Here is a 115343-nt window from a genome sequence, read left to right on the forward strand (position 1 = left end):
GCACTTATTTGTATACGCTGTGCTCGCTGTGCTTGTGTACGGCGGGCTGCGGTACAGAAGAACATCCCTTGTGACTAGTATCGTTTCTGCTCTGGCTGTGGTGTTTGTCATAGCCTCCATTGATGAGTATATTCAGCAGTTCAGCCCGGACCGGACAAGCTCGATACGTGATGTTGGAGTAGACTTGCTTGGCGGCTGCTGTGGGATTGCCATATATGCAGGGCTTCAGTCCATGATCCGAAGGATCAGAAAGGGAAAGCGTACTTCCATTCGCAGCGAGTGATTTCCCAGGAAATTAGATGTATCGTTCAACTTCTACTTGTCTGCCATCCATCATAAGTATGGAGTAGGACAAGGAGGATTGGACATGCTGCGAAGAAGGAACCGCAATGCTTTGCTCAAAAAGATCGGGTTCATCACGATCATTGTATTATTGCTGTGGTTGATTGCCAGAACCATTCCGTATTTGTTTCAGGCAGATACAACGGATGAAGCTGCTGCTGTTGCCGAAGAGTTTTACAAATATGAGCAGACGGGTGACTTCGGCAGTTCATGGGAACTCTTTCATCCTCTGATGAAAGAGCGGTTTCCCAAGAGTGCTTACGTACAGAACAGAGCACATATATTTATGCAGCATTTTGGCGTGGAAACCTTTGAGCTGGAGATGGATAAGCCGGAGCGCGAGTTCGATGTAACCGTGATCGATGGCGTTAAGCCATTTTCTGAAGCCTACAGAATCCGGGTCACCCAGAAGTACTCAGGTACCTTTGGCCAATTCGATATTGTGCAGACCTGTTATCTGGTAGAGGATGGCGATGAGTGGACCCTACTCTGGTATTATCCAAATCAGAAAAATGAGGATGCCTCGCAGGTCGACAATAGTGACTGATCAGGAAATGATATTAACCCATACATTGAACCGAATTGTATCATTTACCTAACATGAGACTCCATAAATGCGAGACTTTTGTCGCATTTATGGAGCTTTTTTTGCGTTTTTCTTGTTTTCATGGCGGTAAAGCCTTGACATTAGTCCCGGTGTCAAGTAAATTACGAGGTAGATACAAAATGTATCAATTTTCAGCGTCTAACGACAAATAACAAGGACTTCTAAGCTCCTTGTGAGGGGAAGGAATATCATTGATCGAAACGGGCCGCTTTTACTGTGTCAGTTGTGGGATGATTGTGTCGGTCACTAGAAGCTCTGTCGAAATGAAGGAAGAGGGCAATGGAGGCAATCACGTATTTCGCACCGGATTCTACCGGAGTGAAATGCCGCTTGGATGCTGTGAAGCGTGTGTAGTTGAAGCGAAACGTCAGGGGAAATCCCAGTTTGCGGGACAATATACTAAAGATTATGATACACTATGTGCATATGAGAAACGGGCATGAATGCTATGCTCGTCCATGAAGGAGGGGATTGAATGCAGCAGGAGCCGGTCGTCCGGATTCAGGGCGTCAGCAAGATCATATCCTCCCGATCATTGGTCAGCGACCTGACTCTGGATATTTCTCCGGGGCAGGTTTTTGGTTTTTTAGGACCTAATGGCGCGGGAAAAACAACGACGATTCGAATGATGGTTGGACTGATGTCCATCAGTAAAGGTGACATTTTCATCTCGGGACACAGTGTGAAGAATGAATTTGAGAAGGCGGTAGCCCAGGTAGGCGCTATTGTGGAAAATCCGGAAATGTACAAGTTTCTGACCGGGTACCAGAATCTCGTTCACTTTGCCCGCATGTCGCCGGGAGTTACGAAGGAACGTATTGCGGAAACAATTGAGCGTGTGGGGCTCACAGCCCGTATTCACGATAAGGTCAAAACCTATTCACTGGGCATGCGCCAGCGTCTGGGGGTCGCGCAAGCGATATTACATAAACCGAAGCTGCTTGTACTGGATGAGCCGACCAATGGTTTGGACCCACAGGGTATACGGGAACTGAGAGATTATTTGCGTCAGCTCACCCAAGAGGAAGGCATTACGGTCTTTGTATCCAGTCATTTATTGTCGGAGATGGAGCTGATGTGTGATACCGTAGCCATCATCCAGAACGGCAAGCTGATTGATGTAAGAAACCTTCGGGCTGAAGCAGGTTCGGATGCATTAATCGAAGTTGCTTTTGAGTTGAATGATGCTGATCGCGCTGCGGATCTGATTCAGGGTGCTATCGTACAGGGCAATGTCCTGGTGGTACGGGTGTCTCGTGAGCAGATTCCGGATATCAATGCCAAGCTGGTTAGCGAAGGGGTTCAGGTATACGGTATTCGTAACGTGACTCACACCCTGGAAGAACAATTCTTGCAGGTCACTGGGGGTGGAGGCATTGGGTAGTTTCGGTAATCTGATATTGAATGAGAATATGAAAATTTTTCGTCGTCCCCGTACCTGGATCATGTTATCGATTCTTGCGCTGATCTCGCTATTAATGCCAGTGTTACTGCGAGAAGGCATGGGATCCAATGAAGTTTTGTACTGGGAAGCAGCTGTAACGACCATCCAGATTACGTTTTTCCTGAACACGATCTTCTGTGTCGTGATTGCAGCGGAATCGGTCGCGGGCGAATTTACCTGGGGAACCATTAAGCTATTGCTGATCCGCCCATGGTCACGAAGCAAAGTTCTTGCTTCCAAATATCTGACCGTCGTTGGCTTCAGTATTGTCAGTACATTACTGGTCATTGTGATGGCCATGCTAACGTCGTATATCCTTTTCTCGCATGATGCTCCGGGAGGAAGCAGTAGTCCAGCTACGAATGCTCTGACGTTATGGGGATATTTGTACGTTGATCTGTTTATTACGCTTGCGATTGCCTTTATGGTGTCGTCCGTATTTCGTTCAGGTGCACTTGCGATTGGATTATCCCTGTTCATTATGTTCTCACAAAGTATCTTCTCACTCATATTCAATCCGGTCCGTTATGAGTGGGCCAAGTATGTCCTATTCAACAACATGGATCTTAGCAAATACATGACCTCAGGGGCGGATTTTGCGCTAATGGGTGGTCCAAGTGCAGGAATGACACTGGGTTTCTCCATTGCAGTTCTGGCGGTGTATTACGTTATTTTCATGGTGATTTCCTGGGTTGTATTCAGCAAAAGAGATGTGGCAGGCTAACGCCTGCTTCTTTTTTTTGCGTCCAATATTGTTTTGGAAAGAAAAAAAGTGTATATTCAGCATCGCCTGTGGCATGACTGTCATTTAAGGGTACTTAGTATCATAAGTAAATGACTAGATATACATATGAACGCCGCAGTCACTTTGGCAGAGCAGCGCATGGAGGGATCACGTTTCTTGATAAATAACAAGTTCTACCGCATATGCACAGCGATAATTCTGTTGCTGCTCATCGTGTATCTGGGGGAAAAAGTGAACTTTATTTTCAGTCCCCTGACCTCACTGATTCACATCATCATCATTCCGCTACTGATTGCTGGTTTCTTCTATTATCTGCTGCGCCCGCTCGTCGATTATATGGAAAGGCATAAGATTAAACGTGCATTGTCAGTTCTGATTATTTATGTCGTAATTGCATTAATACTTGCAGGTTTTAGTGTGCTTGTATGGCCTTCCCTGCGTGAACAATTGATGAATTTCGTGGAGAATGCTCCAGCGTTGGTTACTTCACTCAGCGATCAGTTGAATGCAATTGAAAAGAGCAATTTTGTATCCAGATACCTGCCTGATGATTCCAATCTATTCTCACGTTTATCCGATGTTCTGAGTCAAGGGATCACTCAGGTAACCGATTATGTATCCGGGTTATTCTCCGTGGTATCCAATCTGGTTATTATTCTGGCAACGTTCCCGATCATGTTGTATTACATGCTCAAGGAAGGCAGCAAGTTTGGAACGAATCTAACCTTATTGTTGCCAAGACATTATCGGAAGGATGGGGAAGAAACCGTCCATGAGATCGATGAAGCACTAAGTAACTATATTGTTGGCCGGGTTATTGTTAATGTGGCCTTGGGGATTCTGATGTACATCGGTTTTCTCATCTTAGGTTTGCCTTATGCTTTGCTGCTGACCGTTGTATCCATCATTCTGAACTTCATCCCTTATGTGGGGGCTTTGCTGGCAGCTATTCCGGTTGTCATTGTTGCGTTTATTGAATCACCTTCGATGGCGATCTGGTCCCTGGTCATCATTGTAATCGCACAGCAAATTCAGGATAACCTGATCTCACCTTATGTCTATGGCAAGCAGCTTGATATTCATCCACTGACTACCGTTATCCTGTTGCTCGTGGGTGCTGACCTGGGAAATATCTTGGGTATGATCATCGTGATTCCCCTATATATGATTCTGAAAATTATAGTTCGCAAAATCCATTATCGGATTGTCGAAGATAAGACTGAAACTTAAATGGAATTTGAAATACAACGCTGTCATGTGCCACTACTAATGTTTGTTATTGAATCACATCGATAAGCTCAACAGGATAAGCCGCATATCAATGGTGAAGGGTCAGGTAAGTTTACCCTCGCCATTGGTATGCGGCTTTTTTTCATCCATATTGCTCACTCATGTTATATCTGTTATACTTGATATATAACAGATAACAAAAAAGAAGGTGAACCCTTGATTATTCAACTGGATATGCAATCCGAACTTCCCATCTATTCGCAACTTGTTTATCAAATTATTGAAGGCATTGCTAGTGGTGAGTTACAGCTAGGTGAGGCGTTACCTTCGGTTCGGAATTTGGCCGCAGATATCGGTGTTAACCTTCACACCGTCAACAAGGCTTACACACTACTCAAGCAAGATGGATACATTCTGGTTCATAGACAAAAGGGAGTTGTGGTAAACCCTGATGGAATGCCAGATTTAACAGATGATTTTTTGAAAAAGCAGCAAAGAGAATTAAGACCGATTATTGCGGAAGCGATATGTCGCGGAATGACCAAAGAGGAACTATCTGCAGTGTTAGACCAAATGTATGATGATGTGAAGATGGGTCACAACAAAGAATAAAGAATCAAGGGAGTGTGTTATGTATGCAACTATTTAGTATATTGCCTATCATTTTAATCTTTGCTCCATTAGCCTTACTGCTATCCTTTGCACCTTATGTGACAAGGGAAACAATCAGCTTTGGGGTTACGGTAAGTCAATATAATTATTACACACCAGTCTTACGTAAGCTCCGGAGAACGTTTGCTACAGTAAGTCTGATCGGAAACGGGTTGATTATTCTTGCCTGTCTGTATATACTCCGATCTGCCAATGAAGAGTCTACCACAATGATCACCGGTGTTTGCACAATGATATTCATTGTGTACTGGGCCGCACTACACATATTATTTCATTTCAAGATGAAAAAGATAAAAGAAACACTTACAACTGTAGAAGTACCTCAAAGGGTTAAAATCGATACCACCTTCCGCCAAAATAAACTCACCTATTCCAACTATTGGTTTCTCGTTCACATAGCTATTATTGTAGCCATTGCGATAATTACAATCTTGAATTATAACGCACTACCTAACGTCATTCCGATGAAATATGATCTTCAGGGCAATGTCACTTCCAGTGTGCCCAAAACCTACCTTTCAGTATTGGCTATTAACCTTGTACAGCTAGGAATCATTGCACTGATGATGTTGGTGAACTGGAGTATTAAAACAAGCAAACAACAGCTTACTCCATCTAATCCTGCCCAATTTGCTGCTGATCATATCCGATTCCGCCGTAAGTGGTCCCTATTTACGATCATAACAGGCTTGCTTCTTACCATCTTATTTGCCTTCATTCAGATAAATATGTTCGTTCCTAATCAGGTCTTGTTAACAGCGATTAGTCTGATCACCTCAGTGGCGATCTTATTAGGCGCTATATTGCTGTCTCTTACAGGCAGACAAGGCGGTGGAAAAATTAGGAACCACCAGGAAGATCGCGAACGGTCCAAGGAGCAGCCTGTGAATGACGATGAATATTGGAAACTTGGTTTTATTTACTTCAATCCCAAAGACCCTTCTTTTACCGTAGAAAAACGTTATGGAATAGGTTGGACGATTAACTTCGCTCGTCCACTATCTTGGGTCCTAGTGTTATTCATTATTGCTATTGTTGTTTTAAGCAGAGTTCTGAGCCAATAAATGCTCATAATTCTATGCATATAATAGATGAAATTAATTATTAGGAGGAGTTATTACAATGAACAATTGGAAAAAGCTATTACTTTCTCTTACTTTCGTAGGTCTCATTCTTCCGGTGACATCCATCTCAGAAGCTGCTGAAAAATCCGCTGGTAGTGAAAATCTTGTTCCTATTCGTGAGATTGCAGAACAGAATGGGGCAGAGGTATCTTGGCAACAAAAGACAGGAGAAATCACAATACGAAAAAGTGAGCTTACAATTGTAGTTAAGGTAGGAGAGAAACAGGCGATGGTGAATGGGCAAGCCATATCCTTAAACAATCCTGTTCAGTTAACGAAAGGAGTTACTTTTATGGATGGGGCATTTCTTTCCGAGACGCTGAAGGCAGCACCTGAGGATATATTCATTTCCCTTATTAGTGAGGGCGATGGCAAGGAGGCTGCCAAGTATGTTCATACCTCTGTGAGTGGAGTGTTGTCACCCACGTTGTTGAGTCAGCTGTGGGGAGCTTTAGAAGGACAAAATGGCAAAATTACAAGTGAAGCCATAGCTAAGCATGTAGAAGATAATACAGTGCATCGCAATGTTACCTATACGTTCAAAACAGAGCTGACTCGTTTAAATATTACGGTCAGAATGAATCATAACGGACTTGTGGATGATTTGCATATTGCCGCCACTACTCCAGATGTGTATCAAAAACCAAGCTACGACGACCCATCTGCCTATACAGAACAAGAGATTACGGTTGGTCAGGGTGATTTAGCTTTACCAGGGACATTAACTTTGCCAAAGGGAGAGGGACCTTTCCCAGTTGTTATTCTGGTACACGGATCTGGGCCTAGCAATCAAGATGCTGCCATTGGTGGTGCAAAGCCATTTCGCGATCTTGCGGTAGGTTTAGCTTCACAAGGAGTTGCTGTATTAAGATACGATAAGGTCACGTATGAGCATACCTATAAGGTCGCTTCTCAGCCTAAATTCACATTAAAACAAGAGAGCGTAGATCAGGTAAACGATGCAGTGGAATTGCTTAAAAAGAATGCACATATTGATTCTACAGCGATTTTTGTAGCTGGACATAGTCAAGGCGGGTTTGCAATGCCGTTAATCATTGCTGAGGATAAACAACATGATATTGCAGGAAGTATTCTACTTGCTGCACCAAGTAGTAGCTTTGTGGATGTGCTTACCGAGCAGCAGGACGAATTGGTAGAGCGGATGAAGCAGCTTGGTTTAGACACGGATGTCATTCAAGGGCAAGCTGATTTTTATAAAAATGTAGCTGCGATGGTTAAAGATCCACAATATTCTGTAGATCATCTTCCTGAGACGTTTCCGCTTCAACCTGCTTATTGGTGGTTTGAGCAAAGAGATTATGTGCCTGCGGAACTGGCTAAAACACAAAATACACCTATGCTTGTTATACAAGGCGAAAACGATGTGCAAGTGTCTATGAATCATTTCCAAACCTGGAAATCGGCTCTTCAAGGTCATTCCAATGTAACGTACAATAGCTATCCAAAGGTAAATCATCTTTTATCCAACTATAATGGACTTTCAATCGGTCAAGAGTACGCTGAGCCATCTAATGTCTCCAAAGCCATTATCGATGATATTGCGAAGTGGGTATTAAAATCAAACTAAAAACGGGAGTTCCATTCTTGGTTTGAATGATAATTTGGAGAATTGACGGATAGGGCGAGATATAATAAGAAGAGGAGCACTTACCCAAATAGGCAAGAGCTCCTCTTCTTATTTATAAATTTGCTTTATTTAGACCAATTGGACTCTTTCTCGTCTTCATCTGTGTAATCAGACATGGTCAGTGGTTCCTTGGGAACAACGGCCACTTTGTAGAACCGATTTTTGTCTTTTTCCAGCAAAACAAAGATTAGATTTTCGAACTCATATTCTTCCTGTTCGTTCATCTCGGGACGGTGGCTGTAGAGCCATCCACCAATGGTGTCCCACTCATCTGCATCCAGGCTGGACATAAACATGTCGTTCACCTTCGATAAGGAAACCTTGCCATCCATAATGACATAGTTCTCATTGATGACTTGAATATCTTCCACTTCGTCTGCGTCGAACTCGTCGCGAATCTCACCAACAATCTGCTCAAGTACATCCTCGATGGTTACAATTCCGGAAGTTCCTCCATATTCGTCGACAAGTACGGCGATATGTACGCCATCCTTCTGCATTTTCTTGAGCAAGTCCTTCACAGGAGTTGTTTCGTGAACAGCCGATACAGGCTGAATCAGGGAGGATAGATCAACAGGTTCATCGTTTCCGTAAAGTTCCAGGAAGAATTGTTTCGTATTAATGATACCGATGATATCGTCTTTACTCTCATTCACTACTGGAAAACGTGTATATTGTTCTTCACGAATGATCTCCAGGTTTTCCTCGTTTGTTCTATTCACATAAAGGCAGACCATATCGGTCCGGGGTACCATGATTTCTTTGGCTAACATCTCATCAAAAGCAAAGATCCGGCTTACATAACCGAATTCAGCTTGGTTGATTTTACCACTTTCAAAACTTTCATTAATGATGATCTGCAACTCTTCTTCGGAGTGTGCATCTTCATGTTCAGAAGCCGGTTTGATTCCGAACAGTTTCACCAGTTGGTTCGCTGAGCCGTTTAACAGCCAGATAAAAGGATACATAATTCGGTTAAACCAGATGATAGGTGTAGACGTCAGCAGTGCAACAGTTTCGGCTTTCCGGATTGCAATCGTTTTTGGAGCGAGTTCACCAACCACAACATGCAGATACGTGATGGAAGCAAACGCGATAACAAACGATAAGAATGAAGAAACCGCCTCAGGAATTTGCAAGCTTTCAAACACAGGGTGGAGAATCTTCTCTACCGTCGGTTCACCCAGCCAGCCCAGTCCCAGAGATGTGATCGTGATTCCAAGCTGGCAGGCAGACAAATATCCGTCCAGATTGGCAACGGCTTGTTTAACAGCCAGCGCACGCTTATTTCCTTCTGCAATCATTTGGTCGATCCGGCTCGGTCGAACCCGCACCAGAGCGAATTCCACTGCAACAAAAAACGCCGAAAGTCCTATCAAAAAAGCAACCATTACTAAATTTAACGCATACCTCTCACTTTCCATTCACTGCTCTTCTCCTTTAGGTAATAAGTTTTTAACGATTATTATATCTAATTTTACGTAAGAAGACCACCTCCAGACAAAGAAATGAGGAAGAGTCTGGAAGGTGGAATGAGCAGATTGGCGTCACAATGCGAATCTGCTCATTCATTAAACTGATATGTAGAAGGTAACACAGTCAGAATATACAATGAACGAAGTAGAAATTTGAATTTCCAGAATCAAGTATTCCGTCGGCTTATGTAAAGTTTTATCTAAACAAACGTTACGAATAGGGGGTACATTGGGTATCTATGATTAGCCGTATACATAATCGTCAAAGCTGTGTAGGTGAGAGAAGGGCAAGGTCATGAAGCTTGCCACTTGAGGAGGAAGCCGAATGTTCTGGCTGGTCATTATATTACTCGTATTTATTTTCCAGGCAGCCACAATTCTTTTGCTGGAATTTCGTAATCCGGCTAAAGCTGTGGCTTGGCTGTTTATTTTGTTCTGCGTGCCTTTGATCGGTTTTGTAGTGTACTATTTCGTGGCGCAGGATTATAACAAACGAAAAAAACTCAGAAAGGGTGGATCGCGGATCTTCCGTGAAATGAAGGAAACGATTTGGGAACAAGCCCACATCATTGGAGATGTCGAACAGATGCCTGGCGATCGTTTCAGCCACCAGCATCGATTGTTTAACCTGTTATCCCATCTGTCGGAGAGCCCGATTACAGGTTGTAACCACAGTACGGTGCTCACAAATGGTGAAGAGGCATTTGCGGCAATGCTGAGGGAAATGGAAAAAGCAAAGCACCATCTGCATGTGGAATTTTACATTTTCCGTGATGATGTGATCAGTACGAAGTTTCAGGATGTCATGATTCGCAAGGCACAGGAGGGCGTGAAGGTTCGGTTTATTTGTGACGGTCTCGGCAGTCACAAGATGAACTGGAGTTTTATCCGCAAACTGCAGGATGCAGGTGTGGAGTTTCATTATTTTCTACCGCCACTGATTGCAACGATTGACCGAAGAGTAAACTACCGGAATCACCGTAAAATTGTTGTTGTGGATGGACAGGTAGGTTTCGTGGGTGGCATTAATGTAGGCGATGATTATCTTGGACAATATCCAGAGGTGGGTTTCTGGCGGGATACACATGTGCAGATCGAGGGAGATGCCGTGTACTTCCTGCAAAGTACGTTCCTGAACGACTGGAAATTGGCTTCCGGTGAGCGAATTACCGAACCCCAGCTTGCGGAATTGTTTCCACCTCATATCTGTAGCGGGGAAGAACGAATTCAGATTCTGGCCAGTGGGCCGGATCAGGACTGGGATGCCATTCAGGAAATGTGTTTTGGGGCGATTTCGGTAGCCTGTGACCGGATTTACATTACCACACCTTATTTTATTCCTGATCCTGCCCTTTATGAGGCACTCAAAACAGCTGCTGTCAGTGGCGTTGATGTGAAAATTATCATTCCATATCAATCCGATTCAAAGCTTGTTCATTTGGCATCTCTTTCTTATGTAGAGGAACTTCTGCGAGCAGGTGTTGAGTTCTTCCAATATCGCAAAGGTTTTGTACATGCCAAAGTGATGATTGTGGATGAGTTGCTTGCAACGGTAGGCACGGCCAATATGGATATGCGCAGTTTTTTTTGCAATTTTGAGTTGACGGCTGTCCTGTTCGAGTCCTCTCCGATTCAGCGTTTGATCACTGACTTTGAACGTGATCTCGGGGAATGCAGTCAGATCGATGGGGAGGTATTTCAGAAGCGTTCACGACGGCAAAAAGGCGCAGAAATGCTTTCTCGGATGCTTTCACCGCTTCTTTAGCCGATTTAGGGCAGATTTCTGAAGATAAGTTCACTTTTTGTGAATTTATCTTCTTTTTGCTGAGTATTTTGCGCAAATTTGATCTTTTATGATATAATAGATATATAAATCATGTCTTGGCGAAGGAGGGGAGTCTGCGGGAAAACAGGCTCCCTTTTGCTCTCTTTTGAAAGTGAAAACCGGGATGAATAATATTTTGAATCCATTTTATATCGCCTTTAGATGCTTGCGCTGTATAGCCAGGGTACATATAGAACGCAGTTTGCTGTTCTCCATATGTAGATTCACCCTGAGTATTTAAATGATTTATAAAATGGATTCACACACTGATTTAACGGGGGGGATACCATGTCCAATGTAACGGTGAAAGAACTAACAGCCAAGCAAGCTGACCGCGGGGTCAAAAGCTCGGTGTTTACATTAAAGCTGCTGCAACGTATTGTGATGATTCTGATCGGTGCTGCACTAATGGCTGTATCGCTTGAAGTGTTTCTCGTACCGAATGGTGTTATTGATGGTGGGATTACGGGGATTTCAATTATGGTGTCAGAACTTACACATCTGCCACTCGGCGTATTCCTGACCTTGCTCAACTTGCCTTTCCTGATTCTGGGTTACAAGCAGATTGGTAAAACATTTGCGTTATCCACGCTGCTGGGGATCGTGGTCATGTCCATCGGGACTTCGTTATTGCACCATGTTCCTGCATTAACACCAGGGGAGCCTTTGCTCGGAGCTGTATTTGGCGGATTGATCCTGGGTGTGGGTGTTGGACTTGTCATTCGGTCTGGCGGTTCACTGGATGGTACGGAGATTGTGGCCATCTTGCTTAGTGAGAAGTCACCGTTGTCTGTAGGACAGATCGTATTGTTCATTAACGTGTTTATTTTCGCAGGTGCAGGATTTGTATTCGGTTGGCCGAATGCCCTGTATTCCATGATTGCATATTATATTGCGATGAAGATGATTGATATTGTGAATGAAGGACTTGACCAGTCCAAATCGGTATGGATCATTAGTGAGAAATATCGTGATATTGGTTCAGCCCTGACAGACCGTCTTGGTCGTGGTGTAACTTTCCTGGATGGAGAGGGCGGATTCAGCGGGGACGAGAAAAAGATCATTTTTGTCGTGATCACCCGTTTGGAAGAAGCGAAGCTGAAGACCATCGTTGAAGATTGGGACCCGCAAGCCTTTGTGGCGATCGGTAACATTCATGACGTGAAGGGCGGACGTTTCAAGAAAAAAGGTATCCATTAGCGATTGATATATACATGAATGATAATAGCCGACACCCTTGTGATGAGGGAGTCGGCTATTTTTTCTTCAAATGTTTGAGAATGTGTTCAACGGGTTGGGGTTCAACAGCTGCGATTAAATCACCGGTTTGGTTCAAGCGTTCAATAATGTTCATCAGATGATAATCCTGGATGGAGACGTTGCTTCGAACCTCATCCCAGGTAAGGGGTGTAGAGACAGTGGCGCCAGATTTGGCACGTGGTGTATAGGGAGCGGCAAGGGTCTTGCCTCCATAATGCTGGAGATAGTCAAAATAAATGCGGTCTCCACGGTCCTTTTTGAGTCGTTCCAGTGTGAACAGATCCGGGTGCTTTTGAGCGACATATTTGCCTACAAAATAACCAACCTCTCTCAATTCATCAAAGGTTACCCCTTGCACGATGGGAACGATGATCTGAACTCCTGTTGCGCCCGAAGTTTTGGGAATGGACCTCAGACCAAGGGAAGTCAGGGTTTCGCCAACGATGAGTGCAGCTTGCATAATCCGGGGTTCATGTTCCTGAGAGGGGTCCAGATCAATCATCCATTCACAGGGCAGATGGCTTCCCACAGTATGCAGAGAAGGATGAAATTCAAGTGCGGCCAGATTGCCAAGCCATAACAATTCGGGAAGTCCATTCATGACCACATAGCGGATGCCGTCGTGAACTTCAGTGCGCACATAATCTGGTACAGGCTCAGGGGCATTCTTTTGATAGAAAAATGTTCCTCCAGCGCCGTGGGGATACCTTATCGTGGTGAGAAGTCGATTGCTCGTATACGTGAGCAGATAAGGAGCCAGAGCGGCCAGCTTTTGCAGATAGATGGCTTTGGTAACACCCGCATCCGGCCATAACAGCTTGTCCGGGTTTGTGACCGTCAGTTCTGTGCCTTCTATTATGATGGTTCCCTGGATCTTGGGGGCCATATGGAACACCTCCTATACGTAATCTATATACGAACTCATTCATTGAAGAAGCTGATTCGCCAGGCAATCCTCACGGGTTACCTCTGCGAAGGTCTGAATACTGGGATGGCGTAGCGTGTTATGGTGAGTCAGCTCCATATATTGCACTTTGACTCCTATTCGTGGTTCCACCCAGGTGGTCTCTGCACTGCGCTCGGGTACATTATGGAACGGTCTGTCCTGCCTGATCAGAGGCTCGACTTGATGGGTGAGTTCGCGCCACGTATTGGAGTTCAGCTTGCCAGTCCCGACATGACCAATATAGACAAAATCAGGCCCATCATATACACCGACCGCGACGGCATTCACAATTCCGCTCCGGTACGTGACTCCCCCGATCATGGCATATACATCATGCATGATTTTGACCTTCTGCCAGCGCTGGTCCTTGCCCTGTATGCCATAACTGCTGGTGAGATCCTTGCAGACAATGCCTTCCATCTGATGTTGCCTCATGACCGTAAGCAGGGAAGCGGCATCAAGTGTATTGGTGACCTCCTGAACATGGGGAGCGGTGTTAAGGACCTCGTGCAACAGGCGCTGTCGATCTGCCAAAGGCTGATCCGTTACCCATTTCCCCTCATAAAACAGGATATCAAATACCATATATGTGACCGGAATCTGATGTATGGCTTGGGCAATACCTTCGGGTCTGCTCATCCGATCCCGTCGAAGAACGTGATAAAACGAAGGTTTTCCGGTGTCTGGGTCCAGCGCAATAACTTCTCCATCCAAAATATAAGAGGAGCCTGAACATAGATTGCGTGGTGTTACCAGCTCGGGATACTGTGCGGTTCGATCATGTAATCTGCGATTCACCAGGCGCAGCTCCTGCCCGTCCTCATAGGCAAGCATACGGACTCCATCCCACTTGACCTGGGCAATCCATTGCGGCCCTGTGGGCAAAGTATCTTTGGAGATAGGCTCGAATGGAATCAAAGGTTTGAACATGGGGAGCTCCTCTCTCGTATCAACCAATTAGCGCAGGTTAATTCGGAATTTAGTTATATTTTTTGAAAACGGGATTTCATATGATGCACCAAAATGAGCAGTAACGGAAGTGCTATGCCACAGGTCAGATCCCAATCAATCCAATAGGGAATAACGACCTTGAGATAAAAGTGCTCGTTCGGAGAGATTAGAATAGACATGGCGAGAATAAGCATGGCACCCGGCAGGATCAGAGAACGGTGACTGGACAAGCGAAACAGGTGAGCGACGCCCAGGACAAAACCGTAGAAGAACAGGGTGGCTTTGAAGAAAACAGCGATAATCCAGACCGATGCTATGAAGGCTTCGATGCGTTGCACAAAGTTTCCGATATTGATCTTCTGTGAAAGGTTGAATGAAGCGAACCAGTGATGCTGGGTCATCCATGGTCCCATAACGAGCAGACACATACTTAGCGTCAGTGTGAGTAGCAATCCGCCAATCATCCCTGCTAACAGGATGTCCTTCTCCAGATGGGGCTCATTTTTGGTGTATGGAAAGAGCATCATGAAGATGCATAGTTCACAGTAGGGATATGTGAGTACAGCAACAAAACCTTTGAATGGATCAAGAAACCCTTGTGCCAGCACAGGTTGGATGTTGGCCAAACGTACATGGGGGATTAGACACACCGTCAGAATAAGCAGGAACAACACGATCAGAGGAAGAAAGACCTCTGCAGTTTTACCAATGCTCTCCAGACCCGACAGAAGTCCCCAGACAAGCGCACACATAAAAACCAAATGCAGAATCAGTAATGGAGATTCCGGCAAGATCTGGGTAGACATAAAATCGCCAATCTCCCTAATGAACGTTGAGGTACTGATCAGGAAATAAAAGAGATAAAAAGAGCCAAACAAGGTCCCGATCCAGGGTCCCAGTGTTCGAAGGGCATTTTGAATCAGATTTAACCGGGGATGCAGTTTGTAGGCAACAAGCATAATGAAGAGTATGCCAAGGCCCCCTGCGACTCCCAATAAGGCTGATAACCAGGCATCCTGATGAGCGTAGGATGTGATCATGGAAGGGAAGACCAGAATCTGCTCCCCAATTGTACACAGGAACATGAGTGAAGCGAGCTGTCTAACAGTCAAACGTCCCTTTTCGATCATGAGGTATCTCCTTAACATATCTTGTCTATGTATTGGTTAGAATGCACCAATTGTGCCAGTTTTATAAAAGCCAACTCAAAAAGCCCGTGCAGCCGATCTCTCTGTGATGTAGAGAAATCAGTTACCCGGGCTTAATAAAATGAGGTTAAGCAAACATATTGTAACGCCTAAACAAAATCAGTTCGCAGTTGTCAGACGTATACGAATATTTTGTGGGTCTACCGTAAACCAGGTACCCTCTACTTGTGTAACGACTGCGCCGGATTGACGCAATTGTTCAAGTGCTTGTTCCACGTGATCCTTTGTGGCGTAGACAATGGTGAAGTAGTCAATTCCTGTAGCGTTATCTGGATTAACAGGTGCATTCACTCCTGCCCAGATATTCAATCCCAGATGATGATGATAGCCGCCTGCGGATACAAATAGTGCTGACATGTTGGCGAAGTTACCCACGATATCGAAACCGAGTACGCCGGTGTAGAAGTTGCGGGCTTCTTCCAGGCTGCGGACGTGGAAATGTACGTGACCAATAACGGTGCCAGCAGGCAGGCCCTGCCAAGGTTCATTCTCCGATATGGCAAACAGGCTTTCCACATCAACAGGATCACTTGCCATTACGTAGTTATTGTCGCTATCCCGTTTCCAGGTATCACGTGCACGGTCAGCATAGATCTCAATCCCGTTCTGATCGGGATCGGAGATATAGAAGGCTTCGCTGACCAAGTGATCGCCTTGGCCGATATCGATACCGGATGCAGCCAGATTACGAAGAGCAAGACCCAAGGACTTACGGTCAGGCAGCAGGATGGCGAAATGGTACAAGCCAGCGTGTGAGCGTTCCGGCAGGGTAATTCCATCCGTCAGTTCTTCCAATCGCAGCAGGGACTGTTTCCCGTCGGCTGTGAGTGTAGCCACTTTGCCACTCCGCTCCAGCAATTTCAATCCAACCACATCGGTATAGAATTTAATCGAACGGTCCAGGTTCATAATTCGGAGACTCACTTCACCCAGATGGGTTGTGGCAGGGATTTGATACGTTGTATTCATGATTGTTTCCTCCTGATCATAGATAATATGTGTTCTCGTTTGATTGTTTATATGCGTTGAAAACGGATTATTAAATGACATGCTGTTGAAGAAGAATTGCAGGGTGACTGTATATTCATAAATAAGTTACTTTTCATAAGTTAATATAAAATATAAATCTGCTTTCGTCAATCGCATTTTACAATTATAGCTGGAGTTTTATTGACAAGAACTGCTTCAATAGTTCTGAAAACAAAAAAATCCGACTGTGAAGCCGGATCGGAGTAAACCTCATTACATGAGTTATATAACGTAATCGGTCTTGCCTTAGCGACATTCAAACTTTTGGTTTGGGTGTCGCTTTTTTTCTTTTGGCTGGAGCAGCGGGTGTATCGGATTCTCCTCCGGCAACCGCTTGAGCAGGCGTTTTTCGTGGCGCACGTTTCTTAGGCTTGGCCGTTGTTGTCCCAGGGTCAGCCGGAATAGGCTTCACGGCCTCAATACTTGCCTGCAAGGCAGCCATCAAATCCATCACATTGGCTTCAGGTTTGGCTGGAGCAATCTTGATTTCTTCGCCTGCCACTTTGTGCTGGATAAGATCCAGCAGTTTGCTGCGGTAGTCATCGGTGTATTTACCGGGTTCAAAAGGTGTGGACAATTGATCAATCAGCAGCTTTGCCATCGTGAGTTCCTTTTCATTCACGTTCTGCACTTCCGGCAAGTTGGGCACCTGGGAGACAGGACGAATCTCGTCCGGATAGAAAATCGTCTCCATGGAAAGGCAATCTTCCAGCACACGTATGGCAGCCAGACTGCTTTTCGAGCGAATGGAGATTTTGGCGATGCCAATTTTGCCGGTATCCCGCATCGCGTTCATCAAGAGCTGGTAGGCATTTCCACCAGCCTGATCGGGAGAAAGGTAATATGTTTTCTGAAAATATATTGGGTCAATCTCAGTCAAGTCGACAAAATCCAGGATGGTAATGGTTTTGCTGGTGGAATCATTTAACGCTTCCAATTCATCTTTCTCGAAGAGTACGAACTTTCCTTTTTCATATTCATAGCCTTTGGTAATCTCTTCCCACTTCACGTCCACTTCACAGGATGGACATTGACGAACATAAGCGAGCGGGCTGCCGCAGACTTTATGGATATAGCGCATCGAGATGTCTTTGTCTTCGGTAGCCGAGAACATTTTGACAGGGACATGCACAAGGCCAAAACTGATTGCGCCTTTCCAGACGGTATGCATAGGTCGGCTCCTTTCGAAAGGTTGTTCAAAAATTCCATCTTTTCGGTACTAAAACCGGACTTTTTGAACACGGATTTATATTCAATAGTATGGGCATCTGGCGCAAGGGATAATCGTCTTGTAGATGAACAATTCGTATGGTTCGGCAAGAGTCGGGGATGATAACAGAAACATGCTTGGATTTCGACAGGAAGATGAGCATGGGATAGGTAGTTATTCTCGCAGCACATATGCCGGGAGGTGCAATATTGAAAAACAGACGTGATGAGGAAGAAGCACACAAGCATGCATTTTCTCCGTATCCTCTTGCCAAAGCCGAAAGTGCTGAAGAATTCTATACACCTGCTACAGCTGTAAACTGGGAAGCGGTCACTTCGGAAGAATTGCCCCTTGATCGGGAGTCGTTCATGCTCGACATTGACCGGATGGTGAATGAAGGGTTAGGCGGGGGGCAGGTTACGGAAGATAACGGTTATATTGGTGATAGCACAACAGACACCATGATTAGGGAAGACCACGAAGATCCGGAAGGGGAGTATGAATAAGATGATGGATGCGAAGCGCGCCAAAGCGATCTATGATTCCAAAGATACCATTGCCGTTACGCTGGAGGGAGATCCAGTCTGGATCGAGAATGTGGATGAAGCCAATGGTATGGCAACCGTTCAGGTTGGCAGCAGACCGGGAAATACCCAGACGGTTCGTGTGGACCGCTTGGAGGAGTAGATACAAGTAGCATATAGTTATTGAGCATTCGAGAATGAATAAAAGCTGAAATATATGCATATCACGGCCGGTACCGAGAGGTGCCGGTTTTTTTGGTTTTTACTAATAGGTGTCTGAAACTTCGAAGGAAGCGAGTTTTGAGACATGTCTAATCATGCATGTTATATTTCCGCTTGCCTCCTTGGATGTTGCGGGGGAAGAAAGGGACCGATATAATAAGGTTCAAAGTGAACTCAGGCGGCTGGACCGCCAAAGGTGGGGCGAATATTGAATCAGACGCACGAGCAGTGGGTGTATCAATCCCATGGCATTGCAGATACAGAAGCACTTGCTTCCGCACTCGCCAGACAGGCAAACGCCGGCATGGTGATTGCTTTGGATGGTGATTTGGGCGCGGGAAAAACGGCATTTTCACAGAAATTTGCCTGGCATTTGGGTGTACGTGATGTGGTAAGTAGTCCTACATTCACACTAATCAAGGAGTACGAAGGGCGTCTACCTTTGTATCACATGGATGTATATCGCATATCGCTGGAAGAAGCGGATGAGCTTGGACTTGATGAATATTTCTATGGAGCCGGAGTCAGTCTGGTGGAGTGGTCGAGTATCATTCCCGAATTGCTGCCGCAAGAGCATTTGCATGTGCAGATTGAAACAACGGGCCTGGAGGATCGAACGATTACACTGGATGGGTACGGCGAGACTTATGCAGCCATGTGCCGACAGTTCAGACAGAATGGAGTCAAATGATGATGGAAGATTTACAAAAAGAGCCGCGTCAGCGGTTTTTGGCGTTGGATACATCCACCGCAGTGATGGCAGCTGCGATGATGGAAGATCATGCGCTTCTGGAAGAGCGCAATGAACGGGCTGAGCGCAACCATTCGGTACACGTTGTACCGGTGATGGAACAGCTGCTGGCCGCCAGCAACACACAGCCTGGGCAACTTGACGGCATTGCCGTTGGCGTTGGCCCAGGCTCGTACACGGGCATCCGCATTGCGGTGACCGCGGCGAAGACACTGGCCTGGGCGTGGGACATCCCCGTAGCCGGGGTGTCCAGCCTTCAGGCCCTCGCCTGGGGCGGCTGGCACAGCGGCCTTGCCGCCAAGGCGGAAGCTGCGACAGAGGATGCCGCAGCAGGGGCTGGCGGAACGCCATCCGCGGACCAGGGCAGCACAGGTGCTGCCCCTGTCCACTGGATCGTTCCGCTTGTGGATGCACGGCGCGGTCAAGCGTGCACCGCGCTGTTTGCCTCCGCCGGGAGCGATGCGCCCCGGCGTTTGGCGCCTGATGCCATCCGCAAGATGGACGGATGGCTGGAAGATCTCGCCGCCCGCATGGCGGAGGCGGCGCCGGAAGAGCGGCCCGCAGCCGTCTGGATCGTCGGCGAGACGGGCCCTCATGCTGCGGCAGCCGCGGAGCTTCGCTGCCCCGCAGGAACGGCACTCCAGCTCGTACCTTATGAGCTGGAAGGCCGCTGGGTTGGGCGCCTTGGCGCCGCCAAGCTGCTTGCAGGTCAGCGTGATGACGTGCATGCACTGGTGCCGAACTACACCCAGTTGTCTGAAGCGGAAGCCAATCTGCTGCGCAAAGGCTAAAAGAGGTTGTTCAAAAAAAGTCCGCTTTTGATTACGAAGGATACCTGGTGGCATCTCAGCATCGAATATGGAATTCAGCCGAAATAAGCGGGGGGCTTACGAAGTATGTTTCCTTTGGAAACATTGTAGTTGCTCACGTAGTTTTCCTACGCTCCGCTACTCCATTTCTAGCTTCATCCCATCTTCTCGGTACTGAAAACCGGTCTTTTTGAACACGCACTAAAGGGGAGGGGAAGCAGATGGACAATGTGGCGAATAATAAGCAGGAAGCAACGCTTCAGTTCAGGTTCATGACACTCGCGGATATTCCCGATGTGATGGAGATTGAACATGAGGCCTTTACCCTGCCCTGGACGGAAGAAGCATTTCAAAATGAATTGACACACAATCATTTTGCTAAATATATGGTAATGGAATTAGAAGGAAAAGCCATTGGCTATGCAGGTATGTGGACCATCATGGATGAAGCCCATATTACCAATATTGCAGTCAGAGGCGCGTATCGTGGACGCAAGCTTGGCGAAAAGTTACTGGATGAATTAATGAGTACAGCGGCTTATCTCGGGATGGAACGAATGACGCTGGAGGTAAGAGTCTCGAACAGCATTGCTCAGCGTTTATATCAGAAAAAAGGGTTTGAATCGGCGGGTCTTCGTAAAGGGTATTACTCCGATAATGGGGAAGATGCGATGATTATGTGGGCGAACTTGCCGTCTGCAGGCCGGAGCGGCGAAGAGGAAGGAAGCGTACTGGATTCATGAACGAACTTAATGAAAAAATAAATTCTGCACCATCCTACATTTTGGCGGTGGAGACAAGCTGTGATGAAACATCGGTAGCTGTTGTTAAGGATGGGAGAGAAGTGCTGTCCAATCTGATCTCAAGTCAGATCGAGACGCATAAGGCATTTGGTGGAGTGGTACCTGAAGTGGCTTCACGCAAACACGTTGAAGTCATTACGTTGATGCTGGAACAAGCGATCGAACAGTCCGGCATTCGTCCACGTGATCTAAGTGCAATCGCCGTAACACAGGGGCCAGGGCTTGTCGGAGCACTGCTGGTGGGTATCGTTGCGGCCAAAACGATGGCGATGGCACTGGGCAAACCACTCATTGGCACACATCATATTGCGGGGCATATCTATGCCAACCGACTTACTCATGAACTGCAATATCCAGCGATGGCACTGGTCGTATCCGGTGGACATACAGAACTCGTGCATATGGAATCCGAGGGCAAGTTCAAACTGATTGGTCGTACACGTGATGATGCTGTAGGCGAAGCGTATGACAAAGTAGCACGTGCATTGGGTTGTCCTTATCCGGGTGGCCCGCATGTGGACCGGATGGCGTCTGAAGCGGAGGATGTAGTGCCATTACCACGGGTATGGCTGGAAGCGGGTTCGTACGATTTCAGTCTCAGTGGTCTGAAGTCTGCTGTACTGAATGTGCTCAATCAGGCCAAAATGCGAGGAGAAACCTTGGAGCCGTCTGCGGTTGCACGTGGTTTCCAGGAAGCTGTTGTTGAAGTGTTGGTGGAAAAAGCCGTTAGAGCAGTTCGTGAATATGGTTCACGACAACTGTTATTATGCGGTGGTGTTGCAGCTAACCGGGGGTTACGCTCGGCATTACAGGAGCGATGCACGAAGGAAGGGCTTGAACTGTTAATTCCGCCAATGGAATATTGTACGGATAACGCGGCTATGATCGGAGCGGCTGCATATCTGAAATGGCAGCGGGGAGAAATTGCTGAATTTGATGCGAAGGCAGATCCGGGGCTTTCCCTGGAGGCATGGTCCGTTCAGTCCTTATAGAGGTTGTTCAAAAAGCCCGCTTTTGATTACGAATGATGCCTAGCGGCATCATCAGCATCGAAGATGGAATTCAGCCGAAATAAGGGGGAGGCTTACGAAGTATGTTTCCTTCGGAAACATTGTAGTTGCTCACGTAGTTTTGACTACGCTCCGCTACTCCATTTCTAGCTTCATCCCATCTTCTCGGTACTGAAAACCGATCTTTTTGAACACGCACTTATAGTTTATATAAACAGGCTGTTTGAGATTAAGAGTTGACAGCCTGCATGTGAAGAATGTATATTAGTTACAAATTTAAACAGGAAGTTATTTTCCTGAACTGATAAACGCGATGAACAGGAATAGTAAGGTCAATCCCGGTCTTAGAGAGCTGCGGTATGGTGCAACGCAGTCGAAGGAAACCTGAAACTCACCTGGAAGCGGAACGATGGAACACGGTGACTCCCTGGGAGAATCCGAAGGCCAATCATGGCCCAAAGTACATGGTTACGGGTTGCCTCCGTGAATGGGCCGTTGTCGGTAGGACCGTTATTAGAAGGATCAACTGACAATAACTGAGGGGGCTTTCAGGCTGCTTCAAGTGATCCGGATATGCGAAAGCATTCATGGGTTGTCTTGAATGAACAGGAAGGAAGTCAACAAGAGTGGTACCGCGAAGGTGAACAGCCTGTCGTCTCTTGCATTATTGCATGAGGTGGCAGGCTTTTTTTGATTTTCAAAATAAAGATGAATGAAGTTAGGTCATATTATAAATGTGATGAACGGGAGCAGTAGAACGATAAAGCGCTCAGAGAGCTGCGGGGTGGTGCGACGCAGTGGCTGGAATCATTCGAATCTCGCCCGGGAACGGAGTTGTGGAAGCGTGGGGACGATATCAATCGTCCAGTTGTCCTGATGGACAACAACATGTGTTACACAGCAACGGTTAACCCCCGTTATAGGGTGTTTCTCCGAATTCCATTGGTGTCGTGCGTGTACGCACATCCAGCGGATCGGAGACGACGAGGTGGATGGAGTCCGGCGCAAGCCTGGCCCATCAAGCGAGAGTGGTACCGCGGAGGGGATAATAACCCGCCGTCTCTTATATGAGATGGCGGGTTATTTGTGTTTGCTGCCGGCAGCAGGGTGGGCATGGGAAGAACTATATGGGGATTGAAAAGTCAGAGGATCAGGGTGTAAGTCGACGTACACTCTGTCATGAGGGTAAGCGGGATATACAACGAACGAGTAATGAACATTGAACAACAAGTATAGGCACTAAACATTCATCAGGCTTTAATGATCACTCAGGACTAAGCTACAAACAACATACGCATTTACAAACAAAATATATAACAACTCGGCGATTAGCGGGTGTTCTTGTGGCACGTGGATCGTAACGAAACTATTTATAAAAATTTGATGGAGGTTGATGGATATGACAACAACTAATAACAAACGCATGATTGAAATTTTTGATACAACGCTGCGTGATGGAGAACAGGCACCAGGGGCAAGTCTGCAACCCGAGCAAAAGATTGAACTGGCACACCAACTGGCTTCTCTGGGTATCGACGTCATTGAGCCTGGATTCCCGATCTCCAGTCCAGGTGAGTTCGCGGCGGTTCAGGCGATTTCGAGACAGTTGCAGAACGTGGAGATCTGTGGATTCGCACGTGCGGTCAAAGGTGATATCGATGCAGCAGTTCAAGCAACAGCGGATGCAGCACGGCGCCGAATTCACCTGTTTATCTCCTCCTCGGATATTCATATTGAGCATCAACTGCGCCGTCCGCGCAGTGAAGTGGTGGCTACCGCTCGTGAGATGGTATCTTATGCACGCCAGTTCACGGACATCGTAGAGTTCACAGCCATGGACGCTGCCCGTACCAAGATGGACGATTTGATTGAAATGGTTGAAGTCGCCATTGAAGCTGGAGCGAGCATTATCAATCTGCCGGATACGGTCGGTTATGCCCTGCCACATGAGTATGGCGAGATGTTCCGCCGGGTGCGTGAGGGTGCAAGAGGCGGCGATCAGGTTCGTTATAGTGCTCACTGTCACAATGATCTGGGCCTGGCCGTAGCCAATAGTTTGGCTGCGATTGCCAATGGGGCTACCCAGATTGAAGTGACCATCAATGGTATCGGAGAACGGACGGGGAACTGTGCACTGGAAGAGCTGATTATGGCGCTGGAGACTCGGGGAGACGCAATTGGTGCAACGACGAACATTAAGCTGAATCAGCTGTATGAGACTTCACGTCAGATCAGCCGTGCGATGCACTTCCCGATTGCGTACAACAAGCCAGTGGTAGGACGTAATGCATTCCAGCATGAATCCGGCATCCATCAGGATGGTCTGCTGAAGAATCGGAGCACCTATGAGATTATGGACCCGGAAGCGCTGGGTATCCCACGCAGCATGATTATTCTGGGCAAACACTCCGGTCGTCACGCTCTGAAGGACCGGGTTCGCAAATATGGTTTTGAGCCGGATGAGCAACAGATGGAGCAATTGTATGAGGTATTTAAAGAAACCGCAGACCAGCAAAAAGTGGTCAGTGACGACCAGTTATTACAGATGGTTAGCCAGACCATGAATATTCCTGCACAGGACTATGAACTGGTTGAATTACAGGTGACGGCGGGCAGTATGACGGATCGAATGGCCGCCGTTCGCATTCGCACAAGCGCTGGAGAACATTCTTACTCTGCTGTTGGCGGTGGACCCGTGGATGCAACCATCCGTGCGATTGGTCAAAGTATTTCCGATGATATTGCATTTGTAGATATGGAGATGCATGCCTTGAGTGGTGGAGAGGGTGCAAGTGCAGAAGCTGTAGTTACCGTGGAGCGTGCAGGACGTGAGTTCCGGGGAACAGCAACACATAATGATATCGTCATGGCTGCCGGTTTGGCTTATGTAGCGGCTTGTAATGCTGCTGGGCTTAAGGCGGAGTCTTCCGAACAGCATGAACAAGAAGCACATGCGTAAAACATCTTTGCCAGATCGCATCTACAGCGGCAATAGTAGCAATTGCGATTTGATGTAAATATGCATGGCATATAGTAAATAAATGACGGGCAGGCCTTGAATGACAAAGGTCTGCTTTTGTCTTATTATGGAGGAACATTGAGGAGTGGAAGGATGCATTTGTCAAGGTGTGACTATAGTTATCCACATATCCAGTGAAAATTGTGGGTAACTAGGATAAAGCCAAACCAGTATAGTTTTCGAAAGGAAAAGGGTTTAGGGGATAGAATGACTCTTTACTATCCACAAAGTTGTGGATAAAGTGGATAACTTGGTGGATAAATATGGTTTTTGTGTGTAAAAGGCTATTCTACCGCTGTATAATTAAGCTTATTAATGTGCTTGCTATCTTGCTTTCTTGTGGATAAGTGTGAGGGGCAGATGGATAAAAATATTTCTCTTCATTCGAGTAAATTTGACAAAAGTCAAAACAGCTCCCTAACCTCCGTATGTTAGAGTTCAATCTCAAGGAACATAAAGAACATAAGGTGCATAGCTTTAATACTCATCCTCAACAAACAAAAGCTGATCCCAATAAGGAATCAGCCGGTGGTACAACTATACTTGCATAGAGCCGATCAAGCCATGATCTGAGTCTGTACTATTCGTACTATTCCATAGCTAGTTCTTCCCAGTCCTCGTATGCCTTGGTGAGTTCTGCTTTGTGTTCCTCCGATTGTTGCTGGAGTTCTTGCAGCTTCATATAATCCTGATAGATTTCAGGCAGAGCCATCTGTGTCTCAAGTTCGGTAATCTTCGTTTCCAACTCCGCAATCTGTTGTTCCAGAGCTTCCTGCTTGCGTTGCCGGTTACGCTCTTCACGCTTCGCCTGTTTTTCCGCTTCGAATGAAGCCGCTCCGGATTTTTCGGTTGTGGCTGTGTTCAGATCGGATTTGGACGAGTTCTTGGATGAAGCCTGACGTGCTTCAGCAGCTTCACGTGCGATGTCCTCAAGCTCCTGTTTTTTCTCCACATAATCATCATAATTTCCGAGATAGTGTTCCGTTCCACCTGGATGAAGCTCGACAATGCGTTCAGCCATTTTGTTGAGGAAGTACCGGTCATGGGAGATGAATAGCAGGGTGCCTTCATAATCCATTAATGCCGCTTCCAGCACTTCTTTGGCAAACAGGTCGAGATGGTTCGTAGGCTCATCCAGAATGAGCATGTTGGCTTCCTTCAGCATCAGCTTGGAGAGAGAGACACGTGCTTTCTCACCGCCGCTGAGGGAGGAGATTTTCTTGAGCACATCGTCACCGCTGAACAAAAAGTTCCCCAGTACGGTCCGAATGCGTGCTTCTTCCATCCCGGGATAGGCACTCCACAGTTCTTCCAGAACCGTGTTGGACGGATTGAGCCCAGTCTGTTCCTGATCATAATAGCCGATCTGCACTTTTGTTCCCCATTGGATCTCCCCGGTCACCGGACGTAAACTTCCAGTGAGGCACTTCAGCATGGTGGATTTACCTATACCGTTTGGACCAATCAGAGCAACCGTTTCCCCACGCCGCAGATCGAAGGATACGTTGCGGAACAATGGAGAAGCCTCGTCATAAGCGACGGACAGCTGATCCACTCGAAGCACTTCCTTGCCTGACATCACGGCAGTTTCGAAGGAAAAATGGGCTTTTTTCAGATCTCCCATCGGTTTATCAAGCCGCTCCATTTTGTCGAGGGCTTTGCGCCGGCTTTGCGCCCGTTTGGTCGTCGAAGCACGTACAATGTTTTTCTGGACAAAATCTTCCATCTTGGAGATTTCACCCTGTTGTTTCTCATATTGCTTCATCTGAGTTTCATACTCGGCAGCTTTGAGCTCCATATAACGACTGTAATTTCCCGTATATTTTTTGGAGCGGTGACGTTCGATCTCAACGATGGTTGTTACGAGTCGATCAAGGAAGTACCGGTCATGGGATACCACGAGCAGTGCGCCTGAATAACCTCTCAGATAATCTTCCAACCATGTAAGGGTGGCGATGTCGAGATAGTTGGTAGGCTCGTCCAGCATGAGCAGATCAGGTGCCTGAAGCAAAATACGAGCAAGGGCAAGGCGTGTCTTCTGCCCGCCGCTCAGAGTTGCAATGGGGGTGTCTGGCGAAAATTCGCCGAATCCCATCCCGTGCAGTACGCTGCGAATGCGGGTTTCCATCTCATAACCGCCATGGTCCTTGAACCAATCGGAGCGTTTCGCATAACGTTCCAGCAGGTCAGCATACTTTTTCTCATCTTCCATCTGGGCAGGGTCGGCAATATCGCGTTCCATCTGACGCAAATCAGCTTCAGCTTGTGTCAGGTGAGCGAAGACGTTCATCATTTCTTCCCAGATGCTGCGATCGGATTGCAGCCCGCTGTTCTGAGCGAGGTAACCGAGCGTTGTTTCTTTGGACTTGAAAATCTGTCCTCCATCATAGGACATTTCACCGGCTACAATTTTGAGCAAAGTGGATTTCCCTGCACCGTTTACGCCAACGAGGCCGATGCGCTCGCGTTCTAATATTTGTAAGTTCACGCCGTCCAGGATTGGATCGACACCAAAACGTTTGATAATTCCGGATACTTGCAGCAGCATAAAATTAAGTTCCTCCATAGGTCCAGTTCTTGATATGACAACTATATCCCAGTTTACATGAAATACAGAGCAATTGCACCGATTGGGAACGCATGGGGTATGTAGTCTTTTTGATCAATCAATGATAAACTGAAAGAAGGCATGTTAATACATGAGGATTTTGCAGAAAATGAATCATTTTAACCCTTTCAACAAGATGACAACTGGTCATAACATATAAATTTTTTTAATGAGAGCTTTTTTCTACCTTCCCTATCAACAGGAGGTTATTCAAGGATATGCAGGATCATGCGGAACTGAAAAGTCAGCTTCGATCCAGACTGAGACAGAGCCGTGATCTGATGGATGCAAGCATGCATCAGCAGGCGATGACTAAGATTAACGCTGGAGTGAAGCGGGAGCTGGAGCGCCTTAGACAGGCCAAGAGCAAGGTTGTGAACAAACCACTCGTCATATTCAGTTATTTGTCCTATGGAAGCGAAGCATCCACAGCTTTTCTGTTTCAAGAGGGCTGGAATCATGGAGATGTGATGTTTGCACCAAAAGTCTTGGCGAATCCACCTCGAATGGAGTTACGGCGGGTGGCCGGAGAACAAGATCTGGAGCCAGGCATATGGGGGATACCGGAACCCAAGGATTCCTGTGAAGTCCTGACGCCTGATGATTGGCCGGATATCGATCTCATATTGGTACCGGGACTTGGTTATGATCTCCATGGCGGGCGTATTGGTTATGGTGGCGGTTATTATGATCGTTTTGCCGAGACGCTTGCAGCAACATGTGTGATGACGGGCAAGAAACCGTTGATGGCTGCGATGGTATTGCCGGGTCAGTTACAAGAGGATATCCCGATGGACCTGCTCGATCTGCGGATTGATCTGTTGATAACAACCGAAGGTATATTACATATCGAATAAAGGGTTGTGATGTGATTGAGTTCAGAAGTGAACAACGGCCAGGCTTCGGGTGGAAAACTGACCCATTTTAATGAACAGGGGCGGGCCCGGATGGTTGATATTTCAGGTAAGGAAATTACCGTACGTACGGCTGTGGCCGTAACGAAAGTGACGATGAATCCAGATACACTGGAAGCGATTCGGGAGGGCCGAATCGGCAAAGGTGATGTTCTGGCTGTGGCTCAGATTGCCGGGATTCAAGGCGCGAAGAAAACGTCGGATTGGATTCCGATGTGCCATCCGCTGGCACTGACGGGTGTGGATATTCGTTTTCATGATAATGGAGTGGATGAATTACACATTGAAGTTACTGTCAAAACCGAAGGCAAAACGGGTGTTGAGATGGAGGCGCTCACGGCTGCCTCAGCTGCAGCACTGACGGTCTATGACATGTGCAAGGCCATGCAAAAAGATATGATTATCGGTCCAACCATGTTGAATTCCAAGAGTGGTGGCAAAAACGGTGATTACAGCCGATAGGCAATATTTATTTTCATAGAGGAGAAGGGTGATCTTTATGGTGTGGAGAACAGCAATCCTGACAGCCAGTGACAAAGGAGCCCGCGGGGAACGTGAGGATACGAGTGCACAAGTCATTCGGGAGCTGGTGGAAGAAGAGCTGGGTGGTCAAATCGTGGAGTACCGTATCGTTCCGGATGAACCCGATGAGATTATTGCGGCTTTGATTGAGATGACGGATTATTTTCACGCCGATCTGGTACTGACTACCGGTGGAACGGAGCTGGCCATTCGTGATATTACTCCGGAAGCGACCCGGCGCGTAATTGAGCGGGAAGTTCCCGGGATGGCAGAGGCCATGCGGTACAGTGTAATGAGCAAAAACCGTTCTGCAATGCTGTTCCGTGGGGTATGTGGCATTCGTGGACGTACGCTGATTGTTAATCTGCCAGGTACACCAAAGGGTGTGCACGAACATCTGGCTGCCATTATGGATCAGCTTCCGGAAGCGCTGCTGATGGTTACGGGTCAGTTCAAGCAATAATCGAGCATGGACTCTGGGGCAAGATATCCGATTAGCCATGACTGTTGTTAGATTGTTCTAGTGACATCTCTTATTTGTGAATTTTGCGGGTTATGTAAGTGGTTACATCTATGGTATGATGGGCTTAAATTAAGAACGCAGCAGAGACATCTATGAACATCTGGCCGAGTATGCGCATCTTCGAAGCTTGAGACGAGGAGGATTATCAATGTTAAGTTCCATTGGACCAACGGGTTTTATTTTGCTGGCCGTGATTGCATTGTTGTTGTTTGGACCCAACAAACTTCCGGAACTGGGACGTGCAGTTGGGCGTACCTTCCGTGAATTTAAAGAAGGCGCTCGCGAGATTATCTCTGAGGATGACTCGTCCAATCGCAAAGAGCAGGAGAAGGCGAAACCGCTGGCAGCTGAGAGCACACCTGCAGACAAGCCTGCTGATAAACGCCTGCCGGAATAATCTTGACGGCAATGAAAGAGAAATCCCTTCCTGCCGGAAGGGTTTTGTATTTTAAGCTGGCAATAATGGGGGGCATGCATGACGCAGCAAATGGAAGAAATGTCGATTACGGAACATCTGAGTGAGCTGCGGAAGCGGCTGATCTACGTATTAAGTATTTTTGTGCTGGGACTGATTGCAGGATTTTTTGTGGCGGACCCGGTATACCAATATCTGACCAAGGCAGAGTCGGCAAAAGGTTTTGTATTGCATGCCTTCTCGTTTTGGGACGGGATTGGCATCTACATGAAGATTGCAGGGCTGTTTTCACTTATAATTACACTTCCATTTACGGTGTATCAGATCTGGAAGTTTGTTAGTCCAGGGCTAAAGCCGCGCGAACGAAAAGCGACGCTGAAGTATGTGCCCTATGTGTTTCTCTTATTTCTGACAGGAATGGCTTTCTCGTATTATGTTATTTTTCCAATGGCACTTGCCTTCACAACAGCGATAACGGAGAAGATGGGGCTTGTGGAGACCTACGGGATGAAGCAGTATTTCAGCTTCCTGTTTGGCATTGTGCTGCCTGTGTCCCTGTTATTTGAACTTCCTTTACTTATTATGTTTCTGACAGGACTGCGGATTCTGAATCCAATTCGCCTTCGCAAGATGCGCAGAGTTGCTTATTTTGTTCTGATCTTCATTGCAGTGGTTATTACACCTCCAGACTTTATATCTGATCTGCTGGTGATGATTCCTTTGCTCCTGTTATATGAGATCAGTGTGTTATTATCCGCAATCGTATATCGCAAGCAGCTTGCAGCCGATGAAGAGATCGAATCCCGTTACGTTCGTGCCGAGGATAAGAAACATGTGGGCTAGAACATAAGTTGATATGAAAATGGAACAGAGGATATCTCATTCATTGCTGGTGTATGACTGGTATGTGTGTGGATGAGGATGATTTGTAATGTGCCCGGAAAAGACGGTCTGTTCTTATCCGGGCTATTGTTGTAGATTGTTCCCCTGTAAGCAAGGACAAGCAGGCATATTATGTTCAACAATGGATACAATGGGGAAGGGACTGTCTGTTAACGTTGCAGAAGGGTTAAACAATTTCGTAGAATAAGATTAGTGAATTGCAACATAGAACCAGGCACAGCGGGTGTAATTTGGCTATGTTTGTGTAAATTCAACGTAAATTCTCGCAGGAATTCGTCAAAAGGACTTGAAATCATGCTTCAAGTTGAGTATCATAAAGTTGGTTGTTAGCACTGAACACTGTCGAGTGCTAATACATATGGCTACAACCTACAATGTAACGTTATATAATTTCAAAAGGAGGCTATTTTTCATGATCAGACCTTTAGGTGAACGCGTATTGGTAGAACCACTGGAGCAAGAACAAACAACTTCTTTCGGGATCGTACTCCCGGACTCCGCCAAAGAAAAACCGCAAGAGGGTAGAATCATTGCAGTTGGTGCTGGAGTATTGAAAGACGGCGTACGTGTAGCTCTGGAAGTGAAAGAAGGAGATCGCGTTATTTTCTCCAAATATGCCGGTACAGAAATCAAATTCGAAGGTAAAGAATATTTGATTATGAAAGAGAGCGATATTCACGCGATTCTCGACTAATTCAAATTTAATCGGATAACCGAACCATATAGCACGACATAGCACGACCATTTTCCAACAAAAACTAGGGAGGTTTTCTTAACATGGCTAAAGACATTAAATTCAGTGAAGACGCTCGTCGCTCCATGCTTCGTGGTGTGGACGCATTGGCTAATGCAGTAAAAGTAACACTCGGTCCTAAAGGTCGTAACGTGGTTCTGGAGAAAAAATTCGGAAGCCCGCTCATCACTAACGATGGTGTAACCATTGCTAAAGAAATCGAACTGGAAGATGCATTCGAGAACATGGGTGCACAACTGGTTAAAGAAGTAGCAACAAAAACCAACGATGTTGCCGGTGACGGTACTACAACAGCAACTGTATTGGCGCAAGCGCTGATCACAGAAGGTCTGAAAAACGTAACTGCAGGCGCTAGCCCAATCGGTATCCGTAAAGGGATCGACAAAGCGGTTAAAGCTGCGGTTGCTGAATTGCAATCCATCTCCAAACCAATCGATTCCAAACAATCCATCGCACAAGTTGCAGCAATCTCTGCAGCTGACGAAGAAGTAGGCGAACTGATCGCTGAAGCTATGGAAAAAGTAGGTAAAGATGGCGTAATCACAGTAGAAGAATCCAAAGGATTCGCTACAGAGCTTGAAGTGGTTGAAGGTATGCAATTCGACCGTGGATACATCTCTCCTTACATGATCACTGATACGGACAAAATGGAAGCTGTTTTGGACAATCCGTACATCTTGATCACAGACAAAAAAATCTCCAGCACGCAAGATATCTTGCCATTGCTTGAGAAAATCGTTCAACAAGGCAAACCGCTGGTATTGATCGCTGAAGATATCGAAGGCGAAGCACTGGCTATGCTGGTTGTGAACAAATTGCGTGGTACATTCAATGCTGTAGCTGTTAAAGCTCCAGGATTTGGTGACCGTCGTAAAGCAATGCTGCAAGACATCGCTGCCCTCACTGGTGGCCAATTGATCACGGAAGAACTGGGACTGGACCTGAAATCCGCTGTTGTGGAACAACTGGGTACAGCTCGTCAAATCCGTGTAACAAAAGAAAACACAATCATCGTTGACGGTGCTGGTAACAAATCCGATATCGATGCACGTGTTAGCCAAATCCGTACACAACTGGAAGAAACAACTTCCGAGTTCGACAAAGAGAAACTGCAAGAGCGTCTGGCTAAATTGTCCGGCGGTGTAGCAGTAATCAAAGTTGGTGCGGCTACTGAAACAGAATTGAAAGAACGCAAACTTCGCATCGAAGATGCCCTGAACGCAACTCGCGCTGCGGTTGAAGAAGGTATCGTATCCGGTGGTGGTACAGCGCTCATGAACGTATATAGCGCGGTTGCGGCTGTAGCTCTGTCCGGTGACGAGCAAACAGGCGTAAACATCGTCCTGCGTGCTTTGGAAGCACCAATCCGCACAATCGCAGCTAACGCTGGCGAAGAAGGTTCAGTAATCGTGGAACGTCTGAAAAAAGAACAAACAGGCATCGGCTTCAACGCTGCAACTGGCGAGTGGGTTAACATGATCGAAGCTGGTATCGTTGACCCTGCGAAAGTAACTCGTTATGCATTGCAAAACGCGGCTTCCGTAGCAGCAATGTTCTTGACTACTGAAGCAGTTATCGCTGACAAACCAGAACCTGCAGGTGCTGGTGGCGGAATGCCTGACATGGGCGGTATGGGTGGAATGGGCGGCATGATGTAATAAAGGTGTAAAAACCTTTAAAGCATCATGTGCCTGGCGGAGTGGATTCTAGTTACGATGTGACGAGAATTGGTGAAGCAGTCACTGATACAAATTATAAATAATACAAAAACCACTTCTTGGAAATTATTAGGGAGTGGTTTTTGTGTTGTTGAGTATTTGCATAATCAAAATTAGTATCAAGAGATATGGAGGGCATATATCATGAAACATATTAGAAAAATGATATTAGCAGTTTTGGTTTCTATTGCTGTTATTATCTTAATTTATAATTTCACTTCTAATTCTGAAGGGAGATTAGCAACCGAACCTAGAAGTACTCCATCAACTCCATTAACAGTAATCAATAATGAGGATTTCGCAGGTACTACAAATACGCATCGGTTTAATATTCCGGCAGGATTTAGTTATGTGAAAGTGAGTTTTAAAAACAGGGGTTCGAAACGCTTCACATTTACGATCAATGAAAGATCTACTAGTGGAACCGAGATAACGTCTGGCAGTGTCCCGGCAGATGGAAAAGAGCATACATATTATAGTGACAAAGCGTTGTCGACGGGTTGGTATTATGTGAGTACCTCTTCTGCTCAAGGGATGTCTGGCACATTAGATGTTTCTCTGGGAACTGATGCTTATAAATGATTTGGGAATCGCTCTAAATGTAGATTTGGAGCCCTGAGATTGAAACCTTGTTTCTATGATTTCGTATGTACAGGGATACATAGAAGGTTTATTAGGAACTATTTGAGGAGGAAATGATTTTGAAAAAGGGTACGAAGTGGACATTATGGATTCTGGGCTTGATGCTCGCTACAATATTTATCAACTTTTTCATGAATCTATATAGCTTTGCTTATGCACTGATTACGGTGCTGTTACTTGCCTTTATGGGCTGGGGATTCTTAGCGAAGTTAAAGAACGATGTCCGTCAGCATGAAGACTATCATAGAAGAGAGCACGAATCTGCGATCGATGACATCGATAGATATACAAGATAGGTAACACATACATGATTTTTCACACGTAACCTCGCTTAGCTCTGATCTGATAATCTAGCCAATTGGTTTATCAGCCGTTTTTCGAGATTGATTTTTCAATTTATGGTTATTTTATTATATTGGAGGGATTTTATGAAATTATTTAAATTGCCATTGATTCTTTGTACTATATTACTTTTATCTATTGTCTCAGCTTGTAGTGCGGATGATAGGCTACACGGAAAGAGCGATAACTGGGATGTGTCTCTTCAGAGATCAACAGGGAACTATAGTATTACTTATATAGGTGATGAAAAGCGTATAAAGGATTTTGTGTTTGACCTTACCGGCAGTAATATAGACCAACAGGGGAAAGCGCTGGAAGAGCAAGAGGTTCCGTTCAGTATGTCGGGTACGGTTACTGAGGCGGAGAAAACGAAAGACCCGATTACCTTTAAAATAAGTTGGAACAATCAAAGCGAGACTGTAACTTTTGAGTAACTCTCGCATGGTGGAGGCGTTCATCATTGGTTTGGTGGCAAACACTGAATCATTCCTATAGTACATACCACACGTTAGGCCGTTCCTTCATGGAGCGGCCTTTTTACCTTTTTGCACAATCGCATCTTATTTCGCAACAGTTATTTCAAAAGTAGAGTGTTCATGATCTTGTACGCTGAAGCGATATTCCAATCCGTTGCGAACTGTCGCCCCATCAAAATCAGACTGATTCACGTCGCGATCCAATAGACGCATATCCTGAATGACATCTTGTGCATCGTTATACGAGTACTCACTATTGGTTGTGAGAATGAGTGTGGCGATAGCAGTCATATAAATTCCACCTGTTGGTTTACGCGTATCGCCAGTTGCGTATAACCTGAATTCCTGAATGCTCTTATCTGCATTCACTGCACCAACCAAACGCAACTCGTCATTGAATACATACTCGAAAGTACCAGTGCCCTGCTCGGAAGAGTCTTTCATATCCAAGCGGGTAATACTCAAACCATTCAGTCGGTATTTGCCCACGGCGCCATTAAACTTGTTTTTAAATTCATCGGTAGTCATGTGGAGGCCCGAAAGTTTAATCTGGGGTGTAGGGGTCTGATCTATTTCAGACTGAGTAGAGTTCGAAGATAAATTCAGCATCCCATATAAACCTATTGAAGCAATCGCAAAACAGGCCGTCGTTAGAAAAATAAATCTGATCGGTAACCTATTACCTTTGCGAATAGATAAGATCATCAGAATAAGAAATCCCAAAAATGCGATAAATCCAAGAATGAAGAGGGTGATAAACAGATATTGCAAATTCTCACCTCGTAATAGAGTAATAGCTAATAAAGATCTTTTCTTGCACCTCATTCATTATAATGTTCCCATGGAAAACTTCAAACACTCACTACTCACTGCCCCAACAAAAAAAAGCACTGCCGGCATGCTGCCAGCAGTACTTGCTTGATGTTATACAGGTCTTACCGTAAAGGTGAAGTGATACGCTCGGTTGGCTGGCAAGGTGTATTCAGCATGGGTACGTGCGCCCCAGCTATCGTCTCCGCCGACACCCATTTGCTTGTAATTGATGCGAGCGACAGTCTGTGTACTCTGAGGTAATTTGTAAACATGGTCGTTTGCTTCCAGTTCCTCCGGTGTCCACGGCAACGCATTGATTTCAAATGGTATGTTGGCTTCAACATGAAGGCCACTTTGACCATCCGCTGACGTAATTTCGGCAAAGCGTACATCCGTTTTGTTACCACACTCTTGTGGTTTCAGATATGGAACAAATTGATCTCGAACCGCACCTGTGTAATAGCCAAGACGTGCACTGGTTAGACGGTCTGCGTAGTTGTCATGCGGACCTCTGCCGTACCAGGATATCGTATCCAGGCTGCTATTCAGTTGCAGCAGCATACCAAATTCCGGTAGATCGGGTAGGCCCTCGCCTGGAATAAGAGTTTGGCTGATTTCGAGCACGCCATCCGGACTAATTCGGTACGTAATAGACAGCGTACATCCCGGATGTTGATCCCACGTATAATCGCTCGTCACTAGAATGCCTTGCTCGTCTGCATGGTGTTCAAAGCGAATTAATCTGCTGGTAGCGTGAGCATCTCTCCAGAAGGCAGAACGCTCATTCAGGCGGTTCCCCATATCATTGTCTGTCATGGCTCTCCAGAAATTCGGGCGGACAGGTGCCAGCAATTGCTCCTGATTATTGATCTGATAAGACGTCAACGCGCCAGTAGTCGGGTTAAAGCTCAACGTGACTTGACCTATAGCTACTTTCAATTCATCTTGCAGATCCTGTACCTGTGGCGAATTGTCTTGTCCTTGGTGTACCAGTTGGATTGGACGCAATCGCGGAGATACCACGAACTGATCCCAGCCGATTTCATGACCTGTTCCTGCCCATTTGGTTGCAACTTTGGTTACCAGAGATACAGTCAATACCGCTTCTTTGAACAGATCGGATGATGGTGTGTAAGGGATACGGACTTCAGTCGATTCGCCAGGAGGTACCGCGATGTCCAACGTGCCGTTCTCTACAGACACGCCATTATGTGCTAGTGTCCATACCAGTGAGTATTCGCTCAGATCCGTGAACAGGAACTGGTTTCGAATGCGCAGCAAGCCTTCTTTGACGTCAATGGCTTCCATACGAACGTTCTGATAACATTTCTTCACTTCTTCCAGCTTCGGTGTAACTGTCTTGTCGGCCAGAATCAGTCCGTTTCCGCAGAAATTGCCATCATGAGGAGATTCACCGAAATCGCCGCCATAAGCAAAATATTCTACACCGTCTGCCGTAGTGGTACGAATGGACTGATCGACCCAGTCCCAGATGAATGCACCCTGCAACACATCATATTTATCGAACAAATCCCAATACAGATGCAGACCTCCACAAGAGTTACCCATGGCATGGCTGTATTCGCAGATAATATAAGGTTTCTTCGGACCCTTCATGCGCGCGTATTGCTCCACATCTTGTGGGCTGATATACATTGTGGATTCAATATCACTTGCCGAATCAGAAGGGCGATAATGGAAAGTCCCTTCATAATGAACGAGACGGGTCGGATCGACTTGTTTCAGATAATCGTACATGGCGATGAAGTTATCGCCGCCGAAGGATTCATTACCCAGAGACCAGATAATAACGGACGGATGGTTTTTGTCCCGTTGGAACATCGAGTTACAGCGATCTATTACGTTACTACGCCATTCCGGCTTACTTGCGGGAATATTGTTTTCATTCATTTCCTTTTGCCCATAATCCCAGGTACCGTGAGTCTCCAGATTCGTTTCGTCAATGACATAGAGGCCATATTCATCACACAGTTCGTACCAGAGTGACTGATTCGGATAATGGGATGTACGCACAGCGTTAACGTTATAGGATTTCATCAACTCGATGTCACGGATCATGTCTTCCCGACCAATGGCTCGACCCTTATCCGGGGAAAATTCATGACGATTGACGCCCTTGAACACAATGCGTTTGCCGTTGATTTGCATCAGGCCATCCTTCAGTTCAAACTTGCGGAATCCGATCCGGCTGCGAACAGCCTCCAGTATTTCGCCCGATTCATTCTGAATGGACAGCACAAGTGTATATAGATGGGGGGTCTCGGCGCTCCATAGAAGCGGATTGATAACCTCTGCTGACAACTGGAATGAAAGTTCATCCTCGCCCTGGAAAGTGACCGCCGCAGTAAGTGGTTGCTTCAGTACAGTCTGCTGTTGTGCATCATAGAGCTGTGCCTGAACGGACAATCCGGCAGTCGTCTGCACCGCATTATGATTGAATAATTTCACATCCAACAGCAGCTCCGCATCCTGATAGGCATCATCCAGTTCAGTGCGAACAAAGAAATCGGCGATCTGAACCGGGGAAGGTGAATGCAGGTATACACCACGGAATATGCCGCTTAGCCGCCAGAAATCCTGATTTTCCAGCCAGCTCGCATCACACCAGCGATATACCTCCACAGCCAGCTTGTTTTCACCTTCCGTCAGATATGAGGTGATATCAAATTCTGCGGGTGTAAACGTGTCTTCGCTATAACCGACGAGTTCCCCGTTGACCCATACATAGAAGGCAGATTCAACGCCCTCAAAGTGCAGCAGGACAGGCCGGTCTTTCCAGTCCGCAGGAACAGTAAACGTGCGGATGTACGAACCCACCGGATTATAAGTTGTTGGTGCAAAGGGTGGCTTCAATTCAGGCTCGCGCTCGACCCACGGATACGTCATATTCGTATATTGAGGATAATCGTAACCTTGTAGCTGCCAGTTGGAAGGAACAGCGATCTCGTCCCAGTCACTGGCGTCATAGTTGTTCTCATAAAAGGATGCAATCCGTTGCTCCGGTGTCTCCGCAAAGGCAAACTTCCATGGACCATTCAGTGATTCGTACCATGGCGATGCGCTGGAATCATTGGACAATGCTTCTGTTATAGATGGAAACGCTACCATAGACGCATGTGCGGGTAGACGGCCTACTTGAAAAGTCTCGGGATTATTGTTCCATTCCGGGTATCCATTTGCCGGAGGGGTGTATACCAGTTTGTTTCGCATAACAGCAACTCCTTCTGAAATGTTATAATATTGTCATTATAGAATTGAATGATGACTTAGAGAATAAAGAATATTGCCCATATATATCACAATATGAAACTAACACTGAAGAAAGTGGTGTACTGGATGGATACCCGGATTTTTTTTGGTAAAACAGAAGAAGCTGCTCGCCTGCCGATCTATATGACCACGGTTGGTTACTGGGAACACCAATATGAAACCGAGCGTCCAGAGGGATTCCCGGATTATCAGATCCATCAGATTATTAGTGGCCAGGGGAGACTGATTATACAAGACGAAGAGTATATCGTCGGACCGGGTGACGTTTTCTTTCTGTATCCTGATGTCCCGCATCGATATATGCCCATCAGTGATCGTTGGGAGTTGGCTTGGGTCTCGTTTCAGGGGAGAGAGGCCAGCCAGTTATTATCTTATGCGGGAATAACCGGTTCACGCGTGTGCAGACTCAGAACAGCCACGCTGTTACGTGGCCTGGAGCAACTTCTGGTTAGAGGAGAGAATGGGGATACCACGGATTACGCAGATTACGATGTGGAATGCTCCAAACAATTATATGCCCTGCTGCTGGATCTGAAGCCACTGCTCATCGCATCCGCCAATTATAATGATGAACTGGAGCGCTTGAAGCCTGTGCTGCGTTATATCGCAGAGCATCTGGATCGTTCACTTTCGCTGAAGGAACTGGCCGATGTGGCTGTAGTATCTCCCCAATATTTGTGCAGGCTGTTTCAGAAGGCGCTCCATATCAGACCTGTATTTTACGTGAACCAGGAACGGATCAATCGGAGCAAACAACTTATGTTCAGTGAGAGAGAGCTCCGAATATATGAAGTTGCTGATCGAGTGGGTTACGAGAACGCCAGTTATTTCTGTGCGATGTTCAAAAGGCATACAGGCATGAGTCCCGAACGTTTTCGCAAACTGCATGGACTGAATTGAAAGTCTGAATCTTGTTCTTTATTTTGAATTTTGATCTGTTATTCATCCCAATTTCAGTTTTTATTAAGGTTGGGAAGGTAAGATAAGTCTTGTAAACCCCTTCTCGTGTTAAATAGATGTGTGACTGGCCCTATCGGATTGTCCTCCGGTAGGGCACTTTTTTTCTTCATTTCTGCGGTTGGTGGTATGATAGATGAATACATATTGTGTAACCAACTCTAGTGACCGGAGGATGGAATTGTGGATCATAGTCTGCACCCGTTGTTTAAGCCGATTCAGATGAATGGAACGTACCCTAACAGTTATTATGTTGAGAAAATACCTGCTGCCGGTCTGATGGCTTATGTGGCCTGTTATTGGGAATCTGGATCTCTTCCGAACTCGCATGCGGATGTTACTTCGGGTGAAGATCGAGAGCCATCGGTGATGACTGTGCCTGCTCGGGTATTGCCGGATGGTTGCACGGATATGCTGATTACATACGACCCGGTCTGTCAAGAGCACTCCTATGCTTACTGTGGCAATTATACACTGCCGTTCGCTCTACCTGAGCCAACCGTTCATGGTCCTCCTGCTGGAGACTACACTTTTGGTGTCCGGTTCTTCCCGGGTGGAGCGCATGTCTTCCATGGCATGCCTCTGGAGTGGTTTACGGATAAGCGAATTACCCTTCAGGAATGTTGGCCGGAGAAGCTGAACGAGCTTCAGGAACGGATGGCCGAAACGAATAGTTTTGCAGAGCGAGTAGAGGTTATGAATGCGTACTTGAGTCCGTTGCCCTTACAGGCAAGCACATCTGAGAACAATTTGATGAAAAACGTGCTGCACCGCATCTTTATAGATGGGGGACGTATGAGTGTCCAAGAGCTGGCGATGCGTGAAGTGATCAGTGAGCGGCAGTTGCATCGCAAGTTCTCGGAATGGGTCGGAATCAGCCCCAAACGATTCAGTGAGGTGGTTCGTTTTCATCGTGTGCTGAGTGATATTCATCAGGGGAACACGGCAGACTGGGCAATGATTGCCCAGAATCATGGATTTTTTGACCAAGCCCATCTGATTCGGCAATTTCGCAAGTTTTATGGAGAGACTCCGTTGACGGCAGCCAAGGAACATGGCAGAATGTTGTCCGATTTGTACAATAGATCGGTAGCACCTTCGGTTATACTGAAGTCGTGAGAATAAAAGATAAGGGAGACATCATATATGAATGGAACATTGCAGATTCGGGATCACTTGTTGAATGAATTGGAAACAGGCGTACGGACGGGGGCTTCGTTAATTCGCTTGATCCGTTCGGAGGATTGGTCTTATCGTCCACAGGAGAATATGCGTTCATTGGTGGAGCTAGTGCACCATTTTATCCAGATTACCGCATCTGATCTTGCCATTATGCAGGAAAAAGGTGAAGCTGAGGTTGGGCTAGTAGAGAATAGTCTATCGGGGATTGAGGATATCGAGAAGCTTGAAGCAACGTTATGGAGCAATTTCGAATCCTACAAAGCCTATATCACGGGAATGAGCGAAGATGACTTTTTGAATCGTTCAACGAAAGCTTTTTATATGGAACATGGTCACTTGCAGGTTCAATGGCAGATTGAAACGGTAACGCATGTATTCCATCACCGTTCGCAGCTGTATAACTATCTCAAGCAGCAGGGCCATGAACTGAACTTTTTCATGCTGTATGCGTAATTAAACTTGTTATATTTAAAGTAAGCTGAGTTGGCTCCACCGGATGGTCCGGTGGGGCTTTTTTTGCGTACATTCGTCTATCAATCTATGAAGTCTATTAAAATTGGACATTATGACGCTGGTAATTCACCGTTGCTTTAATAGTTTTCAAACATAGAATACCGTATCAAAGCAAAAGGAGGTGATTTCAATGGCCATCCTTTTACCACAACAGTTTTATAATTTGGCAGCAGGTGTGGGCAAATCCTACTATGAGAATTTGGCTGGGGGCACTAATGCCAGTATCACGGTTAACAACTTTGGTCCGTTTGCAGTTGAGTTGGTTGTTACTCGCGTGAATGCACCTGTCATCACGTATTTAATTCCTGCCGGCAACAGCCTTACACTGTCTGTACACTTGCTGCTCGTAGCTGCCTTATTGACTAGTGCAGCTGGTGCTTCAACAGGTACGATTCAAGTGGCAACATCTGATTTCTAATTGTTGTTGCGGGTCTAATTGACCTCTGTCGGACATCTTGTCGACGGGGGTCTTCTTTTTTATGTGGAACCTTCTGGATTGAAAGTGATATTATACTAGAGTCTTATTATTTGATTAATAGGTTGTTATAAGAATGAATTTCTTATACAGCGAGAGAAGGGGAGATTTGATGTTTAGAAAGTTGTTCATCTGCATTTTGGGGGCAACCTTAGGATTGTCTGTAATCTTGTCACCACATGTTGCTCAGGCGACGACTGAGATGACCACCCTAGAGTATGGCAATGGGGCTACATATTATGGAGAGACCAAAAATGGAAAACCTCACGGAAGTGGAACCATGACCTGGGGAAAAACAAAAACCTATAAAGGAAGCTGGGCCCTAGGGGAACGTTCAGGACATGGCGTATATAAAGTGATAACACGCGGTGAGGACAGAATTATAGAGTCCAAGTATGACGGGAACTGGAAGAACGACAAGAAAGATGGTCAAGGTAAACTTGAGATTAACGAAATAGCTTTGACTGGAGAAATGCTGGAATCACGAATCCAAACAGGAACATTTGCCAAAGATCAGTGGATTGCAGGTTATGATGTACGAAATGGAGAATATGATCCGCCATATTCTTTTGTTTACAAAGATTCGAAATTGAGTCTCGAAATTTGGGGAGATGTCGGAAATATTTTGGACGGGTTAAAGAACAACTATTTCTTCTTATTTACATATCAAAAGGGAAAAGTATATAAAAGTGTTGGTGTTGGAGATGAGTACAATCCTAAGCAATTTAGTTCTTTTATAAAAAGTATAGAAAAAGAGATCAAGCCTCACATTAATCAATTCGAGAGATTGGCTAAGCAATTATAAGTGTTATTACAAGGAATGAACATATACAGATTATAAATGTTGTTTACCCCGACGGTCATTCGATTAATTTAAGGTATAGGCGGCACGCAGATTTGTGTTGGCATACAGGAGGTTAGTGGATGATGAACAGAACAATCTTATTTGAAACCGAGCGGTTGGAATGTGCGACGTGGAATGAAGGAGATCGTGCGCTGGCATTTGCGTTGTGGGGCGATCATGAGGTTGCCAAATGGATTAGTAGCAAGGGATTTCTGAGCGAGGATGAAGTAGAAGCGCGATTGACACAGGAGATTCAAAGGCAAAAGGAAGCGGGTGTGCAATATTGGCCCCTTTTTGAGAAAAAATCGGAGGTGTTTGTCGGTTGCTGTGGCCTGCGTCCGTATTCTCCAGAAGAGGAGATCTATGAATTGGGATTTCATCTAACCCGGGATCACTGGGGCAAAGGGTATGCGCAGGAAGCGGCGCGGGCGGTGATTGGTTATGCCTTTGACAAAATGAACGTGAAGGCACTGTTTGCCGGGCATCATCCGGATAATGAAGTGTCACGTCACATCTTGATCAAGCTGGGATTTGAGTATACAGGTGATGAACGTTATGAACCGACAGGAAAGATGCATCCATCGTATATGCTCCAAAGTTCTTAAATCTTTTTCGGAGTATGGACAGGCCTCAGCGTATCACACTTAACGTGAATCCGATTCAAAGAGGTATGTGCTCCTTACTGGGTCAGCTTGCTTTTCATGCTTTTTTTATTTCGCTTTCAGCTTCTATTAAGGTAGCGGAGGTATGATAAATCTTGTAAACCCCTTCTCGTGTTAAATAGATGTGTGACTGACCCCGCCGGGCGCCGGTGGGGTATTTTTTTGTTTTATTTTCAAATAAACAAAACTAAACAAAAATAAGTAAAAGGTTATTTCTGTGTTTTTATTGACTAACAAAGATAAACAAAGGTATAATGAATGTGAAATAAGGAACTTACTATGTACGTGGCAAGTCATATTATTTTCAATATAAGGAGAGATTGATCATGAACGTGACCCTTACGAATGACACAACAAAGGCTGCAGGTTTCGATATTCCATTTGTTCGAGAGATGGCCGAGATTACACAGCATATGTGGAAAAATGGCTGGGATGAGCGCAATGGTGGTAATGTCAGCTATCTGCTGGAGGAAGAGGAAGTAGCCCAATATATCGATATCCATCATGTGATTCGCAAGATCAAACCAGCATTTTCGGTACAGGAGCTGGCAGGCAAGTATTTTATCGTGACCGCATCGGGCAAATATTTCAAAAATGTACTCGCTGATCCGGAGAGTAATCTAGGCTTGCTGCGTGTATCGCAAGATGGACAGGAGCTGGAAGTGCTCTGGGGATTGAAGTCGGGCGCGAACCCAACAAGTGAGTTGCCTACGCATTTCATGAGCCATATCGAACGTTTGAAATTGGACCCGAACCACCGGGTTGTCATGCACAATCATGCCACTCATGTATTGGCTATGACGTTTATCCACGAGTTGGATGAAGCGAAATTCACGAAGACGCTGTGGCAGATGTGCACGGAGTGTGTGGTTGTATTCCCGGATGGCATTGGCATTATTCCATGGATGATTCCTGGATCCAACGAGATTGGCCGCGAAACGGCTGAGAAAATGAAAGAATACCACGCGGTCATCTGGCCGCAACATGGCATCTTTGGAACAGGTACAACGATTGATGAAGCTTTTGGTCTGATTGAGACCATTGAGAAGGCAGCCCAAGTATATATGCTGGTTGCTGGTCACGAGATCCGGCAGAGAATTACGGATGAGCAACTGACCACACTGGCACAAGCGTTTGGTGTTACTCCTCGTCACGGCATTTTGGACAGATAAATAGAAGCTTAAGAAAGAAGCTGCACAGGTCTGGACAAGGCAGATGCAGGGAAATTATATTGCTGTACAGTCAACGCATAGATCAAGGAAGTGGTCTTTGGTTCATTGAACCGAAGGTCATTTCCTTTTTTTTGACGAACAAACGTCATTTTGGTTCAAAAAAGTTCAAATTGCTGAACAAGAATGGCTTTGTTATCGATTATTGAATCGTAGAATGCATTATCACGCGCTGGCGAAATTCGGGTGAAATGACGTATTGTCAACGGCTCTGCGATTTTGCATAATAACAATGCTTCACAGATGAGAGATGGAAGGAAGTTATGATCATGCTTGGCAAAATGAAGAGAATCTTAATAGGCAAGCCAATGAAATCGGCTGAACTGGATGGAGAAAAATTGGGGAAATGGAAGGCACTCGCCATCCTGTCCTCGGATGCCCTATCGTCCGTTGCCTACGGTACGGAACAGATTTTGCTGGTGCTTGTTGCGGCCGGATTCGCCGCCCTGTGGTATTCTGTTCCGATTTCCATCGCCGTGCTGGGATTACTCGTCATTTTAATTTTTTCCTATCGCCAGACGATATTTGCTTATCCAACAGGGGGCGGCGCTTATATCGTAGCCAAGGATAACCTGGGTACAACATCCAGCCTGATTGCCGGAGGATCTCTGCTGGTCGATTATATTTTGACCGTTGCGGTAAGTTCGTCCGCAGGCACGGATGCGATTACATCGGCTTTTCCTATGCTGCATGACTACAGTGTTGTGATTGCTCTGATTATGATTGTTTTTCTAACCATTATGAATTTGCGGGGAGTGACGGAGTCAGCGTCTGTGCTGGCGATCCCCATATATCTGTTTATTTTTTCGATTGCAATTCTGATTATCTCGGGCGGAATCAAGTTTCTTGCCGGGGGGATGGAAGCAGCTGCACCTGAATTCGGAACAAGTCTATCCCATGTGAGTATGTTTCTGTTACTAAAAGCATTTAGCTCCGGTTGTTCGGCCTTGACTGGTGTGGAAGCGGTAAGTAACGCGATCCCGAACTTCAAGCAGCCTGCCGAGAAAAATGCCGCGGGTACATTACTGCTTATGGGTTGTATATTAGGAGCCATGTTCATCGGCATCACCTTACTGGCTTATGGGTACGGATTGAAGCCTGATCCCAAAGCAACGGTCATTTCCCAGATTGCTGAAGCGACGTTTGGCAGGGGCACGATGTATTTTATCATCCAGGGTGTGACGGCACTGATCCTGTTCCTGGCAGCCAACACAGCATATTCGGCTTTTCCGCTACTATCCTTCATGATGGCAAAGGATAAATACATGCCGCATGCATTTATGGTCAGAGGCGACCGTCTTGGTTTCTCAAACGGGATCATTTTCCTCAGTGTGATGTCTGCGCTGCTGGTGGTCGGGTTCAAAGGAAATACGGAAAGCCTGATTCCCCTCTATGCGGTAGGGGTGTTCATTCCATTTACCCTGTCACAGCTCGGTATGATGATTCGTTGGATCAAAGTCAAACCATCCGGCTGGCAGATGAAACTGCTCGTTAATACGATCGGTATGCTGACTACATTATCGATTACCCTGATCTTTATTTTCACCAAGTTCACGCAGACATGGGTCATCTTTATCTTTTTGCCACTTGTTGTCTATGTATTCATGCGCATTCACCGTCACTATTGCAACATCGCAGATGAGCTGCGAATTGACATTCAGTTGGAAAAACCAGCCCACAAAGGTAATACCATTATCATTCCTGTCGCAGGCATTACCCGGGTCGTCATGAATACGATCAGTTATGCGCAGACGATGTCGGATCATGTGGTCGCGCTGTATATTGGATTCGATGATGAGGCCATACGCAAGATGGAGCAGAAGTGGGAAGAGTGGAATCCTGGTGTTCGTCTGGTCGTGATCAAATCGAGATACCGCAGCATTATGGGACCGCTGAAGAAATTCATTGATACCGTAGAGTGGAAAACGGCTGAGACCGATCACATCACCGTATTGATTCCGCAATTCATCACCAAGCACTGGTGGCAAAATGTACTGCACAACCAGACCAGCTTCATGATCCGGGCCTATCTGATCAATTACAAAGACGTGATTGTCACCACGGTGCCATATCATCTTAATCGTTAACTCGAACGGTTCAACGCTTCACCCCGTTTGGAAGATTTACAGATTATTGTAAAATGAGTCACTTCTATTAATGGACTAATGTTCATATTCCATTTACACATATAACCGTAAGGACATCTCCAAACAGGGGAGTTCTTGCGGTTTTTTGTCGTGAATTTGAATTCCGACTTCGGTTTATTGTTAATCCCTTATTTCGTAAAGTCCCTTGTCCATGATTAACGTTACGTTGATTCAGAATGAATTTTGCTGTGACATTCGACTCTTACACTAGATAACGTGGTGCTGAAGTGGATGTAACATTTCACACACACTGAATGCGTGAAACAAGGGGGAAGAAAATCCGATGAGTGAGCTTGATAACCGGATCAGCTTGCCCGCGGCCAAACGGCGTGTATCAGGTACGAGTGAGCGCCGGGCAACCTCGCTGCGTGTGCAGCGAATGCGGGAGAATCTGCTGGCCTATGGTTTCCTGGCACCATCGCTGCTTTTGTTTGCAGTGTTCCTGTTTTACCCGATGTTTAAGTCCGTGTACCTCAGTCTGCATTCCACAGATCCGACGGGACAGATTGCCGCTTATGTAGGACTGGATAACTTCAAGGCAGTTTTCCAATCAGGACTGTTTATGCAAGGGATGAAAGTGACGTTACTATTTGTGCTGTTTACAGTCCCCACGGGCATGCTGGCTGCTCTGATTCTGGCTGCACTGACTCACAACCGTTTCAAGGGAATGCGTGTATTCCAATTTGTGTTCTCTCTGCCCGTGGTACTATCCGTGGGCTCGTCAGCGGTCATCTGGAAGTTTCTATTCCATCCAACCCTGGGCATGCTGAATTATCTGCTTGGCAAAGTAGGCATTGACCCAATCCCTTGGCTTACCAGCCCGGACTGGGCATTGATCTCGATCTCCATCATGACCATCTGGATGAACCTCGGATTTAACTACATTATTCTATCCAGTGGTTTGGCAGGCATACCGGATGAGATCTACGAGAGTGCCAAGATTGATGGCGCAGGAGCATTGCTTACGTTTCGTAAAATCTCAATGCCGCTACTGTCACCAACGTTATTTTTTGTTACGGTCGTATCGATCATTGGTGCTTTTCAATCGTTCGGTCAGATCAACATTCTAACCCGGGGTGGCCCGATGGACAGTACAAATGTTTTTGTATATTCCATCTATCAGGAAGCCTTCGTTAATTTCCGCTTTGGTACAGGTAGTGCACAGGCACTGATCCTGTTCATGGTAATTATGCTGCTGACCCTGATCCAGTTCAAATGGGTAGAAAGGAAAGTGCATTACCAATGAGTGCGACATGGACCAAAACGCTGTTATATGGATTACTGACGATCTGTGCAGCGCTTGTGCTGTATCCGGTGATGTACACCTTTTTCATGGCTGTCATGACGCCGGAAGATGCGAGTGCTTATCCGCCGCATATCATTCCGAATTCCATCGATCTGTCCAACTTTAGCGAAGTATTCGATATTGTTCCGATCGGTCGATTTATCGGTAATACCTTCCTTGTCGCAGGACTGACAACAATTGGTCAATTGATTACAGCGAGTATGGCAGCCTATGCTTTTGCGAAAATGCAGTTCAAAGGCAAAAACGTCATCTTCAGCATGTTTGTCGCAACGATGATGATTCCATGGGAAGTGACGATGATTCCCAATTACCTAACGGTTCGCAGTTGGGGCTGGCTGGATAGTTACCAGGGGCTTACGGTGCCGTTTCTGGCAACGGCGTTTGGTACATTCCTGCTCAGACAGTTCTTTATGCAGCTACCCAAGGAGTTGTTCGAAGCAGCGAGGATCGACGGTTGTGGCCATATCCGCTATTTCATATCGCATGTCCTGCCATTGTCCCGTCCAGCACTGGGTACACTGGCAATCTATTCATTCTTAAGCATGTACAATTCGTATCTCTGGCCGCTGCTGGTGACAAATACACCGGAGATGAGAACCGCACAAATCGGGATCTCGATGCTGGAGTTCCAGGAATCCACAGCATGGAATCTGGTATTTGCCGGAACCGCAATGGTGATTCTACCATCCTTACTTCTCCTGATCTTCGGACTGAAACAGCTTGTCCGCGGAATGGCCGCAGGCGCGCTGAAGGGGTAAAAGGGGGGAGTAGAGTAAGTTTTAATACTATTTAATTGAAGTGAAAGATTCAGAAATTTTGAATTAACCTTGTATCTTCGTACAAGATCTTAAGGGTTGGATACCAGGAGCGAATAAAATGAGGCTCGCATTTTCAATAAGTCTCTTGAAGAGCTGCAAAAGTAGTGAAGGAGAAGAATCGATTCTGAAGAAGCGAAGCGTTCGCCTTTATCACCGGATTTTCCCCTTTGAGAGGGAATGAAAAAAGTCCGGGGATAACAGCGATCAAAAGAACGATTCATATCCGGAACGGCCATCCTGCAGCACCTATGCACTTATTGTTACGCGAGCCATATAAAAGGAGAGCGATTATGAACGGATTTCGGTTGAAAAAAAGAGGAACATTTGCATTAATGCTGGCTGCACTCATGTTGGTTATCTCCGCTTGCGGAACAAAAGCTGAAACAAGCAGCCCGGCGAGTGGCGCTCAAGCAGAAGCTGCTGCCGCTGCCGCCGAAACAACACAACTGACGTGGTGGCATTCCATGTCTGGCGCAGGGGAGAAAGCCATTAACCAACTCGCTTCCGACTTTAACGCCAGCCATCCGGACATTCAGGTGAAACCCATCTATCAAGGGAAGTACGATGAGAGCTTGAACAAACTCAAAGCATCCATGGGCTCAGACAGCGGTCCAGACATTATCCAGGTCTATGAGATTGGTAGCAAGTTCATGATTGATTCAGGTATGATTACGCCGGTACAACAGTTCATAGACAAGGATCAGTTCGATCTGTCCCAACTGGAACCAAACATCATCCGTTATTACACCATCGATGGCAAATTGAATGCCATGCCGTTTAACACATCCAACCCGATCCTGTATTACAACAAGGATATGTTCAAAGCAGCTGGTCTGGATCCGGAGAACCCGCCGAAGACATATGAAGAGTTTGAACAAGCAGCAAAAGCACTGGCGAAAGACGGCAAGCCAGGTGCGTCCATGGCGATCTACGGCTGGTTCATGGAACAGTTCTTTGCAAACCAGAATGCAGATTATGTAAACAATGGTAACGGAAGAACCGAAGCAGCTACAGAGTCTCTGTTGAATTCCGAAGCAGGCGTGAAGACATTAACGTGGTGGAAAAAGATGATCGACGAGAAAACCCTCTCCAATCTGGGGCGTAGCACAGACGATACAACAGCAGCATTTACCGCTCAGCAGATTGGTATGACTCTGGATTCCACGGCTGGCCTGCGCAAAATCGTAGAAGGTTCAGGTGGCAAGTTTGAACTGGGAACAGGTTTCCTGCCTCGTCCAGCAGATGCCAAAGAAGGCGGCGTTGTAGTGGGTGGAGCGAGCTTGTACATCATGAACAACAAATCGGAAGCACAACAACAAGCGGCATGGGAGTTCATCAAGTACTTGGCTACACCAGAGGTACAAGCGAACTGGAGCGTTGCGACAGGATACTTCCCTATTACGACAGCAGCCTACAATGAGCAAGTATTAAAGGATAATATGGCGAAGTACCCGCAATTCCAGACAGCAGTCGACCAATTACACGCTTCAGCAGATTCGACAGCAACATCCGGGGCTTTGATGGGCGTATTCCCGGAAGCTCGACAACTTGTCGAAGGAGCGATTGAAACCGTCCTGAATGGACAAGGTACACCACAGGAAGCATTGGATGCAGCAGCCAAACAAATTACAGACAAAATTGCGCAGTATAACAGTACGGTGAAGAAATAATCTAAATTTATATCCATGTTGAATGCAGTGATTAAGCTGCATTCAATTTTTTTGTTCTACTAAAGAAAAAGACTAACATTTTTTGTTAATGCATCCGAAAATAGAATAGGAAGCTGAAAGGGGTATCCCAATAAATGGATTCATGAAAAGCAATGGACAATAATAAAAATAAGAAGGAGTACAAGTGAATGAAAAGAGTAACGGTTCTAATGATGGCATTTATGTTTTTGTTTGTTTCAAGTGTTTATGCGGAGGAACTTAAAGTTAAAAATATTGAACTCATCCCTAATACTTCAGTTTCGGTCGGTGGTAAGATTAATCTTAATATAGTTGTTGTGTATGATGATGAAAATTCAATACATAGCGATAACGATCCATACTACAGAAGAAATACAGGTCTTACAAAAACAGATTATACGATCAGTGAACCTCATATACTTCAAGTGCTGAGCACTGGGATGGTAAAGGTAATAGGTGTAGGTTCTTCAACAATTACTGTTAAAGTCGAAAATGTTGAAAGATCAGTTACTATTTCAGGTAGCTTGGATGAAGCAATTGATGGAGGATACATAAAAAATGGTGTGACTCTTGTTCCGATGAAAGAGGTATTCAAGGCACTGGGAGGGAGTGTTAGTTACATTGCTCAACAGGACGTCTTCGAGATTAAAGTTGGTTCTACCAGATTAACTCTCCCGAAAACGGGAACTAAAGCAACGTTAAATGGAGAGCCATTAACTCTCAAGTCCCCACTGCTTGTTCAAAATGGCGTAACTTTGTTTCCTGCTTCTGTTCTCTCAGATGCTCTGGATGGAAATTTGACTTATAATTCCAAAGCTAAGCAGATGCAAGTATCCATTGGTAAAGGTAAAATGACTATTAATATTGAACAACCTCAAAAACAAAATAGTGTAACAGCTGCAACCCCAACAAAAGGAAAACTTTATGCTGTACCAGCTACTGGAGACATGAAAGGGTGGAGCATTCTCAAGGGTCATCCTTACGAAAAAAGCATCCGTGTGTACTTCAAAGTCAATGGGTCAACTGTACAAATATATACTAAGGATATAAGAAAGGTAGATCTGAATAAAAAAGTAACATGGACCGATTTAGAGGGGAAAAAACACACAAATACGGTAAAACAGTTATATACTGTTTTTGGGGAATTAAGTAATGAATATACTAGTGACATACTATATAAAATGTTTGGAAAAACATATTCAGACTGGATCGGGTCAACTTCACTGAATGCAGATCGATACGTTGATCAGTACTTGGAGCAACAAGGATTAATTGAACCCTATGGAAGTAATATTACATTGACACCAGACACAGAAGTGTATTGAAGACCGTCTGTAACATTTCGAAAAAGTGAAATTATTATCATATTTTATATTACCCCACAAGAAAATCTCTTAGCGTAATTGGAGATGTTCTTGTGGTTTTTTTTTGTTGTGGTTATATGTCTTTGTTTATTATCAGGTAATAATTAACACTCTATTAACTCTTACTGATTTTACGTTTAATAGTTCTCTTTTATACTCAGTTAATGTGGTGATTTAATGTGATCCGTACATATCGTTTTATCATGTGAAAATGCATGTCTCAAGACTCAGGTTTTAGTGGTTTTAAAGAAATGAGGACTGTCACTAAATGTCGAAATACGAAACGATTTATAACTTGTATGTTAATTTATCTAACGTGAATGATTTAATGTGCACATGGATATGACCCAAAAAGATCAAAAAGACATGAATTTGATCTGAAATTAGTCCTAATTAGCATTGGATAATAGAAAATGATTTCTTTCTGTAATGTATATGTTCTATTTTATTTCATATCGATGAAATATTGTTTACACAAGTCTGTTATTCAGTTATCTTATATTTGAACTAATGTACAAGCTGGCTGAACAAATGATTGCCAAGTTGAAAACATGGGGGTAGGACGAATGAACAACAAGCAAGTGAAACGTTGGGCACAAGGGTTTCTGGTTTTCGTTCTTGTCGTTACAGGTGCGGCACCAATAGGTGGATTAAGTAGCACCGCATATGCTGATGAGGAAAGTGTAGTAACGGAAGAGCCGCAAACAAGTGATCAGGAGACATCCATACCGGATGCTGTCCCAACTGAAGAATCGTCAGACCTAGAGTCACCGACTAACGAAGATGATGATATGGATGAAACTAAAAGTGAGGAACCAGCTGAGACGGATAATGCAGAAGTGCAGGAAGCAGACGGGACTGGAATCATATCCATTGCTGATGCACGAGTACTTGCACCAAATACAAATGTAGCCGTTTCAGGTGTCGTAACGTACAGTGAACTCTCCGGAGAATTCACGAATTATTATATCCAAGACGAAGAGGCTGGCATTGTAGTCCGAGCGAAAAATCAAGTTGACGTGGGGGATCGTATTGAAGTGTATGGTCCAATTACCCACTACAGCGGACTCGTCCAGATCGAGAAGGATAAGTCAGGTTTTTCCGAAGGATACATGAAGGTCACTGAGCAAAATATAACACTCCCCGAACCCAAAAATATGGTGTCCACAGACTTTGTCAGACCAGCAGACCAAAGTAACAAAGGTCCGGGCGAAAAGTATGAGGGAATGTTTGTCGAAGTAAGAGATATTCAGGTGACACGGGGCAGTAGTTCGACGTTTTACGCTACGGATAGTCACGGTGCTGAGATGACGATTTATGCCAAAAACTCTCCTACCGCGCTAACTGTTGGCAAAACCTACGAATATGTGCAGGGCGTTCTGACCTTCAACAGTAATTACGGATTAGAGCTTTTGCCTAGAACAGCCGCAGATATTGTAGAAAATAGCCTGTCTGTATTGGCAAGTGTTCCATCTGGCGGGATTCCCCGGAACAATGAAGTCACATTAACCTCTCCAGCCAAGAGTGCAGTTGTACATTACACGACGGATAATACAGAGCCTACTTCTTCTTCCGCCGAGTATAGTAGTCCAATAGTGATTGATCAAGACATCGTAATCAAGGCTGTTGCCATTCTTAATGGACAATCCAGTGCAGTGTACACCTTTACGTATCAAGTACTTCCTGATAAAGAAAACTTGCGTATCCATGATATTCAGGGCGCAGGACATACCTCTGTTTTTAACGGATATGATGTTAAGGATATCGAAGGCATTGTTACTTCTGTCAGTACAAGCAGTTTTTACATGCAAGAGATCCCGGATGAGATTGACAATGATGTTCGGACCTCCGAAGCCATTCAGGTATATAAACCGAGTCATGGAGTTATCGTTGGCAATCAAGTGAAGGTATCCGGTAAAGTTACGGAATATGGAGCGGTTAACGAGTTAACTACCACGCAAATTACGGCGAGTACCATTGTCAAAGTGTTAGATAAGGTTGATTTACCTGTACCTGTGAAGTTGGGTGTCAGTGGTCGCATCATTCCAACAGTTATTGATTCGGACTCTTTTGCAGAATTTAATCCCGAGACGGATGCGATAGACTTCTATGAAAGTCTGGAAGGCATGCGTGTTGAACTGGAAAAGCCTGAAATTATAGGTCCGTACTCCAGTCAACCGGGCTTGGCCGTTGTTGTGGATAATGGTGAGAACAACCCACTTCGCACACCTAATGGTGGTGTTATTTTGACCGATAACAAGAAAGGTGTAAATGAAAGTGATCTCAACCCGCAGCGTCTGTTTATCGGCAAGAAACCTTCCAAAGCAGTAAAAACAGGCGATAAGTTGGATGGTAACGTAATTGGAGTACTGACATACTCTAGCGGTAATTTCAAGGTGAGTCCTGAAGGGAGTTTGCCAGCAGTCATCCCCGGAACAACGAAGCAAGCGACTACTTCCATTGAGAAAGCAGCAGACAAACTGACCATCGCCACGTTTAATGTGGAGAACTTCAGCAAAAAAGATGCAACTCGAGCCAATAAAATCGGCAAAATCATCGTGGATAATCTGAAAACGCCAGACATCATTGGCATTATGGAAGTTCAGGATAACGATGGCGATGCCGACACTGGTACAACAGCAGCTAATGAGAGTTTTCAGACTCTAATTGATGCAATCAAAGAGAACAACGGACCAACATATCGATATAGTGAGATTTCTCCGGAAAATAACAAGGATGGTGGGGCACCAGGTGCCAATATTCGGGTGGGATTCCTATACCAACCGAACCGTGTATCGTTGGCTACCGGTATTGGAAAAGGAAATGCTACGACAGCGATCGCAGTCAAAGCTGACGGCAGTCTATCTAATAACCCAGGTCGGATTGCACCGGAAGACGAGGCGTTCGCCAGCTCTCGCAAACCGCTCGCCGCTGAATTCGAATTCAATGGTGAACGTGTAGTGGTGATTGCCAATCACTTCAATTCCAAAGGCGGAGACCTGAAACCGTTTGGAAGCATACAGCCTGCCACTCGAAGCAGTGAAGTTCAACGTGCGAAGCAAGCGGCATTGGTGAATGGCTTTGTGAAAGATTTACTGAACAAAGACCCAGAGGTAAATGTCGCTGTTCTCGGCGACTTCAATGATTTCCAATTCTCAAATACTTTGAACATTGTTGAGGGTAATGAATTGGACAATCTGGTAAACGAACTGCCAGAAAATCAGCGCTACTCCTATATCTATGATGGTAACTCTCAGACACTGGATCATATTCTGGTGAGTAAAAACCTGACTGAGACGGCAGCCATCGAAGTGGTACATGTGAATGCCGATTTTGAGACAGCGGATGGACGGGTGAGTGACCATGATCCACTACTCGCCCAATTAAGTATCGGAGATTCGGTGGAAGCAGGGGACTTCAACCTGCGCGTACTGCACACGAATGATACCCATGCGCATCTGGATAACATTCCGCGCCGAGTAACGGCAATCAAGGAAGCTCGCAATGATAACACGTTGGTGCTGGATGCAGGAGACGTATTCTCAGGAACATTGTACTTCAATCTGTTTAACGGTCTGGCTGATCTGGAGTTCATGAACATGATCGGATACGATGCGATGACCTTCGGTAATCATGAGTTTGATAAAGGTCCGAGCGTACTGAAAGCATTTATTGAAAAAGCAGAGTTCCCATTTGTGAGTGCCAATATTAACTATTCAAAGGATGCGAGCTTGAGTGGCTTGTACAACAATAGCATCGGTGATCCGGGTGAGAAAGCTGGAATCTATCCGGCGATTATTACGGAAGTGAATGGTGAGCGAGTCGGTATTTTCGGACTGACAACACCTGACACGGTATCTCTTTCTTCACCGGGAGATGACTTGAAGTTTGCGGATTATAAGGCAAGTGCACAAGCAACTGTACAGATGCTGCAAAATGAAGGTATCAATAAAATTATTGCTTTGACTCATCTGGGCTACTCAGAGGATCTCAAATTGGCTGAAGCCGTCGAAGGAATCGACATTGTGGTAGGTGGGCATTCACACACCATTCTGAACGCACCCGTTTTGGTGGATACCCATGCGGACCCAACTTTGGTTGTACAAACCGGTGAATATGACGTGTCTCTTGGTCAATTGGATGTTACGTTTGATGAAGAAGGTATATTGAAAAAGTGGAACGGCAAATTGCTGAGCCTGGATGCGAAAGATGCTAACGGTCAATTCATCTATGCGGATGATGTGGAAGCTGCAAACAAGCTGCAAGAATATGCTCCACTGTTGGAACAATTCAAGAAAACCGTTATCGGTAAAACAAATGTCTTCCTGGATGGAGAACGTGGTACTGTGCGGAAACAGGAAACCAATTTAGGAAACCTGATGACAGACGGTATGCTGGAAAAAGTGAAATCCATTGTGCAGGAGAATGATGTCAAAGGATACGTCGCAATTCAGAACGGCGGTGGTATTCGAGCTTCATTCCAGACAGGTGATATTACGCTGGGCAATCTCCTGACTGTGATGCCATTCGGGAATAACCTGTCTGCATTGAAAATGACAGGTAAGGAAATCACAGCCGCGTTAGAAAATGGGGTTAGTGGTGTGGAAACGGGAGAAGGGCGCTTCCCGCAAGTGGCAGGCATGCGGTTCTACTACGATTCCACGAAACCAGGTGAAAAAATTGATGCCACAACCAACACCGTAACCCAAATCGGTCAACGTGTGGTCAAGGTTCAGATTAAGAATGCAGATGGGACCTACTCGGATATCGATCCGAACGGGTATTATATCGTTGCTACCAATTCATTCATGGCTAACGGTGGAGATTTCTATCGTGCTATGAGAATAGTGAAAGATGATAATCGATTCTACGAATTGAATCTGGTCGATTATGAAATCTTCCGTGAACATTTGGACCGTGTAGGTACAGTCAATCAAAAGACGGAAGGACGCAGTATGGATTTGAAGGGAGCGCCACTTCCGGGGGACGGAAATGGAAGCAACCCTGGTAATGGTGGCGGCAATAATGGAAGTAATCCGGGCAGTGGTAACAGTGGTGGAGGGTCTACAACACCTACTCCGCCTATAACTCCAACCACACCGACTACACCAACCAATCCTACAAACCCCACTACGCCAACCGTTCCGGGTAATGGAGGAATTCCTAAACCAACCACACCTGTTGTAGACCTGAAGGACATCGGAAATCACTGGGCTGCGGCTGCCATTGAGCAGGCCATTTCCCGGGGAATTGTGAACGGGTATCAGGATGGTAATTTCCGTCCGAATGCACCAGCCACCCGCGCCGAATTCATTGTTATGTTGGGAAGAGCATTTGAACTTCCAGTAAGCAACAAGGTATTGACGTTTAAGGATGCGGCTGGTATACCTGCATGGGCGCAATCCTTTATTGCTCAGGCAGTCGATCAAGGAATCATTAGTGGGTATACGGATGATACGTTCCGTTCATCGGGCAAAGTATCACGGGTAGAGATGACGGTTATGCTCGTCAGAGCACTCGGTCTTCCTGTACCGTCCAATCCGTCATTGAGCTTTGCGGACGCAGATAAAGTACCAACCTGGGCTGTTCCATATATCGCTGCTGCATATGATGCAGGACTGGTGAAGGGAACAGGGAAGAATATGTTTAACCCACTCGCTGAAGCAACACGTGCTGAAGTGGTAACCTTGTTATTGGCGGCAAGCGATTTGAAAAAGCAATAAAATACATGATATAGACGGTGTAGAACAGTTTGCAGACTTTCATCTGCAAGCTGTTTTTTCTAGTTAATGCCTGTTAATTTTCACCAAGTGAAGGTATAGTAGACAGGATTATATTGAAGGAGTGTAGACGACATGCAAGATCAACCCGTTTTAATCGCACTATTTGCCATAGCGGCAGGAATTTTTAGTTTGCTCGGAGGTATCAACAATTGGGACTGGTTTATGAAGAGCTTTAGAGCAGGAATTTTTGTGAAGACCATTGGACGGCAGGGCGCTAGAGTAGTATATGGTATTCTCGGTGTAGTCATGATTGTCATTGGTGTACTACTGTTACTGATCGGATAGTTACTGGGATAAACGAACTCACCAAGTATCATCTACATACGATGTTCATGAGCGAAGGCAAAGTAAGAGGATATGTGAGAAGAGTCAAATGAAAAAAGCGTTTGAATGCTTAAAGTAGCAGTATGCAGTGTGACCAGGATAGAATATCAAATCAAATAGCATGCCTGAAAAAAACATAGCCATACCAAAAAGACCACCGAAAAATTTCGGTGGTCTTTTTACCAAATTCAGGTTTATTCATCTCAATCTGGTTTAATTATCTTTTAAGTCTTCAACAGAATTGATATCCATGTAAGTCGGAACAACCAGACCTTGTTTAACTCCTGTCATGCTGACAGCGATATCTTCAATCTGGTCACCATATGTCTCCCAGTAGTCTCCATGTGTAAGTGGGAGCCAAACGGCTGGAGAAGCATCAATATCACCTGCTGCCAAGCCTGCCCACATGGGACCAGCTTCGACTTGCAATGCTTTGACTGTGTAACCCAGATCCGTCTCAAGCACATACTTCATCAGGTTGGTACTCGCAATTTCAGAGTCCCATGCAACATAACCGAGACGTAAATTGTCACCTTTAACCGGGGTTAACCCCTTGGTCCATTCTTCAATTTGGTCCGGATGTTTTTCTGCATAAGTCTTGGCAGCTTCTTCAGGCGAAACGCCCTTTTGAATGTCTACCATGATTTCACTCATTTGATCCGCAGTCCAATTAAAACGAGAGAAGAACTCATAGGCAACGGGATGATCTTCTTTGATTCCCTTACGTCCAACCGTGTGAACTTCCTCTGCATCGCCGAAAATTAAGTCGGGATCGTCCAAATACTTCAGATCATACTGATTGAACATCCAGTGCGGAGTCCAACCCGTAACGATGATGGGTTCTTCATTTTTATAAGCTTTGTCCAGCGATGCAGTCATTGCGGCTCCGGAGCCTTCGATTAGATTCCAGTTTGACAAATCATAATGCTTAATGGCGTTTGCTGTGGCCTTCATCAGACCTGCACCTGGATCAATTCCAACAATCTGGTGATTAACCTCTTCGCCCACATTGGCACTTGCCGATGGAGTGGAAGAAGCGGCACCTGTCTCCAGATCTGCAATCGAATTGACTTCAGTCATGTAACTAGGAACCACGAGGCCTGTACGTACACCTGTCATATTGGCCCCCAGATCGTCCACCTGGTCTTTGTAACGTTCCCAGTAGTCTGCGTGTGTCAATGGCAGCCAAGCTGCTGGAGAGGCATCTACGTCGCCTGAGGCAACACCCGTCCACATGGGCCCGGCTTCGACTTGCAGAGCGTTAACTTTATAACCCAATTCGTTTTCCATTACATATTTCAGCAAGTTCGTACTTGCAATTTCGGAATCCCAAGCCACATAGCTCAGTTTGAATGCATCACCGTTCACTGGAGTCAGACCTTTGGTCCACTCAGCAATCTGATCGGCATGTTTCTCAGCATAAGCTTTAGCTGCTTCTTCTGCGGATGTGCCATCCTGGATAGCAGTCATCATTTCACCCATGTCATCCGAGGTCCATTGGAAACGGGACAGGAATTCAAATGCAACAGGGTGATCTTCTTTCAGACCTTTACGGGCGATGGTGTGAATTTCTTCAGCATCACCGAAAGATTTCTCCGGATCTTCCAGATATTTCAGATCATATTTGTTGAACATCCAGTGTGGAGTCCAACCTGTAATGATAATTGGATCTTCATTTTTGATCGCTTTGTCCAGCGTGGCCGTCATGGCTGCACCAGAGCCTTCAATCAGAGTCCAGTCAGTCAATTTATAGTCTTCGATCGCTTTTGCAGCGGACTTCATGATACCAGCCCCTGGATCGATACCGATAATCTGATAGTTTACTTCTTGACCTACAGCATTGGCTGCTGAATTGTTGCCACCAGCCGAAGTTGTGCCACCAACGAAGTATTGTGAGAAACCAGCTACAAGCACAAGGAATGTTGCCGCAGCAGTGATCCATGCTTTTTGCTTGGCTGTAATGCGTGAGTTCTTTTTACGACCTGGCATAAACACATTTTGTGTAAAACGGTCCAGGACAATCGCGAGTACAACAACGGCCAGACCGGCTTCGAAACCTTTACCGATTTGAAGCTGTGTTACAGCACGATAGACTTCCGCACCAATACCTTGTGCACCGATCATGGAGGCAATAACAACCATGGACAGTGACAGCATGATGGTCTGGTTAATACCGGACATCACGGTAGGTAAAGCGAGTGGAAGTTGTACTTTGAACAACTTTTGCATGGAAGTTGAGCCGAATGCATCAGCTGCTTCAACCAATTCGCCAGATACCTGTCTGATACCCAAGTGAGTCAGACGAATCGTTGGCGGAATCGCAAATATAACGGACGCGATAACACCTGGAACGACACCAAGACTAAAGAATGTAACCGCAGGCAGCAAGTAGACAAATGCAGGCATCGTCTGCATGAAGTCAAGCAGCGGTGTAATGATACGCGCCGCAGTTTTACTGTATGCGAGCCAGATTCCGACAGGCACACCAAGCAGGATCGAAACCAATCCTGAAGTGATAACCAGACCGAGTGTGTCCATCGATTGGGACCAGTATCCCAAGTTATCTACGAGCAAGAACCCGATAACCGTAAATAGTGTCAGTGGGAGTCGACCTACGAGGAACGCAAGAACACCCAATATGGCAATGAACAGGAGTGGATGGGGCAGCATGAACAGCCCGGAGAAGAATCCAACTACTGCCTGAATAACAATAGAGATTACATTAAACAATCCGGAGAGCGAGGAGCTCATCCAGTCAACGATGGATTCAATCCACGATGCTAGTGGTATTTTGGGAATCATTCGCAAGTTCCTCCTTTACTGCAACTTCACCGCTAAGTGCACCCAGCAGGGCACCGCGGACGATAACGCCTTGCAGACGGCCATTCTCACCAACAACAGCGAGCGGCACATGGGCAGAACTTACAATCTCGAACAATTCATGAATCAAGGTCTCAGGCGCAACAGTAGGCCCGTCCGTGATCAGAATGTCGTTCAATAATTTGTTTTCGCGCATAGCACGGGTTGCATCTTCAGCTGTAATTACACCGAGCAGTTTGATCGAACGGTCAATGACAAACAGGTTGGAAATACCACGTTCGCGCATTAATTCGAGGGCAACACGAGGACCACGATCAAGCGTAATTGTTTCAGGGCGACGCATTACGTGAGATGCTGTAAGGACCTTGGACAGATCCACGTCTTCGACGAAGCGGGCCACGTATGAGTTGGCCGGTTGAATCATGATTTCTTCCGGTGTACCGATCTGCACAACTGCGCCGTCTTTCATGAGGGCAATACGATCGCCGATGCGCAGCGCTTCGTCCAAGTCATGGGTAATGAAAATAATGGTCTTTTTCATTTTATCCTGAAGCTCGATCAACTCATCTTGCATATCACGGCGAATCAATGGATCAAGAGCACTGAAGGCTTCATCCATCAGTAGTACTTCCGGGTCATTGGCAAGTGCACGCGCCAAGCCGACACGTTGCTGCATCCCGCCACTGAGTTCATCTGGCATTTTGTCTTCCCAGCCTTTAAGGCCAACCAGCTCCAGTGAAGTTTTCGCCTTCTCCCGGCGTACTTCCTTATCCACTTTTTGTATTTCCAATCCATACTCCACATTATCAAGAACGGTACGGTGCGGGAACAACGCAAACTTCTGGAAGACCATGCTAATCGTTTTCCGGCGCACTTCGCGCAATTGTTCTTTGTTCATCTTGCGTAGATCCTTACCATGGACCAGAATTTCTCCGGATGTTGGTTCAATCAAACGGTTGAACATCCGAACCAGTGTGGATTTACCACTCCCGGACAGTCCCATAATAACGAAAATCTCGCCTTCTTTAATGTCCATGTTGACCCGGTTGACACCAACCGTTATCTGTTTTTCTTTGGCCAACTTTTCTTTACCCCAACCTTGCTCCAGTAATTGCAGACCTTGCTCGGTTTGGGGGCCAAACAATTTACTTACGTTTTTCACTTCAAGTATGGTCATGTTTTCACCCCTTCTGATGTGTTGTGCACTTCGAACGGCTTTCAGCATCTATAAGCCCATACACTTATGCGCCCAGCCACGAAATCCGGTAGTTGTTGCTTCGCTTCCCGTCTTTCTGGGTAACGAGTTTAATACTAACAATACTTAACCAGTATATCAACCGAATAAACAGTACATAATGTTTGTACAGTAAAAACTGTACAAAGTTTCTCGTCCAAATACTCCGCCATTCTCCTTATTCTGGCTAATAAGGCAGCTTTACATTTGACATTGCTTTTCCTACAATAGAAAATGAGCTGAATTGAAGCTGAGTTTTTTGGTTAAAAGATAGTCATAGGCAATTGTATCCTGGTAAAGTTCCCATTTTCATACATTGGGTGAATGAAAGCCCTCTGGCATATATGATGTCCGGCCGAGTGCTTTCCCATGTAAGCAGGACTTTTAAAGTGTTGCAATTATTTCGCCAAAGACTGTGGAATGTTCAGAATGGAGGTTGCAAGCATGGGCTTGGACCATTTACAAGAGGAACAGCAGGCAACCGTGCTGAAGATTCGTAAGCGCGTCATTGAAGCCATTGGACGTAATATGGATCTCTACGGGGTTACGCTGTCTACGGGACACTTATATGGATTGCTATTTTTTGCAGACAAACCAATGACCCTTGACGATATGGGACGGGAAATGGAAATGAGCAAAACGAGTATGAGTACAGGTGTACGAACACTGCTGGATTTGAAAATGGTAAATAAAGTGTGGAGCAAGGGCTCCAGAAAAGACCTATATGAAGTGGAATATGACTGGCATCAGACATTTACGGATTATTTTGCAATTAAGTGGAGAAAAGCCGTGGAGAGTAACCTTCAGATTCTGCGCAAATCGATTGAAGAACTGAATCGATTAGTCGATGATTTGGATGAAGAGGCGGATGCTGAACTTATCCACATCCTGATGGAAGACAAACACAAAGTTTTGCAAGCGGAAGCATATTACAAATGGTTGGATCGGTTGATTGATACCATGGAAAATGAAGAGATATACAAGCTGGTTCCGAAGGAAGAGATTAAGGAACATTCATAATGACATGCGAAGGGCCCTTTCCGTTATAGGAGAGGGCCCTTTGGCCTGTGCAATATCTTACTGAATTATAATGAAGGAACACGATGTAAAAGATAATCTTGCCCATAGTATCAACCTATGTTCACATCTAATGTCCGATCAGACCTGCCTGAGGAAAGACTACAGACTGCTGAGTAATCTGTTCCAGTTCATTTAGAATCTGCAGATGTCCAGCCGGAGTCCAGCATAACTGTTGCCAATTCGAGATATCGTGAACGTTACCATACAATACAGCAGGGGATCGATTCCATGATGCCGTTTGTTTCATGCGTCGGAACAGCTTTTCACTGACAGGCTGGAGCGAAGCACGATGGATTAACAGGTAATCCGTGTCAAGTACGGGGATACTATCCGCTGCATACTCATTTCTGGAACTTTCGGGAGATACAAGCTGAGCAGGCTGGAGTCCCAATTCGGCATACAATAAGTGATTTAATGGATGCTCGCCAGTTCCTTGTAAACGGATGAACTGATTCGTAACCTCCATCAGAGCCAACCGTTTTTGTCCGAAATAGGGTTGCAGGTTCAGGCTTGCTTCAAGCTTGCGAAACACAAGTTCTTTGAAATTTAGCAACGCTTGCTTCTCACGTCCGACCAGTTCGGCTATGCGAATATGGTTCTCTTTCCAGTCATCAGTAGACTCCAAGATGATGGTGGGTGCAATACTTTTCAGGTGATCGTAATAGGGCTTGTGGTAAAAGTCACCGATGATCAAGTCTGGCTTCGCCTGCCGAAGTTGATCGAATTGTCTGGTTAATCGGCGTTCTTGTTCATATTCATCCGATTCTCGGTCAAACAGACCTTGACCTTCCAGCACAGCTACCGGGCGCAGTCCAAGCGAGGCCAAGTTCTCATGGAATCCCATAATGGATGCCGTAGCTACGCGAAGTTGATCTCTTTTCATATATACGCTGGGAGCAATCCCCAAGGTTTGTTTGAATTTGCGGCTAAAATAATACTCATTGCCATACCCGACAGATACCGCGACGTCTTTGAGGACACAGGATTCCTCTGTCAGCTGTTTCTTGGCTTCGTCTATACGTAAACGATTCAGGTAATCGGTCGGTGACATGCCTTTGGCCTTCTTGAAACTGCGTGAATAAGAGCTTGGTGTGAGTCCAGCAATCTTGGCAAGCTGATCCATGCTGATTCCTTCACTCATGTAACGTCGCATATACATAATACTGCGTTCCAAGGCAGGGTCTACTTTCTCATGATTGGCTTCCAGCCGGTTCTCTGAGAGAAATTGCAGCAGTTCATGCAGCTGGCTATGTATGCTGATAAAGTGATCCGGTTGAAGACCGCGATAGGTTTCATACAGTTGTTCCAAACGTAATACAGCCTGCTGCTCATGACGAACCAGCAACCTGCCTGTCTGCCAATCCAGCGGGAAGGCAGGTGAAGAGGTCATTTTCCATTCACCGCGTACTTGCTGCAAACAAACCGTATCCATGCTTAGCAATATACATTCGGTCACATTCGAGCGTGCAGCGGCCTCAATGGTTGTTCCTGGCTTCAGTACAAACAAGTTGCCCGCTTGCGCCGTATAGACTGTATCATTCAGGACCAGAACACCGTCTCCTTGCAAAATAAGACAGAGCATGGGCCGTGACACCGTCTTGCCTTGCACACGGAAATTCTCCCCACGACGCACACGGCACATGGAGGAGAGGAGTGGTAGAGATGAGGTTTCAGCAATGAAGGGAAACTGTTCAGTCATACGGACCATCCTTTTGTCTTATTTTCTTAATGATAACAATTATCATTCTCATATGGAAGATGTTTTTTAAAAATAGTTTTCGACAACCCAAAAAGGATTACCAAGAGCCACTAGGGCTACCAGGTAATCCTTTTTGTTATGGATAAGTCCGTTGAATGGCTATATGCCTGAATCAACATTATATGTTAGTACGGTGTCACCAACAGAATATTGTCGAGGAAAACGTCACTCATTACTTTTTTCCCTGTTCCACCCGTTTGCACGTGATACAAGCGATATTGATCTTTGGCATTGATATAGAAGAGGCCCGCAACATCATCTCTGATATGGAATGCATCCCATTCGTCCCCGGTAAGTTTCGTTACCTTGAGAGCTGTATTAACCGAATAGAGTCCGTTGTTGCCCGAAATGTATGCAGCCGTAGATGTACCATTGGTCAATTGATTCGCAACATACGTTACATTTGTCAGGTTCAGGTTGGCAGACTTGGTTACTTTGTTGCCCGAGACCGTTTTGGCATAAGCCTTTTTGTCTGCATCAATAAGGACAACCTTGTCTGTACCTAAGGCACTTATTTCACGAACGCTCTTGTTATGAAGCTGAAGTGTTTTGGCTGAAGTTGTTAACGCAAACGCTTTGCCTTTGGCATAATTGTAATCCTTATTGCTGTCGAGAACGATTCCTTTGTTATACACGTAAAGATTGTTTCCCCAACCACCGGAATATACAGCATTCACATCCAGTTTGGCTTTGGGATTAACAGCGGTCGCTTTACCAGTGTTGTAGTTCACCTTATACATGACAACAGCATTGGTGGAATAGAAATCCTCGTACGGGTCTGTATTTACCATCAGTTGCAGTTCGTTTTTGGCTTGATTTGTAAAATAACGTCCTTCCACTGCGCCTGCGGCAATCCGCTGCACAGCTCCAGAACCGTTGGACGTTTTGGACACGATCCACGTGTTTCCATTAACCAACGCATTATAGTAGGCACGCCCTTTGGTTACCAGGAGGAATGGGAAGTCGGTATCAGCCTTGTCAGCAATCTTGGTGACAGCTGAAGCGTCACTATTGCCATTCGCGCGATAAATGGTACCTGTAGCATCCAGATAATAGATGAATCCGTTATCCGTATAATAGCTGAGTACATCTGTAGCAAATGTCTCCGCCGCATCGCTGGACCCGTCATTTGGAACCCGAAGCAATGTTGTGGAAGAAGCAGTCTGCGTGTAGTAGAGATAAGAGCCTGCCCCGTGCAAGTCCACACCTTGGAAATCAATTAATACTTCTGTTGTATTGCTGCCATCCGCGGAAACTTTGTACAAAACTCCGTCAGACTCATAATACACTGTGGATTGGCTAAGTGAAGCTGCCTGGGCTGCGGTTCCACCTCCCAATGTCATTGCTGCAATGAGTGTAAATAACAGCAATGTACAGATGGTGCGTTGTAAGTATGTATACCCTGTTTTCATTCGTTCATCGTCCCCTTCGTTCTTCTATATGTATGTCGTTAATTCCTTATGTTATATCGGTAAACTATGGAAGATATGTTAGATCTCAAACATGAAAAAAAGAAGAGGATGAAATTGAATTTCATAGTCATTCAAACCTGAAATCGAATTGCGAATGATGCTGCCAATCCGGTTCCAAAGCATTCTTCGCCTGACTTGATCGTGATAACATAACATTCAACCAGAGCAGAGGAGTGAGCGATCATGTTAATGAATGTGGCGATCATCGGATTTGGAAACGCAGTGGTGAATTATCATTTGCCTTATCTGGACAAAAAAGAAAACATCAAGGTGAAGACGATATACCGTCGCGAGGAAGATCGGGTTGGCGATACAGAACGTGAGTTACTTTATCCCGAGATTACTTTTACAACGATTATCCAAGACATATTGCAGGATGATGAGATTGAATTGATTGTTGTCGCTACCCATGTGGATAGCCATATAGAATACGCCAAGCTGGCCTTGGAACACGAGAAACATGTGCTGGTGGAGAAACCATTTGCCTCCACTTCTGCGGAAGCCAAAGATATCTTTGAACTAGCCACTCGTAAAAATCTCATCGCCATGGCAAATCAAAATCGCAGATTTGATGGTGACTTCCTGACATTGAAAAAAGTGATTGAGGGCGGCAAATTGGGGAATATTGTTGAAATCCAGTCCCACTATGATTATTTTCAGCCACAGTACGCGAGAAGTGGATTTGGATTGCTGCATGGTTTGGCTGTACATACGATCGATCAGTTAATCTCCATCTATGGCGTAGCTGACCGAATTGATTATGATGTTCGGAGTTTGATCGCGCCGGGTGAATCCGATGATTATATCGATATTGATTTTCGTTATGGACGAATGAAGGCCACGATTAAGTGCAGTCTGCTTGTGAAGATCGAACATCCAAAATTCATTGTCCACGGTAATCGAGGGAGCTTTGTTAAATACAGCAGTGGGCATCAAACGAAAAATGGAGATGGACGAACCAGGGTATCCATTCAAGCTGAACCGGAGGATAACTGGGGGACGATTAGTTATGTGGACGATGAGGGAACATCACATACGGAGAAAGTCCCTTCGGAAGCGACAGACTATGGCATTTTATATGATCAACTGCTTCAAGCCATTCGACATCACGGTGATAAACCGGTCAAGGATGAAGAGGTTTTATATGTATTGGATATTTTACATGACGGAATCGAAGCAGCGAAGAGAGCCAACTGACAAAAAACCAACGACAGGAGCGAAACGATATGATGAATATAGCAACGATTGGTACAGGGTCCATTGTGGATGCCATTTTAGCTGCGATCAATGAATTGGAAGATGTTACTTGTACAGCGATGTACTCCCGGAAGAGAGAGACAGCACAGGAGCTTGCGGGTAAGTATGGGATCGGTACAATCTATACGGACCTGAAATCCCTATTATCAGATACAAATATAGATCTCGTATATATTGCTTCACCAAACAGCATGCACTACGAACAGGCCTATCAGGCACTTCAACATGGCAAACATGTCGTCTGCGAAAAACCGTTCACGTCCACGCTTCAGGAAGCAGATACGCTGATTGCACTTGCAAAAGAAAAGAATCTGTTGCTGTTTGAAGCCATCTCCAACATTCATCTGCCCAATATTAAAGTCATACAGGAGCAGCTACCAAAGCTTGGTCCGATCAAGCTCATCCAGTGTAACTACAGTCAATACTCGCGCAAATACAATGATCTGCTTGCAGGGGAAACACCGAACGTATTTAATCCACAATTCTCCGGCGGAGCGCTGATGGATATCAATATTTATAATCTGCATCTGGTCATGAATCTGTTTGGCAGTCCGAATACCGTATCGTATACCGCGAATCAGCATGCAAACGGCATTGATACGTCAGGAGTTGTGGTTCTCCAATATCCGGAGTTTATTGCGGAATGTGTAGGTGCCAAAGATACAAACAGCATGAACTTTGTGCTCATTCAGGGCGAGAAAGGTTATCTTCAGGTTGTGGGAGGAGCAAACGGTTGCCGGGAGATCAAGCTTCAAATCGGGAATGAGCCTGCTGAGGCGTTTAATGCCCAGAGCCAATCCAATTGGCTGTACTATGAGTGGGAAGCGTTCAGGGACATCCATGCAAATGGGAATTACAAACGGTGTTACGAACTACTCGAACACAGCCAGTCTGTAATGAGTGTACTCATGAGTGCGCGCAAGAATGCCGGGATTGTATTTGCAGCGGACCAGCTTTAATCGTTAATACGTATCGCTAATGCTCCCCATGTACAACATGTCGAAAATGTAGAGTACCGAGACCATCGAAGACATTTTGGATAGCCTTAATTGTTCATTGTATCCATAAGCCAGCAACGTTTCATCACAATGTCTGGACAGGGTTGAATGGTTGTTGCCCGTGACCGCGATGACTTTCATCTGTTTGTTGCTTAGCACTTTGGCGGCTTCAATCATGGATTGGTTCTCACCTGTGTGAGATATAACAAAAGAGAGCGTCAGGCTATTGGGATTCATCGTGTTCAAATAATGCATGTTCGGACTGTTATGAGCAATCGCAGATATGCCGAGTTCATTCCACTTGGCACAAGCCTGTTGAGCCAGATAATAATTCATATCACTGCCATAGACATCAATGCGTACAGATTCTTTGACCCAACTCGCGATTCGTAGCAAAACAGGAGCATTTAACATCCGGCGCGTATCATCCAGCGCCTGCTGGTACAGGTAAGGAACAGAGTCGATGGCAGCCAGCACGTTGCCTTGTTCTGCAATTGCATGATCCTGCGTTTGCAACGCGGAAGGCATGCGTTGATATTCAAGAGCAAGCTTTAACTGAAAGTCTGGGTACCCCTTGGTACCCAGCTTTTTGCATAGACGAACAATGGTGGATGAGCTTGTATAGGTCTGCTGAGCCAGTTCATGGGCTGTAGAATCAAATACAACTTCGGGATTGTTCAGGATATAGTCCACAATATGTTTCTCCTGTGCCGTTAATTGTGAAGCATATTTTAATTTTTGAAGTAGTTTGGATTCCATACAGTTGTTCCATTCCTCTCTATAATCATCCCAGAGCATATTTCTCCAAACATCATAACCTGCGCTTATTGATTTCTCAATCTGCATAACCGAGCCCAGTGTAATCTGTTGAATTTCCTCGCTACACTCCACATCATTCAGATCTGACTTTCCGCCAGTTGCTGACGACTATTCCACGACGTGACCAGACGAAGGAGAACCACACTAATGAGCATGAGCACAGCTCCGATCATGAGTAACATCCAAGGACCAATCAGCAGCATGCCACTGGCTTGACCAGCGACTAAGGCGATGAGGGGAAGGACAATTAATCCGCCAAGCTGATAGGCTTCCTGGAACCCACGGACCTTGGCCGAGATGAGGACGTTTAATAAAATGACCATAAGACTGCAAGCGGGAACAACCCAGACCACAAGTATGATCCAGTTCAGATTGGGAAACATCAACGTTCCAAACATGGGGTACATCAGAATATTGGCAATGATTCCATAGATCAGGAAAGTAACCCAGGATAATAGAATGGAAGGGATCAGGGCAGCTAGCACTTTGCCTTTAAAAAGAGTGTTCATACTGATCGGTGTGAATAACAACCCTTCCAGCGTCTTACGTTCCTTCTCACCAGCGAAACTATTGGCTGTCAGAATGCTGGAGGCCATCACCGGAATGATGAGAAACAAGGGAGCGAACATATACATGGCCAAGTAATAGACAATACGATGATTATCTGTAGGCATGGAAGCAAGCTGGGGAATCTGTCCACCATGGGTTAACGCATCCAATGATTCGAGTAGAAAGCTGATGTTGCCCAGAGAACGAAGTTCCATTCTGGAGGCCGCCCACAGGAGGGCGGAGGGCATAATGATTCCGATAATCAGTGGAACGATCAACATGGGCAACCAGAGCTGAACGCTGGCTGTGACGGACCGGATATCTTTACGTACCAGTGCACGTATGGCTTGGCGGTTATTCATGGTGGTGTGCCTCCCTTATGGCAAAATAGATACTTTCCAGATCACTGCCCGTGATGCGGGCCTGATAGACTTGACCATGCTCCGTTAATTGCCTTAGCAGTAATGGAATATCTTCACGCGATGTAAGCTGGAATGTCGCTTGATGTGCGGAGATTATTTCAGGTGTAAAGTGGGTTGCCGTGTGCCATCCATCGGACATGTCGGCTTCTACTTCGAGCTTCGGAGTGGACAGGTACCGGCTAACAATCTCCTGTTCCGTGCCTTCCTCCACGATGCGCCCCTTTTCCATGAAAATATAATGATCACAGACGGCTGACAGTTGGGACAGCACGTGGGATGAGACCAGAATTGTCATCTTTTCTTCCTTATTTAACTGACGGATAATGCGCAGCACCATCTGAATTCCATCCGGATCCAGGCCATTGGTGGGCTCATCCAGAAACAGGATGGAAGGACGATGCAAGAGTACTCGTGCAAGGCCCAAGCGTTTCTTCATGCCTGTGCTATAGGTGCCGACTTTTCGATGCTGATAATCCTGCAACTCGAACAGAGTTACAAGCTCTTCGATTCGTTTCTGGGCATGCTTCAGGCCAAAAACATCTGCGAAGAAAGTCAGATTGTCACGCCCGCTCATATTTTCATATAATCCACTTTGCTCGGTAAGAGTGCCACACATGGCCAGTACTTTCTCTGCCTCACAAGCGGCATCCAATCCGTTAATGGTTACCTGTCCACCGGAAGCGCCCAAGACCCCATTCATGATACGGATCAGTGTAGTTTTGCCCGAACCATTAGGTCCAATCAACCCGGTGACACTGCCTTGTTTAACTGTAAAACTGACATCATGTAGTGCTTGATGCACCTTGAATTGCTTGGATATGTTACGTACTTCGATCATGTATATTCACCGTCCGATCTGAGTTTGGAGATTATACGTGCGGTAGGCTGATATCGTTCAAATGGACGATAAAAAAGATATTTTCCTCCTTCAATAGTCCCGAATGCAGGATGCACATTTACCCTGAAGTCTGCCTGAAATCGGGTCTCAGGTTTGTTTTCACTCTGCCTTGTAACATGTATCCTTATTTTAGGGTAGAACATCCGTTTCATTGCTATTCATAACGTGGTAATGAAAGATAAGGCCATACGTCTCATGAATGCCTGAAATATGCATATACGCCGGTCTTGGTTATCCAGGGCCGGCTTGACGTGATGTTTTGGCGTGCCTGTCACGGGGAACGTCTGTTTCTAACGATTACATAATGAATTCGTCTAACACATCCATACGAATACATCGTATGGGTACATATTGTGTTTGGACGTAGAGGAAGGTGAGTGAGTCATGACAGCATCCAATGAATATCGATTTCAAGTGAATCTGAGCGGGATGATCCAGATTTTATCCAACCATCTATATAGTAGTCCCAAGGTGTTCTTGCGTGAACTCATGCAAAATGCAACAGATGCCATCACGGCACGCAAGGAAGTGGAGCCGGGATATCAGGGAGAAGCACGAATCGAGCTGACAGGAACCGGTGATCAATTGACGATGATGGTGGAGGACAACGGAGTTGGCCTGACCGAAGCGGACATCCACGAGTTTCTGGCGATGATTGGACAATCCTCGAAGCGGGGACAACAGGCACTGCTGGATGGCGAGACATCGTTTATTGGGCGTTTCGGTATTGGTCTGCTCAGCTGTTTCATGGTAAGTCATGAGATCGTTATGCTGACTCAATCGATTAAGGGTGGTCCCTCGATGGAGTGGAGAGGTAAGCCGGATGGTACATATACGATTAGACAATTGGACACACAGTTGTCCCCCGGAACGAAAGTATATCTGCGTTGTACACCGGATGCAGCACATTATTTTGAAACGGAGTATGTGAAAGAAGCTTTATTTTACTACGGCGCTTTGCTTCCTTATCCGGTTACGTTGATACATGATGGGGCGCAGTCTGTTGTCAATCAGGATTCTCCGATCTGGCTTACACGCCCGGAACTTGCCCGTTCTTGCCGAGCGGAAGTGCTTGCTTTTGGTGAACGTCTGCTCGGGGAGAAGTTCCAGGATTTCATCACGCTTACAACGGCTTCCGGTCGTACGGGAGGCATTGCTTATGTTCTGCCCCATGCGGTGAATCTGAATGCCAAGCGTTCTCACCGGGTGTACCTGAAGCGAATGCTGATCTCGGAGAAAGCCGAGAATATTTTGCCGGAGTGGGCGTTCTTCGTGAAATGCCTGATCTGGACCGATGAGCTTCAACCGACGGCATCAAGAGAACATTTCTATGAAAATGAAAAACTGGAAGAGGTGCGCTCCGAGCTTGGAGACGCTCTGCGTATGGGGCTGGCTGACATGGCTGAGAATCAGATCGAACGTCTGCAGAAGCTGATTCGCCTGCATGCCCTTTCGATGAAAGCACTGGCCGTTCAGGATCAGGCGTTCTACGCGATGATTCACCGCTGGCTGCCTTTTGAGACGACGAGAGGACACCGGGAACTGGGTGAACTGATTGATGAAGGGGATACGCTGTATTACACCGGCTCCATTGATGAATACCGCCAGATTCACCATGTGGCTTCAGCACAGTCCATGCTGGTCGTCAACGCAGGTTACATCTATGATAAGGAACTGATGGCGATGCTTCCAGTCATACTGAACCATGTACAGACCGAGCGGATTGAGCCAGATGAAGTATCGATGACATTCACGGATGTTGCACCTGCTGAACGTAACCAGTATTATGATGCGCTGCGTTTGGCAGATTCGGCATTACAACGTTTCCGCTGCCGGGCAGAGGTGAAAGGATTCAAGCCATCGGATCTGCCGGTGTTGTTTACCCTTTCGCAGGAATCATCCACGCTGCGTGCGCTGGAAAAAGCAAGCGAAGAGAGTACTGACTTATTCTCCTCTGTTCTCGGTTCGTTGTCGGCAGGCATTAATTCGGCAGGGTACTCGACGTTGTATCTGAATGTAAACAATCCCATCATTAAACGGGTGCTGACTTCACCAGATAATCAGATGACACCGATTGCTATAGAAATGCTGTATGTCAACGCACTGATGATGGGCCATTACGCCATGAACAAGCAGGAGCTTGAAGTGTTGAACCAGGGAATTGTACGGTTTATTGATTGGGGTTTACGCGCAAATATGAACCATGAGGGAGATGCCTGATGAAGACAGAGATGGATTTTGAAGATTTGATGGAAGAGGCCTATCAACTGCCTAATGGTCCTGCAAAGCTCGGTTTTTTGGAGGAAGCAGCGCGGGTAGCCGATGTGAATGGTATGGTTGAGGAGGCGTACGAAGCACGCTCCGAGATTGTGGATGCAGCCACCTTCTGTGGATATCCGATGAAAGCTTTGATCGCTTTTTCCTGGCAACTTGGCAAGTTCGATCAGCAACCAGAGCTGTATGATGAAGAAACGTTATTATGGTCATATAAATGGATTCTCGGCAAAATGCCTGACTTCCCGGAAATATCACGTGACAAGATCATGGAGCTGCTGGAGGACTTCGGAGCACGGTTCAAGTCTTATGGTTACAGTGAGCGTTCTTACTGGTACTATCGTTTCCGCATCTTTATGGATTTCGGAGAGCTGGAAGAATCAGGACGCAGTTATGACAAGTTCAGAACATTAGACCGCGACTTCATGAGTGACTGTGAGGCGTGTGAGCAGGATGAGATTATGCGATATTTCTTGTTAAAAGGAGACGATGAGAAGGTGTTGGAAGTGGCACAGCCTATTCTGAAAGGGCGTATGAGCTGTGCAGAGATTCCGCATCTAACGTTGTCGGAAATTCTGATGCCGCTATATCGGTTGGGACGGACTGCGGAAGCAGATAAACATCAGACCAAGGGATATCGCCTGATCAAAGGCCAGAACGATTTTGTGCAGAGTTTTGCGGAGCAGATGGATTATCTCACACGTACGAATCCGGCAAAAGGAATTGATATCCTCGAAGAAACACTGATGCTCGCAGCCGATCATGAAGATGCTTACGCCAAAATGATGTATTATGCGAAGGCAGCTCCGTTATTGCGGCGCTGGGCGGAAGAAAAAGAGTCGGAAGGGTATCGCATGCGCCTGCCAGCGTCCTTCTCGTATGAAGGCGATCCAGGCGACCTGCTCAAGCTGGCCGATTACTTTGCGGAGCATGCTCAGACCGTTGCAGCCAAGTTTGATCAGCGCAACGGGAACCGTCATGTATCTTCGCTGATCGAATAGAGATGGATATAATTCGGTAACATGTAACCGATAGCTATTATAACGTAAGAAACCTAAAGAAACAGGCTTGTTCATGAAGGATCATTCCCTTCTGAACAAGCCTGTTTTTTTGCATCATGAGCATGATAAATCTAATCGGTATGAAGATGTTTTATTTTTATTGTGCTGAAGCCGCAGAAGGGACCGGCGCTGGTACTGGAACCGGTGCAGTTTCAGATGTCTCCTCTACAGCTTCGGCTTCTTCAGAAGGTTCTGCTTGCGGCTGCTGAGCAGCCATCAGTTCAGCGACGATTTGATCTGTTGGTTGGGTAAGCAGCGCATACATGATCGCAGCCTCTTCCTGACGAATCAGAGGTTTGCGGGAAAGGAAATCAACAGAACCATCCTCCATTACCTTCACCTCGGGTCCATGGATACCAAGCTTCGCCATCATCTGAACGGCTGGTACAGCCCATGGGTCTGTGTGTCCCGCAAGTTTGACATCCGTGAACAGTTCACTAGGATATTGCAATTGCAGAATTCTCCACATCATGACCATGGCTTCCTGTCGGATAATGACTTGATCCGGCTTAAACTGCTGTTTGTCCTTGCCAGTAATCATACCCATTTCATATCCAAGTTGGATATATCCGGCTGCTGCATGGTCTGCCCAGTCAGTGCCTGCAGGGGGCGTTGTTTTGCTAGGCTTCAAACCACTCAGTTTAAGGGTGTTCTCAATAAATTCAGCTCGTGTCACAGCTGATTTCGGTTGGAAAGACTTGTTAGCATCATTCTCATAATATCCAAGAGATTGGATGGCATAGATTGCTTCAGCATAAGGACTGTTATCACGAACATCCCGGAAGCCCATAGGCTTTTGCCCTTTTTTCTCATAACCCATGGGGTTGAGGTAAGGTTCTTTCATATAGATGGTTCCATCAGCATTTTTCTTGAATGCTGTGAATTGACCGGTCAATTCATCTTTGAAGAGATTATCTTCCATTTGAATCAGGTTGCGTTGACCCAGAAAAACGTCCGAAATGCTCAGTTGTCCAGGTTCTTTACCAGCATTTTTCAAGGAGCTGACGATCGTGCTAATCCGCAGATCCGCGTACAATCCGGTGAAGCGTTGCAGCTCAGCCGCGGATTGCGGCGTGTAATCCTTGAACTGCACAGGCTCTGCATATTGCGGGAAGAAGCTCTGAATAAATGCAGGGTAGAACAGATTACGAAGTGCTCCATTTTGATTATACGTCAGGAAAACGCCTGTATTTTGCTCGGGAATAAGGAAGAGATAAGAGCTGAATCCAGCCAGGTCGCCTGCTTTCGTAATAATTTTTGGACTACTTCCTGCTCCGGGAAGCTGAAATGCAGCTTCGAATCCATAGGTGGTATTTGGTAGCAGTGGATGAATGGATGAACGGTACTGCTCCATACTTTTCACTGTGGATTCCTTGAGAATACGCTCGTTGCCCTTCACGCCATCATTCAGGAACGCAATCATGAACTTCCCGATGTCCTCAGCAGTAGACAACATGCCACCATGAGGCATTGGTGTTGGAGAGATGGTGTACAGATCAAGCGGATTGTGTGCCGCATCATAGCCAGTAGCCAGCTGCTTTTGGAACTTTTTGTCCAGCATGAAACTGCTGTTATCCATTCCCAACGGTTTGAAGATATGTTGTTGCATGTAGGATTCAAAAGGCTCGCCGCTTACATTCTCAACAATCATGCCAAGCAGCAAAAACGAGAAGTTATCGTACATGTAGGCGCTACCAGGCTCGCGAACGACAGGAGGCATGTGTTGCTGTGCGTAATCCTCCATCGCTATGTACTTGTCGAAATCAGTATGGATGTCTTCCTGCTGCGGATCACGGATCTCGAATCCGGTCGTGTGTGTCAGCAGGTTCTCCACAGTTACAGGTTTGTGAAAAGGATTATCGAATTCGAGCCCCTTCACATAGGTCTGAAAATCAGCTTGCAGATCAACCTTGCCTTGCTCTACCAGCTGCATTACAGCTGCTGACGTGAACGTTTTGGAGACAGAGGCTACACGGAAAGCGGTATTTTTGGGATCGATCGCTGTTTTGCTCTCCACATCGGAGAATCCGTATCCTTTTTCCGCCAGAACTTTGCCATCCTTCACAACAACCACGGAGGCGCCCACATAATGGGGCTTTGCCTCAGGTGAATCGAAGAATGAATCCAGAAATGCTGTAGCCGATTCAGTTGTCAGCGCTTTCGTCTTTCCCTGTTCAGCAGCTACTGGAGTTGCAGTCTCCGCCTGAACCGCGGGTACCCATAGACTGAGAGACAGAACCACAGCCATAAAAGCTCCTGTTAGGGAGGTGAACCTGAAACGGGTCTTTCGTCTGGATAAATGCATGCAAACACTCCTTTATGAAAATATTTACAAAATAGTTACCTACCCATGTATTACTGATTACTCGCACGATAGGTTTCACGATAATAGATTCCAATGTTGGCAATCCAGATTACAGAGAGCATTACGATCGGGAATGGAGCGAAGGTGAATAGAACCGAATACAGCACCATAGAGACCATTCCAACACCAAGAAGTACATTCATCATCTGAAAAGAACGATAGGCTGCGCGATACACGATCCATTTCTCGCCTTCATCCAGCTTCTCAAAATGATCTTTCTTCATATTGCGCGAGTTCAGATCCAGAGTGCGTTCAGGATAATAACGGTTGTATCGCTTCACAGTCAGAGTTTGCACGACCACAACGATGATAATAGAGATACATGAAGCAACTAAATTCAAGAGGTTGAACAGTTCTGGAGAATTCGGCATGGTTCGGTTGGATGCATACAAGGACAAAGCAAGTGCTGCCCAGGTAAACGTAAGGATAACGCTGAATCCGCTGAGGATCATCGCTTTTCCGAGGGAGCGCTCTGCGGGAGAGATGAGTGAATCGGAATCTCCATAAGCATCATCTCCCATGGGAGGGACAGATGGCGTGCGGGAGAGACTGAAGATGTTCCACACCGTCATAACTACCACAAAAGCCGCCAGAATTGCGAATAAAAGATCATAGTCATAATACACGGACAGCGTCCAGTTCAAGTCAGAAGGGAGTTTACTGACTCCGCTAGCTCCCAGAAAACCAACTACAGCACCACCTGCTGCATACAAGGGAAGACGCAACCGCTTTTTAATGGACGAGGATGATGAATTTTTCATTTTAATCTCCACCTTTCAGTTCAAAGATTTTTTCAACAGGTTCACGAAATACATGTGCTATTTTTAGTGCCAGAACGACCGACGGAGAGTAATCTCCACGCTCAATCAGGGCAATGGTTTGACGGGATGCACCAATGTGTTTGGCCAGTTCTGCTTGGGATAGCCGCTCTCTGGCTCGTAACTCCCGAACGTGATTGTGTAATTCTTCCACTTGCTCACCTCCATGAAACTAATGTACATGATATTTGACTAAATGTAAACTATAATATACAAAATGTTAAAGATAATTTACTTCTAAACGTTGATAATGGACATGAAAAAGAGAGCCACTTGGGCTCCCTTAGGATCATTATTTTGTTGTCGGAAAAGTTGTCGGAAAAGTGAAATCAAGATGCATCTGCACACGGCAGATGTTGATTCTGTTCCTCTGCCTTCCGAAGTAACATTCGGAAAAAGATGAGCGCTCCAAGCCCCATCAGGATATACAGACCAGCCATCGCATAGGAGGGCAGAAAGGCTCCAATGGTTAACCCGAGACTGCCGAGAAGGGCAGCAGCGTTGTAACTCAACCCGTCAGCAGCCATATAGGCAGCACGGTCCGAATCTGGAATCATACCCGCGAGCATGACCTGACGAACAGGGGCGTACATCAATTCTCCAACGGTTAGCAGTATAGCGGATGAGATGAGTAACCAGGCCCAGTTGCTGAAAGCAAGTACGGTGAAACCTGCGGTATAGAGGAGCATACCAACAGTCATGATAGATCGGGACTGGAAGCGACCTATCCATCTGGAGAACGGAATGGCAACCAAGGCGACCATTACGGTGTTGATGACCATGATCAGGCTGAACATATGCAGACCTGAGATATCAGAGCCGAACAGTTGGGCGGTGAATTCATTTTTTAGACGAACAGCGATGTATTTATCCAACTGAAATTCCAGGGAGACTGCAAGTACAGTAGCCGTGAAAAATATCATGAAACGTTTGTCCTGAAAGACCGCCCAGTACGTTTTCAGTATGTTCCTCTGGATGGGAGCATCGACATAACCAAGTACGTGTTTATCCATTGTTTCACGAATCATAAAGATCAAAATAAACAGGGTAGCTAGGCTTTCGAGGCATACCAGACTGAACAATAGGAAACGAAATGATTCGAAAAATAGCCCGCCCATCAGTGCACCAAAAGTTACAGCAACGTTTGTTGTCCAATATTGCAATCCATATACATAATGACGTTCATGTTCACTGCTCACGTCGACAATCATGGCATTAGCAATCGGCACGGTGATCCCTGAACTGAGACTGCTGAGCAGAAACATGAGACAAGTGACAATGATCGAATCCATCCACGGCGAATTGGCGATGGCCAAGCCGAGTAGAGCCACGACCTGGAGACTTTGTGCGATCACCATCAATTTCTTCCGTCCAATCCGGTCAGACCAATATCCTGCCCACAATCCCACAATCATGGACGCCACAATATTGACCGTCAGCAACAACCCCGCCAAACCTGCGCCAATCTGAATACTCAGATAGATCGCCATGAATGGAATGATGGACTTCTGGGTCAGATCGGTGAAAAAATCAGTAATGATACGTATCCTGATGTTAGGGTGCAGATCGGCGTATTTCATAAGTCGTTTTTCTTCCTTCCCACTGGTCATGTTGATATTACTGAGTATAATGGAGGAAAACCTGAAGAAAAACTGTAGAAGCATCCGGATGGATTTCGTATTTTAGCAGAAGGTAGGGCATATATGGACGTATCAGAACATTACATTCAACTGCGATTAAACTTTCCACATGTACATGATGAACAAGAATTGCATACAACGGTAGGTGAACTCGCCGATCTATTATGTTGTACCATGCGCAATATGAACCTCATTATGAACAAATTCAAGGAGAACGGATGGGTCAGGTGGAACCCGCAGCGCGGCAGAGGCAAAAAATCGATGCTGGTATTTTGTGTCCCGTTGCTTGAAGTGGCGCGTGAACGATTTGACCATTTCCTGGATGGGAACAGGATGGAGGACGCCTATGAACTGGCCGCAACCTTACCAATTACGATGAGAGAACATCTGATACAGCAAATGCAGCATCAATTTGGTCTGAGTTCGAATAAAGGGGACAGAGGACGAGTGGATACATTGCGGATTTCACGGAATATCCCTTTTAAGACATTGGATCCCACGCAGACGGCCATGTGGGGAGAAGTTTTTATTGTTGCGGAGGTTTTTGATTGTTTGGTTCGCTATAATGCTGAACACCAGGTCTGTGAACCGAGTCTTGCAGTGGCATGGGAAAGTCATTCGGAGGGGAGGGAATGGACTTTTTATCTGCACAAAGGTATACCCTTTCATCATGGCAGGATATTGGATGCAGAGGACGTGAAGTTTACCTTTGATCGCATTATCTCTGACAATAGTAACCCGTGCAGGCCTCTGTTTGGATCTATTGAGCGCATAGAGACGTTGGACGAATTGACTGTACGTTTTGTGTTAAACAAGCCTAACTTCATGTTCCCGGATCTGATGAGCAGTATGTCTGCATCGATCTTGCCGAGAGATGTGGAGATGAATCCGCTCCATCCGATTGGAACAGGACCTTATCGGTTGACACGTCATGATTCCAAGCTGCTTGTGTTGGAAGTATTCCCTTCCTACTTCCGAGGCCGAGCCTATATTGACCGCGTTGAAGTATGGCAACTTCCCCACTCTGGGAGGGTGGAGTCCGTCATCAAGCATAATATATTTCCGGATGCGGAGCCTCGTGCCGTGCAGCATGAGATGCAGGGTGGCATGTATATGACGTTTAATATGCAAAAGGAAGGGCCACAGCATGATGTGAATTTTCGCCGGGCTGTTCAACAACTATTGAATGCGCAGGAGTTGTCGCAAGCGCTCGGAAGCACGAACACGCAGGCTGCTTATAGTTTGATTCGAGGACGAGTACAGCAACCTTTAAAGGTGGGTTCAGATCAAGGGGAGCCATGGAAACAGCAATCGGAACAACTGGATGGTTCGGTCACACCTGTATCTGAACTTTCCGTGGAGACCTCACTGGCGCGGGCCTCAGCATTCTTGCGTCATAGCTCTTATCAAGGGCAGAGTTTAAGTCTGTGGGTGGAAGAAGGCGAGAAGATGGAGGCAGATATGGTCTGGTTTGCAGAGAGAAGTAAACAGATTGGCCTACATATCAACATTATGCAGGGAGATCCGATCCATGCAGTCTATCAAGATGGGTTCGGGGATTGTGATCTGATCTATACAGGAGAAATCTTCAATGATCATGTCGTGCTGAGTCTCGTGACGATGTACACCTTCCAGAACACGTTATTCCTGATTGCGATGAATGATTACTGGAGACATGAACTGGAACAGGAATGTGGACGAGTGGTGATGATCCAGGAACCAGCGGAGCGGTTGAATAGATTGATTCGGTTAGAAGATCGACTGATTCAGGAGGCATTGCTTCTGCCCACATACAGCTTCAAGGAAGAACACGCCCATCATGATTCGTTGCGAGATTATCATCTTGCGGGGTATGGTCTGCCTGATCTGCGTAGATTGTGGGTTAAGAGAAGACCTGGTGCCGAAGAAGAGGATGTGAGTTATCCGGTGTATATTCCGTTGTGGTAGGTATGGATACCACAACGGAATGAATCAGGTGTTCACCAGTTCTGATCGTTTACGAAACCCTGATGAATTCAATAGGTTTTGTACTTGGCTCAAGCAACAAAGGAATGGAGATGGATTGAGCAACTTCTGAAGATTCATTGAGGGTAAACGTATACGTGATCTTCAGACCGAATAACACAAATTCGACGGAGAACGTATCTTTCCCGGTGTATTCCATGGGCATTTCAATGGCATTAAAGGTTGCTTGCAACCCGTCCGTTGTCTCCTGAATAGACATCTCGCCATAACCAGGATGTGTGTAAATACCCGCATAAGCGGTGTAAGGACGATCACAAGGTGTAATGTGAGGTTCTTCAACTTTTTCCTCAACGGCAGAGTCTGGCTGAATAGGTACTTCCAGAGGATTCTCCGGATTAGCCTCCGTTTCTGCTGGTTCTTTCCCCATTAATTTGCTCAATTTGGAACTCCAATTGACGGGCTCAAGTCCAAGCAGTCGGTCCATGATATGAAAAGCAACCGTATACGGAATTATACTTCCGTTGGTATTGCTCAGAACCACGATTCCAATCTGCTCTTCTGGCAAAAAAGCAACTTGTGATGCAAAGCCATCAATAGCCCCACCATGATGAATCATGGCATGTCCACGATAAGGCTCAATCATCCAACCCAGACCATATGTACTCACAGGCAGTTCTTGGCTTATGAACGGCGAATCACTGGGCATCTGAGGACTATGCATAATCTTCATCTGTTCCTTAGATATCAAGGACGTTCCTTCCCATTGACCTTGATGCAACTGGAATTGAAGCCATGCAATCATATCGGCTAGATTGCTGTTAATGGAACCAGCAGGTCCTACGGCATCAATGGCTCGAAAAGGTATTCTCGTATTCTGACCATCCTTCTCCATATAAGGGTACGCATAGTCAGGCTGAAGTTGCATTTTTTCAACAGAGAACAGACTTGAGTTCATACCCAGCGGATTAAATAGGGTCATCTGAACCATCTGCTCCCACGAAGTTTCATTGAGCTGTCCAACCAGATAACCTGCCGTCATGTACATCAGGTTCTGATACTGCCATTTGTTTCGGAAATCTTGATTTGGCTCCAGATACTGTAATGCACGCACAAGTTCTTCTCTTGTACGTGGGGAGTTGTACCATACCAACTCATGTCGTGGAAGACCCGAACGATGACACAGCATGTCGCGAATAGTTATACGTTCTGTTGCGATCGGATCGAACATCTGAAAATCTTTCATATACGACTTCACAGGGGTATCCCAGTCGAGTATTCCCTGATCCACAAGCAGAGCAGCGGTTGCTGCGGTAAAGGCTTTGGTACTTGAACCGATGGCAAACAACGTATTAGGGGTAACTTCAAGTTTGGACTCCAGGTCACGATAACCGTAGCCTTTTTGCCAGACGACTTCATCCTTATGGACCACAGCCACCGCTGTGCCGACACCATTCCAAAATTGAAGCTGCTCGTCGATGAATTCATCCAGTCTTTCCAGAGATGTGCTAAGCTTTGTTGTCGTCATGCTTTTCCCTCCCAATATTCAATAAAACGAATAATCTCCTACAATTCACTATGCCTTTTCTGGATAAAGTTAACATCCTCCCCGAGACTGATTTTGCGTAGCAATGCCGTATTAACGGACTTCACCGATTGCTTGTCAAACTAGTCCGCATATATCGAACAAGTCCCTCATAACATGTACTAATCAAGTAGGGGTTCTGCTGCAAGCACAATCCTGAAGTGAAAACATGTGCTAAAGGGGATGATGTCATGCGCCGAATATCATGGATGCTTGCCATGGTATTGGTCTTATCGGCCTTACTTGCCGCCTGCGGGAAGAAGGATGCGGCAGCTGTGGTCAAAGATCTGAACGAAGTCGTAGGAGAGATGGAAAGTTACCAGGGGGCAGGCGTGATGACGCTGCATACCGGAGATACGCCGCAGCAGTACAAGGTCGAGGTATGGCATCAGAAGCCTTCCTATTATCGTATTGCGTTAACAAATGCCAAAAAGGATGTAACACAGATTGTCCTGCGTAACGATGAAGGCGTGTTTGTTTTGACACCGAGCCAGAACAAAAGCTTCCGTTTTCAGAGCAATTGGCCGGATAATCAAGGTCAGGTGTATCTCTATGAAACTTTGATTCGGAGCATTACGGGAGATACAACCCGTCAGTTTGCGGATGAGAAGGAGAGCTATGTATTTGATGTAGCTGCCAATTATAATACACATGCACTCGTCAGACAGAAGATCTGGCTGAACAAATCGGATTACGCACCTAAACAGGTTGAGGTATCCGACTCCAATGCCAATGTTGTGGTCGATGTGAAATTTGACTCCTTCAAATTCGGAACTGAATTTGAGAAAGATGCCTTTGACATGCAACGTAACATGACAGCAGCTTCAGAAGAAGGCGGCAAAACAGGAACGGACTCTGGTGTGACTCCTGTGGAGCAAGCGGGCAATGAGGGCGGTAAAGAACCTGCCAATCCTCAGACTGCGCCTGAACCTGATGGAGCTGTCACTGATGGACAGACAGGTGTAGGTAGTGACGCAGAGCAGCAAGGGGCAGAAGGAGCTGCGACAGGTCAGGAAGGCGAAGAGCCAACAATTGCAGAACCGGAAGGTCCAGACAGCTTTGGCGTAATTCAGCCGACTTATGCGCCGGAAGGCGTGCAGCTTAAGGATGATCAGATTCTGGAAGAGGCAGGAGACTACTCGGTTATGCTTCGTTATGAAGGAACCTATAATTACACGATCTTCGAAGCCAGACCGCAGGATCGAGCTGTATCGCTTGCTCCATCCAGTGTAGTGGATCTTGGATTCACACTGGGGATGATCAGCGGAGATGCGTTGCAGACACTGACATGGATGACTGATGGCATAGAATATCGGATCACCAGTGCCGACCTGCCTCAGAACGAAATGGTACGCATTGCAACATCGATGCAGGAAGAGTCAGGCAAATGATTTTTGAACAAATGAACGAATAGTAGCATAAACATAAGGAATGCTAAGAAGCATCGGAGACCCGTTCTCCGGTGCTTTGCTTTGATGTAAGACAGGTATTCATCTGGCGCCGTTTTTCTTACTCGATACACCCAATAATGCAAAATGCGCTTCTACGCAGAGGGAACCGGGTAAATAATCGATATAAGCAGATTTTGCTGGGGTGGGAAAGTGGAATTTTGCCCTGCCAATCTCGCTTATTGGTCTTCTTCTGTGTTCGCATTTGTTCCTCAAACGGCGCACCTTACATCTGTTTTTGAATGCGAAACTTCGGTTCATTTGACAGTCACATGCTGGAGCATTACGATGGAGTCTGACGTGAGCCGGATTAAGATGATTAGAGAAGGTGACTTAACGTGCAAGGACAATATCGGCCGACCCAAGCGGAGATCAATTTGGATCATTTGTGTACTAACGTAGAAGCTTTCCGCGAGGCATTGCCTCAGGGCATGAAATTCCTCGCCTGTGTGAAGGCCAATGCCTATGGACACGGAGCGGTGGAGACGGCTAGGGAACTGGAACGAGTGGGTGTGGATTACTTAAGTGTGGCTTTTCTTGACGAAGCTCTGGAACTGCGACAACATGGGATTACGATTCCAATCCTGGTACTGGGTTATACGCCGCCTGAAGGGATCGCTGTTGCATGGCAACATGATGTGACCGTCACACTGTTCAGCAGGGAAGTGCTTGAAGCCATTCGACATCTGGATGCGAGTACATTCGCTAACAAACTGAAGGTTCATATTAAAATCGACAGCGGCATGGGCCGATTAGGTCTGTTGCCTGGCGATGAGGCATTGGCTTTCATTGAGGAAGTAGCTTCGCTCAATCAGGTGATGCTGGAAGGCATGTTTACCCATTTTGCCAGAGCAGATGAAGAAGACAAAACCTATACACTGGAGCAGTATAGACGGTTCCAAAGCGTGGTTCATGCGCTCAGGGATCAGGGATGTTCCATCCCGATTATACATACGGCGAACAGCGCCGCTGCCATTGATACACCGGAATTGTCCTATGACATGGTTCGTGTGGGAATAAGCCTGTACGGACTGTATCCTTCGGCTGAAGTGAATCATCAGGTGGTGAAGCTGTCCCCGGTATTGACGCTGAAGACAAAAGCGGTTCTGGTCAAAACACTGCCACCCCATTGGGGGATCAGTTACGGAACCCGTTATTTTACGCAAGGTTACGAACGAATAGCGACCCTGCCGATCGGATATGCAGACGGATTCTCCAGAATGCTGACAGGTAAAGCACAAGTGCTTGTACGCGGCCGCCGCGTCCCTGTCGTCGGTACAATCTGCATGGATCAGTGTATGGTGTCGTTACAATCTTTCGCGGAAGAGGCGGAAGAAATTCAAGTCGGCGAAGAGGTTGTCCTCATCGGTCATCAGTCTGGTGGCGTTATAACCGCAGACGAGGTGGCATCCCAGCTCGGTACGATTGCTTATGAAGTGATCTGCATGATGGCGCACCGCATTCCACGGGTATATACCCGCGGGGGAGCAGTAGTCGCCAGAATCAATCCACTTTTGACATCCTGACAGCTAACTGGACGTCATTACCAATAAACTTTTTTTCAGAACAGAAGGAAAACTGTCGGAGCATCTCGAATGTTGTATGACAGTAAGGATTTAATTCCTGAATTGAGATGTTTGGTCTGTACGAATATTGTTCCCCGTGTTTATAATGGAGTACAGCATACTTGATATACTCGGGGCATATATATTCCTTTGTATAAAAGTTCTGGAAAAACGTAATACTGGTTCACAATGGCGAAAGGTTTGTGGGGGTGGAAGAAAGGTGGCCAACTTGCAGAACACCAAGCGGATCATGATCAGTTTACCTGATTATCTTTTGCAGGAAGTGGATGGCATCGTAGCGCTGGAGAATTCCAACCGCAGCGAATTGATTAGGCAGGCTATGAAGCTGTATTTAACGGAGCGTAAGAAACGTTACATCCGTGAAACGATGCAGCGAGGGTACATGGAGATGGCAAAAATTAATCTGACCATGGCATCCGAAGCCTTTCATGCGGAGGAAGATGCGGACAGCACTCTGGACCGCTTAGTTAGCGGGGTGTAGACATTGATCGTAAAACGTGGTGACGTTTTTTTTGCGGATCTTTCTCCCGTTGTCGGTTCCGAGCAAGGTGGAGTCAGGCCGGTTCTGGTGATCCAGAATGATATCGGCAACCGGTTCAGTCCAACTTGTATTGTGGCGGCTATCACCGCCCAAATCCAGAAGGCAAAGCTGCCAACGCATGTGGAAATTGATGCGGCGGCACACGGCTTTGACCGGGACTCGGTTATTTTGCTCGAACAAATACGGACGATTGATAAACAGAGGCTGACTGACAAGATTACCCATCTGGACGAGGAGACCATGAAATTGGTCAACGAAGCCTTACAGATCAGTCTTGGTTTAATCGATTTTTAAGGCAGTAACCAGCGTCTTGTACGCTGCACTGCCGTCCGTTGGCAATGGATGTTCCTGTAAGGGAACACACTGAATTCAGACTGTAACCAAAAGAGCGTATGACATCCTTCGGGCTGTTATGCGCTCTTTTGATTAAAGCTTGATGAAAGCGTAGAACATTGGCGATCTTTTCGCTATAATGAAACCTGAGAAACCGTTTACCCGAAAGACCTATATATAGAGGTGGAGGAGACATATGAGCATTTACATCAATCAGGAGAAACTTCAATTTCATTTACAGACCCGTGAGGCCAGTTACGTATTTCAGGTACTGCCTTCAGGATATTTGGTGCATTTGTATTATGGCAAAAAATTACGCGACACCGATCTGAGCTGGTTGCATGTACGGACAGAACGAGCGTCCTTTAGCCCTAACCCGGTGCCAGAGGATCGTACGATCTCCTTCGATACGTTGCCAGTGGAATTGCCAGTGTATGGCACGAGTGATTTCCGTAACCCTGCAATCCAATTGGAACTTGAGAATGGCTCAACGGTTTCGGAGTTTACGTATACAGGTCATCGATTGGTCAAAGGAAAGACAGCGCTTACCGGACTGCCAGCAACATACGTTGAATCCGATGACGAGGCAGAGACGCTGGTTATTGAACTGGAAGACCGCGTTGCAGGCATCAAGATCGAACTTTCTTATACAGCCTTTACGGCATTTAATGCGATTACACGCTCGATGCGTATCGTGAATGAGAGCGCTACCGCTGTGAATGTGGTGCGTGCGCTCAGTTCTTCTGTTGATTTCCCGCATGCGGATTATGAATTGTTGCAATTGTCAGGAGCTTGGACACGGGAACGTGATATCGTGCGCAGACCGCTTGCGTCAGGCCTGCAAGGCATCGAGAGTCGTCGCGGTTCAAGCAGTCACCAGCAAAATCCATTTATTGCGCTGATGACACCAGGTACGGACGAAGATCAGGGTGAAGTCTACGGATTCAGTCTCGTCTACAGCGGCAGCTTCACCGCACAGGCTGAAGTGGATCAGTTCCACACCACCCGTGTATCGCTTGGGATCAACCCGTTCGAGTTCAGCTGGAAGCTGGAGCCACAGGAAGCTTTCCAAACACCGGAGACCGTTATGGTGTATTCGGCTGCAGGGTTGGACGGCATGTCACAGTCCTACCACGAATTGTATCGGGAGCGTCTCGCACGTGGCAAATTCCGTAATGCGGAGCGTCCGGTATTGGTCAATAACTGGGAAGCGACTTACTTTGGTTTTGATGCGGACAAGATTGAACAGATTGCTCGCGCTGGACAGAAGCTGGGTATTGAACTGTTTGTCTTGGATGATGGCTGGTTTGGACACCGGGACAGTGACAACTCCTCGCTGGGTGACTGGATTGTAGATAAAAACAAATTGCCCCAGGGACTGGATGATCTGGCTAACCGGGTAACAGGTCTGGACATGCAGTTCGGACTGTGGTTTGAGCCTGAGATGATCTCACCGGACAGTGAGCTGTACCGTGCGCACCCGGACTGGTGTCTGCATGTGCCTGATCGTCGCCGGACAGAGGGACGTCAACAACTGGTACTCGACTTCTCTCGTCAGGATGTACGTGATGAGATTGTACGCATGTTAACAGACGTACTTGGTTCTGCACCAATCACTTATGTGAAATGGGACATGAACCGGAATATGACGGAAGTGGGTTCAGCGTTGCTTCCGGCAGACAGACAGCGTGAGACCGCGCATCGTTACATGTTGGGGTTGTATGACGTCATGGAACGAATCACTTCGGCGTTCCCGAACATTCTGTTCGAGAGTTGTTCCGGTGGTGGTGGCCGCTTCGATCCAGGTATGCTGTATTACATGCCACAGACGTGGACAAGTGATAACACCGATGCGATCTCCCGCCTGCGGATTCAATACGGTACGAGTCTTGTGTACCCGGTAAGTTCGATGGGGTCGCATATCTCAGCGGTACCGAATCATCAGGTCAACCGGATCACTTCTCTAGAGATTCGGGGGCATGTGGCGATGTCGGGCAACTTCGGGTATGAGCTGGACCTGACAAAATTCACGGAGGAAGAGAATGACATCGTGAAAGCCCAGGTTGAGCTGTACAAGGAGATCCGTGGAACGGTTCAATATGGAACATTCCGTCGCTTGCTCAGCCCGTTTGAAGGCAATGAGACAGCTTGGATGTTTATTGCACCAGACGGAAGCGAAGCTGTTGTATTCTACTTCCGTGTGCTCTCAGAGCCTAATGCGCCACTTCAGCGCCTGAAGCTGAAAGGATTGGACCCGAATGCGGATTACCGTCTGAAAGGCGGATCAGAGACCTTTACCGGCGATGCTCTCATGTATGGCGGTATTTCGGTAGGCAGCACATCAGGAGACTATCTGAGCGAGATGTTCCGGTTCGAGCGCGTCTAGATAAGTGAACTACATTTTATTTACACGGATACTACGATGACTGAACAACCTTCCAATCGCTGCTGTTATCCCCAGATTTTTTGATTCCCTTTTCTCAAAGGGAAAATCCGGGATAGCGTATGCTTCCGATGTAGCTTTCTTTCAGAAAGCTTTTAGGCGAGTGTATGCTTTCGAAGTAGCTTTCTTACAGAAAGCTTTTAGCTTCGCTTTTTCAGGTTTTTTCTGTCCTCTCCGTTATCGTGTAAATGAGCAGTTTCACTTATTAGATTGCTATTTTATTTAGAGTTTAAAAAAAGGAAAGACCGAGGAGCGTCGTGATGACGATTTTCGGTCTTTTTTTGACGTAATGGGGAAGGCTGGAGGATGACATCATTCTGTCAGAACTTGTATGCTTGCGGATTGATGGAAATCTGGACGTGATTCTGTGATAATATAGGGTAGAGTGGAAGAAACAAATGGTTCAACTATACTGTAATTACAGCAGCAAAGCTGCCCTGAAATGATTGTAACGAACGATTCAGGAAGGAAAGAGGGATTTATTTTGTCTGAACAGGAAACGGTTCTGGAACCCAATGAAGAAACAATAAAGGCAGAACGCCATGAACGAATCATCAAACAGGTAGCCAAGGAACTGTCACTGTCCTTGAAGCAGGTCCGTACAACGTCGGAGCTTCTGGACGAAGGCAATACGATTCCATTTATCGCCCGCTACCGTAAAGAAATGACTGGAGAGCTGGATGAGAACCAGCTGCGATCGATTGAAGAACGCATTGTTTATCTGCGCAATCTTGAGGATCGCAAATTGGAAGTCATCCGTATTATAGAGGAACAGGGCAAGCTGACCGGAGAACTGAAGCAATCCATAACCCAAGCGGTGAAGCTGCAGGAAGTGGAAGACTTGTATCGTCCGTTCCGTCAGAAGCGGAAAACGCGTGCGAGCGTGGCCAAGGAAAAAGGTCTTGAGCCCCTTGCTGTATGGATCTGGGGGCAACCGAAACAAGGCGATGCACTCCAGGAAGCGGCGAAATATATCAATGCTGAACTGGGTGTAGAAGATGCGGAGTCGGCGCTTCAGGGAGCCAAAGACATTCTCGCTGAGAATATCGCAGACGATGCTGCCATTCGTGCATGGATTCGTCGGTATACCTTGGATCACGGGATGTTGACTTCAGAAGCGAAGGATGCTCAAGAGGAGTCCGTGTACGAAAATTATTATGATTACCGCGAACTAGCCAAAAAGATGCCTCCACACCGGATTCTCGCGATTAATCGCGGGGAACGTGAGAGTATTCTCAAAGTTGGCCTGGACGTGCAGGCAGAACCGGCCCATCGTCATATGGAAGGACAGATCATTCGTGGTGCTTCTGCCGTACAGGATATCCTGCGTGATGTGATTGAAGATGCATACAAGCGGCTTATTGCGCCTTCCATCGAGCGCGAAGTTCGTGGAGAACTCACGGAAAAAGGTGAAAATCAGGCCATATCGGTATTCTCGGCCAATCTGCGTAATCTGTTGCTTCAACCGCCGATTCATGGCAAACGTGTGCTGGGTGTCGATCCGGCCTATCGTACCGGTTGTAAACTGGCTGTAGTAGATGATACGGGCAAATTGCTGGAAGTGGCTGTGACCTATCCAACGCCACCACACAACAAGAAACGTGAAGCTGCGGAAGTATTCCATCGGATGATCAAGCAATATGATATCGGACTGATCGTCATTGGTAATGGTACCGGATCACGTGAGACGGAGCAGTTTGTTGCCGAGATCATTCAGGAGAACGGTGATGAAAGTCTTGTGTATCTGATTGTTAACGAAGCAGGGGCGAGTGTGTATTCTGCATCCAAGCTGGCCCAGGAAGAGTTCCCGGATCTGGATGTTGCGGAGCGCAGTGCAGCTTCCATTGCTCGCCGGGTACAAGACCCGCTGGCGGAGTTGGTTAAGATTGATCCAAAAGCCATTGGTGTGGGTCAATATCAGCATGACGTTTCCCAGAAGGTTCTGGAAGAAAGCCTGAAGGCTGTTGTCGAATCCGCAGTTAACCATGTGGGTGTGGACGTAAATACGGCATCACCTTCGTTGCTGTCATATGTTGCCGGAGTTAACGCTACGATTGCCAAAAACATCGTGAAATACCGTGAAGAAAATGGTCGGTTTACGAACCGCCGTCAGCTTCAGAAGGTGCCACGTCTGGGTGCCAAAACCTATGAACAGTGCGTAGGCTTCATGCGTATTGGTGAGGGCGAGAACCCGCTGGACCGTACACCGATTCACCCTGAGTCTTACAAGGTAGTGGATCAGCTGTTCAAGGAGCTTCAGGTTGCACTGGACAAGCTGGGCAGCAAGGAACTGTCGGTATTACTGTCAGAGCAACAGCCAGAACAATTGGCTGTGAAACTGGACGTAGGTGTGCCTACATTGCGTGACATTCTGGACAGCTTGCAGCGTCCGGGGCGTGACCCGCGTGAAGAAATGCCGTTGCCAATCTTCCGTACAGATGTATTAAAAATTGAGGATCTGGTGGAAGGCATGGAGCTGCAAGGTACGGTTCGGAACGTTATTGATTTCGGTGCTTTTGTTGATATTGGGATCAAGAGTGATGGGCTTGTCCATATTTCACAGCTCAGCAACGGGTATGTTAAACATCCGATGGATGTTGTATCTGTCGGGGATAATGTAACGGTCTGGGTTATGAATGTGGATACCAAAAAAGGCCGTGTCGGCCTGACGATGAAGAAGCCTGCTTCTGCGCAACAGTCTTCTTAAATAGTAGGATTGGAGAACAGCCTTCCCTAACCAGGAAGGCTGTTTGTTGTCGACAGTAATAGTCCCGTTATCCGTTCTAATTCCTCTAGTAAGTACGGTGGGCAATATGTGCATTTTCTTAAAGTACGTGTTCAAAAAGCCTTCCTTCGTAATCCAATGCAGACTTTTATGAACAACCTCTTAAAGTTCGTTCTCCGCGCTGCGTGGTGTGCCATTTGCTGGTTTGTTACGATAAAAGAACCAGCATTCGTTCAGCAACTTGATTTGCCGGCTATCCTTTTTGTGAAATGCACGCATCAGTTGATTGCAAAGCCATTGAGGCAAGGGTATCTCCTCCTCTTGCATAATTCATCTGTACGTTAGCATATGTGGCAATAGCCTGGACTGTGCGGGATAAGTGGAGGCCTCCGGCAAATCAATGTCTCGTTGACTCAAAAAAAGCACAAATCCCAATTCAGGGAGATGTGCTTTTCGTTCTCATCATTATAAAATGATAACTGCGGTGAATTAGAGAGCTTCCATCTCTTCTTCATACCATTGTTCCAATTGGGCCTGAAGAGCCCGGATTTCGGTAAGCAGAGAAATCAAGGGATAATGGCTTTCACGTAGTGCTGCAAAAGATTCTTCAAGCGCATTGATATAATCAAGGCCGCCGATGATAGTAAGATTTTCGTTTAGGAGATCGAGGCTGTCACATTCGGCGATCGCCCAAGGCAGGACAGGGACATCTGCTGCCGTGAGTTTATCAATTTCCTTGTGCAGGCGCAGATTGAGCGCACTGAGTTGATAGGCGTAATCTGCCGGCATTTCCACAAACTGCAAGTGTTGTTCCTGCTGCAGGATGACATAGCGCATTGTAGGCATAACGAGTAATAATCTCCCCTCATACATTCTACTTGACAGTGTAGCCTACGAAACGGTTAAAATTCAAGTATTATGCCGGAAAAACAAATGCTCCGAGGGGGTGCAAGGAGAAGATACCGATGGAAAATGAGGAATTGCAACAATGGATTGAACAGGTATCACTGGATCATTTCGGAGTACCGTTCACCCATGAAGCGTTGTTTAACAGTCGCCTGACCACGACGGGTGGGCGTTATATGCTCAAAAGTCACCGGATTGAAATCAATCCGCATCAACTCGAAGCCTATGGGCGAGATGAGGTTGAGAAAATCATCAAGCATGAGCTGTGTCACTATCATCTGCATATTCGTGGGCGCGGTTATCAGCATCGTGATCCGGAATTCAAGGCTTTATTACAGAAGGTAGGTGGTTCGCGTTACTGCCAATCACTTCCTGACGGCAAAGGCAGAAAGCCGCTGCCCTATCGTTATAAGCTGGTGTGTAAGAGCTGTGGTACGGAATATTTGCGCAAGCGGAAAATAGATCCGAAGCGTTACCGTTGTGGTCGTTGCGCGGGAAAACTGGGGCTTCAGAATATCTGATGTGAGTATCGTTCAATGTATTAAAGAAAGTGATGGAAGGCATGTTGACTTGGATTATTAATCATGATAGATTAATCTTATTCAAGTTAATTTTCCCTGATAGCTCAGTTGGTAGAGCACTCGACTGTTAATCGAGTTGTCACAGGTTCGAGCCCTGTTCGGGGAGCCATTTCTTGGAGAGATACCCAAGTGGCTATAAGGGGACCCTCTGCTAAGGGGTTAGACTGCGTAAGCGGTGCGAGGGTTCGAATCCCTCTCTCTCCGTTCTGAATTAAACTTCTCTGCAAAGGGATGAGAACCCTAAAGGTTCGTCGGAGCAAAAGCTTCGTTAGCAATACTCCGCAGTCTCGAACGAAGTGAGAGTAACCCTCTCTCTCCGTTCCGATTGACAAAAAATCCTCTTCACATTAGATCGGTTAACGGTCAGTGTGAAGGGGATTTTTTGCGTTTACTGATCTTTGGTTATCCCTCGTGTACACTTCTGCTTAAAGTGAAATGTTCAACACCTCGTATAAACCTTTCTTGCCTGCTTCCGTTACTTCGACAGAGCGACTTCCTGTTTTTTGACGAATCCAGTCCAGTTCCGATAATCGATGTCTGAGTTGTTCCCCAAGCATGCCTGAGAGATGATGACGGCGTTCGCTCCAATCCAGACATTTGCGAGCGATGGCACGGCGTGATCCTGGCTTCATCTGAAGTTTAATTCCAAACGTAGTGAACCACTGTATTCCTTTCTCTGTAACTTGATAATCCTTGCTGTGTGCCTCTTCGGGCTCTGAAAGATACCCCTTCTGTATTAAGGCTTCACAGAGCGAGATTCCCAATTTCCCGGCCAGATGACCATAACAGGTCCGTGCATGACTCAGTTGTTGAAGCTGATTGGATTGTTTGAGAGAACGGATCAGTACAGGCGGGGCAATACTGGCCATCGTTTCAATCAGATTAGCAATTTCCTTGTTTGCAAGACGGTAGTATCGGTGACGGCCTTGCTGTTCAACTTCCAATAATCCTCCTTCTACGAGTTTGGCGAGATGACTGCTTGCCGTCTGGGGCGTGACGCCTGCCATATGAGCAAGCTCTCCTGCGGGCAAAGCCCGACCATCCAGTAAGGATGACAGAAAAATGGAGCGACTTGGATCAGCGATTAACGACGCAATAACAGTAATATTCGGATATACATTCATACTTCGATCATATCTGAACTATTACTGTATTACAATTCTGTTGTATCGTCCCATACGGGTCAGATGGAGCTTATAAACGAATGGATTGGAACAGGAGAGGTACAAGATGAACAAGATAATGAAAACGGACGCTGCTACTGAGCAGTTGAACAAAATTTCCGCAGTGGTACGACATGAAACGATTAATCCCAGTATTTTATATTATGGTACGCCTGTATTGCTTCTAAGTACATTAAATGAGGATGGGTCAACCAACTTGTCTCCACTGTCCTCATCTTGGGCGCTGGGGGACTGTCTCGTTCTCGGCCTAGGTACACAGGGCAAAGCCTATGAGAATCTGAGTCGACATCCGGAGTGTGTGATTAATTTACCAGATGCGACCATGTGGAGAAAGGTTGAGGCATTGGGTCGTTATACGGGAGTTAACCCGGTTCCTGAGGAGAAAAGGCAGATGGGCTATGAATACTGTCATGATAAATTCACTGTAGCTGGACTGACATCCGAATGCTCGGTTCAGGTGGTTCCAGATAAAATAGTTGAATGTCCACTCCAGATTGAAGCGGCTGTACAACACATACGTATTCCCGAACATACACCGTTCATGGCGATTGTTGAAGTGAAAGCGTTGAAGGTGCATGCGCACACAAGGCTAATCTCTGGACCGAACAAGATTAATCCGGAGGAATGGCATCCGCTGATATATAATTTCAGACATTATTTCGGATTGGGCAAGAGACAAGGGGGAAATTTCCGGGCAGAGAATTAACGTGAGTTGAGGCTTTTTATTAGTCAGGGAAAGATTGGGTAATAGTAAAGATAGACACATGTAAGCATATACATATTGAAAGGGGTGATGTGCATGGAATTGGAATATTTAATGCGTGTACTCATAGCTGGAATATGTGGTGTGTTAATCGGATATGAGCGCAAGAATCGAATGAAAGAGGCGGGAATTCGTACTCATTTTGTGGTTGCTGTCGGTGCAGCCCTGATGATGATTGTTTCGAAGTATGGATTCCAGGATCAGGCTGGCTGGGCCAATCTGTCTCTTGACCCTTCAAGGATTGCTGCACAAGTTGTTAGTGGTGTGGGGTTCATTGGAGCAGGGATGATCTTCACACAACGGCATACGGTCAGGGGATTGACCACAGCGGCTGGCATATGGGCTACGGCAGGCATGGGACTTGCTGTGGGTTCAGGTCTGTATTGGACGGGTGCAGGCGTGACACTGCTTATTGTCGTGGCACAGATGTTACTGCATAGACCCACACGCTGGCTGGTATCCGCCCGAACAGAGACTTTAACCATCCATCTGCAAAATGAAGGAGAGGCCTTGAAGACTGTTTTGGCACTGCTGGGACAGGAGAAGATCTCGGTCATCGGATTTAAGACTGAACAGCAAACAAGCACGGACTCCGTGGAAGAGACTGTGCTTGAGTTCACATTGCAACTACCGGGTTCATACCGGGGCGAGCAACTGATTATTTTGTTACAGGACGTGCCTCACGTTCGATCTGCGGAGTTAAAATGAAGCGAACCTGCATGGCTCAACAGGCGACCATGCAGGTTCAGTGCTTAATTCAGTATGGGTTCAATTACTGACCTTCTCCGACAATCGTTTCTGGACGAGATACCGGTTTACCTTCAAGCAGGCACTCGATGGCATGGGCAACACCGTGCTCCACATTGGTCAGCGTTATGGCTTTGGCTAATGCCTGGATTTCGGGTTCGCCATTACCCATGGCGATGCCGAGTCCTGCCATTTTTAACATGGAGACATCGTTGAAGTTATCACCGATCGCTACTGTATCTTCCATGGAGATGTTCAGGTGAGCCGCCAGTTTGGTGAGGGCATTACCTTTGGATACGTCCGGGTGCTGCATTTCGAAGTTGTGCTCAAAGGATACAACCATAGCGACATCGGAACGGGAAGCGAAGTATTCTCGTCCTGTCTTTACTTTGTCCGGATTCATGGAGAAGGCCATAATATTATAGATGTAGGCTTCTGCCGGAATTTCGAGGTGACTGTTTACGCGGTGGTAGTCTTTTTTGTCATAGTGTTTCTTGATGGAGCGAATCATGCGTGCAATGTCCTCACCAGGGTTTGAACCAAGAACACGTTCCATCTCGGCGAGCAAGGTCTCATGACTGCTACGCGGGGCATAGATGCCTTGTTGCGTTGAAGCCTCATAATAGACATCATGATCTTCCAGCCACTGCATGACGGAAGCTGCTGTGTCACGCTCGAGCGGAAGATGGAATAAACGTTCACCGTCTGCATCATGAATTGTCGCTCCGTTGGAGCCGATAATCGGGGTTTTGATTCCGCCTTCGCGGCTGATGGTCACAACATCGGAATAGACGCGTCCTGTTGCAATGGTAACTTTCATACCGGATTGTTGGGCCTTTTGGATAGCTGCGGCATTCTCCGGGCTAATCTGGCTATCTATGTTCAACAAAGTTCCATCTAAATCTGTGGCAAATAATTTCATATATTTACAACTCCTTATCATCTGTAGGTTCAGGAATGAGAATCTCAACCTGTTGTTCGGCTAGAAAAACAAGCCATTCTTTGGTTGGCCATTGGTCCGTAATCAATACATCCACCAATGACCAGTCGGCAAAACGATAACCATAACGTCTATCAAATTTGGATTGATCTGCAAGAACAATGACTTTCTTGGCAGCTTTCATCATTTGGTGTTTAATTTTACCTTCCTCTTCGGAAGCACTGAAGCCGTCCATGGTGATACCGCCAATTCCGATAAAGGCTTTATCTACATAATAGTGGGAGAGTGTCTCGATCACAGAGGTACCATAGACATAACGTTGTTCCTTATCCACTTTGCCACCGAGCAAACGAATCTGGACAGCCGTGTGATTGGAGAGAAGATCAGCGGAATGAATCGAATTGGTAATGACAGTACAGGATTTGCCATCTAATTTCTCGGCACAGGCCTGCACGGTCGTGGAAGAATCCAGAATAATGATCTCGCCTTGTCTTACAATAGCGGCCGCGAGTTTGCCAATGGCTCTTTTTTCCTCAGATACATCGAGTAAACGGTCTTTGTAGGATCTGAACTTTTGCGGAGGAGGGGGGAGAATTGCACCGCCACGTGTTCGGATAATGGCATCCTGTTCCTCGAGCTTGATCAGATCCCTGCGAGCAGTATCTCGTGATACATCAAACAAAGTGACAATATCATCAGCTGAGATGCGATTGTGTTTGTGAAGATGTTCAACAATGAGCTGCATTCGTTCTTCTTGAAACAAACATGTCACCTCCAAGGGTATGGATGACCGTACTTATACTGATACTTTAATTATAAGTTTTCTTAATGTGATTTGCAATGTTATAAGTGAACGTAAGTTTTTGTAAGTGTTTTGATGGATGGTTTACATTGTTCCTGTACGGGGATGACACTGGCATGAATGGGGAGGTGGCTAATAAAGGGGCTCTAAAGAGCAGTATACAATGGACAAAAAGGCTTGAAAAATAAATTTTAAAAAAAGTATTGCAAGTTCAAATTGTCCTGTGGTATACTCATTCTTGTCGCCAAGAAAGACAACTTGATATTAAGGCCCGTTGGTCAAGGGGTTAAGACACCTCCCTTTCACGGAGGTAACAGGGGTTCGAATCCCCTACGGGTCATATCTTCACCACCTCATGAGATCTACATTTTCGATGAGTAATCCTCAAAGTCATTGCTCTTATAGACAAGAATGAAGCATGGCACATCCGGTGAAGTTTACAGCAAGAGCCATTAGCTCAGTTGGTAGAGCACCTGACTTTTAATCAGGGTGTCGAAGGTTCGAGCCCTTCATGGCTCACCATTTTTACAATTGAATATGCGGTCGTGGTGGAATGGCAGACACGCTATCTTGAGGGGGTAGTGGGTGTATACCCGTGGAGGTTCGAGTCCTCTCGACCGCATCACAGCAACAATATAAGATAGACTTCTATGATCATTCATGGGAGTCTATCTTTGTGTTATACGATATACCTCATCCTGTTCCGGGCATATAAAGGCTGAGCATTCAGGAATAATGTGGTATAATTCAAGCAGATGAGTTGATTATTACGGTTGGAAGGCGGTTCTTGTATGCAGTCGATCTATGAGCGAATTGAACACCTGATTGCCGAACGAGGAATGACCAAGAAGGCTTTCTGCCAACAGCTGAAGATTAGCACAGGCAATCTGGGTGATTGGAAACGTGGCAAGTCTATTCCGAGTACGAATAAACTAATTGAGATTGCTTCGTTTTTTGATGTGAGCCTCGACTGGCTCATGATTGGACGTCCATCGAAGGAAGCGATGGTTCGGGAAAAACGGGAGGATTATTTTTTTGACGTTTTGCGGCAATTGAATTGCCAAGAAAGTGAATTATCGACTGTGGAACAGTCTTTTATCAGCGAATATATTGAGTTCACCCGTTACCGCAAATCGAAGGAAAGTAAGGATGCAGGCGACTATCGCTACAAACCTGAGAACAAATCAGAGAACGATTCTGAGGAAAACGAAGCGTAAGTGATATGAGCAGCATCCATAGACTGAATGTACAAAAACCTCTGGACTAATCCGAACACACTCGGAGACAGTTCAGAGGTTTTTTTGTATTAACGATGCATGCTTCATGCCCTTATTTGCGAAAGACAAGAGTTTCTTTACCCAGCAGATGGGGGCGGAGTGTGTTCCAGATATGAAGACACTGCTCCTGAAGCTCCCAAGCTGCCATGCCAAGGAGTCGAACGCCGATGCCTCCGGTTGCCAGCAAACTTGCACCTGCGAGCATTCGTCCATCGGGTGGCAGCACGGATCGGACTTGCTCCAACTCCGCAGTACCGAGCCCTGGGGCGATCATCCATAACGCAGCAGTATGTGTGTAGTGAAGGAGAGACGCTGATTGTTTGGGGTCATCGGTATCCGGTTCGAGTCCGAATCGATCCCAGACAGCCAGTTGCTTACCTTGCCATATCTCCGTCAAGCTGCGGTAGCGTTCGAACTGGAACGCTTCTCCCCGATGAATTCGTCCGGCAGACCAGATATCTGCATAGGCAAGAATGGCCTGTTCTTCCAGCTCGAAGGTTACAGTGAGTGAAGAAGAACTGCCCTTGAAGGGAATGACGCATTCAGGGAAGTATTCCAGCGTAGCTCCTTTTCCCAACCGAAAGTGATGATTAACGGATGAGGGAATGGAAGGTGTAGGATGAAGTCTGGTCGCTGATGTGCTGCTCAGCATGACATGCGTGCCTTCACCTAATTCCCACTCAGAATGATAATGATCCCCGTTAAGGACTCCGGGAGAGACGTCTGACGTGTACACACATAATTCGCTTCCGCCTCCGGCAGGTCGAAAGGATCGGCTAAACCGGAGAGGGGCGCTGTAATAACGATCGGTCATAACCGTCCGCTCGCCTTGAAAGGCAAAGGTGGCCCGAAGCTCGCTGCGGCGCGTGACGGGCTCACCTGTACTTTCGTTCCGATTCATCTCTGTCCCGGTGGGAACAGAAGATGAATTAATGTGAGTGAGTGCCATGTTCATGGCTGTGTGAATGCAGATGTGCAGCGGAAGCATCGTCATCCATATACTGATGTTCAAGCCAGTGGACAATCTCGGATACACCTTCACCGCTCATTAGATTAGACATGACATAAGGACGGCCTTCGCGTACCCGCTCGGTATCATTTTTCATAACTTCCAGGCTTGCTCCAACGTAAGGAGCGAGGTCGGTTTTGTTGATTAACAGCAGATCTGAACGTGTGATGCCGGGACCGCCTTTGCGAGGAAGTTTCTCCCCTTGGGCAACGTCGATAATGTAGATGAACACATCGGCCAGTTCCGGACTGAATGCAGCAGAGAGATTGTCGCCGCCGCTCTCGATGAAGATCAGTTGCAGATCCGGGAAACGTTCAATTAACTCATCAACCGCTTCAAAATTCATGGAGGCGTCCTCACGAATAGCGGTATGCGGGCATCCGCCTGTCTCTACGCCGATAATACGCTCTGGTGCCAATGCATTCTGACGCAGCAAAATCTCGGCATCTTCCTTGGTATAAATGTCATTGGTGATGACAGCAAGGCTATAACGTGTACGCAGTGCCTTGGACAGCTTCTCCACCAGGGCTGTTTTACCTGAGCCTACCGGTCCACCAATTCCAATTCGCATCGGACGACTCCGATCAAATGCCTTACGTTCCCACTCCGGATGATGCGTATGATTAGCTCCTCCACACATAACAATTCCTCCTTGGTTAGATAAAAGTTGTAGTTAAGACATAAACAGCCGCGCGGGTAAGGTCTCATGCCGCATGGCGTAGATTTCCTGGGCGATTCCGAAGCTGTGCATATCTTCCGGGTCATTTTCCCGAATGAGCGCCCATTCCGCTTCGATATCATCAAGCAGTTTCTGAATCAACATCTGCGCTTCGGTTTGTCCGATGGGCAGCAGGCGAAGTGCGCTGTTCACATAAGCGTTCACTGAGGTATACAGATGCCCGGTAACGGCTTCATCCAATTCAATCTCCAATTGATAGTTGATATAACCGTGAATGGTCGTGATGCCGCAATACGCACCGTATTCCCGGATGGCCTCATCAATCAGGGAAAAGTCCATCCATGGATAGAGTGAACGGGCCAGCTTGAGCAGTCGTTTTCCCATTTTGTGGCCGCCTTCCCTGAGTTCCCGAGGGGAGCGCTGGGCGTGGACACGTTTGTCATACAGGGCAAGTAGAACTGCATCTTGCTGTTTTATCGCCTGATAGACGCCTTTGATGGCAAGACCATCTAGTCGTACAAGACTGGAATGAAGCTGGTTGCGAATAAACTGTTCAAGCTGCGCGGTATTCCGCACGGTGCCATCATGCGTGTAAGCTTCCAGACCGAAGGAATGGGAGAAACCACCGATGGGCAGGGCCGAATCCAGCAGCTGAACATAACGGAGTAGCTTCGTGCCACTGTTCATCATGAGTGCCCCCTTATCAGCTAATCCGTATTCCTATCAAAACATAAAGTACCGCTGTGCCATAGGCAACTCGTCTGCGGGTTCACAGGTGAGAAGTTCGCCGTCGGCGCGTACCTCATAGGTTTCGGGATCGACTTCAATGACAGGGGTGACGTCGTTATGAATCATGTCTTTTTTGCTGACTGAGCGACAGCCTTTAACGGGTTCAACCCGCTTTTTCAGGCCCAATGACTCTTTGATCCCCGCATCTGCTGCGGCTTGGGAGACAAAGGTGATGGATCCGCTGGCAATGGCGCTCCCATAAGCTCCGAACATGGGTCTGCCAAATACCGGCTGAGGTGTCGGGATGGATGCATTGGGATCACCCATCTGGGCGAATGTAATCATGCCACCTTTGATGACAATCTCGGGTTTAACTCCGAAGTAGGCTGGTTTCCATACAATTAGATCGGCCAGCTTTCCAACTTCCACCGAACCGACGAGATGACCGATTCCGTGTGCAATAGCTGGATTGATGGTGTACTTGGCGACATATCGCTTGATCCGATCGTTATCGGAGGGTGAATCCGGGTTGAGTTCAAGTTTGCCGCGCTGTTTTTTCATTTTGTCGGCTGTCTGCCAGGTACGGATAATGACTTCGCCCACTCGGCCCATGGCCTGTGAATCGGAGCTGATGATGCTGAACACGCCAAGATCATGCAAAATGTCTTCGGCTGCGATGGTTTCGGGACGAATCCGCGAATCGGCAAAAGCTACATCTTCCGGGATGGAAGGGTCCAGGTGATGACACACCATCAACATATCGAGATGCTCTTCTACAGTGTTGCGTGTGTACGGTCGTGTTGGGTTGGTTGATGAGGGGATAACGTAGGACTCCCCAGCGGCCCGGATAATATCCGGTGCGTGTCCGCCACCAGCGCCTTCCGTATGGTACGTGTGGATCGTCCGGCCGTTAATCGCAGCCAGGGTGTTTTCGAGAAATCCGGTTTCGTTCAGTGTATCGGTGTGGATAGCGACTTGAACATCATGTTCCCCGGCGGCAGTCAGGCAGGCATCGATAGCGCTTGGCGTAGTGCCCCAATCTTCATGCAACTTCAGGCCGATTACCCCAGCTTCAATCTGTTCAATTAAAGGTGCGGTACTGGAACTGTTGCCTTTGCCAAGGTAACCGATGTTCATGGGAAAAGCCTCTGCCGATTCTAACATCCGGTGGATGTGCCAGGCTCCTGGTGTGCAGGTGGTGGCTTTGGTTCCTGTTGCGGGTCCTGTTCCGCCGCCGATCATGGTCGTGACCCCGGAGGATAATGCAGTCTGAATCTGCTGTGGGCAGATGAAATGAATATGGGTATCAATGCCGCCAGCGGTTACAATCATGCCTTCACCGGCGATGATTTCGGTGGAAGCACCGATGACCAGTGCGGGATGAACACCATCCATTGTATCCGGGTTACCGGATTTGCCAATGGCGCAGATGTGACCATCTCGAATGCCGATATCCGCTTTTACAATGCCCCAATGATCGATAATGATAGCGTTAGTGATGACAGTATCAGGGGTGCCGTCGCTACGCAGAGCTGTAGTAGACTGGCCCATCCCGTCGCGGATAACCTTGCCGCCCCCAAACTTGCTCTCATCTCCATATACGGCATAATCATGTTCAATCTCTGCCCATAGTTCGGTATCCGCAAGTCTTACGGCATCACCGGTTGTTGGTCCAAACATGGACGCGTATTGTTCACGGCTCATTCGTTTCATGAAGGTTCACCTCCATCTTGTATGGGAGGGGAGAACGTCTTCAGGAATGCCTCCAGTTTCACTGGATCGGGGGCTTGATCCGCAGAGCCTTCGGTTAATCCGTTGAACCCGTGAATCTGGCGTTTGCCGCCAAAGGTCGTGAGTTCAACAGGTTTCTCTTCACCGGGTTCGAAGCGAACTGCGGTGCCTGCCGGAATGTGTAGGCGATGTCCAAAAGCTGACGTGCGATCAAAGTCCAGTGCTGCATTAACTTCATAGAAGTGAACGTGAGAGCCGACTTGGACGGGGCGGTCGCCGCGGTTAAGGACAAGGAGGCGTATGGTTAAACGATCCGGATGACAGATGATGTCGTCATCTGGCTTCAAACGGTATTCACCAGGAATCATGGTTTCTCCTGCCTTTCTCAGCGTATAGGTTCATGTACGGTAACCAGTTTTGTACCGTCAGGAAATGTGGCTTCTACCTGTACTTCAGGAATCATATCGGGAACACCATCCATACAGTCTTCGCGTGTCAGGATGGTGCCTCCGTATCTCATTAATTCGGCAACACTCATTCCATCCCGTGCTCGTTCCATCAGTTCGGAGGTCAACAAGGCGATGGCTTCGGGAACATTCAACTTGAGTCCGCGTGCTCTTCGTTCACGGGCGAGGTTAGCGGCCACGGTAATCAGGAGTTTTTCCTTTTCCTGCTCAGTCCAGTGCAAGGTAATCCGACCTTTCGCTTATAATGTCTGATATGTTCATGGATCATATTGTATGTTAAATATACTCACACAGGGTGAATCCTTTGTCAATAAGCTTCAAGACATATTAGCAGTATGCATGAAACGAGTAGGCATGAAATAAAATTATGTAAGCTATATTGACATGAAGAGAGGAACCCTCCATAATTTGGATCAACGAACATTTCGGACTCAAATGACCTTAATGTTCGTCAATAGACTAAAAAAAGGGAGTGTAGGCTATTGAAGAAGAGGTCGGTCAAGTTATGGAGTATTTTGCTGGGTGCGGTCATTGTGATGACAGGATGTGTGGAGGGCACTGCGCCGCCTGAAGCTTCGGGTTCAGGTGGTACAGGAGAGCCGGCTGCATCTGGTGATACGATTAAAGTTGGCATTCTTCACTCTCTCAGCGGAACAATGGCGATCAGTGAGGTATCTGTTAAAGATGCGGAGATGCTTGCCATCGAAGAGATCAACGCCGCGGGCGGAGTTTTGGGTAAACAGATCGAGCCTGTAGTTGAGGATGGCGCTTCGGATTGGCCTACTTTTGCGGAGAAGGCTGGAAAGTTACTGCAACAGGATAAGGTCGCTGCTGTATTTGGTGGATGGACCTCTGCCAGTCGGAAGGCTATGCTCCCGGTGTTTGAACAGAATAAAGGTCTATTGTTTTACCCGGTGCAATATGAGGGATTGGAATCGTCGCCAAATATTTTTTATACAGGAGCAACAACCAATCAACAGATCGTTCCATCCGTAACCTGGTTACTGGAAAACAGGGGCAAGACGTTTTATCTGCTCGGTTCCGATTATGTATTCCCAAAAACGGCCAATCAGGTCATTAAGGCACAACTCGCAGCAGAAGGCGGCGAAGTTGTGGGTGAAGAATACACACCGCTGGGACATACCGATTACAGTACCATCATTAGCAAAATCAAGGCTGCGAAGCCGGATATTGTATACAATACGCTGAACGGAGACAGTAATGTAGCTTTCTTCAAACAATTGAAGGATGCGGGAATCTCTTCGGATCAGATGACAACCCTCTCGGTAAGTGTGGCGGAGGAAGAAATCCGTGGTATTGGCGCGGATGTACTGAAGGGACATCTGGCTTCGTGGAATTATTATCAGACAACCGATACACCTGAAAATGCTACATTTGTTGCCAAGTATAAAGAAAAATACGGTGCTGATCGAGTGACAGCTGATCCGATTGAAGCGGGATATGTGGCGGTTTATCTCTGGAAGGCGGCAGTGGAAAAAGCAGGATCAACCGACGTAGAGAAGGTGAAGGCAGCTGCCAAGGGTCTGGAATTTGATGCCCCGGAAGGTAAGGTAACCGTGGATGGAGAGAATCAGCATATCTACAAAACCGTACGGATCGGTGAGGTGCAGGAAGATGGGCAGTTCAAGGAATTGTGGAATTCTGGTGAGCCTGTCAAGCCGGACCCTTATCTGAAAACATATGAATGGGGAGTTTCCCTCAGCGCTAAATAACATAGAAACCTCGCAATAAACACAGGTAACTCGCTTCAAAGCAGCCGATTCATAGACGAGGGTGTGACAACACACCCTTTTACCGTATTGCGGTAAAGCGTTACTGTAATATAAAATGTGAGGCTGGTGCGAATTGAAGTCATGTGAAATATCGAGATTCACGGTATGGAGGAGGGGATAGCGATGGATATGTTTATCCTGCAGATATTCAACGGTCTGAGTATCAGTTCAATTCTGTTGTTAATTGCACTCGGTCTGGCGGTAACGTTTGGGCTGATGAATGTCATCAATATGGCTCACGGTGAACTGATCATGATCGGTGCATATGCAACGTATGTAACACAAAATTTGTTCATGTCCTATGCTCCAGCAGCGTGGTTTGGTGCCTATTTTGTTGTGGCTCTGCCGATTGCGTTCATTGTAGCGGCTCTGATTGGCTGGTTGCTTGAAGTAGTGTTGATCCGGCATCTGTATGGCAGGCCGCTGGACAGTCTGCTTGCGACATGGGGTGTAGGCATGATGCTGCAACAACTGGCCCGTACGATATTCGGAGCACCCAATGTGGGAGTATCCAGTCCGGCTTGGCTCAACGGGGGATTGGCGATCTCGGATGGCATTGTATTTCCATACAAGCGAATTTTCATTATCGCATTAGTTGCGGTTGTGCTGCTGTGTATGTATCTCTATATCTATCGAACATCATCCGGAAGACGAATGAGGGCTGTAATGCAGAATCGGAGCATGGCAGGGTGCCTTGGAATTTCGACTCGGCGGGTGGATGGTATGACCTTTGCCATTGGTTCGGGCATCGCCGGAATTGCTGGTTGTGCATTAACGCTCATTGGTCCAATTGGTCCTTCACTTGGCACGTATTATATTGTGGATGCATTCATGGTAGTTGTTCTGGGTGGCGTTGGGAAATTGGTTGGAACTGTGTGTGGTGCACTGGGAATTGGGATGTTTAACACGCTGTTCGAAACCTATACCTCTGCCTCCATTGGCAAGGTGCTGGTATTTGTATGTATCGTTGCTTTTTTGCAATGGAAACCACGCGGCTTGGTCGCGATGCGCACACGGAGTCTCGATTAATGTGAAAAAGGGGGTTAGTTCATGTCCGCTTTACTCAAGACTGGCAGTCTGAAAATGAGGATTATCTGGGCGGTTGTACTGATCATGATGTGTCTTGCTCCACTAATCTCCACGGAGTTTCGTCTGAGTCTGTTAGCCAAGTTTTTGGCGCTGGCAATCCTGGCCATTGGTCTCGATCTGATCTGGGGATATGGGGGTGTGTTGAGTCTTGGGCATGGAGTGTTCTTCGGTCTGGGTGGGTACGCGATGGCGATGTATCTGAAGCTTCAGGCCAGTGGAGCAACGCTCCCTGACTTCATGGGATGGAGTGGCCTCAGTGGTCTGCCATGGTTCTGGGAACCGTTTCGCTCTTTCCCGGTGGCGCTGTTATTGGGGATAGTCCTTCCGGCATTACTTGCCTTTGCGCTGGGATGGTTTACGTTCCGTAACCGGATCACCGGTGTTTATTTTACCATCCTGACTCAAGCCTTGGTTCTTATTACGGTAACACTCTTTGTTGGTAAACAGGAATGGACGGGTGGAACGAATGGCATTACCGGATATAATTCGATCTTTGGTTTTACACTTCATTCCGCTGGAACAACCATTGTTCTCTACTATATAACGCTTGCCGTTCTGGTGATCGCATATGTGCTCTGTCGTCGAATGGTGAACAGTCGTTTCGGCCAAGTGCTCGAAGCTGCGCGGGATGGAGAGAATCGGGTGCGATTCCTCGGATATGATCCGGCAGGATATAAAACGCTGGCTTTTGCTTTTTCCGGTGCGCTTGCAGGCATCGCGGGCATGTTTTTTGTTCTTCAGGTGGGTATTATCTCGCCATCGATGATGGGGATTGTGCCCTCCATTGAGATGGTCCTGTGGGTTGCGCTGGGTGGTCGCGGTACGCTTATTGGAGCGGTCATCGGAGCGGTGGTGCTGAATGCAGCCAAAACAGGCATAAGTGAGGCTTATCCCGAAGGGTGGCTGTTTGTCATTGGTGGGCTCTTTGTAACGGTAGTTTTGTTCATGCCAAACGGAATTGTAGGTGTGTATCGTCATGTCGTTCGCTTGCTGAAGCGGAGAGGAGAGAGTGCGCATGTCCAAGTCACTCGGGAAAAACCTAAAGTCTACTGAGGAATCAGCGGTGTTGGTAGCCGAGGATATTACGGTCGCCTTTGGTGGGTTCGTTGCGGTCAAAGGAATGAATCTGAAGCTGCATGAACATGACCTGCATTTTCTGATCGGACCCAATGGTGCTGGGAAAACAACGATGCTGGATGTGATATGCGGCAAAACAAAACCCATGTCCGGCTCGGTGAAGATGGCGGATGGCACGGAATTAACACGACTGAAGGAGCACCAGATTGTTCGCAAAGGTGTGGGACGCAAATTCCAGGCGCCATCGATCTTTGCAGGTCTGACGGTGCAGGAGAATCTGACGCTGGCGGCGGAGACTCGCCGTTCCCCTTTGCAAGCCATCGGTATTCGTCGATATGGGAAAATGAGTGCTGCCATGGAGCATGTTACCCTCCAGATTGGTCTGCAAGATCGCGTTGATGCTCGTGCAGGAGCGTTATCACATGGGGAGAAGCAGTGGCTGGAGATCGGCATGCTGCTTCTCCAGGAGCCACGTGTGTTGTTGCTGGACGAACCAGCCGCAGGCATGACGGATGAAGAAACGCACAAGACCGGGCGACTTCTGCAAGAGATTGCGCGTGAACGCTCGGTTGTGGTGGTGGAGCATGATATGGAGTTTGTGCGAGAGTTCGCAGCCAAGGTAACGGTGATGCATGAAGGGAAACTGCTGAAGGAAGGTACGATGGCGGAGGTACAGGCAGATCCGAAAGTGGCCGAAGTGTATCTGGGCAAAAGGAGGGATGACCATGTTGTCGCTGCAACGAATTGAATCCGGCTACGGGGAAAGCAATGTGCTTCGTGGTGTGAACCTGGATGTACAGCCTGGACAGGTGGTGTGTCTGATGGGCCGTAACGGTGTAGGGAAAACAACGTTGATGAAAACATTAATGGGGTTGCTCAAAACACGCAAGGGCAGTATTCAGTGGCAAAATCAGGAGTTATCCACTTTGGACACAGCCAAGCGGGCAAGGGCAGGGATCGGTTATGTACCGCAGGGGCGGGAAATTTTCCCGCAGCTTACGGTGAAAGAAAACTTATTGCTCGGTCTGGAGACAAGTGCGCCGGGAGTAAAAACGTTCCCGGAGGATGTACTGGCGATGTTTCCAGTGCTTGCGACGATGTATGGACGGCAGGGCGGGGATCTGAGTGGTGGACAGCAGCAACAGTTGGCATTCGCCCGGGCATTGGCTTCGCGTCCGGGGTTGTTGCTACTTGATGAGCCGACAGAAGGCATCCAGCCTTCTATCGTGGAGGACATTCGGCAGGTTATTTTGCAGCTCAAGGCAAAGGGGAACCTCTCTGTTCTGCTGGTAGAGCAGAGTATCGATTTTGTACGAAGTGCCGCAGATTACATCTATATCATGGACAAAGGAACGATAACCTTGCACGGGACACCGCAAGAACTGGATATGTCGCAGTTTGAACATCATCTCTCCGTATAGTTGTAGTTAGTCGGCGAGTGGAGAAAGGTTTCAGGAACGCTTGTCCAGGATATTCGAGTATTTGGGATATAACCGCCGGATGCATTCCGGACAGATGTCATGGGTGAATTCGGCGTGGGTATGCTTCTCCAGATAACTCTCAACGGAGTTCCAGTGTTCCTCTTCGTCCTTGATTTGTTTGCAGACGGCGCAAATAGGCAGCAGTCCGCGCAATGTGCGCACTTCAGACAATGCCTTCTTCAATTGGTGTTCTGTCTTTCTCTGTTCGGTAATATCCATGTGTGCAATCAAAGCGAGATCGGTATCCAGAATTGAATTTGCATAAGATAGAGGGGTGAGTTCTACACGAAACCACCTCTTTTCATTGTATACAGTATATACGCAGATGTCATATGTATGATTTCGATTAAAGGGTATTCCGCGTTCTTTCAAATTCTGTGCGACAAGTGCCATGTTAGCGTTCTTGCCCCGTTTTGCCCAGGCTTCCGTCAGATGCAGGTAATGTCTATAACTACTGTGTATATCCGGGTTTGGTGAGCATTGACCAAGTCCCTGTTGCCAGGCACGGTTACAACTTTGGATAATCCAATTGTCATCAACGATGATGAGCTGGTGACGTATGGACTGGAACGACAGCCTCTCCAGATCGGATGTAACATGTCTCATGGATGAGACCCTCCTTTGGCAGAAATCTTATCTCAGTTCATCTGGAATATCCAAAATATCAGCGACCAGGTGCCTGAATCGGGTTGCTTTGCGTGTGCCGTGAATAAGATTGGATAAACGATAGGGTGGGATGCCATGCTGTTCACAAAAGGTCTTCTGGTCCACTTGAAGTTCGGTTAGCCGTCGTTTGATGGCCCATCCGAACGGAGTAACTGGTTTTTTCTTGTTCAAAAGGGTTCACCCCTGGTTAGAATGTAGTATTCAGCCGCCCTTTCATCATGTAGAATATATAGAAATGCGAGCTGTATGTTTCATTATATACGTAAATTCGTCATCTAACAATTAAAAAAGACGGAAAAAAGTGTATTTTGTGATGATAAATGGCGTAAATACGTAAATAAAACAAATAAAATGACAAAAAACACGTCGGCAAGGAGGTTGCCGCGTGTTTTTTAGTTTGTCTGAATGAAGGGGAGCAGGTATGAGGAGGAAGAGGATTAGGCCCTGTAGGCATGAAGTCCAGCTCCAAGCATATGGAAACTGGGGAAAAACGATTTCATGGACATCGAGGTTGGCTGTGCCAGTCCATCCGCAGCCGAGGCGCTGACGGTCTTCCATTCATTCTCCAGATCTGTGGCCAGGCGGACCATCAGATCCTTGGTTGTATCGTTGTTCAGGGGAATGACTTTGGAGGCTTCGGTTATGCAGGCATTCATGGCTGAATGCAGGTAACCAAGGACCGCCTCCTCGACCGGGATGTCGAGGTGGTGGTTAATCCAGGCGTGAACAGTGGAGAGGCAGCCAACCGAATCGTATTTGGCAAAGATCTGTTCGAGCTGGCTGAATTCAATCCAGGGGTGCAGAGCACGTGCAAGTCTGATCAATCGTTTACCCATGGCGGCAGCTTGTTCTCTGAGATCTCCAGGGGTTCGCTGAACATGGACGAGCTTGTCGATTAGAGCTATCCGCCATGTATCCTTGTGATCTGCTGCGGTATAGATGCCTTTGATGGCCATACCTTCAAGACGAACGATGCTGGGATGCAACTGACAACGCATGAATGATTCGAGATCTTCAGCATTACGAATGGTACCCTCCCTGATATGGATATCCATGCCGAAGGAATGGGTGAACCCTCCAACCTGAATAGAGGAATCAAGCAGGTTGACATAATCGAGCAGCTTATTCCCACGGTTCACAATCATTCGCCTCCTGTGTTCGTTAAATGTCACTTATAGTGACATTTATAATCCTTTTTGTTTGCTTTATGTTTATAAATCCGAATTATATGATAGTTATCTTCCCATAAATGTCCGCTTTTTGTCAATGGTATCCGTGAAATTTAATGGATTAAATCTTAAATTTAATATTTGTGTTATTTTATATAACTTAATGTGTTATTTATGTGGTGGAGTGCAGGGAGAACTATTATAGAAGGAAGGACTATATATAAATGAATCAACAAGATCGGCTCTTACCGAAAAAGAGGAGATCAAATCTAATAATATGCAGTTCATGGGTAAAGATGACGAGATTATGCGATTTTTGATGAAAATGCCTAGCTGAAAAAGTAGTATTAAAAAATACTTTACTTTTAGTTCTGAACCCGGTATAATCAATTCTGTTGCCGATTATTTACGACATGCGGTCGTGGTGGAATGGCAGACACGCTATCTTGAGGGGGTAGTGGGCGTATGCCCGTGGAGGTTCGAGTCCTCTCGACCGCATCATATGAACGATGAAGAAGAAGCTTTCCGTTATTGGAAAGCTTCTTTTTTTGTCTTTTTCGAACAGTATGACATCTGGGTTGAGAAAAAAAGCCATCCATTACCGGGGCAATGGTGCTCTACCTTACGGCTACGGGTGGCCTGTGTATTATTTTTGAAGTAAGTTCTTGATATCTTCTTCAATCTTGTCCGGTGTTGTTTTGGGAGCATAACGTTTCAGTACCTGTCCGTTCTGATCCACAAGGAATTTGGTGAAGTTCCATTTGATTGCTTTGGAGCCGAGCAGGCCAGGAGCTTCTGTGCTAAGGTGTTGGAAAAGAGGGTGAGCGCTTGAGCCGTTCACATCAATTTTCTCAAACATTGGGAAGCTTACGCCATAATTCATCTGACAGAACTCGGCAATATCGTCGGAAGATCCTTTTTCCTGTGCAAACTGGTTGCTTGGGAAACCAAGAACTTCAAATGGAGCATCTTGAAACTTGTCTTGCAGTTCTTGCAGACCTTTGAATTGAGGAGTAAGGCCGCATGAGCTTGCCGTATTCACAATCAGGAGCACTTTGTCACGGTAGTCGGACATTTCAACTTCTTGACCGCGAAGGGTATTCACTTTGTAATCGTAGACTGTCATCTAAATCGCCTCCATTTATTTACTCTTATATCTTCTATTATATTGGCTACAATTAAATATTGCAAAACTAATGTGGTGTTAATAGCATCAAAACAGGCAAGTTGTGCAGAATACGTGAATGAATTGCGAAGTGATTTTCGTCAGAGTGAGAATTAGATAGCCTTGAAGAGGTGGATAGAGTATAACCTTATTGTAAGCGTTATTATAAACGAGTATTGGCAAAAATCTGCCGATTTGGTGATCTGTAAGGACTTTACACCGTCATGGCGGGGGTGTATGATTCATAACGTAATTTCAATTTAAACTAAATTGTACTTGAAAAACGAAACAAACGATAATATCGCTCGATCTTACCTTAAGATATACGAACGATGTTTTAATCGCTGAGTTTCCATTCATTGATGAATGGGAAACGGGGGAACCAACGGAATGCGCTGTCCAGGACAGTGGGCATTCATGGGGTGAATTTTCCGGTGACAGCCGGAAATAGGGCGACTCTCGCGCCCGAATCCGTCAGCTAACCTCGTAAGCGTTAAAGGGAGAGGCAACAAGCCGTACGCTGGTTCATGGTGTTTTCGCCATGGGTTATTTAAGAAGCGTTCGGGAGGCCTTGGTCCCCCACGCTTCTTTTTTGTTGTCTTTTCACGCCAAGGGAGGAACGAATGATGGATACTGAGATGATTTTAGTGACTGCTCCAAATGAAGCAGGACGCAAATTTATTAAATTGCTGATGTACAAAAAAATGCCGTTTGCCGTTCTAACCAACAGTGCAGGGGAAGAGCGCAGACTCCGTAGAATCGGAGTAGAACATGTCATTCGCATGAATACAGCTGCAGCTCAAAAATGGTTTTTGCCGCAGGGCAGCGTAGGTAACGTGTTTATTTTCGAGAACAGCCTGAATCTGACCTGTCGTTATTTACAGATCTGTCGTTCATGGACTTCGAAATCCCTGTGCGTGATTACGGAGCAGAGTCATCCTAAGGGCATCTATCGGGGCATGGGCGCAGACCGGATTGTATATTCGCTCAATGGGGAAGTTGGCTTTCTCCTCAATGGTTAATGCCATAGCTTGTGATTGCTCAGGTGTAAGGTGCCTGTTATAATTGAATGTATCGATAAACGGAAGTTTGAGGAGACTCATGCGTGATGGTGAGTCTTCTTTTTTATGCTTACAAGGAGGAATTGGTGTGCCGGATGTAGGTGGATTGAAATGGTTGTTTTTTGATGTTGGAGATACGCTGGTGGATGAATGGGAGCCGGTTGATGATATTATCGGACAGTTCGTCCGTGAAGCTTGTGCTTTGGGGTATCCGGTGACAATTGAGGCGGTACGCGAACTGTTTGCGAACTGTTACCGAAAATATGAGCAATGGCCTATGAGAGTGGCGATTCGCACATTCGTTGAAGACGAGGGACACCAAAAACAGATTCAGGACAAGCTGAAATTTCAAAAAGATCTTGAACATCCTTTTCCTTCAGCGGATTCCGTTCTTCAGCAGTTGTCACGGTATTATCGCATTGGCATTATTGCCAATCAGAGTCCTGGAACGGAAGAGAGACTGGAGAGCTACGGCTTGCGGAAGTATGTTGATGTTCTGGCGTGTTCGGCTGAAGAAGGAGTGTCCAAGCCAGACCCTGAGTTATACGCTGTGGCCTTGAAGCAGGCTGGTTGTGAACCGGAGGAAGCCGTCATGATCGGTGATCGGATTGATAACGACATTATACCTGCTCGGAAGCTGGGCATGCGTACGATTCGAATTATGCAGGGTTACGGAAGATTCCAGCCAGAACTATCGGATGACAAACGTGCGGATTGGACTGTGGATTCATTGGATCAACTCCTGCCGTTACTGATGCCAAATCAGAATTAGATTCAGATGGTTATTTATTGGAGTATGAGTTTTATTATAAAAGGAAACATGTTGCTGTATTGCAACAATAAAGGCTGATCAACTTGGGTATAGAATACCGGAGTTGATCAGCCTTTTTAGGATTTAGTCGATAAGAACGAGATTAGAATAACCGAATCGTCTGAATGATCAGATATACATTCAGCACAACGATAATCGCGGCAATGACCCATGAGATGATTTTGAGCCACAATTTGTTGGCGAATGCACCCATGCTTTTTTTATCACTTGTGAACAACACCAGGGGAATCACAGCAAAGGGCAGTTGAAGCGACAGCACGACCTGGCTCAAAATGAGCAGTTCTTCTGTGCCATGTTCTCCTGCAATGGCTGTCACAATTACCGCCGGGATGATGGCGATCAGACGTGTGACCAGTCTGCGCAGCCAAGCCGGAATTCGAATGTTCAGGAAACCTTCCATAACGATCTGCCCAGCGAGTGTACCTGTAAGGGTAGAGTTCTGACCTGATGCTAGCAGCGCCACACCGAACAGAATACTTGCAACCGTAGTACCCAATAGAGGTGTCAGCAGATGATAGGCATCTGCGATCTCGGCAACCTGCGTCATACCAGCACTGTGGAATACAGCAGCAGATACAATCAGGATGGCCGCATTGATGAACAAAGCCAGTGTCAACGCGATTGTAGAATCCATGGTCGAGTACCGAATAGCTTCTTTTTTGCCCTGTGGGGTCTGTTCGATCTGACGGGTCTGCACAATGGAAGAATGCAGATACAGATTATGCGGCATCACAGTTGCTCCAATAATACCAATAGCGATATAGAGCATGGCCGGGTTTTGCAAAATCTCAACATTTGGTACAAAACCATGGAGAACACCGCCCATATCGGGTTTCGCCAGGAAGAGGTCAATCCCGAAGCAGAGGGCAATGGTCGCCATTAGCAGAATGACGAGTGTTTCCAAAGCGCGGAAACCTTTGTTTTGCAGTACAAGAATCAGGAGTACATCAACTGCGGTGATAATAACGCCATATAACATGGGGATGTTAAATAACAGCTTTAATGCGATAGCAGAACCTATGACCTCAGCCAGATCGGT

Annotated in this window: 102 protein-coding genes, 6 tRNA genes, 1 riboswitch and 1 other annotated feature (2 of these 110 only partly in view); of the genes, 71 read left to right on the forward strand and 37 right to left on the reverse strand. The window is 46.5% G+C overall.

What is annotated here, in order from left to right; all coding sequences use genetic code 11:
* The 9 genes from IFU39_RS13110 to IFU39_RS13150 form a co-directional block, all read left to right on the forward strand.
* On the forward strand, positions 1-283 hold the final stretch of the coding sequence (locus tag IFU39_RS13110; RefSeq protein WP_091015422.1) for a VanZ family protein. Its footprint begins 302 nt before the window's first position; 283 of the gene's 585 nt are visible here — the last part of the coding sequence; the start codon falls outside the window, past its left edge; it ends in the stop codon at positions 281-283.
* Between the two features lie 84 nt (positions 284-367).
* Positions 368-889 (forward strand): hypothetical protein, encoded by a 522-nt coding sequence (locus IFU39_RS13115; protein WP_091015421.1) that lies wholly within the window; start codon positions 368-370, stop codon positions 887-889.
* Between the two features lie 251 nt (positions 890-1140).
* Positions 1141-1392, forward strand: coding sequence for a hypothetical protein (locus IFU39_RS13120; protein ID WP_127551208.1), 252 nt, complete (start codon positions 1141-1143; stop codon positions 1390-1392).
* 32 nt (positions 1393-1424) lie between these two features.
* Positions 1425-2333, forward strand: coding sequence for an ABC transporter ATP-binding protein (locus tag IFU39_RS13125; RefSeq protein WP_192133078.1), 909 nt, complete (start codon positions 1425-1427; stop codon positions 2331-2333).
* Positions 2326-3117, forward strand: coding sequence for an ABC transporter permease (locus IFU39_RS13130; RefSeq protein ID WP_091015416.1), 792 nt, complete (start codon positions 2326-2328; stop codon positions 3115-3117). The genes IFU39_RS13125 and IFU39_RS13130 overlap by 8 nt, the downstream gene beginning before the upstream one ends.
* Before the next feature lie 177 nt (positions 3118-3294).
* Entirely contained in the window at positions 3295-4368 is a 1074-nt protein-coding gene (locus IFU39_RS13135; protein WP_244660966.1) for an AI-2E family transporter, read from the forward strand.
* A 216-nt stretch (positions 4369-4584) separates the two neighbouring features.
* Positions 4585-4980, forward strand: coding sequence for a GntR family transcriptional regulator (locus tag IFU39_RS13140; protein WP_076291512.1), 396 nt, complete (start codon positions 4585-4587; stop codon positions 4978-4980).
* A gap of 23 nt (positions 4981-5003) precedes the next feature.
* A complete protein-coding gene (locus IFU39_RS13145) occupies positions 5004-6104 on the forward strand; it encodes a DUF1648 domain-containing protein (RefSeq protein WP_206759558.1) in 1101 nt (366 codons plus the stop codon).
* 58 nt (positions 6105-6162) lie between these two features.
* Positions 6163-7752: an alpha/beta hydrolase family protein gene (locus IFU39_RS13150; protein ID WP_192133082.1), complete on the forward strand. Its 1590-nt coding sequence runs from the start codon at positions 6163-6165 to the stop codon at positions 7750-7752.
* A 125-nt stretch (positions 7753-7877) separates the two neighbouring features.
* Here the strand turns inward: IFU39_RS13150 and IFU39_RS13155 are convergent, their stop codons facing one another.
* Positions 7878-9236: a hemolysin family protein gene (locus tag IFU39_RS13155; RefSeq protein WP_076209623.1), complete on the reverse strand. Its 1359-nt coding sequence runs from the start codon at positions 9234-9236 to the stop codon at positions 7878-7880.
* A gap of 376 nt (positions 9237-9612) precedes the next feature.
* Between IFU39_RS13155 and cls the strand changes: the two genes are divergently transcribed.
* Positions 9613-11052 carry a cardiolipin synthase gene (gene cls / locus IFU39_RS13160; RefSeq protein WP_192133084.1) on the forward strand — a complete coding sequence of 480 codons (1440 nt, stop codon included), beginning with the start codon at positions 9613-9615 and terminating at the stop codon, positions 11050-11052.
* A 348-nt stretch (positions 11053-11400) separates the two neighbouring features.
* A complete protein-coding gene (locus IFU39_RS13165) occupies positions 11401-12312 on the forward strand; it encodes a YitT family protein (RefSeq protein ID WP_036668942.1) in 912 nt (303 codons plus the stop codon).
* Between the two features lie 55 nt (positions 12313-12367).
* On the opposite strand, the gene ligD is transcribed toward IFU39_RS13165, so the two are convergent.
* The 5 genes from ligD to ku form a co-directional block, all read right to left on the reverse strand.
* The gene (gene ligD / locus IFU39_RS13170) at positions 12368-13258 is read right to left on the reverse strand and encodes a non-homologous end-joining DNA ligase (RefSeq protein WP_192133086.1); all 891 of its coding nucleotides are present in this window, start codon (positions 13256-13258) and stop codon (positions 12368-12370) included.
* Positions 13259-13297: 39 nt separating this feature from the next.
* Positions 13298-14248, reverse strand: coding sequence for an ATP-dependent DNA ligase (locus IFU39_RS13175; protein ID WP_192133088.1), 951 nt, complete (start codon positions 14246-14248; stop codon positions 13298-13300).
* 53 nt (positions 14249-14301) lie between these two features.
* Entirely contained in the window at positions 14302-15399 is a 1098-nt protein-coding gene (locus tag IFU39_RS13180; RefSeq protein WP_179198473.1) for a GerAB/ArcD/ProY family transporter, read from the reverse strand.
* 177 nt (positions 15400-15576) lie between these two features.
* Positions 15577-16446, reverse strand: coding sequence for a VOC family protein (locus IFU39_RS13185; RefSeq protein WP_091015400.1), 870 nt, complete (start codon positions 16444-16446; stop codon positions 15577-15579).
* Positions 16447-16762: 316 nt separating this feature from the next.
* Positions 16763-17677, reverse strand: coding sequence for a non-homologous end joining protein Ku (gene ku / locus IFU39_RS13190; protein WP_017690092.1), 915 nt, complete (start codon positions 17675-17677; stop codon positions 16763-16765).
* A 248-nt stretch (positions 17678-17925) separates the two neighbouring features.
* Between ku and IFU39_RS13195 the strand changes: the two genes are divergently transcribed.
* The 7 genes from IFU39_RS13195 (at position 17926) to IFU39_RS13225 (ending at position 24794) form a co-directional block, all read left to right on the forward strand.
* Positions 17926-18222, forward strand: a complete 297-nt coding sequence (locus IFU39_RS13195) for a hypothetical protein (protein ID WP_192133236.1) — start codon at positions 17926-17928, stop codon at positions 18220-18222.
* 4 nt (positions 18223-18226) lie between these two features.
* Complete coding sequence (locus IFU39_RS13200; RefSeq protein ID WP_026081228.1) at positions 18227-18403, forward strand: H-type small acid-soluble spore protein; 177 nt, start codon at positions 18227-18229, stop codon at positions 18401-18403.
* Between the two features lie 267 nt (positions 18404-18670).
* Entirely contained in the window at positions 18671-19153 is a 483-nt protein-coding gene (gene tsaE, locus IFU39_RS13205; RefSeq protein ID WP_017690089.1) for a tRNA (adenosine(37)-N6)-threonylcarbamoyltransferase complex ATPase subunit type 1 TsaE, read from the forward strand.
* Between the two features lie 2 nt (positions 19154-19155).
* Positions 19156-20004: a tRNA (adenosine(37)-N6)-threonylcarbamoyltransferase complex dimerization subunit type 1 TsaB gene (gene tsaB, locus IFU39_RS13210; RefSeq protein WP_192133230.1), complete on the forward strand. Its 849-nt coding sequence runs from the start codon at positions 19156-19158 to the stop codon at positions 20002-20004.
* Between the two features lie 239 nt (positions 20005-20243).
* The gene (gene rimI, locus IFU39_RS13215) at positions 20244-20765 is read left to right on the forward strand and encodes a ribosomal protein S18-alanine N-acetyltransferase (RefSeq protein WP_036668955.1); all 522 of its coding nucleotides are present in this window, start codon (positions 20244-20246) and stop codon (positions 20763-20765) included.
* The gene (tsaD, locus tag IFU39_RS13220; RefSeq protein ID WP_091015395.1) at positions 20762-21817 is read left to right on the forward strand and encodes a tRNA (adenosine(37)-N6)-threonylcarbamoyltransferase complex transferase subunit TsaD; all 1056 of its coding nucleotides are present in this window, start codon (positions 20762-20764) and stop codon (positions 21815-21817) included. Before rimI ends, tsaD begins: the two co-directional genes overlap by 4 nt.
* 748 nt (positions 21818-22565) lie before the next feature.
* Positions 22566-22902 (forward strand) — a binding site (T-box leader).
* A gap of 332 nt (positions 22903-23234) precedes the next feature.
* Entirely contained in the window at positions 23235-24794 is a 1560-nt protein-coding gene (locus tag IFU39_RS13225; RefSeq protein WP_192133091.1) for a 2-isopropylmalate synthase, read from the forward strand.
* A gap of 649 nt (positions 24795-25443) precedes the next feature.
* Here IFU39_RS13225 and IFU39_RS13230 read toward each other — a convergent pair.
* Complete coding sequence (locus IFU39_RS13230) at positions 25444-27402, reverse strand: ABC-F family ATP-binding cassette domain-containing protein (protein WP_091015391.1); 1959 nt, start codon at positions 27400-27402, stop codon at positions 25444-25446.
* A gap of 278 nt (positions 27403-27680) precedes the next feature.
* On the opposite strand from IFU39_RS13230, the gene IFU39_RS13235 reads away from it, so the two are divergent.
* The 10 genes from IFU39_RS13235 (at position 27681) to IFU39_RS13280 (ending at position 34629) form a co-directional block, all read left to right on the forward strand.
* Complete coding sequence (locus IFU39_RS13235; RefSeq protein WP_192133093.1) at positions 27681-28319, forward strand: 5-formyltetrahydrofolate cyclo-ligase; 639 nt, start codon at positions 27681-27683, stop codon at positions 28317-28319.
* A gap of 27 nt (positions 28320-28346) precedes the next feature.
* The gene (moaC, locus tag IFU39_RS13240; RefSeq protein ID WP_306068493.1) at positions 28347-28838 is read left to right on the forward strand and encodes a cyclic pyranopterin monophosphate synthase MoaC; all 492 of its coding nucleotides are present in this window, start codon (positions 28347-28349) and stop codon (positions 28836-28838) included.
* Positions 28839-28875: 37 nt separating this feature from the next.
* Entirely contained in the window at positions 28876-29361 is a 486-nt protein-coding gene (locus IFU39_RS13245) for a MogA/MoaB family molybdenum cofactor biosynthesis protein (protein ID WP_017690080.1), read from the forward strand.
* Positions 29362-29569: 208 nt separating this feature from the next.
* Positions 29570-29818 (forward strand): twin-arginine translocase TatA/TatE family subunit, encoded by a 249-nt coding sequence (gene tatA, locus IFU39_RS13250; RefSeq protein ID WP_036611264.1) that lies wholly within the window; start codon positions 29570-29572, stop codon positions 29816-29818.
* A 78-nt stretch (positions 29819-29896) separates the two neighbouring features.
* Entirely contained in the window at positions 29897-30679 is a 783-nt protein-coding gene (gene tatC / locus IFU39_RS13255) for a twin-arginine translocase subunit TatC (protein ID WP_192133095.1), read from the forward strand.
* Between the two features lie 472 nt (positions 30680-31151).
* On the forward strand, positions 31152-31433 hold the full coding sequence (gene groES / locus IFU39_RS13260) for a co-chaperone GroES (protein WP_017690077.1): 282 nt from the start codon (positions 31152-31154) through the stop codon (positions 31431-31433).
* A gap of 83 nt (positions 31434-31516) precedes the next feature.
* Positions 31517-33151 (forward strand): chaperonin GroEL, encoded by a 1635-nt coding sequence (gene groL / locus IFU39_RS13265; protein WP_036611259.1) that lies wholly within the window; start codon positions 31517-31519, stop codon positions 33149-33151.
* Between the two features lie 204 nt (positions 33152-33355).
* On the forward strand, positions 33356-33793 hold the full coding sequence (locus IFU39_RS13270) for a hypothetical protein (protein ID WP_105597680.1): 438 nt from the start codon (positions 33356-33358) through the stop codon (positions 33791-33793).
* A gap of 113 nt (positions 33794-33906) precedes the next feature.
* A complete protein-coding gene (locus IFU39_RS13275) occupies positions 33907-34149 on the forward strand; it encodes a hypothetical protein (protein WP_223199867.1) in 243 nt (80 codons plus the stop codon).
* A 132-nt stretch (positions 34150-34281) separates the two neighbouring features.
* Positions 34282-34629, forward strand: coding sequence for a hypothetical protein (locus IFU39_RS13280; protein ID WP_105597682.1), 348 nt, complete (start codon positions 34282-34284; stop codon positions 34627-34629).
* 126 nt (positions 34630-34755) lie between these two features.
* Here the strand turns inward: IFU39_RS13280 and IFU39_RS32660 are convergent, their stop codons facing one another.
* Together IFU39_RS32660 and IFU39_RS13290 are read right to left on the reverse strand one after the other, a co-directional pair.
* Positions 34756-35442: a hypothetical protein gene (locus IFU39_RS32660; protein WP_105597683.1), complete on the reverse strand. Its 687-nt coding sequence runs from the start codon at positions 35440-35442 to the stop codon at positions 34756-34758.
* A 153-nt stretch (positions 35443-35595) separates the two neighbouring features.
* Positions 35596-38715 (reverse strand): glycoside hydrolase family 2 TIM barrel-domain containing protein, encoded by a 3120-nt coding sequence (locus tag IFU39_RS13290; RefSeq protein WP_105597684.1) that lies wholly within the window; start codon positions 38713-38715, stop codon positions 35596-35598.
* 93 nt (positions 38716-38808) lie between these two features.
* Between IFU39_RS13290 and IFU39_RS13295 the strand changes: the two genes are divergently transcribed.
* From IFU39_RS13295 to IFU39_RS13360, 14 genes are all read left to right on the forward strand, one after another.
* Positions 38809-39675, forward strand: coding sequence for a helix-turn-helix transcriptional regulator (locus IFU39_RS13295; protein ID WP_223199868.1), 867 nt, complete (start codon positions 38809-38811; stop codon positions 39673-39675).
* A gap of 240 nt (positions 39676-39915) precedes the next feature.
* On the forward strand, positions 39916-40851 hold the full coding sequence (locus tag IFU39_RS13300) for a helix-turn-helix domain-containing protein (protein ID WP_192133097.1): 936 nt from the start codon (positions 39916-39918) through the stop codon (positions 40849-40851).
* A gap of 27 nt (positions 40852-40878) precedes the next feature.
* Positions 40879-41367, forward strand: a complete 489-nt coding sequence (locus IFU39_RS13305; protein ID WP_192133099.1) for a DinB family protein — start codon at positions 40879-40881, stop codon at positions 41365-41367.
* A gap of 190 nt (positions 41368-41557) precedes the next feature.
* Positions 41558-41845 carry a hypothetical protein gene (locus IFU39_RS13310; RefSeq protein WP_091015368.1) on the forward strand — a complete coding sequence of 96 codons (288 nt, stop codon included), beginning with the start codon at positions 41558-41560 and terminating at the stop codon, positions 41843-41845.
* A 169-nt stretch (positions 41846-42014) separates the two neighbouring features.
* Entirely contained in the window at positions 42015-42707 is a 693-nt protein-coding gene (locus IFU39_RS13315; protein WP_192133101.1) for a hypothetical protein, read from the forward strand.
* A gap of 122 nt (positions 42708-42829) precedes the next feature.
* Complete coding sequence (locus IFU39_RS13320) at positions 42830-43351, forward strand: GNAT family N-acetyltransferase (RefSeq protein WP_244660967.1); 522 nt, start codon at positions 42830-42832, stop codon at positions 43349-43351.
* Positions 43352-43734: 383 nt separating this feature from the next.
* Entirely contained in the window at positions 43735-44580 is an 846-nt protein-coding gene (gene rhaD, locus IFU39_RS13325; RefSeq protein WP_105597690.1) for a rhamnulose-1-phosphate aldolase, read from the forward strand.
* Between the two features lie 326 nt (positions 44581-44906).
* Entirely contained in the window at positions 44907-46724 is a 1818-nt protein-coding gene (locus IFU39_RS13330) for an APC family permease (protein WP_192133106.1), read from the forward strand.
* A gap of 343 nt (positions 46725-47067) precedes the next feature.
* Complete coding sequence (locus tag IFU39_RS13335; protein WP_192133107.1) at positions 47068-48030, forward strand: carbohydrate ABC transporter permease; 963 nt, start codon at positions 47068-47070, stop codon at positions 48028-48030.
* On the forward strand, positions 48027-48848 hold the full coding sequence (locus tag IFU39_RS13340) for a carbohydrate ABC transporter permease (RefSeq protein ID WP_091015359.1): 822 nt from the start codon (positions 48027-48029) through the stop codon (positions 48846-48848). Before IFU39_RS13335 ends, IFU39_RS13340 begins: the two co-directional genes overlap by 4 nt.
* Positions 48849-49198: 350 nt before the next feature.
* Positions 49199-50578 (forward strand): ABC transporter substrate-binding protein, encoded by a 1380-nt coding sequence (locus IFU39_RS13345; protein WP_192133109.1) that lies wholly within the window; start codon positions 49199-49201, stop codon positions 50576-50578.
* Positions 50579-50766: 188 nt separating this feature from the next.
* Positions 50767-51921 carry a copper amine oxidase N-terminal domain-containing protein gene (locus IFU39_RS13350; protein WP_192133111.1) on the forward strand — a complete coding sequence of 385 codons (1155 nt, stop codon included), beginning with the start codon at positions 50767-50769 and terminating at the stop codon, positions 51919-51921.
* Positions 51922-52526: 605 nt separating this feature from the next.
* Positions 52527-57683: an S-layer homology domain-containing protein gene (locus IFU39_RS13355; protein WP_192133113.1), complete on the forward strand. Its 5157-nt coding sequence runs from the start codon at positions 52527-52529 to the stop codon at positions 57681-57683.
* A gap of 132 nt (positions 57684-57815) precedes the next feature.
* Positions 57816-58028: an immunity 17 family protein gene (locus IFU39_RS13360; RefSeq protein WP_047842001.1), complete on the forward strand. Its 213-nt coding sequence runs from the start codon at positions 57816-57818 to the stop codon at positions 58026-58028.
* Between the two features lie 252 nt (positions 58029-58280).
* Here the strand turns inward: IFU39_RS13360 and IFU39_RS13365 are convergent, their stop codons facing one another.
* The gene (locus IFU39_RS13365; RefSeq protein WP_192133115.1) at positions 58281-60869 is read right to left on the reverse strand and encodes a glycine betaine ABC transporter substrate-binding protein; all 2589 of its coding nucleotides are present in this window, start codon (positions 60867-60869) and stop codon (positions 58281-58283) included.
* Positions 60835-62064, reverse strand: coding sequence for a quaternary amine ABC transporter ATP-binding protein (locus IFU39_RS13370; RefSeq protein ID WP_192133118.1), 1230 nt, complete (start codon positions 62062-62064; stop codon positions 60835-60837). Before IFU39_RS13370 ends, IFU39_RS13365 begins: the two co-directional genes overlap by 35 nt.
* Before the next feature lie 501 nt (positions 62065-62565).
* Between IFU39_RS13370 and IFU39_RS13375 the strand changes: the two genes are divergently transcribed.
* Positions 62566-63141, forward strand: coding sequence for a GbsR/MarR family transcriptional regulator (locus IFU39_RS13375; RefSeq protein ID WP_105597693.1), 576 nt, complete (start codon positions 62566-62568; stop codon positions 63139-63141).
* Between the two features lie 127 nt (positions 63142-63268).
* Here IFU39_RS13375 and IFU39_RS13380 read toward each other — a convergent pair whose 3' ends face one another.
* Together IFU39_RS13380 and IFU39_RS13385 are read right to left on the reverse strand one after the other, a co-directional pair.
* A complete protein-coding gene (locus IFU39_RS13380) occupies positions 63269-64900 on the reverse strand; it encodes a helix-turn-helix domain-containing protein (protein WP_192133120.1) in 1632 nt (543 codons plus the stop codon).
* 185 nt (positions 64901-65085) lie between these two features.
* Entirely contained in the window at positions 65086-66372 is a 1287-nt protein-coding gene (locus IFU39_RS13385; RefSeq protein WP_192133122.1) for a DUF5050 domain-containing protein, read from the reverse strand.
* A 243-nt stretch (positions 66373-66615) separates the two neighbouring features.
* Between IFU39_RS13385 and IFU39_RS13390 the strand changes: the two genes are divergently transcribed.
* Positions 66616-67629 carry a Gfo/Idh/MocA family oxidoreductase gene (locus IFU39_RS13390; protein WP_192133124.1) on the forward strand — a complete coding sequence of 338 codons (1014 nt, stop codon included), beginning with the start codon at positions 66616-66618 and terminating at the stop codon, positions 67627-67629.
* A gap of 32 nt (positions 67630-67661) precedes the next feature.
* On the forward strand, positions 67662-68648 hold the full coding sequence (locus IFU39_RS13395) for a Gfo/Idh/MocA family protein (protein ID WP_192133233.1): 987 nt from the start codon (positions 67662-67664) through the stop codon (positions 68646-68648).
* Between the two features lie 3 nt (positions 68649-68651).
* On the opposite strand, the gene IFU39_RS13400 is transcribed toward IFU39_RS13395, so the two are convergent.
* From IFU39_RS13400 to IFU39_RS13410, 3 genes are read right to left on the reverse strand one after another with little or no spacing between them, the layout of a single operon-like run.
* Positions 68652-69533 carry a MurR/RpiR family transcriptional regulator gene (locus IFU39_RS13400; protein ID WP_244660968.1) on the reverse strand — a complete coding sequence of 294 codons (882 nt, stop codon included), beginning with the start codon at positions 69531-69533 and terminating at the stop codon, positions 68652-68654.
* A 50-nt stretch (positions 69534-69583) separates the two neighbouring features.
* Positions 69584-70417, reverse strand: a complete 834-nt coding sequence (locus IFU39_RS13405) for an ABC transporter permease (protein WP_091015342.1) — start codon at positions 70415-70417, stop codon at positions 69584-69586.
* Positions 70410-71315: an ABC transporter ATP-binding protein gene (locus tag IFU39_RS13410; RefSeq protein WP_192133126.1), complete on the reverse strand. Its 906-nt coding sequence runs from the start codon at positions 71313-71315 to the stop codon at positions 70410-70412. Before IFU39_RS13410 ends, IFU39_RS13405 begins: the two co-directional genes overlap by 8 nt.
* 444 nt (positions 71316-71759) lie before the next feature.
* Here IFU39_RS13410 and IFU39_RS13415 point away from each other — a divergent pair, with 444 nt between their 5' ends.
* Together IFU39_RS13415 and IFU39_RS13420 are read left to right on the forward strand one after the other, a co-directional pair.
* A complete protein-coding gene (locus tag IFU39_RS13415; RefSeq protein ID WP_192133127.1) occupies positions 71760-73595 on the forward strand; it encodes an HSP90 family protein in 1836 nt (611 codons plus the stop codon).
* Entirely contained in the window at positions 73595-74650 is a 1056-nt protein-coding gene (locus IFU39_RS13420; protein ID WP_091015337.1) for a hypothetical protein, read from the forward strand. The genes IFU39_RS13415 and IFU39_RS13420 overlap by 1 nt, the downstream gene beginning before the upstream one ends.
* 157 nt (positions 74651-74807) lie before the next feature.
* Here IFU39_RS13420 and IFU39_RS13425 read toward each other — a convergent pair whose 3' ends face one another.
* From IFU39_RS13425 to IFU39_RS13440, 4 genes are all read right to left on the reverse strand, one after another.
* Positions 74808-77015, reverse strand: a complete 2208-nt coding sequence (locus IFU39_RS13425) for a serine hydrolase (RefSeq protein ID WP_192133128.1) — start codon at positions 77013-77015, stop codon at positions 74808-74810.
* 50 nt (positions 77016-77065) lie between these two features.
* The gene (locus IFU39_RS13430) at positions 77066-77836 is read right to left on the reverse strand and encodes a DUF3169 family protein (RefSeq protein ID WP_192133129.1); all 771 of its coding nucleotides are present in this window, start codon (positions 77834-77836) and stop codon (positions 77066-77068) included.
* A 1-nt stretch (position 77837) separates the two neighbouring features.
* Entirely contained in the window at positions 77838-78047 is a 210-nt protein-coding gene (locus IFU39_RS13435) for a helix-turn-helix domain-containing protein (protein WP_192133130.1), read from the reverse strand.
* A gap of 175 nt (positions 78048-78222) precedes the next feature.
* Positions 78223-79473 (reverse strand): MFS transporter, encoded by a 1251-nt coding sequence (locus tag IFU39_RS13440; RefSeq protein ID WP_192133131.1) that lies wholly within the window; start codon positions 79471-79473, stop codon positions 78223-78225.
* A gap of 123 nt (positions 79474-79596) precedes the next feature.
* Here IFU39_RS13440 and IFU39_RS13445 point away from each other — a divergent pair, with 123 nt between their 5' ends.
* Positions 79597-81480 (forward strand): ABC transporter substrate-binding protein, encoded by a 1884-nt coding sequence (locus IFU39_RS13445; RefSeq protein ID WP_192133132.1) that lies wholly within the window; start codon positions 79597-79599, stop codon positions 81478-81480.
* 49 nt (positions 81481-81529) lie between these two features.
* Here IFU39_RS13445 and IFU39_RS13450 read toward each other — a convergent pair whose 3' ends face one another.
* A complete protein-coding gene (locus IFU39_RS13450) occupies positions 81530-83023 on the reverse strand; it encodes a serine hydrolase (RefSeq protein ID WP_105597704.1) in 1494 nt (497 codons plus the stop codon).
* 248 nt (positions 83024-83271) lie between these two features.
* Here IFU39_RS13450 and IFU39_RS13455 point away from each other — a divergent pair, with 248 nt between their 5' ends.
* From IFU39_RS13455 to IFU39_RS13480, 6 genes are all read left to right on the forward strand, one after another.
* A complete protein-coding gene (locus IFU39_RS13455; protein ID WP_091015327.1) occupies positions 83272-84471 on the forward strand; it encodes an outer membrane lipoprotein-sorting protein in 1200 nt (399 codons plus the stop codon).
* A gap of 395 nt (positions 84472-84866) precedes the next feature.
* Positions 84867-86054 (forward strand): alanine racemase, encoded by a 1188-nt coding sequence (gene alr / locus IFU39_RS13460; protein ID WP_192133134.1) that lies wholly within the window; start codon positions 84867-84869, stop codon positions 86052-86054.
* A gap of 259 nt (positions 86055-86313) precedes the next feature.
* Entirely contained in the window at positions 86314-86595 is a 282-nt protein-coding gene (locus tag IFU39_RS13465) for a CopG family ribbon-helix-helix protein (protein ID WP_017690037.1), read from the forward strand.
* A 3-nt stretch (positions 86596-86598) separates the two neighbouring features.
* The gene (locus IFU39_RS13470; protein WP_024630714.1) at positions 86599-86949 is read left to right on the forward strand and encodes a type II toxin-antitoxin system PemK/MazF family toxin; all 351 of its coding nucleotides are present in this window, start codon (positions 86599-86601) and stop codon (positions 86947-86949) included.
* A gap of 235 nt (positions 86950-87184) precedes the next feature.
* The gene (locus tag IFU39_RS13475) at positions 87185-89374 is read left to right on the forward strand and encodes an alpha-galactosidase (RefSeq protein WP_192133136.1); all 2190 of its coding nucleotides are present in this window, start codon (positions 87185-87187) and stop codon (positions 89372-89374) included.
* A 541-nt stretch (positions 89375-89915) separates the two neighbouring features.
* The gene (locus IFU39_RS13480) at positions 89916-92138 is read left to right on the forward strand and encodes a Tex family protein (RefSeq protein WP_244660969.1); all 2223 of its coding nucleotides are present in this window, start codon (positions 89916-89918) and stop codon (positions 92136-92138) included.
* A gap of 180 nt (positions 92139-92318) precedes the next feature.
* Here the strand turns inward: IFU39_RS13480 and cmpA are convergent, their stop codons facing one another.
* Together cmpA and IFU39_RS13490 are read right to left on the reverse strand one after the other, a co-directional pair.
* The gene (gene cmpA, locus IFU39_RS13485; protein ID WP_017690033.1) at positions 92319-92462 is read right to left on the reverse strand and encodes a cortex morphogenetic protein CmpA; all 144 of its coding nucleotides are present in this window, start codon (positions 92460-92462) and stop codon (positions 92319-92321) included.
* A 183-nt stretch (positions 92463-92645) separates the two neighbouring features.
* Entirely contained in the window at positions 92646-93002 is a 357-nt protein-coding gene (locus IFU39_RS13490; RefSeq protein WP_105597708.1) for a hydrolase/acyltransferase, read from the reverse strand.
* Positions 93003-93121: 119 nt separating this feature from the next.
* On the opposite strand from IFU39_RS13490, the gene IFU39_RS13495 reads away from it, so the two are divergent.
* The 3 genes from IFU39_RS13495 to IFU39_RS13505 all read left to right on the forward strand — a co-directional run bounded on the left by IFU39_RS13495 (position 93122) and on the right by IFU39_RS13505 (position 93847).
* Positions 93122-93583, forward strand: coding sequence for a SprT family protein (locus tag IFU39_RS13495; protein WP_036669054.1), 462 nt, complete (start codon positions 93122-93124; stop codon positions 93581-93583).
* 93 nt (positions 93584-93676) lie between these two features.
* Positions 93677-93752, forward strand: a tRNA-Asn gene (locus IFU39_RS13500).
* A 6-nt stretch (positions 93753-93758) separates the two neighbouring features.
* A tRNA-Ser gene (locus IFU39_RS13505) sits at positions 93759-93847 on the forward strand.
* 221 nt (positions 93848-94068) lie between these two features.
* On the opposite strand, the gene IFU39_RS13510 is transcribed toward IFU39_RS13505, so the two are convergent.
* The gene (locus IFU39_RS13510; RefSeq protein ID WP_091015322.1) at positions 94069-94767 is read right to left on the reverse strand and encodes an ArsR/SmtB family transcription factor; all 699 of its coding nucleotides are present in this window, start codon (positions 94765-94767) and stop codon (positions 94069-94071) included.
* Between the two features lie 106 nt (positions 94768-94873).
* Here IFU39_RS13510 and IFU39_RS13515 point away from each other — a divergent pair, with 106 nt between their 5' ends.
* Positions 94874-95533: a flavin reductase family protein gene (locus IFU39_RS13515; RefSeq protein WP_105597709.1), complete on the forward strand. Its 660-nt coding sequence runs from the start codon at positions 94874-94876 to the stop codon at positions 95531-95533.
* Between the two features lie 93 nt (positions 95534-95626).
* Entirely contained in the window at positions 95627-96298 is a 672-nt protein-coding gene (locus tag IFU39_RS13520) for an MgtC/SapB family protein (RefSeq protein WP_091015318.1), read from the forward strand.
* Positions 96299-96362: 64 nt separating this feature from the next.
* On the opposite strand, the gene IFU39_RS13525 is transcribed toward IFU39_RS13520, so the two are convergent.
* Positions 96363-97259, reverse strand: coding sequence for a Cof-type HAD-IIB family hydrolase (locus IFU39_RS13525; RefSeq protein ID WP_036610865.1), 897 nt, complete (start codon positions 97257-97259; stop codon positions 96363-96365).
* Between the two features lie 4 nt (positions 97260-97263).
* Positions 97264-98040: a DeoR/GlpR family DNA-binding transcription regulator gene (locus IFU39_RS13530; RefSeq protein ID WP_105597710.1), complete on the reverse strand. Its 777-nt coding sequence runs from the start codon at positions 98038-98040 to the stop codon at positions 97264-97266.
* A gap of 307 nt (positions 98041-98347) precedes the next feature.
* Between IFU39_RS13530 and IFU39_RS13535 the strand changes: the two genes are divergently transcribed.
* The 4 genes from IFU39_RS13535 to IFU39_RS13550 all read left to right on the forward strand — a co-directional run bounded on the left by IFU39_RS13535 (position 98348) and on the right by IFU39_RS13550 (position 99296).
* Positions 98348-98419: transfer RNA gene (locus tag IFU39_RS13535), tRNA-Glu, on the forward strand.
* Positions 98420-98525: 106 nt separating this feature from the next.
* Positions 98526-98601, forward strand: a tRNA-Lys gene (locus IFU39_RS13540).
* 17 nt (positions 98602-98618) lie between these two features.
* Positions 98619-98701: transfer RNA gene (locus tag IFU39_RS13545), tRNA-Leu, on the forward strand.
* A 169-nt stretch (positions 98702-98870) separates the two neighbouring features.
* Positions 98871-99296, forward strand: a complete 426-nt coding sequence (locus IFU39_RS13550) for a helix-turn-helix domain-containing protein (protein WP_036610863.1) — start codon at positions 98871-98873, stop codon at positions 99294-99296.
* A 112-nt stretch (positions 99297-99408) separates the two neighbouring features.
* Here IFU39_RS13550 and IFU39_RS13555 read toward each other — a convergent pair whose 3' ends face one another.
* The 6 genes from IFU39_RS13555 to IFU39_RS13580 are packed head-to-tail and all read right to left on the reverse strand — an operon-like array spanning position 99409 to position 104192.
* The gene (locus tag IFU39_RS13555; protein WP_206759559.1) at positions 99409-100368 is read right to left on the reverse strand and encodes an urease accessory protein UreD; all 960 of its coding nucleotides are present in this window, start codon (positions 100366-100368) and stop codon (positions 99409-99411) included.
* A complete protein-coding gene (gene ureG / locus IFU39_RS13560) occupies positions 100286-101005 on the reverse strand; it encodes an urease accessory protein UreG (RefSeq protein WP_017690021.1) in 720 nt (239 codons plus the stop codon). Before ureG ends, IFU39_RS13555 begins: the two co-directional genes overlap by 83 nt.
* A 33-nt stretch (positions 101006-101038) precedes the next feature.
* Positions 101039-101731, reverse strand: coding sequence for an urease accessory protein UreF (locus IFU39_RS13565; protein ID WP_192133141.1), 693 nt, complete (start codon positions 101729-101731; stop codon positions 101039-101041).
* Positions 101732-101767: 36 nt separating this feature from the next.
* Positions 101768-103486 (reverse strand): urease subunit alpha, encoded by a 1719-nt coding sequence (ureC, locus tag IFU39_RS13570; RefSeq protein WP_192133143.1) that lies wholly within the window; start codon positions 103484-103486, stop codon positions 101768-101770.
* Positions 103483-103872 carry an urease subunit beta gene (locus tag IFU39_RS13575; RefSeq protein ID WP_149846382.1) on the reverse strand — a complete coding sequence of 130 codons (390 nt, stop codon included), beginning with the start codon at positions 103870-103872 and terminating at the stop codon, positions 103483-103485. The genes ureC and IFU39_RS13575 overlap by 4 nt, the downstream gene beginning before the upstream one ends.
* A 17-nt stretch (positions 103873-103889) precedes the next feature.
* Positions 103890-104192 carry an urease subunit gamma gene (locus tag IFU39_RS13580; protein ID WP_076209470.1) on the reverse strand — a complete coding sequence of 101 codons (303 nt, stop codon included), beginning with the start codon at positions 104190-104192 and terminating at the stop codon, positions 103890-103892.
* A 261-nt stretch (positions 104193-104453) separates the two neighbouring features.
* On the opposite strand from IFU39_RS13580, the gene urtA reads away from it, so the two are divergent.
* The 5 genes from urtA to urtE all read left to right on the forward strand — a co-directional run bounded on the left by urtA (position 104454) and on the right by urtE (position 109351).
* Positions 104454-105704 carry an urea ABC transporter substrate-binding protein gene (gene urtA, locus IFU39_RS13585; protein WP_192133145.1) on the forward strand — a complete coding sequence of 417 codons (1251 nt, stop codon included), beginning with the start codon at positions 104454-104456 and terminating at the stop codon, positions 105702-105704.
* A 183-nt stretch (positions 105705-105887) separates the two neighbouring features.
* Positions 105888-106793, forward strand: coding sequence for an urea ABC transporter permease subunit UrtB (gene urtB / locus IFU39_RS13590; RefSeq protein WP_105597714.1), 906 nt, complete (start codon positions 105888-105890; stop codon positions 106791-106793).
* A gap of 21 nt (positions 106794-106814) precedes the next feature.
* Positions 106815-107906, forward strand: a complete 1092-nt coding sequence (gene urtC, locus IFU39_RS13595; RefSeq protein ID WP_192133146.1) for an urea ABC transporter permease subunit UrtC — start codon at positions 106815-106817, stop codon at positions 107904-107906.
* The gene (urtD, locus tag IFU39_RS13600; protein ID WP_105597715.1) at positions 107869-108678 is read left to right on the forward strand and encodes an urea ABC transporter ATP-binding protein UrtD; all 810 of its coding nucleotides are present in this window, start codon (positions 107869-107871) and stop codon (positions 108676-108678) included. Before urtC ends, urtD begins: the two co-directional genes overlap by 38 nt.
* The gene (gene urtE, locus IFU39_RS13605) at positions 108656-109351 is read left to right on the forward strand and encodes an urea ABC transporter ATP-binding subunit UrtE (RefSeq protein ID WP_076209466.1); all 696 of its coding nucleotides are present in this window, start codon (positions 108656-108658) and stop codon (positions 109349-109351) included. The genes urtD and urtE overlap by 23 nt, the downstream gene beginning before the upstream one ends.
* Positions 109352-109381: 30 nt before the next feature.
* Here the strand turns inward: urtE and IFU39_RS13610 are convergent, their stop codons facing one another.
* The 3 genes from IFU39_RS13610 to IFU39_RS13620 form a co-directional block, all read right to left on the reverse strand.
* The gene (locus IFU39_RS13610) at positions 109382-110017 is read right to left on the reverse strand and encodes a hypothetical protein (RefSeq protein ID WP_105597716.1); all 636 of its coding nucleotides are present in this window, start codon (positions 110015-110017) and stop codon (positions 109382-109384) included.
* A 27-nt stretch (positions 110018-110044) separates the two neighbouring features.
* A complete protein-coding gene (locus IFU39_RS13615; RefSeq protein WP_017690011.1) occupies positions 110045-110248 on the reverse strand; it encodes a hypothetical protein in 204 nt (67 codons plus the stop codon).
* A gap of 266 nt (positions 110249-110514) precedes the next feature.
* Positions 110515-111216 (reverse strand): urease accessory protein UreF, encoded by a 702-nt coding sequence (locus tag IFU39_RS13620; protein ID WP_181155319.1) that lies wholly within the window; start codon positions 111214-111216, stop codon positions 110515-110517.
* 445 nt (positions 111217-111661) lie between these two features.
* On the opposite strand from IFU39_RS13620, the gene IFU39_RS13625 reads away from it, so the two are divergent.
* Positions 111662-111744 (forward strand) — tRNA-Leu (locus IFU39_RS13625).
* 148 nt (positions 111745-111892) lie between these two features.
* Here the strand turns inward: IFU39_RS13625 and IFU39_RS13630 are convergent.
* Positions 111893-112372 carry a glutathione peroxidase gene (locus IFU39_RS13630; protein WP_091015296.1) on the reverse strand — a complete coding sequence of 160 codons (480 nt, stop codon included), beginning with the start codon at positions 112370-112372 and terminating at the stop codon, positions 111893-111895.
* Positions 112373-112743: 371 nt separating this feature from the next.
* Positions 112744-112919, forward strand: a riboswitch (cyclic di-AMP (ydaO/yuaA leader).
* Between the two features lie 118 nt (positions 112920-113037).
* On the opposite strand from IFU39_RS13630, the gene IFU39_RS13635 reads away from it, so the two are divergent.
* Both IFU39_RS13635 and IFU39_RS13640 read left to right on the forward strand, forming a co-directional pair.
* Positions 113038-113433: a hypothetical protein gene (locus tag IFU39_RS13635; RefSeq protein ID WP_017690008.1), complete on the forward strand. Its 396-nt coding sequence runs from the start codon at positions 113038-113040 to the stop codon at positions 113431-113433.
* A gap of 127 nt (positions 113434-113560) precedes the next feature.
* A complete protein-coding gene (locus IFU39_RS13640; RefSeq protein ID WP_181155320.1) occupies positions 113561-114244 on the forward strand; it encodes an HAD family hydrolase in 684 nt (227 codons plus the stop codon).
* 142 nt (positions 114245-114386) lie between these two features.
* Here the strand turns inward: IFU39_RS13640 and IFU39_RS13645 are convergent, their stop codons facing one another.
* Positions 114387-115343, reverse strand: partial view of an Nramp family divalent metal transporter gene (locus IFU39_RS13645; protein WP_105598425.1) — the 3' portion only. The gene runs 339 nt beyond the window's last position; only the last 957 of its 1296 coding nucleotides appear in the window; the start codon falls outside the window, past its right edge; its stop codon occupies positions 114387-114389.

It is taken from the genome of Paenibacillus sp. CFBP 13594 (assembly GCF_014842675.1).
GTDB lineage: Bacteria > Bacillota > Bacilli > Paenibacillales > Paenibacillaceae > Paenibacillus > Paenibacillus amylolyticus_B.

Bases quoted from the DNA above. Each gene is read 5' to 3' on its own strand.
- IFU39_RS13115 (WP_091015421.1), top strand. From the start codon at position 368: ATGCTGCGAAGAAGGAACCGCAATGCTTTGCTCAAAAAGATCGGGTTC.
- IFU39_RS13125 (WP_192133078.1), top strand. From the start codon at position 1,425: ATGCAGCAGGAGCCGGTCGTCCGGATTCAGGGCGTCAGCAAGATCATA.
- IFU39_RS13145 (WP_206759558.1), top strand. From the start codon at position 5,004: ATGCAACTATTTAGTATATTGCCTATCATTTTAATCTTTGCTCCATTA.
- IFU39_RS13150 (WP_192133082.1), top strand. From the start codon at position 6,163: ATGAACAATTGGAAAAAGCTATTACTTTCTCTTACTTTCGTAGGTCTC.
- IFU39_RS13155 (WP_076209623.1), bottom strand. From the start codon at position 9,236: ATGGAAAGTGAGAGGTATGCGTTAAATTTAGTAATGGTTGCTTTTTTG.
- cls (WP_192133084.1), top strand. From the start codon at position 9,613: ATGTTCTGGCTGGTCATTATATTACTCGTATTTATTTTCCAGGCAGCC.
- IFU39_RS13165 (WP_036668942.1), top strand. From the start codon at position 11,401: ATGTCCAATGTAACGGTGAAAGAACTAACAGCCAAGCAAGCTGACCGC.
- ligD (WP_192133086.1), bottom strand. From the start codon at position 13,258: ATGGCCCCCAAGATCCAGGGAACCATCATAATAGAAGGCACAGAACTG.
- IFU39_RS13175 (WP_192133088.1), bottom strand. From the start codon at position 14,248: ATGTTCAAACCTTTGATTCCATTCGAGCCTATCTCCAAAGATACTTTG.
- IFU39_RS13180 (WP_179198473.1), bottom strand. From the start codon at position 15,399: ATGATCGAAAAGGGACGTTTGACTGTTAGACAGCTCGCTTCACTCATG.
- IFU39_RS13185 (WP_091015400.1), bottom strand. From the start codon at position 16,446: ATGAATACAACGTATCAAATCCCTGCCACAACCCATCTGGGTGAAGTG.
- ku (WP_017690092.1), bottom strand. From the start codon at position 17,677: ATGCATACCGTCTGGAAAGGCGCAATCAGTTTTGGCCTTGTGCATGTC.
- IFU39_RS13200 (WP_026081228.1), top strand. From the start codon at position 18,227: ATGGATGCGAAGCGCGCCAAAGCGATCTATGATTCCAAAGATACCATT.
- tsaB (WP_192133230.1), top strand. From the start codon at position 19,156: ATGGAAGATTTACAAAAAGAGCCGCGTCAGCGGTTTTTGGCGTTGGAT.
- rimI (WP_036668955.1), top strand. From the start codon at position 20,244: ATGGACAATGTGGCGAATAATAAGCAGGAAGCAACGCTTCAGTTCAGG.
- tsaD (WP_091015395.1), top strand. From the start codon at position 20,762: ATGAACGAACTTAATGAAAAAATAAATTCTGCACCATCCTACATTTTG.
- IFU39_RS13225 (WP_192133091.1), top strand. From the start codon at position 23,235: ATGACAACAACTAATAACAAACGCATGATTGAAATTTTTGATACAACG.
- IFU39_RS13230 (WP_091015391.1), bottom strand. From the start codon at position 27,402: ATGCTGCTGCAAGTATCCGGAATTATCAAACGTTTTGGTGTCGATCCA.
- IFU39_RS13235 (WP_192133093.1), top strand. From the start codon at position 27,681: ATGCAGGATCATGCGGAACTGAAAAGTCAGCTTCGATCCAGACTGAGA.
- IFU39_RS13245 (WP_017690080.1), top strand. From the start codon at position 28,876: ATGGTGTGGAGAACAGCAATCCTGACAGCCAGTGACAAAGGAGCCCGC.
- tatA (WP_036611264.1), top strand. From the start codon at position 29,570: ATGTTAAGTTCCATTGGACCAACGGGTTTTATTTTGCTGGCCGTGATT.
- tatC (WP_192133095.1), top strand. From the start codon at position 29,897: ATGACGCAGCAAATGGAAGAAATGTCGATTACGGAACATCTGAGTGAG.
- groES (WP_017690077.1), top strand. From the start codon at position 31,152: ATGATCAGACCTTTAGGTGAACGCGTATTGGTAGAACCACTGGAGCAA.
- groL (WP_036611259.1), top strand. From the start codon at position 31,517: ATGGCTAAAGACATTAAATTCAGTGAAGACGCTCGTCGCTCCATGCTT.
- IFU39_RS13270 (WP_105597680.1), top strand. From the start codon at position 33,356: ATGAAACATATTAGAAAAATGATATTAGCAGTTTTGGTTTCTATTGCT.
- IFU39_RS13275 (WP_223199867.1), top strand. From the start codon at position 33,907: ATGATTTTGAAAAAGGGTACGAAGTGGACATTATGGATTCTGGGCTTG.
- IFU39_RS13280 (WP_105597682.1), top strand. From the start codon at position 34,282: ATGAAATTATTTAAATTGCCATTGATTCTTTGTACTATATTACTTTTA.
- IFU39_RS13290 (WP_105597684.1), bottom strand. From the start codon at position 38,715: ATGCGAAACAAACTGGTATACACCCCTCCGGCAAATGGATACCCGGAA.
- IFU39_RS13295 (WP_223199868.1), top strand. From the start codon at position 38,809: ATGAAACTAACACTGAAGAAAGTGGTGTACTGGATGGATACCCGGATT.
- IFU39_RS13305 (WP_192133099.1), top strand. From the start codon at position 40,879: ATGAATGGAACATTGCAGATTCGGGATCACTTGTTGAATGAATTGGAA.
- IFU39_RS13310 (WP_091015368.1), top strand. From the start codon at position 41,558: ATGGCCATCCTTTTACCACAACAGTTTTATAATTTGGCAGCAGGTGTG.
- IFU39_RS13315 (WP_192133101.1), top strand. From the start codon at position 42,015: ATGTTTAGAAAGTTGTTCATCTGCATTTTGGGGGCAACCTTAGGATTG.
- IFU39_RS13320 (WP_244660967.1), top strand. From the start codon at position 42,830: ATGAACAGAACAATCTTATTTGAAACCGAGCGGTTGGAATGTGCGACG.
- rhaD (WP_105597690.1), top strand. From the start codon at position 43,735: ATGAACGTGACCCTTACGAATGACACAACAAAGGCTGCAGGTTTCGAT.
- IFU39_RS13330 (WP_192133106.1), top strand. From the start codon at position 44,907: ATGCTTGGCAAAATGAAGAGAATCTTAATAGGCAAGCCAATGAAATCG.
- IFU39_RS13335 (WP_192133107.1), top strand. From the start codon at position 47,068: ATGAGTGAGCTTGATAACCGGATCAGCTTGCCCGCGGCCAAACGGCGT.
- IFU39_RS13340 (WP_091015359.1), top strand. From the start codon at position 48,027: ATGAGTGCGACATGGACCAAAACGCTGTTATATGGATTACTGACGATC.
- IFU39_RS13345 (WP_192133109.1), top strand. From the start codon at position 49,199: ATGAACGGATTTCGGTTGAAAAAAAGAGGAACATTTGCATTAATGCTG.
- IFU39_RS13350 (WP_192133111.1), top strand. From the start codon at position 50,767: ATGAAAAGAGTAACGGTTCTAATGATGGCATTTATGTTTTTGTTTGTT.
- IFU39_RS13355 (WP_192133113.1), top strand. From the start codon at position 52,527: ATGAACAACAAGCAAGTGAAACGTTGGGCACAAGGGTTTCTGGTTTTC.
- IFU39_RS13360 (WP_047842001.1), top strand. From the start codon at position 57,816: ATGCAAGATCAACCCGTTTTAATCGCACTATTTGCCATAGCGGCAGGA.
- IFU39_RS13365 (WP_192133115.1), bottom strand. From the start codon at position 60,869: ATGATTCCCAAAATACCACTAGCATCGTGGATTGAATCCATCGTTGAC.
- IFU39_RS13370 (WP_192133118.1), bottom strand. From the start codon at position 62,064: ATGACCATACTTGAAGTGAAAAACGTAAGTAAATTGTTTGGCCCCCAA.
- IFU39_RS13375 (WP_105597693.1), top strand. From the start codon at position 62,566: ATGGGCTTGGACCATTTACAAGAGGAACAGCAGGCAACCGTGCTGAAG.
- IFU39_RS13380 (WP_192133120.1), bottom strand. From the start codon at position 64,900: ATGACTGAACAGTTTCCCTTCATTGCTGAAACCTCATCTCTACCACTC.
- IFU39_RS13385 (WP_192133122.1), bottom strand. From the start codon at position 66,372: ATGAAAACAGGGTATACATACTTACAACGCACCATCTGTACATTGCTG.
- IFU39_RS13390 (WP_192133124.1), top strand. From the start codon at position 66,616: ATGTTAATGAATGTGGCGATCATCGGATTTGGAAACGCAGTGGTGAAT.
- IFU39_RS13395 (WP_192133233.1), top strand. From the start codon at position 67,662: ATGAATATAGCAACGATTGGTACAGGGTCCATTGTGGATGCCATTTTA.
- IFU39_RS13400 (WP_244660968.1), bottom strand. From the start codon at position 69,533: ATGCAGATTGAGAAATCAATAAGCGCAGGTTATGATGTTTGGAGAAAT.
- IFU39_RS13405 (WP_091015342.1), bottom strand. From the start codon at position 70,417: ATGAATAACCGCCAAGCCATACGTGCACTGGTACGTAAAGATATCCGG.
- IFU39_RS13410 (WP_192133126.1), bottom strand. From the start codon at position 71,315: ATGATCGAAGTACGTAACATATCCAAGCAATTCAAGGTGCATCAAGCA.
- IFU39_RS13415 (WP_192133127.1), top strand. From the start codon at position 71,760: ATGACAGCATCCAATGAATATCGATTTCAAGTGAATCTGAGCGGGATG.
- IFU39_RS13420 (WP_091015337.1), top strand. From the start codon at position 73,595: ATGAAGACAGAGATGGATTTTGAAGATTTGATGGAAGAGGCCTATCAA.
- IFU39_RS13425 (WP_192133128.1), bottom strand. From the start codon at position 77,015: ATGCATTTATCCAGACGAAAGACCCGTTTCAGGTTCACCTCCCTAACA.
- IFU39_RS13430 (WP_192133129.1), bottom strand. From the start codon at position 77,836: ATGAAAAATTCATCATCCTCGTCCATTAAAAAGCGGTTGCGTCTTCCC.
- IFU39_RS13440 (WP_192133131.1), bottom strand. From the start codon at position 79,473: ATGAAATACGCCGATCTGCACCCTAACATCAGGATACGTATCATTACT.
- IFU39_RS13445 (WP_192133132.1), top strand. From the start codon at position 79,597: ATGGACGTATCAGAACATTACATTCAACTGCGATTAAACTTTCCACAT.
- IFU39_RS13450 (WP_105597704.1), bottom strand. From the start codon at position 83,023: ATGACGACAACAAAGCTTAGCACATCTCTGGAAAGACTGGATGAATTC.
- IFU39_RS13455 (WP_091015327.1), top strand. From the start codon at position 83,272: ATGCGCCGAATATCATGGATGCTTGCCATGGTATTGGTCTTATCGGCC.
- IFU39_RS13475 (WP_192133136.1), top strand. From the start codon at position 87,185: ATGAGCATTTACATCAATCAGGAGAAACTTCAATTTCATTTACAGACC.
- IFU39_RS13490 (WP_105597708.1), bottom strand. From the start codon at position 93,002: ATGCCTACAATGCGCTATGTCATCCTGCAGCAGGAACAACACTTGCAG.
- IFU39_RS13495 (WP_036669054.1), top strand. From the start codon at position 93,122: ATGGAAAATGAGGAATTGCAACAATGGATTGAACAGGTATCACTGGAT.
- IFU39_RS13510 (WP_091015322.1), bottom strand. From the start codon at position 94,767: ATGAATGTATATCCGAATATTACTGTTATTGCGTCGTTAATCGCTGAT.
- IFU39_RS13515 (WP_105597709.1), top strand. From the start codon at position 94,874: ATGAACAAGATAATGAAAACGGACGCTGCTACTGAGCAGTTGAACAAA.
- IFU39_RS13520 (WP_091015318.1), top strand. From the start codon at position 95,627: ATGGAATTGGAATATTTAATGCGTGTACTCATAGCTGGAATATGTGGT.
- IFU39_RS13525 (WP_036610865.1), bottom strand. From the start codon at position 97,259: ATGAAATTATTTGCCACAGATTTAGATGGAACTTTGTTGAACATAGAT.
- IFU39_RS13550 (WP_036610863.1), top strand. From the start codon at position 98,871: ATGCAGTCGATCTATGAGCGAATTGAACACCTGATTGCCGAACGAGGA.
- ureG (WP_017690021.1), bottom strand. From the start codon at position 101,005: ATGTGTGGAGGAGCTAATCATACGCATCATCCGGAGTGGGAACGTAAG.
- IFU39_RS13565 (WP_192133141.1), bottom strand. From the start codon at position 101,731: ATGAACAGTGGCACGAAGCTACTCCGTTATGTTCAGCTGCTGGATTCG.
- ureC (WP_192133143.1), bottom strand. From the start codon at position 103,486: ATGAAACGAATGAGCCGTGAACAATACGCGTCCATGTTTGGACCAACA.
- IFU39_RS13575 (WP_149846382.1), bottom strand. From the start codon at position 103,872: ATGATTCCTGGTGAATACCGTTTGAAGCCAGATGACGACATCATCTGT.
- urtB (WP_105597714.1), top strand. From the start codon at position 105,888: ATGGATATGTTTATCCTGCAGATATTCAACGGTCTGAGTATCAGTTCA.
- urtC (WP_192133146.1), top strand. From the start codon at position 106,815: ATGTCCGCTTTACTCAAGACTGGCAGTCTGAAAATGAGGATTATCTGG.
- urtD (WP_105597715.1), top strand. From the start codon at position 107,869: ATGTCCAAGTCACTCGGGAAAAACCTAAAGTCTACTGAGGAATCAGCG.
- urtE (WP_076209466.1), top strand. From the start codon at position 108,656: ATGTTGTCGCTGCAACGAATTGAATCCGGCTACGGGGAAAGCAATGTG.
- IFU39_RS13610 (WP_105597716.1), bottom strand. From the start codon at position 110,017: ATGAGACATGTTACATCCGATCTGGAGAGGCTGTCGTTCCAGTCCATA.
- IFU39_RS13630 (WP_091015296.1), bottom strand. From the start codon at position 112,372: ATGACAGTCTACGATTACAAAGTGAATACCCTTCGCGGTCAAGAAGTT.
- IFU39_RS13635 (WP_017690008.1), top strand. From the start codon at position 113,038: ATGGATACTGAGATGATTTTAGTGACTGCTCCAAATGAAGCAGGACGC.